The 109,990-nt window shown below is 66.0% G+C and carries 118 protein-coding genes, 2 tRNA genes and 1 other annotated feature (1 of these 121 cut by a window edge); of the genes, 51 read left to right on the top strand and 69 right to left on the bottom strand.

All coding sequences use genetic code 11. The features are described from left to right. The 3 genes from A7Q26_RS17570 to A7Q26_RS17565 form a co-directional block, all read left to right on the top strand. Positions 1-837, top strand: partial view of a phospholipase A gene (locus tag A7Q26_RS17570; RefSeq protein ID WP_066862141.1) — the 3' portion only. The gene continues 378 nt to the left of window position 1, outside the view; the window shows 837 of its 1,215 coding nt (coding positions 379-1,215); its start codon lies beyond the left edge, outside the window; the stop codon is at positions 835-837. 132 nt (positions 838-969) lie between these two features. Next, positions 970-1,116: a hypothetical protein gene (locus A7Q26_RS25300; RefSeq protein ID WP_198162970.1), complete on the top strand. Its 147-nt coding sequence runs from the start codon at positions 970-972 to the stop codon at positions 1,114-1,116. Between the two features lie 61 nt (positions 1,117-1,177). Beyond that, entirely contained in the window at positions 1,178-1,405 is a 228-nt protein-coding gene (locus A7Q26_RS17565) for a hypothetical protein (RefSeq protein WP_025291806.1), read from the top strand. Positions 1,406-1,724: 319 nt separating this feature from the next. Here the strand turns inward: A7Q26_RS17565 and A7Q26_RS17560 are convergent. Further along, positions 1,725-2,953 (bottom strand): IS3 family transposase gene (locus A7Q26_RS17560; protein WP_443018169.1). Its coding sequence is split into 2 segments (ribosomal slippage): positions 1,725-2,665 and positions 2,665-2,953, totalling 1,230 coding nucleotides; the frame shifts between segments, so codons are not numbered across the junction. Next, positions 2,558-2,672, bottom strand: a sequence feature (AL1L pseudoknot). It overlaps the preceding gene by 115 nt. A gap of 52 nt (positions 2,954-3,005) precedes the next feature. Between A7Q26_RS17560 and A7Q26_RS17550 the strand changes: the two genes are divergently transcribed. The 5 genes from A7Q26_RS17550 (at position 3,006) to A7Q26_RS17530 (ending at position 5,649) form a co-directional block, all read left to right on the top strand. Then, positions 3,006-3,584 (top strand): response regulator transcription factor, encoded by a 579-nt coding sequence (locus tag A7Q26_RS17550; RefSeq protein ID WP_066862132.1) that lies wholly within the window; start codon positions 3,006-3,008, stop codon positions 3,582-3,584. Between the two features lie 139 nt (positions 3,585-3,723). Continuing rightward, positions 3,724-3,975, top strand: coding sequence for a hypothetical protein (locus tag A7Q26_RS17545; RefSeq protein ID WP_066862129.1), 252 nt, complete (start codon positions 3,724-3,726; stop codon positions 3,973-3,975). A gap of 15 nt (positions 3,976-3,990) precedes the next feature. Continuing rightward, positions 3,991-4,239, top strand: a complete 249-nt coding sequence (locus tag A7Q26_RS17540; RefSeq protein ID WP_025291803.1) for a YdcH family protein — start codon at positions 3,991-3,993, stop codon at positions 4,237-4,239. Next, on the top strand, positions 4,239-4,577 hold the full coding sequence (locus A7Q26_RS17535; RefSeq protein ID WP_025291802.1) for a TraR/DksA family transcriptional regulator: 339 nt from the start codon (positions 4,239-4,241) through the stop codon (positions 4,575-4,577). The genes A7Q26_RS17540 and A7Q26_RS17535 overlap by 1 nt, the downstream gene beginning before the upstream one ends. 10 nt (positions 4,578-4,587) lie before the next feature. Beyond that, positions 4,588-5,649 carry an AI-2E family transporter gene (locus A7Q26_RS17530; RefSeq protein ID WP_025291801.1) on the top strand — a complete coding sequence of 354 codons (1,062 nt, stop codon included), beginning with the start codon at positions 4,588-4,590 and terminating at the stop codon, positions 5,647-5,649. 7 nt (positions 5,650-5,656) lie between these two features. Here A7Q26_RS17530 and A7Q26_RS17525 read toward each other — a convergent pair whose 3' ends face one another. Then, the gene (locus tag A7Q26_RS17525; protein WP_066862126.1) at positions 5,657-8,245 is read right to left on the bottom strand and encodes a cation-translocating P-type ATPase; all 2,589 of its coding nucleotides are present in this window, start codon (positions 8,243-8,245) and stop codon (positions 5,657-5,659) included. 276 nt (positions 8,246-8,521) lie between these two features. Here A7Q26_RS17525 and A7Q26_RS17520 point away from each other — a divergent pair, with 276 nt between their 5' ends. The 3 genes from A7Q26_RS17520 (at position 8,522) to A7Q26_RS17510 (ending at position 11,706) form a co-directional block, all read left to right on the top strand. Continuing rightward, the gene (locus A7Q26_RS17520) at positions 8,522-9,799 is read left to right on the top strand and encodes an MgtC/SapB family protein (RefSeq protein WP_025291799.1); all 1,278 of its coding nucleotides are present in this window, start codon (positions 8,522-8,524) and stop codon (positions 9,797-9,799) included. A 21-nt stretch (positions 9,800-9,820) separates the two neighbouring features. Next, entirely contained in the window at positions 9,821-10,420 is a 600-nt protein-coding gene (locus tag A7Q26_RS17515; RefSeq protein WP_066862124.1) for a hypothetical protein, read from the top strand. A gap of 1,211 nt (positions 10,421-11,631) precedes the next feature. Continuing rightward, a tRNA-Asn gene (locus A7Q26_RS17510) sits at positions 11,632-11,706 on the top strand. A gap of 133 nt (positions 11,707-11,839) precedes the next feature. On the opposite strand, the gene A7Q26_RS17505 is transcribed toward A7Q26_RS17510, so the two are convergent. From A7Q26_RS17505 to A7Q26_RS17495, 3 genes are read right to left on the bottom strand one after another with little or no spacing between them, the layout of a single operon-like run. Next, positions 11,840-13,153: an SPOR domain-containing protein gene (locus tag A7Q26_RS17505; protein WP_066862120.1), complete on the bottom strand. Its 1,314-nt coding sequence runs from the start codon at positions 13,151-13,153 to the stop codon at positions 11,840-11,842. Positions 13,154-13,172: 19 nt separating this feature from the next. Further along, entirely contained in the window at positions 13,173-13,700 is a 528-nt protein-coding gene (locus A7Q26_RS17500) for a hypothetical protein (RefSeq protein WP_066862117.1), read from the bottom strand. A gap of 13 nt (positions 13,701-13,713) precedes the next feature. Beyond that, positions 13,714-14,433: a ParA family protein gene (locus tag A7Q26_RS17495; protein WP_066862896.1), complete on the bottom strand. Its 720-nt coding sequence runs from the start codon at positions 14,431-14,433 to the stop codon at positions 13,714-13,716. Positions 14,434-14,625: 192 nt separating this feature from the next. Between A7Q26_RS17495 and A7Q26_RS17490 the strand changes: the two genes are divergently transcribed. After that, positions 14,626-15,612 carry an SPOR domain-containing protein gene (locus A7Q26_RS17490; RefSeq protein ID WP_066862115.1) on the top strand — a complete coding sequence of 329 codons (987 nt, stop codon included), beginning with the start codon at positions 14,626-14,628 and terminating at the stop codon, positions 15,610-15,612. 17 nt (positions 15,613-15,629) lie between these two features. Here A7Q26_RS17490 and gcvA read toward each other — a convergent pair whose 3' ends face one another. Further along, a complete protein-coding gene (gene gcvA, locus A7Q26_RS17485) occupies positions 15,630-16,532 on the bottom strand; it encodes a transcriptional regulator GcvA (protein WP_066862112.1) in 903 nt (300 codons plus the stop codon). An 88-nt stretch (positions 16,533-16,620) separates the two neighbouring features. Here gcvA and A7Q26_RS17480 point away from each other — a divergent pair, with 88 nt between their 5' ends. Genes A7Q26_RS17480 through purU form a run of 3 tightly spaced genes read left to right on the top strand, consistent with a single transcriptional unit; the run spans position 16,621 to position 19,964 of the window. Beyond that, complete coding sequence (locus tag A7Q26_RS17480) at positions 16,621-17,649, top strand: 2-oxoadipate dioxygenase/decarboxylase family protein (RefSeq protein ID WP_066862109.1); 1,029 nt, start codon at positions 16,621-16,623, stop codon at positions 17,647-17,649. Between the two features lie 2 nt (positions 17,650-17,651). Beyond that, on the top strand, positions 17,652-19,064 hold the full coding sequence (gene astD / locus A7Q26_RS17475; RefSeq protein ID WP_066862106.1) for a succinylglutamate-semialdehyde dehydrogenase: 1,413 nt from the start codon (positions 17,652-17,654) through the stop codon (positions 19,062-19,064). A 33-nt stretch (positions 19,065-19,097) separates the two neighbouring features. Next, positions 19,098-19,964 (top strand): formyltetrahydrofolate deformylase, encoded by an 867-nt coding sequence (gene purU, locus A7Q26_RS17470; RefSeq protein ID WP_066862103.1) that lies wholly within the window; start codon positions 19,098-19,100, stop codon positions 19,962-19,964. A gap of 11 nt (positions 19,965-19,975) precedes the next feature. Here purU and A7Q26_RS25295 read toward each other — a convergent pair whose 3' ends face one another. The 6 genes from A7Q26_RS25295 to A7Q26_RS17445 form a co-directional block, all read right to left on the bottom strand. Beyond that, positions 19,976-20,140 carry a hypothetical protein gene (locus A7Q26_RS25295; RefSeq protein ID WP_157102592.1) on the bottom strand — a complete coding sequence of 55 codons (165 nt, stop codon included), beginning with the start codon at positions 20,138-20,140 and terminating at the stop codon, positions 19,976-19,978. Between the two features lie 193 nt (positions 20,141-20,333). Continuing rightward, entirely contained in the window at positions 20,334-20,714 is a 381-nt protein-coding gene (locus A7Q26_RS17465) for a VOC family protein (protein WP_066862101.1), read from the bottom strand. A gap of 382 nt (positions 20,715-21,096) precedes the next feature. Further along, a complete protein-coding gene (locus A7Q26_RS17460) occupies positions 21,097-21,312 on the bottom strand; it encodes a DUF2093 domain-containing protein (RefSeq protein ID WP_066862893.1) in 216 nt (71 codons plus the stop codon). 11 nt (positions 21,313-21,323) lie between these two features. Further along, positions 21,324-22,727 (bottom strand): NAD(P)H-dependent flavin oxidoreductase, encoded by a 1,404-nt coding sequence (locus A7Q26_RS17455; RefSeq protein WP_066862890.1) that lies wholly within the window; start codon positions 22,725-22,727, stop codon positions 21,324-21,326. Between the two features lie 91 nt (positions 22,728-22,818). Next, entirely contained in the window at positions 22,819-23,964 is a 1,146-nt protein-coding gene (locus A7Q26_RS17450) for a glycosyltransferase family 4 protein (protein ID WP_066862098.1), read from the bottom strand. Then, complete coding sequence (locus A7Q26_RS17445; RefSeq protein WP_066862095.1) at positions 23,957-24,835, bottom strand: alpha/beta fold hydrolase; 879 nt, start codon at positions 24,833-24,835, stop codon at positions 23,957-23,959. The genes A7Q26_RS17450 and A7Q26_RS17445 overlap by 8 nt, the downstream gene beginning before the upstream one ends. Before the next feature lie 37 nt (positions 24,836-24,872). On the opposite strand from A7Q26_RS17445, the gene A7Q26_RS17440 reads away from it, so the two are divergent. The 8 genes from A7Q26_RS17440 to A7Q26_RS17410 all read left to right on the top strand — a co-directional run bounded on the left by A7Q26_RS17440 (position 24,873) and on the right by A7Q26_RS17410 (position 32,042). Continuing rightward, a complete protein-coding gene (locus tag A7Q26_RS17440) occupies positions 24,873-26,270 on the top strand; it encodes a protein adenylyltransferase SelO family protein (protein WP_066862092.1) in 1,398 nt (465 codons plus the stop codon). Between the two features lie 142 nt (positions 26,271-26,412). Next, on the top strand, positions 26,413-27,846 hold the full coding sequence (gene astD, locus A7Q26_RS17435; RefSeq protein WP_066862887.1) for a succinylglutamate-semialdehyde dehydrogenase: 1,434 nt from the start codon (positions 26,413-26,415) through the stop codon (positions 27,844-27,846). Positions 27,847-27,931: 85 nt separating this feature from the next. Then, complete coding sequence (gene cobA, locus A7Q26_RS17430) at positions 27,932-28,747, top strand: uroporphyrinogen-III C-methyltransferase (protein ID WP_066862089.1); 816 nt, start codon at positions 27,932-27,934, stop codon at positions 28,745-28,747. Beyond that, complete coding sequence (locus A7Q26_RS17425; protein WP_066862086.1) at positions 28,744-29,040, top strand: DUF2849 domain-containing protein; 297 nt, start codon at positions 28,744-28,746, stop codon at positions 29,038-29,040. Before cobA ends, A7Q26_RS17425 begins: the two co-directional genes overlap by 4 nt. 2 nt (positions 29,041-29,042) lie before the next feature. Further along, entirely contained in the window at positions 29,043-30,674 is a 1,632-nt protein-coding gene (locus A7Q26_RS17420; RefSeq protein ID WP_066862083.1) for a nitrite/sulfite reductase, read from the top strand. Further along, the gene (locus A7Q26_RS25700) at positions 30,667-30,816 is read left to right on the top strand and encodes a hypothetical protein (protein ID WP_198162969.1); all 150 of its coding nucleotides are present in this window, start codon (positions 30,667-30,669) and stop codon (positions 30,814-30,816) included. Before A7Q26_RS17420 ends, A7Q26_RS25700 begins: the two co-directional genes overlap by 8 nt. A 1-nt stretch (position 30,817) precedes the next feature. Beyond that, a complete protein-coding gene (locus A7Q26_RS17415) occupies positions 30,818-31,258 on the top strand; it encodes a DUF934 domain-containing protein (RefSeq protein WP_066862082.1) in 441 nt (146 codons plus the stop codon). Next, entirely contained in the window at positions 31,251-32,042 is a 792-nt protein-coding gene (locus A7Q26_RS17410) for a phosphoadenylyl-sulfate reductase (protein ID WP_066862079.1), read from the top strand. The genes A7Q26_RS17415 and A7Q26_RS17410 overlap by 8 nt, the downstream gene beginning before the upstream one ends. A gap of 106 nt (positions 32,043-32,148) precedes the next feature. Here A7Q26_RS17410 and ligA read toward each other — a convergent pair whose 3' ends face one another. The 18 genes from ligA to rimP all read right to left on the bottom strand — a co-directional run bounded on the left by ligA (position 32,149) and on the right by rimP (position 50,867). Continuing rightward, positions 32,149-34,266, bottom strand: coding sequence for an NAD-dependent DNA ligase LigA (gene ligA, locus A7Q26_RS17405; RefSeq protein ID WP_066862076.1), 2,118 nt, complete (start codon positions 34,264-34,266; stop codon positions 32,149-32,151). Between the two features lie 22 nt (positions 34,267-34,288). Further along, positions 34,289-34,663 (bottom strand): putative quinol monooxygenase, encoded by a 375-nt coding sequence (locus A7Q26_RS17400; protein WP_066862073.1) that lies wholly within the window; start codon positions 34,661-34,663, stop codon positions 34,289-34,291. A gap of 65 nt (positions 34,664-34,728) precedes the next feature. Then, positions 34,729-36,393 carry a DNA repair protein RecN gene (recN, locus tag A7Q26_RS17395; protein WP_066862070.1) on the bottom strand — a complete coding sequence of 555 codons (1,665 nt, stop codon included), beginning with the start codon at positions 36,391-36,393 and terminating at the stop codon, positions 34,729-34,731. 146 nt (positions 36,394-36,539) lie between these two features. After that, the gene (locus A7Q26_RS17390; RefSeq protein WP_066862880.1) at positions 36,540-37,328 is read right to left on the bottom strand and encodes an outer membrane protein assembly factor BamD; all 789 of its coding nucleotides are present in this window, start codon (positions 37,326-37,328) and stop codon (positions 36,540-36,542) included. A 56-nt stretch (positions 37,329-37,384) separates the two neighbouring features. Continuing rightward, the gene (locus A7Q26_RS17385) at positions 37,385-38,404 is read right to left on the bottom strand and encodes a sensor histidine kinase (protein ID WP_066862883.1); all 1,020 of its coding nucleotides are present in this window, start codon (positions 38,402-38,404) and stop codon (positions 37,385-37,387) included. Between the two features lie 162 nt (positions 38,405-38,566). Beyond that, positions 38,567-40,909 carry a polyribonucleotide nucleotidyltransferase gene (gene pnp / locus A7Q26_RS17380; RefSeq protein WP_066862067.1) on the bottom strand — a complete coding sequence of 781 codons (2,343 nt, stop codon included), beginning with the start codon at positions 40,907-40,909 and terminating at the stop codon, positions 38,567-38,569. 175 nt (positions 40,910-41,084) lie between these two features. Beyond that, positions 41,085-41,354, bottom strand: a complete 270-nt coding sequence (gene rpsO, locus A7Q26_RS17375) for a 30S ribosomal protein S15 (protein ID WP_066862064.1) — start codon at positions 41,352-41,354, stop codon at positions 41,085-41,087. A 16-nt stretch (positions 41,355-41,370) separates the two neighbouring features. Next, complete coding sequence (gene truB / locus A7Q26_RS17370) at positions 41,371-42,285, bottom strand: tRNA pseudouridine(55) synthase TruB (RefSeq protein ID WP_066862061.1); 915 nt, start codon at positions 42,283-42,285, stop codon at positions 41,371-41,373. 31 nt (positions 42,286-42,316) lie between these two features. Next, entirely contained in the window at positions 42,317-42,895 is a 579-nt protein-coding gene (locus tag A7Q26_RS17365; RefSeq protein ID WP_066862058.1) for a thymidine kinase, read from the bottom strand. Positions 42,896-42,905: 10 nt separating this feature from the next. Further along, entirely contained in the window at positions 42,906-43,799 is an 894-nt protein-coding gene (locus tag A7Q26_RS17360) for an alpha/beta hydrolase family protein (protein WP_066862877.1), read from the bottom strand. Beyond that, positions 43,799-44,176 carry a type II toxin-antitoxin system VapC family toxin gene (locus A7Q26_RS17355; protein WP_232313872.1) on the bottom strand — a complete coding sequence of 126 codons (378 nt, stop codon included), beginning with the start codon at positions 44,174-44,176 and terminating at the stop codon, positions 43,799-43,801. The genes A7Q26_RS17360 and A7Q26_RS17355 overlap by 1 nt, the downstream gene beginning before the upstream one ends. A gap of 5 nt (positions 44,177-44,181) precedes the next feature. Beyond that, the gene (locus tag A7Q26_RS17350; RefSeq protein WP_066862052.1) at positions 44,182-44,463 is read right to left on the bottom strand and encodes an AbrB/MazE/SpoVT family DNA-binding domain-containing protein; all 282 of its coding nucleotides are present in this window, start codon (positions 44,461-44,463) and stop codon (positions 44,182-44,184) included. A 31-nt stretch (positions 44,464-44,494) separates the two neighbouring features. Beyond that, a complete protein-coding gene (gene rbfA / locus A7Q26_RS17345; protein WP_066862049.1) occupies positions 44,495-44,896 on the bottom strand; it encodes a 30S ribosome-binding factor RbfA in 402 nt (133 codons plus the stop codon). 176 nt (positions 44,897-45,072) lie between these two features. Continuing rightward, entirely contained in the window at positions 45,073-47,688 is a 2,616-nt protein-coding gene (gene infB / locus A7Q26_RS17340; protein WP_066862047.1) for a translation initiation factor IF-2, read from the bottom strand. Between the two features lie 84 nt (positions 47,689-47,772). Continuing rightward, complete coding sequence (locus A7Q26_RS17335; RefSeq protein WP_066862045.1) at positions 47,773-48,450, bottom strand: DUF448 domain-containing protein; 678 nt, start codon at positions 48,448-48,450, stop codon at positions 47,773-47,775. 63 nt (positions 48,451-48,513) lie between these two features. Continuing rightward, the gene (locus A7Q26_RS17330) at positions 48,514-48,750 is read right to left on the bottom strand and encodes a tautomerase family protein (RefSeq protein ID WP_066862043.1); all 237 of its coding nucleotides are present in this window, start codon (positions 48,748-48,750) and stop codon (positions 48,514-48,516) included. Positions 48,751-48,756: 6 nt separating this feature from the next. Beyond that, positions 48,757-50,328, bottom strand: a complete 1,572-nt coding sequence (gene nusA / locus A7Q26_RS17325; protein WP_066862041.1) for a transcription termination factor NusA — start codon at positions 50,326-50,328, stop codon at positions 48,757-48,759. A 14-nt stretch (positions 50,329-50,342) separates the two neighbouring features. Then, on the bottom strand, positions 50,343-50,867 hold the full coding sequence (gene rimP, locus A7Q26_RS17320) for a ribosome maturation protein RimP (protein ID WP_066862038.1): 525 nt from the start codon (positions 50,865-50,867) through the stop codon (positions 50,343-50,345). A gap of 186 nt (positions 50,868-51,053) precedes the next feature. On the opposite strand from rimP, the gene A7Q26_RS17315 reads away from it, so the two are divergent. From A7Q26_RS17315 to A7Q26_RS17305, 3 genes are all read left to right on the top strand, one after another. Then, positions 51,054-52,187, top strand: coding sequence for a PQQ-dependent sugar dehydrogenase (locus A7Q26_RS17315; RefSeq protein WP_066862035.1), 1,134 nt, complete (start codon positions 51,054-51,056; stop codon positions 52,185-52,187). Positions 52,188-52,249: 62 nt separating this feature from the next. Next, the gene (locus A7Q26_RS17310) at positions 52,250-52,384 is read left to right on the top strand and encodes a type II toxin-antitoxin system Phd/YefM family antitoxin (RefSeq protein WP_084439185.1); all 135 of its coding nucleotides are present in this window, start codon (positions 52,250-52,252) and stop codon (positions 52,382-52,384) included. Beyond that, positions 52,381-52,698 carry a type II toxin-antitoxin system VapC family toxin gene (locus A7Q26_RS17305; RefSeq protein WP_066862032.1) on the top strand — a complete coding sequence of 106 codons (318 nt, stop codon included), beginning with the start codon at positions 52,381-52,383 and terminating at the stop codon, positions 52,696-52,698. Before A7Q26_RS17310 ends, A7Q26_RS17305 begins: the two co-directional genes overlap by 4 nt. Before the next feature lie 63 nt (positions 52,699-52,761). Here the strand turns inward: A7Q26_RS17305 and A7Q26_RS17300 are convergent, their stop codons facing one another. The 3 genes from A7Q26_RS17300 to tpiA form a co-directional block, all read right to left on the bottom strand. Beyond that, complete coding sequence (locus A7Q26_RS17300; RefSeq protein WP_066862030.1) at positions 52,762-54,393, bottom strand: CTP synthase; 1,632 nt, start codon at positions 54,391-54,393, stop codon at positions 52,762-52,764. Positions 54,394-54,483: 90 nt separating this feature from the next. Beyond that, on the bottom strand, positions 54,484-54,864 hold the full coding sequence (gene secG / locus A7Q26_RS17295) for a preprotein translocase subunit SecG (RefSeq protein WP_066862027.1): 381 nt from the start codon (positions 54,862-54,864) through the stop codon (positions 54,484-54,486). A 145-nt stretch (positions 54,865-55,009) separates the two neighbouring features. Next, positions 55,010-55,771 (bottom strand): triose-phosphate isomerase, encoded by a 762-nt coding sequence (gene tpiA, locus A7Q26_RS17290; protein ID WP_066862025.1) that lies wholly within the window; start codon positions 55,769-55,771, stop codon positions 55,010-55,012. A 202-nt stretch (positions 55,772-55,973) separates the two neighbouring features. Between tpiA and A7Q26_RS17285 the strand changes: the two genes are divergently transcribed. Together A7Q26_RS17285 and trpE are read left to right on the top strand one after the other, a co-directional pair. Next, on the top strand, positions 55,974-57,923 hold the full coding sequence (locus A7Q26_RS17285; RefSeq protein WP_066862022.1) for a SurA N-terminal domain-containing protein: 1,950 nt from the start codon (positions 55,974-55,976) through the stop codon (positions 57,921-57,923). A gap of 19 nt (positions 57,924-57,942) precedes the next feature. Then, positions 57,943-59,460 carry an anthranilate synthase component I gene (gene trpE / locus A7Q26_RS17280; protein WP_198162968.1) on the top strand — a complete coding sequence of 506 codons (1,518 nt, stop codon included), beginning with the start codon at positions 57,943-57,945 and terminating at the stop codon, positions 59,458-59,460. A 15-nt stretch (positions 59,461-59,475) separates the two neighbouring features. On the opposite strand, the gene A7Q26_RS17275 is transcribed toward trpE, so the two are convergent. From A7Q26_RS17275 to A7Q26_RS17265, 3 genes are all read right to left on the bottom strand, one after another. Beyond that, on the bottom strand, positions 59,476-60,201 hold the full coding sequence (locus A7Q26_RS17275; protein WP_066862019.1) for an extensin-like domain-containing protein: 726 nt from the start codon (positions 60,199-60,201) through the stop codon (positions 59,476-59,478). Between the two features lie 3 nt (positions 60,202-60,204). Further along, positions 60,205-61,005, bottom strand: a complete 801-nt coding sequence (locus A7Q26_RS17270) for an NUDIX domain-containing protein (protein ID WP_066862016.1) — start codon at positions 61,003-61,005, stop codon at positions 60,205-60,207. A 66-nt stretch (positions 61,006-61,071) separates the two neighbouring features. Next, positions 61,072-61,147, bottom strand: a tRNA-Ala gene (locus tag A7Q26_RS17265). A 239-nt stretch (positions 61,148-61,386) separates the two neighbouring features. Between A7Q26_RS17265 and A7Q26_RS17260 the strand changes: the two genes are divergently transcribed. After that, positions 61,387-62,310 carry a DUF2171 domain-containing protein gene (locus tag A7Q26_RS17260; protein WP_066862013.1) on the top strand — a complete coding sequence of 308 codons (924 nt, stop codon included), beginning with the start codon at positions 61,387-61,389 and terminating at the stop codon, positions 62,308-62,310. A 113-nt stretch (positions 62,311-62,423) separates the two neighbouring features. Continuing rightward, on the top strand, positions 62,424-62,762 hold the full coding sequence (locus tag A7Q26_RS17255) for a DMT family protein (RefSeq protein ID WP_066862006.1): 339 nt from the start codon (positions 62,424-62,426) through the stop codon (positions 62,760-62,762). A gap of 4 nt (positions 62,763-62,766) precedes the next feature. On the opposite strand, the gene A7Q26_RS17250 is transcribed toward A7Q26_RS17255, so the two are convergent. The 6 genes from A7Q26_RS17250 to A7Q26_RS17225 form a co-directional block, all read right to left on the bottom strand. Next, positions 62,767-63,018 carry a hypothetical protein gene (locus A7Q26_RS17250; RefSeq protein WP_066862004.1) on the bottom strand — a complete coding sequence of 84 codons (252 nt, stop codon included), beginning with the start codon at positions 63,016-63,018 and terminating at the stop codon, positions 62,767-62,769. 256 nt (positions 63,019-63,274) lie between these two features. Then, positions 63,275-64,306 (bottom strand): tRNA preQ1(34) S-adenosylmethionine ribosyltransferase-isomerase QueA, encoded by a 1,032-nt coding sequence (gene queA, locus A7Q26_RS17245; protein ID WP_066862002.1) that lies wholly within the window; start codon positions 64,304-64,306, stop codon positions 63,275-63,277. A 24-nt stretch (positions 64,307-64,330) separates the two neighbouring features. Next, positions 64,331-65,080: a peptidylprolyl isomerase gene (locus A7Q26_RS17240; protein ID WP_066862000.1), complete on the bottom strand. Its 750-nt coding sequence runs from the start codon at positions 65,078-65,080 to the stop codon at positions 64,331-64,333. Positions 65,081-65,190: 110 nt separating this feature from the next. Continuing rightward, entirely contained in the window at positions 65,191-65,703 is a 513-nt protein-coding gene (gene coaD, locus A7Q26_RS17235) for a pantetheine-phosphate adenylyltransferase (RefSeq protein WP_066861999.1), read from the bottom strand. A gap of 3 nt (positions 65,704-65,706) precedes the next feature. Next, complete coding sequence (locus tag A7Q26_RS17230; RefSeq protein ID WP_066861997.1) at positions 65,707-66,621, bottom strand: polyprenyl synthetase family protein; 915 nt, start codon at positions 66,619-66,621, stop codon at positions 65,707-65,709. 4 nt (positions 66,622-66,625) lie between these two features. Further along, positions 66,626-66,880, bottom strand: coding sequence for an exodeoxyribonuclease VII small subunit (locus tag A7Q26_RS17225; RefSeq protein WP_066861995.1), 255 nt, complete (start codon positions 66,878-66,880; stop codon positions 66,626-66,628). A 214-nt stretch (positions 66,881-67,094) separates the two neighbouring features. Here A7Q26_RS17225 and A7Q26_RS17220 point away from each other — a divergent pair, with 214 nt between their 5' ends. Continuing rightward, the gene (locus A7Q26_RS17220; protein WP_066861994.1) at positions 67,095-67,478 is read left to right on the top strand and encodes a hypothetical protein; all 384 of its coding nucleotides are present in this window, start codon (positions 67,095-67,097) and stop codon (positions 67,476-67,478) included. 280 nt (positions 67,479-67,758) lie between these two features. Beyond that, positions 67,759-68,235, top strand: a complete 477-nt coding sequence (locus A7Q26_RS17215; protein ID WP_066861992.1) for a hypothetical protein — start codon at positions 67,759-67,761, stop codon at positions 68,233-68,235. 22 nt (positions 68,236-68,257) lie between these two features. Here A7Q26_RS17215 and A7Q26_RS17210 read toward each other — a convergent pair whose 3' ends face one another. Further along, on the bottom strand, positions 68,258-68,581 hold the full coding sequence (locus A7Q26_RS17210; RefSeq protein WP_066861990.1) for a hypothetical protein: 324 nt from the start codon (positions 68,579-68,581) through the stop codon (positions 68,258-68,260). 185 nt (positions 68,582-68,766) lie between these two features. Here A7Q26_RS17210 and purL point away from each other — a divergent pair, with 185 nt between their 5' ends. The 4 genes from purL (at position 68,767) to A7Q26_RS17195 (ending at position 73,535) form a co-directional block, all read left to right on the top strand. After that, positions 68,767-70,956, top strand: a complete 2,190-nt coding sequence (gene purL, locus A7Q26_RS17205) for a phosphoribosylformylglycinamidine synthase subunit PurL (protein WP_066861988.1) — start codon at positions 68,767-68,769, stop codon at positions 70,954-70,956. A gap of 115 nt (positions 70,957-71,071) precedes the next feature. Continuing rightward, complete coding sequence (locus tag A7Q26_RS25290) at positions 71,072-71,227, top strand: hypothetical protein (protein ID WP_232313847.1); 156 nt, start codon at positions 71,072-71,074, stop codon at positions 71,225-71,227. Between the two features lie 147 nt (positions 71,228-71,374). Next, the gene (locus A7Q26_RS17200) at positions 71,375-71,779 is read left to right on the top strand and encodes a hypothetical protein (RefSeq protein ID WP_066861985.1); all 405 of its coding nucleotides are present in this window, start codon (positions 71,375-71,377) and stop codon (positions 71,777-71,779) included. 118 nt (positions 71,780-71,897) lie between these two features. Next, on the top strand, positions 71,898-73,535 hold the full coding sequence (locus A7Q26_RS17195; protein ID WP_157102614.1) for a glycoside hydrolase family 43 protein: 1,638 nt from the start codon (positions 71,898-71,900) through the stop codon (positions 73,533-73,535). Here A7Q26_RS17195 and A7Q26_RS17190 read toward each other — a convergent pair. Then, positions 73,493-74,266, bottom strand: coding sequence for a methyltransferase domain-containing protein (locus A7Q26_RS17190; protein ID WP_066861979.1), 774 nt, complete (start codon positions 74,264-74,266; stop codon positions 73,493-73,495). The two genes, A7Q26_RS17195 and A7Q26_RS17190, sit on opposite strands and share 43 nt — an antisense overlap. Positions 74,267-74,417: 151 nt before the next feature. Between A7Q26_RS17190 and A7Q26_RS17185 the strand changes: the two genes are divergently transcribed. The 3 genes from A7Q26_RS17185 to bfr all read left to right on the top strand — a co-directional run bounded on the left by A7Q26_RS17185 (position 74,418) and on the right by bfr (position 76,518). Then, entirely contained in the window at positions 74,418-75,659 is a 1,242-nt protein-coding gene (locus A7Q26_RS17185) for a DUF418 domain-containing protein (RefSeq protein ID WP_066861975.1), read from the top strand. Positions 75,660-75,718: 59 nt separating this feature from the next. Continuing rightward, positions 75,719-75,889, top strand: a complete 171-nt coding sequence (locus A7Q26_RS17180; protein ID WP_066861972.1) for a (2Fe-2S)-binding protein — start codon at positions 75,719-75,721, stop codon at positions 75,887-75,889. Positions 75,890-76,038: 149 nt separating this feature from the next. After that, entirely contained in the window at positions 76,039-76,518 is a 480-nt protein-coding gene (bfr, locus tag A7Q26_RS17175) for a bacterioferritin (protein WP_066861968.1), read from the top strand. 97 nt (positions 76,519-76,615) lie between these two features. Here the strand turns inward: bfr and A7Q26_RS17170 are convergent, their stop codons facing one another. After that, positions 76,616-77,023 (bottom strand): (deoxy)nucleoside triphosphate pyrophosphohydrolase, encoded by a 408-nt coding sequence (locus tag A7Q26_RS17170; RefSeq protein WP_066861965.1) that lies wholly within the window; start codon positions 77,021-77,023, stop codon positions 76,616-76,618. Positions 77,024-77,105: 82 nt separating this feature from the next. On the opposite strand from A7Q26_RS17170, the gene A7Q26_RS17165 reads away from it, so the two are divergent. Together A7Q26_RS17165 and A7Q26_RS17160 are read left to right on the top strand one after the other, a co-directional pair. Then, positions 77,106-77,291, top strand: coding sequence for a Flp family type IVb pilin (locus tag A7Q26_RS17165; RefSeq protein ID WP_066862871.1), 186 nt, complete (start codon positions 77,106-77,108; stop codon positions 77,289-77,291). 139 nt (positions 77,292-77,430) lie between these two features. Then, a complete protein-coding gene (locus A7Q26_RS17160; RefSeq protein ID WP_066861962.1) occupies positions 77,431-77,589 on the top strand; it encodes a Flp family type IVb pilin in 159 nt (52 codons plus the stop codon). A gap of 58 nt (positions 77,590-77,647) precedes the next feature. Here A7Q26_RS17160 and A7Q26_RS17155 read toward each other — a convergent pair whose 3' ends face one another. The 5 genes from A7Q26_RS17155 to A7Q26_RS17135 form a co-directional block, all read right to left on the bottom strand. Further along, positions 77,648-79,126 carry a M48 family metalloprotease gene (locus tag A7Q26_RS17155; RefSeq protein ID WP_066861959.1) on the bottom strand — a complete coding sequence of 493 codons (1,479 nt, stop codon included), beginning with the start codon at positions 79,124-79,126 and terminating at the stop codon, positions 77,648-77,650. Positions 79,127-79,200: 74 nt separating this feature from the next. After that, a complete protein-coding gene (locus tag A7Q26_RS17150; protein ID WP_066861956.1) occupies positions 79,201-80,145 on the bottom strand; it encodes an acetyl-CoA carboxylase carboxyltransferase subunit alpha in 945 nt (314 codons plus the stop codon). Positions 80,146-80,156: 11 nt separating this feature from the next. Continuing rightward, positions 80,157-81,089, bottom strand: coding sequence for a tyrosine recombinase (locus A7Q26_RS17145; protein ID WP_066861955.1), 933 nt, complete (start codon positions 81,087-81,089; stop codon positions 80,157-80,159). Between the two features lie 2 nt (positions 81,090-81,091). After that, positions 81,092-82,912, bottom strand: a complete 1,821-nt coding sequence (locus tag A7Q26_RS17140) for a hypothetical protein (RefSeq protein ID WP_066861952.1) — start codon at positions 82,910-82,912, stop codon at positions 81,092-81,094. Between the two features lie 5 nt (positions 82,913-82,917). Continuing rightward, positions 82,918-83,106 (bottom strand): hypothetical protein, encoded by a 189-nt coding sequence (locus A7Q26_RS17135; RefSeq protein ID WP_066861949.1) that lies wholly within the window; start codon positions 83,104-83,106, stop codon positions 82,918-82,920. 97 nt (positions 83,107-83,203) lie between these two features. Here A7Q26_RS17135 and A7Q26_RS17130 point away from each other — a divergent pair, with 97 nt between their 5' ends. Beyond that, positions 83,204-83,752 carry a shikimate kinase gene (locus A7Q26_RS17130; RefSeq protein WP_066862868.1) on the top strand — a complete coding sequence of 183 codons (549 nt, stop codon included), beginning with the start codon at positions 83,204-83,206 and terminating at the stop codon, positions 83,750-83,752. Beyond that, the gene (gene aroB / locus A7Q26_RS17125) at positions 83,743-84,849 is read left to right on the top strand and encodes a 3-dehydroquinate synthase (protein WP_066861947.1); all 1,107 of its coding nucleotides are present in this window, start codon (positions 83,743-83,745) and stop codon (positions 84,847-84,849) included. Before A7Q26_RS17130 ends, aroB begins: the two co-directional genes overlap by 10 nt. Before the next feature lie 261 nt (positions 84,850-85,110). On the opposite strand, the gene rpmE is transcribed toward aroB, so the two are convergent. The 12 genes from rpmE to rpsB form a co-directional block, all read right to left on the bottom strand. Further along, on the bottom strand, positions 85,111-85,335 hold the full coding sequence (gene rpmE / locus A7Q26_RS17120) for a 50S ribosomal protein L31 (RefSeq protein WP_066861944.1): 225 nt from the start codon (positions 85,333-85,335) through the stop codon (positions 85,111-85,113). A gap of 187 nt (positions 85,336-85,522) precedes the next feature. Then, on the bottom strand, positions 85,523-85,999 hold the full coding sequence (gene fabZ, locus A7Q26_RS17115) for a 3-hydroxyacyl-ACP dehydratase FabZ (RefSeq protein ID WP_066861942.1): 477 nt from the start codon (positions 85,997-85,999) through the stop codon (positions 85,523-85,525). A 6-nt stretch (positions 86,000-86,005) separates the two neighbouring features. Next, positions 86,006-86,662: an OmpH family outer membrane protein gene (locus A7Q26_RS17110; protein WP_066861939.1), complete on the bottom strand. Its 657-nt coding sequence runs from the start codon at positions 86,660-86,662 to the stop codon at positions 86,006-86,008. Further along, the gene (bamA, locus tag A7Q26_RS17105; RefSeq protein WP_066861937.1) at positions 86,662-89,310 is read right to left on the bottom strand and encodes an outer membrane protein assembly factor BamA; all 2,649 of its coding nucleotides are present in this window, start codon (positions 89,308-89,310) and stop codon (positions 86,662-86,664) included. The genes A7Q26_RS17110 and bamA overlap by 1 nt, the downstream gene beginning before the upstream one ends. Before the next feature lie 87 nt (positions 89,311-89,397). Beyond that, positions 89,398-90,531: an RIP metalloprotease RseP gene (gene rseP / locus A7Q26_RS17100; RefSeq protein ID WP_066861934.1), complete on the bottom strand. Its 1,134-nt coding sequence runs from the start codon at positions 90,529-90,531 to the stop codon at positions 89,398-89,400. After that, the gene (locus A7Q26_RS17095) at positions 90,528-91,685 is read right to left on the bottom strand and encodes a 1-deoxy-D-xylulose-5-phosphate reductoisomerase (protein WP_066861931.1); all 1,158 of its coding nucleotides are present in this window, start codon (positions 91,683-91,685) and stop codon (positions 90,528-90,530) included. The genes rseP and A7Q26_RS17095 overlap by 4 nt, the downstream gene beginning before the upstream one ends. Further along, the gene (locus tag A7Q26_RS17090; RefSeq protein ID WP_066861913.1) at positions 91,682-92,461 is read right to left on the bottom strand and encodes a phosphatidate cytidylyltransferase; all 780 of its coding nucleotides are present in this window, start codon (positions 92,459-92,461) and stop codon (positions 91,682-91,684) included. Before A7Q26_RS17090 ends, A7Q26_RS17095 begins: the two co-directional genes overlap by 4 nt. 4 nt (positions 92,462-92,465) lie before the next feature. Continuing rightward, complete coding sequence (locus tag A7Q26_RS17085; RefSeq protein ID WP_066861911.1) at positions 92,466-93,206, bottom strand: isoprenyl transferase; 741 nt, start codon at positions 93,204-93,206, stop codon at positions 92,466-92,468. A gap of 44 nt (positions 93,207-93,250) precedes the next feature. Next, positions 93,251-93,808, bottom strand: coding sequence for a ribosome recycling factor (gene frr, locus A7Q26_RS17080; protein ID WP_066861909.1), 558 nt, complete (start codon positions 93,806-93,808; stop codon positions 93,251-93,253). Between the two features lie 7 nt (positions 93,809-93,815). Further along, the gene (gene pyrH / locus A7Q26_RS17075) at positions 93,816-94,541 is read right to left on the bottom strand and encodes a UMP kinase (RefSeq protein WP_066861907.1); all 726 of its coding nucleotides are present in this window, start codon (positions 94,539-94,541) and stop codon (positions 93,816-93,818) included. Between the two features lie 230 nt (positions 94,542-94,771). Beyond that, the gene (gene tsf, locus A7Q26_RS17070; protein ID WP_066861905.1) at positions 94,772-95,698 is read right to left on the bottom strand and encodes a translation elongation factor Ts; all 927 of its coding nucleotides are present in this window, start codon (positions 95,696-95,698) and stop codon (positions 94,772-94,774) included. A gap of 111 nt (positions 95,699-95,809) precedes the next feature. Beyond that, complete coding sequence (gene rpsB / locus A7Q26_RS17065; RefSeq protein ID WP_066861903.1) at positions 95,810-96,568, bottom strand: 30S ribosomal protein S2; 759 nt, start codon at positions 96,566-96,568, stop codon at positions 95,810-95,812. 231 nt (positions 96,569-96,799) lie between these two features. Here rpsB and A7Q26_RS17060 point away from each other — a divergent pair, with 231 nt between their 5' ends. Further along, the gene (locus A7Q26_RS17060) at positions 96,800-97,051 is read left to right on the top strand and encodes a hypothetical protein (protein ID WP_443018168.1); all 252 of its coding nucleotides are present in this window, start codon (positions 96,800-96,802) and stop codon (positions 97,049-97,051) included. 3 nt (positions 97,052-97,054) lie between these two features. On the opposite strand, the gene A7Q26_RS17055 is transcribed toward A7Q26_RS17060, so the two are convergent. Both A7Q26_RS17055 and A7Q26_RS17050 read right to left on the bottom strand, forming a co-directional pair. Next, positions 97,055-97,783 carry a CDP-alcohol phosphatidyltransferase family protein gene (locus A7Q26_RS17055; RefSeq protein WP_066862866.1) on the bottom strand — a complete coding sequence of 243 codons (729 nt, stop codon included), beginning with the start codon at positions 97,781-97,783 and terminating at the stop codon, positions 97,055-97,057. A 208-nt stretch (positions 97,784-97,991) separates the two neighbouring features. Beyond that, positions 97,992-98,726 (bottom strand): phosphatidylserine decarboxylase, encoded by a 735-nt coding sequence (locus A7Q26_RS17050; RefSeq protein WP_066861897.1) that lies wholly within the window; start codon positions 98,724-98,726, stop codon positions 97,992-97,994. Positions 98,727-98,886: 160 nt separating this feature from the next. Here A7Q26_RS17050 and A7Q26_RS17045 point away from each other — a divergent pair, with 160 nt between their 5' ends. The 3 genes from A7Q26_RS17045 (at position 98,887) to A7Q26_RS25285 (ending at position 102,288) form a co-directional block, all read left to right on the top strand. Next, positions 98,887-100,110, top strand: coding sequence for an NADP-dependent isocitrate dehydrogenase (locus A7Q26_RS17045; RefSeq protein ID WP_066861894.1), 1,224 nt, complete (start codon positions 98,887-98,889; stop codon positions 100,108-100,110). 109 nt (positions 100,111-100,219) lie between these two features. Continuing rightward, positions 100,220-101,833 (top strand): bifunctional GNAT family N-acetyltransferase/carbon-nitrogen hydrolase family protein, encoded by a 1,614-nt coding sequence (locus A7Q26_RS17040; RefSeq protein WP_066862863.1) that lies wholly within the window; start codon positions 100,220-100,222, stop codon positions 101,831-101,833. Between the two features lie 140 nt (positions 101,834-101,973). Continuing rightward, a complete protein-coding gene (locus A7Q26_RS25285) occupies positions 101,974-102,288 on the top strand; it encodes a hypothetical protein (RefSeq protein WP_157102591.1) in 315 nt (104 codons plus the stop codon). Positions 102,289-102,365: 77 nt separating this feature from the next. On the opposite strand, the gene nagZ is transcribed toward A7Q26_RS25285, so the two are convergent. The 4 genes from nagZ to A7Q26_RS17020 all read right to left on the bottom strand — a co-directional run bounded on the left by nagZ (position 102,366) and on the right by A7Q26_RS17020 (position 106,650). Continuing rightward, positions 102,366-103,379 carry a beta-N-acetylhexosaminidase gene (nagZ, locus tag A7Q26_RS17035; protein ID WP_066861893.1) on the bottom strand — a complete coding sequence of 338 codons (1,014 nt, stop codon included), beginning with the start codon at positions 103,377-103,379 and terminating at the stop codon, positions 102,366-102,368. Between the two features lie 85 nt (positions 103,380-103,464). Continuing rightward, on the bottom strand, positions 103,465-104,181 hold the full coding sequence (locus tag A7Q26_RS17030) for an SPOR domain-containing protein (RefSeq protein WP_066861890.1): 717 nt from the start codon (positions 104,179-104,181) through the stop codon (positions 103,465-103,467). 19 nt (positions 104,182-104,200) lie between these two features. Further along, complete coding sequence (gene argS, locus A7Q26_RS17025) at positions 104,201-105,928, bottom strand: arginine--tRNA ligase (RefSeq protein ID WP_066861888.1); 1,728 nt, start codon at positions 105,926-105,928, stop codon at positions 104,201-104,203. 113 nt (positions 105,929-106,041) lie between these two features. Next, positions 106,042-106,650 (bottom strand): hypothetical protein, encoded by a 609-nt coding sequence (locus tag A7Q26_RS17020; protein ID WP_066862861.1) that lies wholly within the window; start codon positions 106,648-106,650, stop codon positions 106,042-106,044. 188 nt (positions 106,651-106,838) lie between these two features. On the opposite strand from A7Q26_RS17020, the gene ispH reads away from it, so the two are divergent. The 4 genes from ispH to A7Q26_RS17000 all read left to right on the top strand — a co-directional run bounded on the left by ispH (position 106,839) and on the right by A7Q26_RS17000 (position 109,849). Continuing rightward, positions 106,839-107,798, top strand: a complete 960-nt coding sequence (gene ispH, locus A7Q26_RS17015; RefSeq protein WP_066861886.1) for a 4-hydroxy-3-methylbut-2-enyl diphosphate reductase — start codon at positions 106,839-106,841, stop codon at positions 107,796-107,798. Positions 107,799-107,801: 3 nt separating this feature from the next. Beyond that, on the top strand, positions 107,802-108,779 hold the full coding sequence (gene thrB, locus A7Q26_RS17010; protein WP_066861884.1) for a homoserine kinase: 978 nt from the start codon (positions 107,802-107,804) through the stop codon (positions 108,777-108,779). An 84-nt stretch (positions 108,780-108,863) separates the two neighbouring features. After that, the gene (gene rnhA / locus A7Q26_RS17005) at positions 108,864-109,310 is read left to right on the top strand and encodes a ribonuclease HI (RefSeq protein ID WP_066861883.1); all 447 of its coding nucleotides are present in this window, start codon (positions 108,864-108,866) and stop codon (positions 109,308-109,310) included. 95 nt (positions 109,311-109,405) lie between these two features. After that, entirely contained in the window at positions 109,406-109,849 is a 444-nt protein-coding gene (locus tag A7Q26_RS17000) for a hypothetical protein (RefSeq protein ID WP_066861880.1), read from the top strand. 49 nt (positions 109,850-109,898) lie between these two features. On the opposite strand, the gene A7Q26_RS26185 is transcribed toward A7Q26_RS17000, so the two are convergent. Further along, positions 109,899-109,990, bottom strand: a 92-nt coding sequence (locus A7Q26_RS26185; protein WP_157102590.1) for a DUF1508 domain-containing protein, incomplete at its 5' end; no start/stop codon positions are given.

Raw genomic sequence — 109,990 nt, 5'->3', positions numbered from 1 at the left:
ATCACCGTTGCATTGCGGAACGCGACGCAAGTGGCGCAGGCGGTGCCCGCTCCACAGGCACCGTTCATTCCAGAGCGAAAAGCCGCGCCTCCGCCGGCCGACCGTTCGGCTGGCAATGCCTTTCTCGTCAATCTTTCGGCCTATGAGCCGATCTACGCCGTCTACGGGCCCGGCACCGACAGCGAGGCAAGAATCCAGATCAGCTTCAAATACCAGCTGTTCGGATCGAGACGGGTCGACGGGCTGCCGCGGTCCTGGCGCGATGGGTTGCACTTCGCCTATAGCCAGCGGATGTTCTGGGATCTGGGCGGCAACTCTTCGCCGTTCCGCAATGTCGATTATCAGCCCGAACTCTTCTATCTTACCCCTTCCGCCACTTTGTCGAACGGCATCTCTTTGAGCGCGCAGGGCGGTATCCGGCATGAATCGAATGGGCGCGACGGCTCGGCGTCGCGCAGCATCAACAGCATCTATGTCGCGCCGACGGCCGCGATCCCGCTCGGCGGAGACTATCGCCTCTCCATTGCGCCGCGCCTGTCCCTTTTCGTCGGCGACAAGTCAGACAATCCAGATATCCGCCGCTATCGCGGCATCACAGGGCTTTTCGTCGAGATCGGCAAGGATGAAGGACTGCGCCTCTCGACCTCCACCCGGTTCAACTTTTCGAGCGGCAAGGGTGCGCTTAGCGCCGATCTCTCCTATCCACTGCCGCGCCTGCTGGGGGGCGGCCCGGATTTATATCTCTTCGGGCAGAGTTTCACGGGCTATGGCGAGAACCTGCTCGATTATGATCGGCGGATGACCCGGTTCAGAATAGGTGTAGCGCTCGTACGTTAACGGTGATCGATGCCGGAACCGAGATAGCGGTTCGAGGCCGCTGGGGATTTCATCCATCGGATCCTCGATGAGCAGAACGCCGGGCCGAGCCCGCTCCAAGCGCAGAATGGTGGCGATTATAATGACGTGCAGGTGCTGAAGCCTGAGTCTGGCGGCGCTGCCGATCATGCGCTCCATCAGCGCAATCCGGCCTTCATCTCCAACACCTGGATGGGCATCGTGGGAGATTATGCACCGCAGCACCTAGCGCCGACCTCCCGTGATGAGGAGAGCACATGACGGCTGCGTCGCCTTTTCCAGTCCCGATCGACCGCTTATTCTTTTACAAGGATGTTTTCTCATGACCGCCATCGTCGTCTTCCTCTCTACGCCGATCGACGCTGACAAGCTTGCCGAATATGGCCAGAAGGCCCTCGCGACGGTGGCCACGCACGGTGGTGCGGCGCCTGGGCTCGGTCCGCTTTTCGGGCTCAGCAACGGTGCCGCGTACACGCATGGCGCCATTTTCTCTTTGCCGACCATGCGGCCGCGACCGGTTGGTACGAAAGTTCCACTTATCAGGTGCTGATCGCCCTCTGCGGCGAGGCGATGCACTGCTCGATCGACATCGTCGGATGATCCGACAAGCCGCCGTTTCTCGCCAACGGCGGATGCATCGGCGGCAAGGAGCGGGCCTTGCTCACTCGAACTCATGCGTATTTTCCCGGCGAGTGTCCGTAGCATTGCGTATGACATGCCCACAGTCCTTTTCGTAGGGTTGGAGTGGAAAGGCGGGACGGTGAACAAACTATCGGCGCCTGTGGGAACTCCCACAATCTACTGTATTGGCAGCGACCCGTACCCTGAAGTGAACCGCCCCGGCTTTCCCGGAGGCATTTTCATTTGAGTCATGCAACCATATCGAGGGTCTTGTTGGCTGCATAGTAGTTGGCTTCGGCTTCGGCTGGCGGGATGTGTCCGATGGGGCCGAACAGACGATGATTGTTGAACCAGTCCACCCAGTGCAGCGTTGCCATTTCCACAGCCGATACGCCCGCCCATGAGCGCTGTCGCCAGATGACTTCGGCCTTGTAGAGGCCGTTGATGGTCTCGGCCAAGGCGTTGTCATAGCTGTCGCCGACGCTGCCGACCGAGGGCACCAGATTGGCCTCTGCCAGGCGTTGGGTGTAGTTCATGGCAAGGTATTGGGTGCCCCTGTCGCTATGGTGGATCAGGCCATCGTCAGCACTTGGCCTGCGGGCATGGATCGCCTGCTCCAGGGCATCCAGCACGAAGCTCGCCGTGGCGCTGGTGCTGACCTTCCAGCCCACGATCCGGCGTGCGAAGGCATCGATCACGAAGGCGACGTAGACGAACCCGGCCCAGGTATGGACGTAAGTGAAGTCGACCACCCACAGGGCATTGGGCCGGCTGACCTTGAACTCGCGGTTGACCTTGTCCAGCGGACACGGGGCCTTCGGGTTGCTGATGGTCGTCACCGTCGTCTTGCCTCTGCGCACGCCTGCTAGGCCCATGGCGCGCATCAGCCGCTCCACGGTGCACTTGGCCACCTTGATCCCTTCACGGCGCATCTGGTGCCAGACCTTGCGGGCACCATAGAGACCGAAGCTGCTCTCGTGGACGCGCTTGATCGCCGCGCGCATCTCGTCGTCGCGCCGGGCACGGGCGGGGCGCCTGCCGGGATCGGCAAGGCGGGCAACATGCTCGTGGTAGGAAGACGGGGCGATCGCCAGTTCCCGGCAGATCGGCTCGATACCCAGTTCTTCCCGGTGAGCGTCGATGAACGACATCACCATTTGCCGTGGCGGTCGAGCTCCGCCTGCGCAAAATATGCCGAGGCTTTTCGCAGGATCTCGTTCGCCCGGCGCAGTTCCTTGACCTCGCGCTCCAGTGCCTTGACCCGATCACGTTCACTGACAGCCTGCGCCGCTGGCCCCGCTCGTCGGCTCGCCTCCTCACGGCACCAGCGGCGCAGCGTCTCGGTCGTGCAGCCGACCTTCCCGGCTATCGAGGTCATCGCCGCCCACTCCGATGGGTAGTCCCCTCGATGCTCCTCGACCATCCGCACCGCACGGTCACGAAACTCAGGCGAAAACTTGTTCCTTGTAGCGCTCATCGTGGCTCCTTCTCACAGATAGGAGCCTCCGGAAAAGCCGGGACGGTTCAAAGTGAAGTCGGCGCTGAACGATGGTGCCTCTCGTTGCTTTGCCACCCTTGACGCCTTTCTTTTGGCTTCGGCGCGGTTGGCACCGGGTATCGTCCTACTCGACGCCGACAACCTTCAGGATGATGTACCCGGTGCCATCGCTGCCCTTCGCACGCGCGGGTCGGTGCAAGCTGTTCTGCTCTCGAAAGCGGCGCCCGACTTCGCGTTTGGTGTCGCCGCCATTCGGGCCGGCGCGGTCGATATTCTTGAAAAGCCGCTGTCCGAACAGCGCCTTCTGGCGGCAATCCGATTGGCGACGAGCAGGCCCAGACCGCGCACGCCGACAACCATTGCCAGAAACATCGATCGGCTGACCGCCCGGGAACGTGAAGTTGTGGCCTGGCTGCTGTACGGGCTTACCAACAAGGAAATCGGGCGAGAGCTGGAAATCAGCCACAGAACGGTCGAAATCCATCGCGCGCGGCTGATGCGGAAGCTTGCGGTGCCGAGCCTTCCCGCATTGATCGACGTCGTCCTCGCACAGCGCGACAAGCTGCCCGATGTCGGGATCGCACGACCCTCGCACGCGCCAGGGGCATAGCCCTACCGGGCCACGGCAGGATGCTGGCTCGGCATGGAAGCCTCTCTCTACAAATGCGACCTTCGATCAGCTCCTGCGGGAATTCACGTAGCGACACCCCCCTCGCGTGACGCCATCCTCTGGTCGAAGGAGGCCCGTCATGGATGATCCCGAGATTTCCTACCTGCTGCGTCGCTGCTGCTCACATCGGGCACTGGCCCGCGTCACGGCCTGTCCCGAAGCCCATTACGTTCATCAGGACTTCGTCAGGCGCTACCAACATCGGTTGCTGGCCGTGCGGCGCGCGCGCGATGACACCGCCGGCATGTCAGGAGCGGCTGGCGGCATGATGTCGCCGCTCGACGCGTTGGCGCAGCAGCCCCCGAGCGGCAACTTTATGCACGTCCAATGATCGATCGGAGAGAAGATGAGTGAACTTGGCCACGACCTACATGCCCTGTTTCCCGCGCAGCGGGAAATCCTTCACGCCCTGAAACTGGAGAGCGCACATTACCGCTTCCTGGCCGATCGCCACCATGAGTTGGCCCAGCAGATCTCTCGGATCGAAGGCGGACTGGACGCCGCTTCCGATGATCGGCTCGAAGACCTGAAAAAGCAGCGCCTGACCCTGCTCGATGAGGTCGCGGAGATGATCGCGGACAGACAGGACGTGTGATGCCGGATGTCGATCTCATACGCCGGCGTCTCACCGATCAGCTCTCCGAGCTGAGCGCCCAGGTCGGCCGCATCGAGGATGAGCAGGGCCAGCCTCTCGATGATGATTTCGAAGAGCAGGCGATCGCCCGCGAAGACGATGAAGCACTTGATGCCGTCGAGCGGTCGGCGCTGACGGAAATAGCCCTGACGCGACGGGCGCTCGCAAGGCTGGACTCGGGCGCCTATGGCCTGTGCACCATGTGCGGGGAGCTGATCGCGCCGACACGGCTCGAGGCGCTGCCCGCCGCCGCACAGTGCATCCGATGTGCAAGCGCGGCGGCGCACGACAGGGCCTGACGGACCGCGTATGCGCCGCCTCGAGGACACGAGCTTTGCTGTGCTCATCCTGGCCGTGTCGCTGGCCTTTGCGTGGATCGTGCAGCCGCTGTTCGGCGCCATTCTCTGGGGCGTCATCGCGTCGATCCTCTTCGCGCCTCTCAACGATCGCCTGCTGCGTGCGATGCCGACGCGGAACAACCTTGCCGCTCTGCTGACGCTGCTCGTGATCATGGCGATGGTGATCCTCCCCGCCATCCTGCTTTCTGCGTTCCTGCTTCAGGAGGTGGCGGGCGTCTACGCGCGAATGCAAAGCGGCGAGGCTGATCCCGGCGCCTACTTCCTCCGGTTCCAGGCACATCTGCCGCAATGGCTGAAGTCGCTGTTGTCAGGGTTGGGCCTGAGCGATTTCGAGACCGTCCGGACCAAATTGACCGCCGGGATCGCCGCCAGCTTCCAGACCCTGACGGCGCGAGCATTCAGCATCGGCCAGAGCGCCTTCGGCTTCGTCGTCGCCCTGGGCGTCATGCTCTACCTGACTTTCTTTCTGTTGCGCGACGGCAAGCAGGTAGCTGCCCGGGTTGAAACGGCCATTCCGCTCGATCCGGACCAACGCGCCGCACTGCTCGCGAAATTCGCCGCCGTCATTCGGGCGACGATCAGGGGCAGCCTCGTGGTTGCGGTCATCCAGGGTGCCATCGGCGGGATCGTCTTCTGGGCGCTGGGCATCCATAGCGCCTTGCTTTGGGGCGTACTGATGGCGTTTCTGTCGCTGCTGCCGGCGATCGGGACAGGCATCGTCTGGGCGCCGGTCGCCGTCTATCTGCTCGTGACCGGCGCGGTCTGGGAAGGCGTCATTCTGATCCTGTGCGGCCTGTTCGTGATCGGCCTCGTGGACAATCTCCTGCGTCCGATCCTGGTGGGACGGGACGCGCGCATGCCCGATTATGTCGTGCTGATCTCCACCCTCGGCGGTCTGCAAGTACTCGGCTTCAACGGGCTCGTGATCGGTCCGGTGGCGGCGGCCTTGTTCATCGCTGCATGGGATATCTTCGCACATTCGCGGCTCCAGCCTGAACCGGGTGCATCATAGACACGTGTCACGTCCGCGCCTGCCGTGCAAAGCGTGAGGCCCGCCGCAACTGGACCATCTTGCTCGCCTCGAGCAGAATCAGGAGCAGCGCTGCTGACCCCATGGTGATCGCGACGTCGGGGCCGTGGAGCGGACCGAATTTGAGCAGGCTCCGCAGCGCGGGAACAGTCATGACGACGGCCGCGACGGCAACCACCGCGCCCAGGACGTAGCGCAGGGCCGCATTGCCCCGGACCAGCGCGTGAAGGAGCGATGTGTCGAACGATCGATTGACCAGGATCAGCACGAGGATCACGCCGATCAGCGAGAAGAAGGTCAGCGCGCGCGCATCAGCTTCCGCCATACCGGCGTAGCTCGACGCCAGAAATATTGTGGCGAGCAGCGCAAAGCCCAACCCACCCTGGAACACGCTCCAGCCGATCATGCGCAGCGAGAAGAGCCGTTCCTCGGGGTGACGCGGCTTACGGTTCATCAGATCCTGCTCCTCGCGCTCGGCCTCGAAGACGAGCGCGCAGACAGGATCGATGATCATCTCGAGCAATGCGATATGGATTGGGCCGAACAGGATGGGTAGGCCTGAGGCGAGCGGCAGCAGCGCCAGGCCTGCGATTGGCACATGGACGGCGAAGATGAACGCCATCGCCTTGCGGATATTGTCGTAGATGCGCCGCCCGAGCCGCACCGCCTTGACGATCGACCCGAAATCATCGTCGAGCAGGACGATCGCCGAGGCTTCCCGTGCAACATCGGTGCCGCGCTTGCCCATCGCGATGCCGATATGCGCGGCCTTGAGCGACGGGGCGTCATTGACCCCGTCGCCTGTCATCGCGACGATTTCGCCCTCCGCCTTATACGCCGTCACGATCCGCAGTTTCTGTTCGGGCATGATCCGCGCGAAAACGGTCACCGTCTTCAGCCGTTCGGCAAGGGCCGCGTCGTCCAGGGCAGCGAGGTCGGTCCCGGTCAGCACGTCGCCGTCCATGATTCCGGCCTGCGTCGCGATAGTCCGCGCGGTCGCCGCATAATCGCCGGTGATCATCACGACCTTGATCCCGGCGCTGCGGCATTCGGCGACGGCGGCCGGCACGCTGGCGCGCAAGGGATCGGCGAGGCCGATCAGACCGATCAGGGCAAAATCATAGTTCTGCTGAGACTCCGGCAAGGCGCTCCCAGGGCTGGTCGATGCCGTTGCGACACCGAGCACCCGCATGCCCCGCTGCGCCATGGTGTCGACCGCGGTCTCCAGACGAGATCGCTCGGCCGACGACAGATGACAGAGCGCAGCGATCGCCTCCGGCGCGCCCTTGGCCGCCACCGTGCAGGCTGCCTCGGGGTCGGAGGTTTCCCAGACATTCGTCATCGCCAGCAGTTCGGGACGCAGCCCGTAGCTATGGGCCAGACTTAACCCGGCACGGCGCTTGGCCAGTTCGGGAATGGCCGCGCCCGTCTGGTGAAAGGCGACCTCCATCGGATCGACCGGCACCGGCGCGCTTGCGAGGATGCTTGCATCCAGCAACTCGTGAAAGCGAGGTGACAGCACGGTCATGCCATCGACGGCGCCGATCTCGCCCGACGCGAGCCACAGCTCCGTCACCGCCATCCGGTTCTCGGTCAAGGTCCCCGTCTTGTCGGTGCACAATATGGTCGCGGAACCCAACGTTTCGATGGCGGCCGCCCGGCGCGTGAGAACCCCGGCTTGGGCGATGCGCCATGCCCCCATCGCGAGGAAGATCGTGAGGACCACCGGGAACTCCTCCGGCAGCATGGACATGCCGATCGCGATTCCCGCGAGCAGAGCGTCGATCCATCCTCCGCGCAGGAGCCCGAAGAGCAGGACGACAAGGAGGGCGACGAAGCCGCCGCCGATCGCGCAGAGCCGGACGATCCGGGCGGTTTCCCGGCGTAGGCGCGGCGGCTCGGCATCGAGCGTCGAGAGCGACTGGCCGATCTTGCCGATCTCGCTGCGCGGACCGGTCGCGATCGCCAGCGCCAGCCCCGAGCCGCGGGTGATGAGCGAGCCCGAATAGACGAGCGGCTGATCCTCCCCGCCCGGCCGTCGCTGCAGCAACTCCTCGCCCTGAAGCGCCGGCTGCTTGCGGACCGGTACAGACTCGCCGGTAAGCAGCGATTCGTCGGCCTGAAGATCGTCCGCCGAGACCAGCATCGCGTCGGCGGCGACCCTGTCGCCCTGCTCAAGGACGAGCAGATCGCCTTCGACTACCTCGCGCCCGGCAATGCGGATGCGGGTTCCGTCGCGTATTACCAGGGCACGCGGCGCCGACAGGTCGCGCAACGCTTCGAGAACATGCTCGGTGCGGCTTTCCTGGATCACCGTGATGCCGATCGAAAAGGTCGCGAAGCCGAGGAGGATGAGCGCTTCGCCGAGGTCGCCCAGCAGCATATAGGCGACGCCGCCGGCGAGCAGCAGCGCCAGCATCGGCTCCCGGACAACTTCAGCGAGAATATGCGGCACCGTGCGTCGCCCTGTTCTTGGCAGTTCGTTCGGTCCCTGGGCATCAAAGCGTCGCCGGGCCTCCGTCGCGGTCAGCCCGGACCGGGATGGCGCGGTAGGTCGCTGGTCGGTGGCCGTCGGCATCCATCGTCTTCCTGTTCGAAGTGCGCGACGTCCTGCGTCGCCTCCCTGTTCCGGGCCATTCTGGCGTAGGCCGACTACCGACACATTACGGGTACTTACGGATTTCGGTGATCGTCATTCCTGTTGTCCTATTGTGCCAGCCAAGATTGGCACCGTGGCCTTGGTGCTACCCGCAGCCAATGGATATTTGCATTTTCGTCGGGTCATACGGTGGCATCGAGTTGCCCTTGGACGACGTTGCATTCAGAACCGAGGATATAAGTGACGGCGTTTGAGATGGATTTTGCGGCGGCCGGGGGTGTTACTACCATAGCCGGCATCGCGCTGGCGCTGGCCCTTGGCCTGCTCATCGGCGTCCAGCGTGGCTGGACCTTGCGCCATGAACCGGCCGGCTCCCGCTTCGCGGGCATCCGGACCTTCGGGCTGCTGGGGCTGGCCGGCGGCGTCGCGGGCGCCCTTCGGTCGATCGAGCCCGGCGTGGCGATCATCCTGATCGCGTCGGCGGCCATGCTGGTCCTGATGGGATATGCGCAGGCGGCATGGCGTGGCGGACCGGTCAGCGGAACAGCGAGCCTTGCCGGGCTGCTGACGCTCGGCTGCGGGTTCCTCGCGACCGCCCCGCAGGAACGCCTCGCCACGATCGTCGCTGTCGTGATGACGCTGGTGCTTGCGCTCCGTTCGCAGCTTCACGGTTGGATCGGGCGGCTAAGCGAGGTCGAGGTAAGCGCGATCGCCCGTTTCGCACTGATCTCGCTCGCCATCCTGCCACTCCTGCCTGACCGCGCTTATGGTCCCTACGATGCCTGGAATCCGCGGCAATTGTGGATGGTGGTCGTCCTCGTGTCGGGATTTTCCTTCGCCGGCTATGTGGCCAGCAAGCGCCTCGGCGCCTCGCGCGGGACACTTGCGACGGCAGCTGCCGGCGCCATGGTCTCGTCCACGGCGGTTACCGCCGCCTTGGCGACGCGCCTGCGCGACGGTGCGGAAAATGGTCCTATTCTCATCGCGGGAATCACCACCGCCTCCGTCGTCATGCTGGTCCGCGTGCTGGTGCTGGTGGGCGTGCTGGCGCCTTACGCGCTACCGGCGCTTGCGCTGCTGGTCGCGCCCGCGGCGCTGATCAGCGCCCTCGCCACGGGCTGGCATCTCCGGGCGGCGGCGCAACTGCCCTCATCGTCCAGCCAGGAAGTTCCGGTTCGCAACCCGTTCAACCTTGCGCCGGCGCTCAGCCTCATGGCGCTGGTGATGGTTCTGTCGTTGGCGTCGCGCTGGGTACTCGATCGGTTTGGCGACGCCGGCTTGGCCACGGTTCTCGCCTTGTCGGGGATGGTGGATGTCGATTCCGCCATCATCACGATGGGTGGGTTGCCAAAGGGCGTGCTCGACGGACGAACGGCGGGCCTCATTCTGGCCGCCCCGGTCATTCTCAACACCCTCGTCAAGGCCGGAGCCACGGTCAGCCTGGCCGGAAAACATCGGGGCTGGTCCGCCGCCATGGCCCTGATTGCGAGCGTCGCAGCCAGCTTGCTGATGCTGCCCATCATCTTGCACTGATCGATCGGGGACGAACAGCTTATGCTGGAAAATGCGATATCGGATCGTCGCGGGCGCCATGGCGGCAGTGATCTGATCGGTAAGCGTGCGGAACGTCTCGGCGAGCGGATTGGGGTTGCTCGGATCGGTCGCCGCGATGTGCGCCGCCGCCGCTCGGTAATGCCCCTTGCGCAGGTCCATATAGCTGAGCCAACCATGCGCTTCAGCTGCCTGTTTGCCCGCCAGCAGCGGTTGCAGATGCGCCCGCGCCTTCGCCTCATCGCCGAACGCCACAGCGGTGGCGCCAATCGCGAGCGAATCCTTTGCGGTTCCAGCGGTGATGCGGTCCCGCAGGGTGAACCAGTCGTGCTTTTCGTAGAGCGCGGCGTCATCCTGATGAACCGGCGCTTGGGCGATTGCGACCGCCGAAGCGACAGCCAGAAGCAGCAGTGCGGATTTCATGCGGCAAGCTTATGGAAGATGGTCGGATTCGCAACACGGTTGATCACGTACCGGCCATTTGCCCGCAAGCGGCTTACGAGCCGTTTTTGTCTTCTGATCGATCAGGACTGCCTGTTGCCATCAGCTTGGCGGCTTGTCGGTGCAGTGATTCGAAACGCCGCCTTCACGCATCCGGCATAGAATGTTCATGATTGAGCGTGAACTGCCATGTTGCTGCGGGTGTCGAAACCGGAACGGTTTTTACACAGCGTGAGTGACGGCTTTCGGCATCGCTCGACACGAAAGCCGACCGAGAACTAACCACCCGATCCTAGCCGTTCCACATCAGATCGACCGTGATGGTCCGCCTCAGGCGGAATTCAAACTGACCCACTGCCCGCAATCTCAATCCGTCGCGTGGCAACCTGGCGATTCGGGCCGAGTCGGTGCCTCAGAACGCGACCATTCTTTCGGGAGAGTGAGAAAAGCAGGCTCTGACTGTGCGCCTAACGTCCGGATTCTGCTTCCCTACGCCAACTTCTGCCGAAACGGCACTTCAGTGCCCTCCCTGTTGCGGGCTGAATCGCGATCGGGCATTCAGGTATCGGATCAATCGGCGGCTGGATGTGCCACACGCTCTTCGGAGTGCTGAACTGCCACGCCTCGTATCTCTATCAGATTGTTAGAGGGAATTGCTCCGCCTGGCAGAGTTTCAGGTGACAGCAATCACGCTGATTGAATGATCACATTCCCCCTTCAGCAGTGGCATTGTATGCAAAAATGCGTGACCGATCATCCGCTCACGCAGAAAAGTCAGTCTTTCACAACCTTCTTCCTAGATCGCGCAGCCCGGTATCGGCCGAAGCCGACCTTCACCAGCAATCCCTCGACACACATACGGGAAAGATAGCAGCGGTGAACGCCGATATCGGTGAGGTCCTTTGTACGAACCTCACCCTTTTCTCGAGCGAGAGCGACAGCCCGCTCTCTCAAAGAAGGCTTCGGACCGCCAGCAAGTCTAATGCGCTCCGCACGGTCACGCTCTCTCTTTCGGATTCCATGTGTCGGCTCCCGTGGAGACGAGAGAGGCGCATCGGAAGCAAATGCGTCAGATTTAACCGGTTGCCAGATCGAAGAGGTTCTTGCCGAAGCGCGATACCGTGATATGGTTTTTCTTGCTTCATCCGATACGAATAGCAAAATTGTTTTAGACGTATCCTGAAATGGGAGCCACATTTGCCTCAGCCCCGGCGCTGACGCCCTTCCCCCACAGCATCGACCCTTCGCATCCCAGGCCGCGAATCCACCGCGATTCCCCGGTTCGATTTTTTGCGCCCCCGCGCATTCCAGGCCCTTGCCATTTTGCCCGGGCCGATGCATAGGCGCGGCCTGCCCGGCGCGAGCCGGGCCGCTCCCCGATAGCTCAGCGGTAGAGCATTCGACTGTTAATCGAATGGCCGTAGGTTCGAATCCTACTCGGGGAGCCAGTTTTTCCACCATCGTAACAGCCATTTGATCGCGCGCCGTCGCGTGCGCCCACTCCCGTGCATGGACAAGAAAAAGCGCGCGAAGCCCTTCGGCCCCGCGCGCATCAAGTCTGCTTGGGAGGGGGAGGTAAAGTCAGCGCGACGCGTATTGCCGCCCGCGCGCCGCGACGGCCCAGCGCTGCGGCGTCGCGCCCGGCGCCGTTTCACGCACGAAGCACTGGCCCCGCTGCGACCGGATCATGCGGCACGCCGTCATCGCGTCGGTGCGGCTGGCAAAGCCGCTGACCGCCAGCCGGTGATAGAGCTTGCCGTTGACCGTCGCCTGGCTGGTCAGGACCGGGAAGGCGGCGAGCGACGCGCTGCGCCCCGCCATCCCCATCCATTTTTCCTTGGCGATGGCCGCGCTGTCATAGGCGCCCAGCTGGACGACCCAGTTGCTGGCATGGCCCGCGGGCTTGAGGAAGGCTGCCTTCTGCATCCGCGCCACCGGCGCCGACGCGACCGCGCGCTGGGCCAGGCGCGGCTTGCGGCCATGCTCCTCGACGATGAAGGCGCGACGGGCGAGCTGGACCGGCGGCGCGACGGACGCAGCGTCCGCGACCTGCACCGGCGCATCCTGGACCGGCGCGGCTTCGACCATGGCAACCGGCTCCGCCGCGACCTCTGCGACCGGCGCCGCCGCCGTCTCGATCGGCGCGGCTGCGGGCGCGGCAAGCGCCAGCATGGCCGGCTGCCCCTGGTCGGCGCCGTCGATCGTCACGCCCATCAGCGCGGCGACGCGCTGCGGCGCCAGTGACGGCTCGGCAATCTGCGCCCAGTCCGAAATCCGCTTGTTGGCATCCAGCGGGTCGAGGTCCATGCCGACCAGCAGTCGCGCATCCTTCCACCGCCCGGCCAGCGCATAGGCATAGGCCAGATTCTGTCGGGTCCGGGCGCTCGCCGACGGATCATGAATCGCTTCGGACAGGATGCGGACGCCCAGCGGCGCGTCACCCGCCATCGCCATCGCCAGGCCATAATCGGACGCGGGCACCGTGTCCGCATTGGCGGCCAGCAGGCTGCGCGCGGCGTCGGGCCGGCCCTGCGCCACCTGCACCAGCGCCAGGCTGACGATGGTGCGCGCGTCTGTGCTACCCAGCGCCAGCGCGTCGGACAGCGCCGTCTCGGCCGATCCGAACCGACCGGCCAGCACATAGGCGCGGCCGAGCAGCTGCCGATATTCGGCATTTTGCGGGGCGATCCGGACCGCGGCCTCTGCCGCCTCCACCGCCCTGCGCGCATCGCGGTCGGCCAGCGCCTTGCCGGCGGTCGCGGCCAGCCTGGCCGGATCGCCCTTGGCAGGCGCGATGGAGGTCGAGGGACGGAACGCCGCCCCGGTGCATCCCACCATCGTCGTGGCGACCATCAGCGAAGCCAGCGCCGCCTTTCCGAAAGCCTTGCGGTTCATATGCCTGTCCACCCTTTCTTCACGCGCCGCCGCGCATATGCGGCAGCTGCTGGGTCAGCCGGTCGACGTCCGGCAGGTTGCTGAGAAAATTGTCGAGCGCTTCGGTCACCATCTGCTGCGCCGACCGGCCCGTGACCGCGCTCGCCAGCCGCAGCCGGAGATGGCGATCCGCGTCCAGCCGCAGCGTGAAGGCGGCCTTGCGGCTGCGTGCCGGCGCGGCGGTTGTGACGGGCTGCGCCCGCTCCTGCGTCGCACCGATCCGTTCGGCCAGTTCCTCGCGCGCCGCCACCACGGCGGGGACGGGCGCACTGACGGCTACGCTGTTGCCCATCGGCGTCAAGCCGATCGCCACGGGCGGCTGTTCGACCGGCTCCGGCGTCGGCTCGACGTCGAAGCCCATGTCGTTCCAGCCCAGATCATCCTGTTGAATCGCGACCGCCGCGCCCCGGCCGAAGCCGAGCATGGGGCGGCGCATGGCCGGCTGGGCCGCGCCCTTGCGGGCGAGCAGGCCGGAGGTGAGCGATGCGAGCGGCTTGGGTTCGGCCATGACGATGCTCTCCTTACTGGCCGATCACGCGGCGGCCGAAGCCACCACCGGCGGGACGGGCGGCGACGGTGCCGACGCTGCCATGCGGCACGGAAAAGACCGTGCGACGGAAATTCTTTTCCAGCCGGTCGGACACATAGGTCCACAGCGCCTCCACCTCGGCGGCGGAGCGGCCCTTGGGATCGACCTCCATCACGGTGCGGCCGTCGATCATCGACGCGGCGAAATCGGTGCGATGGTGCAGCGTCACCGGCGCGACCGTGCCATGCTGCGACAGGGCGACGGCGGCCTCGGAAGTGATGCGCGCCTTGGGCGTGGCGGCGTTGACGACGAAGATCAGCGGCTTGCCGGCACGTTCGCACAGGTCGACCGTGGCGCCGACGGCGCGCAGGTCATGCGGGCTGGGCCTGGTCGGCACGACGATCAGTTCGGCGACCGAAATGACGCTCTGGATCGCCATGGTGATGGCGGGCGGCGTATCGATAACCGCCAGCTTGAAGCCTTGCTGGCGCAATATCTCCAGGTCGGCGGCCAGCCGCGCGACGGTGGTCTGGGCGAAGGCGGGATATTCCGCCTCGCGCTCGTTCCACCAGTCGGCCAGCGATCCCTGCGGATCGATGTCGATCAGCACCACCGGACCGGCGCCGGCGCGCTGCGCCTGCACGGCCAGATGCCCCGACAGGGTGGTCTTGCCCGACCCGCCCTTCTGCGATGCCAATGCCAATATCCGCACGCTCAACCCCCGTGGAAAATCCAGTTCCGCCGGGGATTGCCATGGCTGCGCCTAAAATTCGGTTAACCGGCCTGCATGCCATCGCATCGCAGGGACCGGGAAAGGACTGCCACCGGCCCGCGCTTGTGCTAATCGGACCTTAACCTTGTTCCGTCATGACGACCGCAACGGATTGCCGCAGGAGCGTGGAAGATGAAGCATATCTGGGGGATGATGGCCGCCGGCGCATGGCTGGCCCTGTCCGCACCGGTGCTGGCCGATGTGAAGACGGGCGTCGATGCCTGGCAGCAGGGCGACTATGCCAAGGCGATCCGCGAATGGCGGCCGCTGGCACAAGCCGGCGACCCCGATGCGCAATTCAACATGGGCCAGGCCTACAAGCTGGGCCGGGGCGTCCAGGCCGATCTTTCTACCGCAATCGACTGGTACCGAAAGGCGACCGCTCAGGGCCATTTGCGGGCCGAGGATAATCTGGGCCTGCTGATGTTCCAGCAAGGCGATCGCGCCGGCGCCATGTCCTACCTTCAGCGCGCGTCGATGCGGGGCGAGCCGCGCGCCCAATATATCGTCGGGACCGCCCTGTTCAACGGCGACCTGGTCGGCAAGGACTGGGTGCGCGCCTATGCGCTGATGAGCCGGGCGGCCGCTTCGGGCCTTGCCCAGGCGTCGACCAGCCTCACCCAGATGGACAAATATATTCCCGAGGATCAGCGCCGGCAGGGCCTGGCCATGGCGGCCAATATGGACCAGGGCAAGGGCGCGACCTTTGCCGCGGCCGACCAGGCGCCTGTTCGCGCCGCCCCCGCATCGGTGCCGACGGCGCAGCTGCCGGCCTCCACGCCGCCGGCGGCCAGGACCGCAGCACCAGCGCCGAAGCCCGCCACCCCCAGGCCGCAGGTCGCCGCCGCGACCCCGCCCAGGCCCGCCCTGCCCCGGCCGTCCGCATCGGGCGGCTGGCGGGTCCAGCTCGGCGCGTTCGGCGCGGAAGCCAATGCCCGCGCCCTGTGGAGCCGCCTGACCGGCAAGGTGAGCGGCCTGTCCGCCTATCAGCCCTTCCTGGTGAAGGCCGGCGCCGTCACCCGCCTCCAGGCCGGGCCGATCGCCAGCAGTGCCGACGCCAGCCGCCTCTGCATCCGCATCAAGGCCGCCGGCGCAGACTGTATGCCCAAGAAGAGCTGAAGGTCGAACGGTCGTGGTCACCTGACCACGCCCGCCTGCTCCACCATCCAGTCGCGAAACTGCGCCACTGCCGGACTGGTCAGCGCATCGGGCGGATAGACGAGATAATAGGCCTGCTCGGTCGACATGGGACGGGCGAAGGGGATGACCAATGTCCCGGCGTCCAGCTCCGGCCGAATGAGGAAGCTGGGGATCAGCGCCACCCCCGCGCCCGCCGCCGACGCCTGCGCCAGCATCAGGAAATGTTCGAAGGCCGGCCCCGGCGCCAGCCCCGACGTGTCGACGCCCGCCGCCGCCAGCCAGCGCGCCCAGGCGTCGCGTCGCGATGTCTGGCTAAGCAAGGGCACATGCAACAGGTCGGCCGGCGTGCGCAGCGGATGGGCCGCCAGCCAATCAGGCGCGCAGACCGGCACCGCTTCCTCACGAAACAGGAAGTCCATCGAGACACCCGGCCAGTCCGCGGCGACACCGAAATGGACAGCCGCATCAAATTCTTCATGGCCAAAGTCGAAGGGTTGCGAGCGGGCGGCGAAGTCGATCACCAGGTCGGGATGGCGCGCGGTCAGCAGAGGCAGGCGCGGCGCGAGCCAGCGCATCCCGAAACTGGGCAATGTCGCGACCCGGAGCGCGGTCTGCGACGGCCTGGCCGACGCCCTGGCCGTGGCGCGGCGGATGCTGTCGAGCGCGGGCAGCAATTCGTCCGCATAGGTCCGCCCTGCCTCGTTCAGGCGCACCCGCCGCCCGATCCGGTCGAACAGGGGTGTCTGGAGCATGTCCTCCAGCTGCGCGATCTGGCGGCTGACTGCGCTCTGGGTCAGGCCGATCTCCTCGCCTGCGCGGGAAAAGCCGCCATGGCGCACCGCCGCCTCGAAAGCGGTCAGCGTGTTCATCGGCGGCAGCCATTTGCGGGAAACGCTCATTCCAATCTCGCATCAATAGATGACAGGTCGCCATTTTGAATATGCTGACTATCCTGCGATAAGAGCGGTGTCATCCCGGAGCATGTAAATGTCGAATGAGAATATGGGCAGCATGGAGACACTGGTCGTCGCGACGCTGGGCGCCACCGCGGGCCGGCGGACCATGGCCATGCTGGCGATCGACCCCCTGCTGCTGGCCGAGCGCGGTGAGACGGTATCCCGCGCCGCCTTCGCCATGGCCCTGAACGTCGCGCTGTTCCACGACCTGCTGGGCCGGGTGCCGAGCGGCGCGGCCTATGTCGCCGACACGGTGGCACGCGGCGGCACGATCCTGTTCGACCATGGTGCGCTGCGCTCTATCCGCTTTGCCGAAGGCGCGACCGGCGCATTGCCCGGCGGCGAGGACGCCTTCACCCGCATCTTCCTGCCGCTGGGTTATGAGATGGCGGCCATCTATCCGCTCGACCGGCTGAAGATGACCGGCCGGGCCTATCGCCATATCGACTTGCCCGAGGCGATCCCCCAATTCTTCCTGTCCGAACTGCATGTCGACCGCTTCGACGCGGAGTTCGGCGCAGCGGCCCATCGCATATTCGACAGCAGCCGCGACCCGCTGGACGATTGCGCCAGGGCCGTCCTCGCCCGCTATGCCGCCCGCGAAGCTGTCCAGATCGGTGAAGCGATCGCCGCCCTGCCGGTGATCCTGTCCGCCTTCGACCGGCAGCATAAGCCGCCCGCCTTCGACGATTACCAGCTACTCCTCTCCCGATCCAACGAAGCGGCCTGGATCGCGACCGAAGGCAATGGCTTCAACCATGCGACCGACCGGGTGCCGGACGTCGCCACCCTTGCCGACCGGTTGAAGGCCGAAGACCGGCCGATGAAGGAGCGGCTGGAAATTTCCGCCAGCGGCCGGGTGCGCCAGACCGCCTTCCGCGCCGACAGCGTCGAACGCCTCTTCGCCGATGGCGAACTGCGCCGGGTGCCAGGCTCCTTCTACGAATTCATCAGCCGCGACGTCGATCCCGAAACGGGCCGGCTCGACCTCGCCTTCGACACCGGCAACGCAACCGGCATCTTCGCCATGACCAGTGCGCTGGCGGGCGCTTCACGGTGACGATGATGCTCCAGTCCTTCGATCCGGCGTCACGCGAACTGGTCTGGGAAGGGCCGGTCGCGAACGCGGAGGATTGCCGCCGCGCCATCGCCGCCGCCCGCGCCGCCCTGCCCGGCTGGCGCGCGCTGCCCGTGGACGACCGCATCACCGTCGCCCGGCGCTATGCCGCGATCCTGGGCGAGCGGCGCGCGGCGCTGTCCGAACTCATTTCCCGCGAGACGGGCAAGCTGCTCTGGGAAAGCGACGCCGAAGTCGGGTCGATGATCGCCAAGGTCGACGTGTCGACCAAGGCCCATGCCGAACGCACCGGCGAGCGGAGCGCCGACATGCCGTTCGGCCGCGCGGTTCTGCGCCATCGCGGCCATGGCGTGATGGCGGTGCTCGGTCCCTATAATTTTCCCGGCCACCTGCCCAATGGCCATATCGTCCCCGCCCTGATCGCGGGCAATGCGGTGGTGTTCAAGCCATCGGAGATCACCCCCGCCACCGGCGCGGCGATGGCCGACGCCTGGGCGGCGGCGGGCCTGCCCGACGGTCTGCTGACCGTCTTGCAGGGCGGCCGGGCGACGGGAGAAGCGCTGGTCGCGGGCGACATAGACGGGCTGCTCTTCACCGGATCGGCGGGCGCCGGGGCGGCGCTGCGCCGGGCGCTGGTGGACCGGCCGCACGTCATCATGGCGCTGGAACTGGGCGGCAATAATCCGCTGATCGCCTGGGACTCACCCGAAGCCGCCGCGTCGATCATCGTCAACTCCGCCTTCGTCACCACCGGCCAGCGCTGTTCCTGCGCCCGCCGCCTGATCGTGCCCGAAGGATCGGTCGGCGACGCGATCGTCGAGGCGACCGCCGCGCTCGCGGCGCAACTGCCGATCACCGCCTGGAACGAGCCGGGCGAGGCCTTCATGGGGCCGCTCGTGTCCGACCAGGCCGCCGCAGCGGCGCATCGGGCGGTCAGCGACCTGATCGCGCGCGGCGCGCGGGTGATCCGCCCGTTCGACGGGATCAAGGGCCATAGCGCCGCCTTCGTCACTCCCGCCCTGCTCGACATGACCGGCATCGAGGCGCCGGACGCGGAGATTTTCGCCCCGGTCCTGTCGGTCATCCGGGTGCCCGATTTCGACGCCGCGATCGCCACCGCCAATGCGACCAGCTTCGGCCTGTCCGCCGGCCTGATCTCGCAGGATGAGGCACTCTGGCGGCGGGTGGTCGAGGAAAGCCGCGCGGGCGTGGTCAATCGCAACCGGCCGACGACCGGGGCGGCGGGCAACATGCCCTTCGGCGGCCTCGGCGCATCGGGCAATCACCGCCCCAGCGCCTATTATGCCGCCGACTATTGCGCCTATCCGATCGCCAGCTTCGAGGCGGACGAAGTCGCAGCCGTGCCGGTTAACGGCTTGAACATCACACAGGCTTAGGGCAACGGCAGCGCATCATCCGCGGAGGGGCCGTTGCCAAATCCTGTCGTTCCATCCTGGGTTCTGACCCTGGTCTGCGCCGATCGCGTCGGCATCGTCGCCGCCGTCAGCCGCTTCCTGGCGGAGAGCGGCGGGTTCATCACCGACAGCCAGCAATATGCCGACCGGGAGGCCGACCTCTTCTTCATGCGCGTCGCGTTCGAGGCGACCGACGAGCGGATGCGCGATACCGACGGGCTGCGCGCGGACTTTGCCGGGATCGGCGAACAATTCGCGATGGACTGGGTGCTGACCGCCGCCAGCCACCGGCCCCGGATGCTGATCGCCGTATCGAAGGGATCGCATTGCCTGGCCGACCTGCTGCATCGCTGGCAGACGGGAATGCTGGCGGTCGACATCATGGGGGTGGTGTCGAACCATGCCGACATGCGCCGCATCACCGAATGGCATGGCATCCCCTATCATGAGCTGCCCGCCAATGGCGACAAGGCGGCACAGGAGGCCGCGCTGCTCGACATTTTCGACCGCAGCCGGTCCGACTATCTGATCCTCGCGCGCTACATGCAAGTGCTGTCGGAGGAACTGGTCGAGCGACTGGCGGGACGCTGCGTCAATATCCACCACAGCTTCCTGCCCGGCTTCAAGGGCGCCCGTCCCTATCACCGCGCGCATGAGCGCGGGGTCAAGCTGATCGGCGCGACCGCGCATTTCGTCACCGCCGACCTGGACGAGGGGCCGATCATCGAGCAGGCGGTCGAGCGGATCGACCATCGCGCCACCGCCGACGACATGGTCCGCATCGGCCGCGACATCGAGGCGCAGGTGCTGGCGCGCGCCGTCGGCTGGATCGCCGACCGGCGCGTGCTGCTGAACGGCGGCAAGACGGTGGTGTTCCGGTAGGTTCCCGTCCGTTAAAGCCCCAGCCGCTCCCAGAAATCGTCCGCCTTGATCGTAGCGCTGGGCACCGGCTTGCGCTCGGCGCTCGCCCAGGACGAATGGGGCAGAAAGACATGGGCGGCCGCCGAGCGGGCGGGGCTGCGCTGTTGCCGGCGCGAACTTATGGTCTTGCGTGTCATCGTCTTCTCCTGATCAAGGGAACACGACACCTGGCGAAGTCGCCTGGGGACCGTGCGCTTTAGCCGTTGGTGACGCGGAGCAAGCTGACATCCTTCAAAAGCCGCGAAGCGCCGGGCGCTCACCGCTCTATCTAGTAGTTCGGTAGAGAAAGTCCAAATAGCTTTGCTTGGCCAGGTGCCAGCCTGGCTTGGGTCAGGACAGCCGGTGCAGCGCGCACAGCTTGTTGCCTGCCGGATCGCGCAGATAGGCAAGGTAGAGCTTGCCGAAGCCGCCTTCCCGCACGCCGGGCGGATCTTCGCAGGCGGTTCCACCGGCGGCAAGGCCCGCGGCGTGCCAGGCATCGGCCTGTGCGGGCGAGTCCATGGCAAAGCCGATCGTCCCGCCATTGGCATGGCAGGCCGGCTGGCCGTCGATCGGCCTGCTGACCATGAACAGCGCGCCCTTGTGCAAGTAGATCAGGCGCCCCTTGTCATCGACCATAGCGGCTTTGCCGCCCAGCGTCGCAAACAGCGAATCGTAGAAGGCCCGCGACGCGTCGATGTCATCGGTCCCGACCATGACATGGCTGAACATGCCTCTCTCCCCAAGTTTCTCAAAGTAAGCGCGGCCGCAGGACAGGCGGCAGCGAGGCGCGACGCTGAAGGCAGGAGACGATCGACGGTTCATCATGAACCGTCAGGAGAAGGATCAGGATATGACGCTATAGAGGAACCAGCCGACGATCAGCAGGCTCGACACGATGCAGATACGATCACCAAAAATGTCGATACGAGACATTAGTAAACATCCTTCCACCCTTGGGCGATCTTTCGTCGCCTCTGTGGAAAGACTACATCAGTTTTACGGCAAGCGGAACAGCAAAATTGCGGCGGATCGCCCCGTTGGGACGGCGAACCGCTCATCCGTGCCTCTTGAAATGGTCAGGGCCTAACGCACCGCCCCAACGCTCGCCCTTTCAGCCCCAGGCCGCCCCGCGATGGCGCAGAAAGGCGCGAGTCGCCTCCTGCGCGCCGACATAGGCTTCCTGGAACTCGGCGCTCCAATATTTGAGGTCGTCGAGGTCGATTCGCGCGCCCGAGACGGCGCAGACCACGAACTGCCCCGGCCGCACGATATCGAAATGCGGTGTCTCATAATGAAGCACCGCCAGCCCCTGAATATCCGCATTCATCCCGGACGCCATCAGTCGCCGGTCAGGATGCGGTCGACCAGCTGCTTCACGGTCGGCACAAACCCGTTCGAGTAGAAGGGGTCCTGCTTGAAGCGATAGGCGGCATGGCCGGCGAACAACAGATTCTTGTCGAGGTCGCCGCCATGGACCGATTCCTGGAGCGACTTCTGGATGCAGAAGCTGCGCGGATCGGCGAGGCGGCCGGTCGAGTTGGTCTCACTGTCCATCCAGCTGGAGAAGGCGCATTGGCTGAGGCAGCCCATGCAGTCGGTCTGGTCCTTGCGGATTTCCGCCTTCTCTTCCTCTGTGACGAAGACGAGCGTATTGTCCGGCGTCTTGAGCGCGGAGGTGAAGCCCGCGCCGAACCATTCGCGGGCACGCTGAAGGTCACCGAGCGTCACCCAGAAATTCTTGCCCTTCACGCCGACGTCGAGCTGGTGGGTATGATCGCCCGCCTGTTCGGTGCTGAAGGGAATCTGCCGGTCCGAACGCGCTTCGAGCGAGCGCAGGAAAGGATTGCGGATCGCCGAGCTGTAGAAGCCGGTCGGCGAGAAACGGTGCAGCAGCACGTCGCCCGGTTCCAGCTGCATCAGCCGGTCTTTCCAGAGCTGCGGGATCGGGCTTTCCTGCGTCAGCAGCGGGCGGGTACCGAACTGGAACATGATCGCGCCCAGTTCGGGATTGTCGATCCAGTCGTTCCAGTCCTTGAGCGCCCAGACGCCACCGGCCATCACGATCGGCACATCGTCCGAAATGCCGCCTTCGCGCATGGTTGCGCGCAGGTCACGGACGCGGGGATAGGGGTCCTGCGGCGCGCGCGGGTCTTCCGCGTTGGAGAGGCCGTTATGGCCGCCCGCGAGCCAGGGGTCTTCATAGACGACCGCCGCCAGCCATTCCGATGCCTTGGAATAGGCGCGTTTCCACAGCGCGCGGAAGGCGCGGCCGGAGGAGACGATGGGGAGATAGCTGACATTGTAGGAGGCGGCGATCTCGCTGAGCTTGTAGGGCATACCCGCGCCGCAGGTGACGCCCGCGACCATGCCCTTCGTCTTTTCGAGCACGCCGTGCAGCACGCGCTGGGCGCCGCCCATTTCCCACAGCACGTTGATGTTGATCGCGCCCTTGCCGCCGGCGATCTCGAAGGCGCGCTTCACCTGCTCGACGGCACCGTCGATGGCATAGGCGATCAGTTCCTCATGCCGGTCACGACGGGTGCGACCATGATAGATCTGGGGGATGACGTTGCCGAAGCTGTCATAGCTGTCGGCGTTGACCGCAGACACCGTGCCGATGCCGCCGGCAGCCGCCCAGGCGCCCGAACTGGCATGGTTGGACACGGCAACGCCCTTGCCGCCTTCGACCAGCGGCCAGACTTCGCGGCCACCATAGACGATGGGCTTCAACCCCTTGAACAACGACATCTCCTGCGCAACGGCCCGGCCCCCTCGACCGGGTAAAAAGCGACCCTATAGCAGCTTTGGCTGTCTATGACGAATTTCGCGCGCCCTAGCGCAAAATCATGGGGCTGGCCAGTGCCTCCCCGTACAGGCGTGCATAGGCGTTTACCATCTGCTCCTCGACATAGTCGCGCTCCGCGCGCTGCCGGTTGGCGGCGCCCAGGCGCGCGCGCAGGTCCGGGTCGGCCGCCAGCGCGCCCAGCGCATCGGCCAGCCCCGCCTCGTCCGGCACGACCAGGGGGCGGTTTTCGGGCGCGACCATATTGGCGACGTCGCCCACATCCATGGACGCGACCGGCACGCCGGCCGCCATCGCTTCCACCAGAGAGATCGGAAACTGCTCGCTGTCGGAGGACAGGGCGAAGATGTCGAACAGGCCGACGAAGCGCCAGGGGCGGTCCATGAAGCCGGCGAGGTGGAGGTCGTCCAGACCATGGGCGGCGGCTTCGGCCAGGATGGCGTCGCGCTCCGGCCCCTCGCCCACCACCACAAGTTGCAGCCGGTCCCGATGCGCGGCGACCGCGCGGACGAGGCGCGGGATATTCTTGACCGGGCGCAGTCCGGCAAGCGTCCCGACCAGCAGCTTGCCGGGGGAGCGGACAAGGCCGGGAATGGCGTCCGGCGCGGGCGGCGCGGCGTAGCGGGCGACGTCGATGCCGTTGCGGATCAGATGGACCCTGCCCTCCGGTTGCTTCCACACCTGCCGGGCGATCCCCTCCAGCCGGGCCGAGGGCACGACCAGCGCATGGGCGTGGCGCAGCGCCAGACGGCGATAGAGATTGCGCCGGGGGTTGAGGCCCGCCGCCTCGTCGGCGTTGAAGCCATCTTCATGATGGACCAGCGGCGGCATCATGGACAGCGAACTGGACAATTGATGGGCCATGACCGCATCCATCGCACCCCAATTGTAAGTCAGTATTAAATCAAATCTTTTCAGATATTTAGCTATATTCCGGAAGCGCACATAGCCGGGACGGCCGGCCATGGCCGGCGCATCGGGAAAGTCGACCGGAACATGCGCGCCGATCGCCGCGCGCGCGCCCATCGCATCCGGCGCGGCGCTGACGATGCTGTGCCGCGCCCGATCGCCCCAGATGTTCATCAGCCGGATGGCGCGGGCTTCCTTCCCCCCCAGGGTGAAGCTGCCATGGACGTGGAGGATATGGGGCCGGGGCTGGCCGGAACCATCAGCCATGGAGGACGCGGCTCAGCAGCCGGTCGATGGCGGCGACGCTTTCCGGCTCGTCGAGCGCGGGGGCGTGGCCGACATGGGGGATGGTCGCCAGTTCGGCGCTGTCGCCCATGTCCCGCACCATGCGTTCCGCGGTGGCGGCGCCGAGCAGGTCGGACCGTTCGCCGCGCAGCAGCAGCGTCGGGATGCCGGCGAAGGCCTGCATCACCGGCCACATGTCGACGCCCGCCTCGCTGCCCATGGCGCGGATGGGTTCGGCGATCTTCATGTCATAATCGAGCACCACGCGGCCGCCGCTGTTGAGGCGATAGAGGCGCTTGGCCATGGCGATCCATTGTTCCAGATCATAGCCGGGATAGACATCCGCATTGGCCTCCGCCAGCGCGCGGGCGGCATGGACCCAGGTCGGGTGCGATTGGCCGACGCCGACATAGGAGCGGATGCGCGCCAGCCCCGCATCGTCCAGCGTCGGGCCGACATCGTTGAGCAGCGCGCCCGCCAGCCATTCGCGCTGGGTAGCGGCGATCAGCATGGTGATGATGCCGCCCAGCGAGGTGCCGATCGCAACGAAACGGGTGATGGCAAGGTCGGCGAGCAGACGGCTGATGTCCTGCAAATAGGTGAGCGGGACATAGGTCATCGCGTCCTTGGCATAGGCGCTTTCGGCGCGACCGCGCATGTCCGGGCAGATCAGGCGCCATTCGCCCGCCAGCCGGCCGGCCAGCGGCTCGAAATCGCGGGCGTTGCGGGTCAGGCCGGGCAGGCAGAGCAAGGGCGGGCGCCCGTCATCGCCGCCCCCCTCGGCTGGATAGTCCCGATAATGAAGCCGCAGCCCGTCGGGTGACCACCAATATCCGTCCTTGTAGCCGGTCAAGCTTGATCCTTCCGCCCTCACTCCCCCATATCGCCATATGAACCAGACGCCGCAAGCCGCCAAATATCGTCCCGCCACCGAAATCGACGCGCTGATGCCGGACATTGCCGATCCGGTCGCCGCGGCGGACTTCCCGCAGACGATCCTGCGCTACCGCAACGACCGGGCGGCGGCGGCGGTGGGGCTGGACGGGCTGAGCGACGCGCAATGGATCTCGCATTTCGGGCGCTTCGCGCCGCTGGAGGGCAGCCTGCCCCGGCCGCTGGCGTTGCGATACCATGGCCACCAGTTCCGCCATTATAATCCCGACATCGGCGACGGGCGCGGATTTCTGTTCGCGCAAGTGCGGGACGACAGGGACCGGCTGCTGGACCTGGGCACCAAGGGATCGGGCCAGACGCCCTATAGCCGCTTCGGCGACGGACGGCTGACGCTGAAAGGCGGCGTGCGCGAGATATTGGCGACAGAAATGCTGGAGGCGCTGGGCGTCCACACGTCCAAGACCTTTTCGATCATCGAGACGGGCGAGGCGCTGGAGCGCAATGACGAGCCTTCGCCGACGCGCGGCGCCGCGATGGTGCGCCTGTCCCATTCGCATATCCGCATCGGCAGCTTCCAGCGGGCAGCTTTCCACGAAGACAAGGCGCTGTTGGAGAAGCTGACCGACTATGCGCTGACGCGGCTCTATGGCGAGACGCCGGGGAACAATCCGGCCGCGCAACTGCTGGGCCGGGTGGTCGAGCGGACCGCCGACCTGGCGGCGAGCTACATGATCGCGGGCTTCGTGCATGGCGTGCTGAACAGCGACAATATCAATGTGACGGGCGAGAGTTTCGACTATGGGCCTTGGCGCTTCACGCCGCTGTGGGACGCTGGCTTCACCGCCGCCTATTTCGACCATCAAGGGCTTTATGCCTTCGGGCGGCAGGCCGAGGCGATCCATTGGGACGTCGCGCAACTGGCGGTGTCGCTGCGCCCGCTGGTGGACGCGGAGCCGCTGATCGCGCAACTGGAGCGTTTCCCGACGCTCTATGGGGAGGCGATGCAACGCCGTTTCTGCTGGCGGCTGGGCGTCGAGCCGGGGGCCGAGCCGGGTCCGATGATCGAGGCGGCGGTGCGCGGCATGGTGACGACCGGCACCGGGATCGACGTTTTCTTCCATGACTGGCGCGGCGGCACGGCGCGCGACGGCGCGTCCTATGGCGACGCGGCATGGGCACCCTTCCGCGTGGCGATCGCGGATTTCAGCGCGTTGCCCGGAGCGAAGGACCATGACTATTGGGCCGACGAGGTTCCCTGCTCCATGCATATCGACGAGGTCGAGGCGATCTGGAGCGCGATCGACAAGGAGGACGACTGGGGTCCGCTGCACGCCAAGGTCGCCGCGATCCGGCGCATGGGCGAAGCGCATGGGGATGCGCCGGCGGTGGTGTGACGCGGGCGCAGGCTTCACCCCGTTGAAGATAGTCCGTCATAGCCAGCGCAGCGGCGTATCAGGATAGAGCCATCGGCCTCCAGGACGCGCCCATCATCCCCCTCTTCTTTCGTTAACCAATTTCCGGCATATCATGGCGCAAATGTCCGCGTCGCTTACATCCCATGAACCCGCAACCGGCGCCCTGCTGTGGCAGGGCGAGCCAGGCGATGTCGATGCCGAGGTGGCGCGCGCCCGCGCCGCCTGGCCGCGCTGGGCGGCGCAGCCCATCGCCTATCGGATCGAGACGCTGCGACGCTTCGTCAATGTCGTTCGCCGCAACGAGGAGGCGCTGGCCGACCTGATCGCGCGCGAGACGGGCAAGCCGCTGTGGGACGCGCGCTCCGAGGTCGCCGCCGTCATGGGCAAGGTGGACATCAGCGTCGCCGCCTATTCGGAACGCACCGGGCAAAGGCGGCTGGAGGCGGCGCTGGGCGCGCGCCAGTCCGTGCGGCACAAGCCCCATGGCGTGATGGCGGTGCTTGGCCCCTATAATTTCCCGGCGCACCTGCCCAACGGCCATATCATCCCAGCGCTGCTGGCGGGCAATGCGGTGGTTTTCAAGCCGTCGGAAAAGACGCCGGCCGTGGGCGAGATGCTGGTGAAGCTCTATCATGAGGCGGGGGTGCCGATCGATGCGGTGCGGCTGCTGGTCGGCGGGTCGGACGCGGGCAAGGCGTTGGCCGCCCATGCCGATGTCGGCGGGATATTGTTCACCGGATCGGCCCAGACGGGCATCGCGATCAACCGGCAGTTCGCGGCGCAACCGTCCAAGATCCTGGCGCTGGAGATGGGCGGCAACAATCCGATTGTCGTGTGGGACACGCCGGAAATCCATGCCGCCGCGACCATCGTCATCCAGTCCGCCTTCCTGAGCAGCGGCCAGCGCTGCACCGCCGCCAGCCGGCTGATCGTCCGGGACAGCCTGGCCGACGCGCTGATCGCGGAGGTCAAGAAGCTGGCGGACCGGCTGATCGTCGACCATCCCCATGCCGACCCCACGCCCTATATGGGTCCGGTGATCGACAATCAGGCCGCCGACGGGCTGACCGAAAGCTTCCTCTGGCTGATGAGCAACGGCGGCCGCCCGATCAAGCATATGGTCCGGCCGCAAAAGGGCCTGCCCTTCCTGACGCCGGCGATCATCGACGTGACCGGCATGAAGGAGCGGCCCGACGTCGAACTGTTCGGACCCTTGTTGCAGGTGATCCGCGTGGCCGAGTTCGGCGATGCGATCGCGGAGGCGAACAACAGCCGCTATGGCCTGGCCGCGTCGCTGATCGGCGGGTCGCCCGAACAATATAGCCAGTTCTGGTCGAACATCCGCGCGGGCGTGGTCAACTGGAACCGGCCGACCAACGGCGCTGCGTCCAACGCGCCGTTCGGCGGGGTCGGCGTGTCGGGCAATCACCGGCCAAGCGCCTATTATGCCGCCGATTATTGCGCCTATCCGGTGGTGTCGGCCGAGATCGAGACGCCGCGCGCTTCCATCGGCGTGGGGCTGAAGGACATCGATGTCAGCGCCATGGGCGACTGACCGCCCGGCCCGCAAAAACTTTTCCTAATCCCCGCCATACCCATTCTGAATTGAACTCGCGCGGCGCTTTCGCCATGTGGCGACCATGGCTGACAATGCACCTGCTACCGTTCACCTGGTGGGCGCGGGACCGGGCGATCCGGAACTGCTGACCATCAAGGCCGTGCGCCTGATCCGCGACGCGCGGGTCATCGTGCATGACGGGCTGGTTTCCGACGAGATATTGGCGCTGGCCGGGCCGCAGGCGGAACTGATTTCCGTCGCCAAGCAGCGCAGCCGCCATTCGATGCCGCAGGACGCGATCAACGCGCTGCTGGTCCGCTGCGCGCTGGCGGGCGAGCCGGTGGTGCGGCTGAAGGGCGGCGATCCCTTCATCTTCGGCCGCGGCGGCGAGGAAGTGGACGCCTGCCGCGCGGCGGGCGTGCCGGTGGAGGTGGTGCCGGGCATCAGCGCGGCGATCGGCAGCGCGGCGGCCGCGCAGCTCCCCCTCACCCATCGCGAGGCGTCGAGCGCGGTCACTTTCGTCGCGGGCCAGTGCAAGGGATTGTCCGACCAGGACTGGTCGGGACTGGCGGGGAAGGGCCGCACGCTCGTCATCTATATGGGCGTCGCGACGGCGGCCGACATTGCCGACAAGCTGATCGCAGACGGCGTGTCACCGGCGATCCCGGTGGCGGTGCTGGAAAATGGCACGCGCGCCGACATGCGCAGCTTGCGCACCCTGCTCGCCGACCTGGGCGACATGGTGGCGCGGGAAAAGGTCGTCAGCCCGGCGCTGATCGTGGTCGGCGACGTGGCGGCCCATGCGCTGGCGCGCGACGTGCTGGTCGCGTGTCGCGATGCAGCCGGGACTATGGAAGGCGCGGCAACGACCGCGCCGGATGGGAAAAGGGTAGAATGAAGATATTGACGGGCAATGACCTGGTGAGCGGCGACGTCATCTGGTGGGCGGGCGACGGCTGGTCGCGCCAGGTGGGCGACAGCGTCGATGTGGGCGAACATGGCGACGACCTGGCCCGCACCGAGGAAGCCGCGCTGCGCGTGGTGGGCGCCTATGTGATCGACGCGACCGTCACGCAGGACGGCGTGCGCCCGGCCCATATCAAGGATCGCATCCGCGCGCTGGGGCCGACCGTGCGTCCCGACCTGACCCTGAAACCGAATGACGCCGATGCCGGCAACTGGGTGATCTGACCATGTATCGCTACGACAGCTACGACCAGTCCATCGTCGACGCCCGCGTCGAGGAGTTTCGCGACCAGGTGCAGCGCCGCCTGACCGGCGCGCTGACCGAGGACCAGTTCAAGCCGCTGCGGCTGATGAACGGCCTCTATCTGCAACTCCACGCCTATATGCTGCGCGTCGCCATCCCCTATGGCACGCTGAGCGGCAAGCAGATGCGCAAGCTGGGCGAGATCGCGGCGAAATATGACCGGGGCTATGGCCACTTCACCACGCGCCAGAACCTGCAATATAACTGGATCAAGCTGGCCGACGCGCCCGACATCCTCGCCGAGCTGGCGACGGTGGAGATGCACGCCATCCAGACCAGCGGCAATTGCATCCGCAACATCAGTTCCGACCAATATGCGGGCGTGAGCGCCGACGAGGTGGCGGACCCCCGCCCCTGGGCCGAACTGCTGCGCCAATGGTCGAGCTTCCACCCTGAATTCACCTATCTGCCGCGCAAGTTCAAGATCGCGGTGGTCGCCAGCGACGAGGACCGCGCGGCGATGCGGCTGCACGATATCGGCCTGAAGCTGGTCGAGCGTGACGGCGTCATCGGTGCCGAAGTCTATGCCGGCGGCGGCATGGGCCGCACCCCGATGGTCGCCCCGCTGATCCGCGACTTCGTGCCGGAAGAGGAGATCATCTCCTATCTGGAAGCCTGCCTGCGCGTCTACAACCGCTATGGCCGCCGCGACAACAAGTATAAGGCGCGGATCAAGATCCTGGTCCATGAGATCGGCGTCGAGGAATATAAGCGGCAGGTCGAGGAAGAGTTCGCCCATATGCGGACGCTGGGCCTCAACCCGCCGAGCGAGGAACTGGACCGCATCCGCGCCTTCTTCGCCGCACCCGCCTATGAAACGGGCCTGAGCGGAGAGATCGACCGCAGCGATCCGGCCTTCGCCTTGTGGGTCGACCGGCAGGTCGCGGCGCACAAGGCGCCCGGCTATGCGATCGTCAATATCAGCCTGAAGCCGCTGACCGGAATCCCCGGCGATGCGTCGGCCGAGCAGATCGCGCTCGTGGCGGACCTGGCAGAACGCTATAGTTTCGACGAACTGCGTGTGACTCATGCGCAGAATCTCGTCCTGCCGCATGTTCGGAAGGCAGACCTCCACGCCATCTGGCAGAAGCTGGACGAAGCGGGGCTGGCCGAGGCGAACCTGGACCTCATCACCGACATCATCGCCTGCCCCGGCCTCGATTATTGCGCGCTCGCCAACGCCCGCTCGATCCCGCTGGCACAGAAGATCGCGCAGCGCTTCGCCGATGCCGAGCGTCAGGCGGAACTGGGCGAGTTGAAGCTCAAGATTTCAGGCTGCATCAACGCCTGCGGCCACCATCATGCCGGCCATATCGGCATATTGGGCGTCGACCGGAAGGGCGTAGAGAATTTCCAGCTGCTGCTCGGCGGGTCGGGCGCGGAGGATGCTTCGCTCGGCCAGATCACCGGCCCCGGCTTCTCCGAGGACGGCGTGGTCGACGCGATCGAGAAAGTCACGGACATCTACCTGGCCCAGCGCGAAAGCGGCGAACGCTTCCTCGACACCTATCGCCGCATCGGCATGAAGCCGTTCAAGGAGGCGATCTATGGTTGAGTTGTCGTCTCGAAAAAAAATCTTTGTCGTTTCCGCGAAGGCGGAAACCCATCTCCTGAGCGATCCCCAGCCGCAAGGTGAGGAGGTGGTTTCCCGCCGCCGCGGGGATGACGGGATGGGTCAAATGGACGGAGGCTTTTAGGATGGTTGAATTTCTGTCGTTCCGCGAGGGCGAAGCGGGCCAGGAACCGGCGGTCACGGTCGAATCCTTCACCGGCCAGTCCAACGCCACCGCCGTCCGCATCGAACCGGGCGAGGATGCCCGCGAACTGCTGCCCTATCTCGACCGGCTGTCGCTGGTCGAGGTGAACTTCCCGGCCTATGGCGACGGGCGCGGCTATTCGGCCGCGCGCATCCTGCGGGAAGCGGGCTATCAGGGCGAATTGCGCGCCGTGGGCGACGTGTTGGTGGACCAGATCAACGCGATGCGCCGCTGCGGCTTCGACAGTTTCCACCCCGTCAAGGCGCTGGATGACGCCGCCGTGGAGCGCGCGCTCAACCGCTATGCCGACGTCTACCAGAAGGCGATCGACGGCCGCAGCCCGGTGTGGGCGAAGCGGCACCCGGAGAAAATAGATGGCTGAACCTGCCCGCCAGATTGATGTGATCGATGCGCGCCCCGCCTTTACCCAGGGGCAAGCCGACGCGCTGAACGCGCGGTTCGAGGGCGTCGATACGCTGACCATGCTCAAGACCGTGTTCGCAGAAGGCCTCGCCGGCAATGTCGCCGTCGTCTCCTCCTTCGGCACGGAGAGCGCGGTGCTGCTCGATCTGGTGGCGAAGGCGGACCCGACCGTGCCGGTGATCTTCGTCGACACGCTCAAGATGTTCGCCGAGACGCTGAACTATCGCGATACGCTGATCGCGCGGATGGGCTTCACCGACAGTCGCACGGTGACGCCGCTGGCGGACGTGATCGCGAAGAAGGACGAGACCGGGCTGCGCTGGTCCTACGATCCGGACGGGTGCTGCGAAATCCGCAAGGTCGAGCCGATGAAGCGCGCCAAGGATGGCCTCGACGCCTGGATTTCGGGCCGCAAGGCGTTCCAGTCGGTGACGCGCCAGAACCTGCCCCGGTTCGAGGTGGAGGATGGCCTGCTGAAGCTCAACCCGCTGGGCGACTGGACCAAGACCGACCTGGAAGCCTATTTCGCCGAGCATGACCTGCCGCGTCACCCGCTGGAAAGCCAGGGCTATCTGTCGATCGGCTGCGAACCCTGCACGTCCAAGGTGCTGCCGGGCGAAGACCCGCGCGCGGGCCGCTGGCGCGGCTGGGACAAGGTGGAATGCGGCATCCACTCGCCGGTTTCGCCGATCCCGGTGCCCGTCGCCGACCCGGACGATCCGGCGAACATGCCGGTCTTCTGAGGGGACGGGATTTACGCTACCCGGCTTGGGGAAAGGTCGCCTTTGGCGGCCTTTTTCCTGGCCGCCCTTACCTGCTTCACATGCCCCAAAGCCCCGGCAGTCCGGCTTATCCCGCCGCCTTCACGATTTCCGCCCATGCCTCTTCTGTGATGACTTCGATGCCGAGCGCCGTCGCCTGCTTGAGCTTGCTGCCCGCCCCCGGCCCGGCCACGACCAGATCGGTCTTCGCACTCACTGATCCCGCCGCCTTCGCGCCCAGCCGTTCGGCCTGTGCCTTGGCCTCGTCGCGGCTCATGGTTTCGAGCTTGCCGGTGAAGACGACAGTCTTGCCCGTCACCGCGCTGGCGGTGGTTTCCACGACATAATCGGGTGGCGACACTTCAGAGAGAAGATCGTCCCAGACCGCCTGATTATGCGGTTCATGGAAGAAGTCGGCCAGCGCATGACCCACCGCCGCGCCGACATTTTCAACGCCGATATGCTCGGCGATCGCCTTGTCGCGCTTCGCCTGTGTTTCGGCCGGGTCGGCCATGTCGCGCAGGGCGATGATCTCCTGCGCCAAGGCGCGGATGCCGGCGAGCGTCGTGTAGCGCTTGAGCAGGTCACGCGCCGTGACCGCGCCGACATGGCGGATGCCCAGGCCAAAGAGCAGGCGCGCGGCGTCCGGCGCGCGCTTGGCCTCGATCGCGGCGAGGAGATTATCGACCGACTTTTCCTTCCAGCCTTCGCGCGCCAGAAGATCGGCGCGATGCCGTTTCAGGCGGAAGATGTCGGCCGGCTCGGTGATCCACCCAAGGTCGAGAAATTCCTGGATGCTTTTTTCGCCCAGCCCTTCGATGTCGAGCGCGGCGCGGCTGACGAAGTGGCGCAGCCGCTCGAACCGCTGGGCCGGGCAGATGAGGCCGCCGGTGCAGCGATAATCGACTTCCTCCTCCTCGCGCACCGCTTCGGAGCCGCAGACCGGGCAATGGGTCGGGAAGGGAAAGGCCGCTCGCACTTCGTCGCGAGTCAGATTGTCGACCACCTGCGGGATGACGTCGCCCGCGCGCTGGACGATGATGCGGTCGCCGGGGCGGACGCCCAGGCGCGCAATCTCGTCAGCATTGTGCAGCGTGACGTTGGAGACGACCACGCCGCCCACGGTGACGGGGGTCAGCCGGCCGACGGGGGTCAGCTTGCCGGTGCGGCCGACCTGGATGTCGATGGATTCGAGCGTGGTCTGCGCGCGTTCGGCGGGGAATTTATGGGCGATGGCCCAGCGCGGGGCTTTGGCGACGAAGCCGAGGCGCTGCTGCCAGTCGAGCCGGTCGACCTTGTATACGACGCCGTCGATATCGAAGGGCAGGTCGGCGCGCGCGGCCTCTATGCCCCGATAATGGGCGATGAGAGCTTCGAGGCTGTCGACGCAGGCGAGCATGTCGGAGACGGGCAGGCCCCAGGAAGCGATCGCCTGCATGACGCCCAGTTGGGTGTCGGCGGGCAGTGCGCCATGGGCGCCCCAGCCATGGGCAAGGAAGCGCAGCGGGCGGCTGGCGGTGACGGCCGCGTCCTTCTGGCGCAGCGACCCGGCGGCAGCGTTGCGGGGGTTGGCGAACTGGCGCGCCTTGTCCGGGTCGTCGGCTTCGGCGAGGAGGCGCTGGTTGAGCGCCACGAAATCGGCCTTCGCCATATAGACCTCTCCGCGCACTTCGAACAGGTCGGGGATATTGGAGCCGGTCAGGCTCTGGGGAATATCGGCGATGGTGCGGACATTGGCGGTGACATCCTCGCCGGTCGCGCCGTCGCCGCGCGTCGCGGCGAGGACCAGTTCGCCCTTTTCATAACGGAGCGAACAGGAGAGGCCGTCGATCTTCGGCTCGGCGGTGAGCGCGAGCGGCGCATCGTCGGGCAGCGCAAGGAAGCGGCGGACGCGGGCCAGGAACTCGGCGATGTCCTCGTCAGAAAAGCCGTTGTCGAGGCTCATCATGCGGACGGCGTGCGGCACCTTCTTCAGCGCGGAAGTGGCGGTGGCGCCGACTTGGGCATTGGGCGAATCGGCGCGGATCAGGTGCGGGTAGGCAGCCTCCAGCGCGTTGTTTTCGCGGATCAGCGCGTCATAGGCGGCGTCCGTGATCTCCGGCGCGTCCTGGTCATGATAGAGGCGGTTATGCTTCGCCACCTCCCTGGCAAGACGCATCAGGCGGTTGGCGGCTTCGGCTTCGGTGAGGGTCGCGGGGTCGGTCATGGGGGATGCTTTAGCGCCGGCTTCAGATTCCCGCCACCGGCACGGTCTCGAACCGTTGCCCGAAGCCCGCGATGATGGGCCGCGCCTGGGCGATGGCGGCGCGGACGGCAGGGAGTTTGAGGGAGGCGGCATGGCTTTCGCGGCTGTCCCAGACTTCGGTGATCCAGATCGCGTCGGGATTGGCGCTGTCGAACGCCACGACATAGGAGAGGCAACCGGGCATCGCGCCGGTCGCTTCCGCGAGGATGGCGGCCAGTTCGTCGCGCTTGCCGGGAAGGCTCAGCATCTGGCCGATCAGGCCGTAGCGGGGCTTTGCCTCCTGCGCTGCGGCGGGGATGGCGGTGGCGGCGATCGCGGCGGCGGCGAGGCCGAGCATGTCTCTGCGATCATGGGTCATGCGCCTTCCCTTTTCCTCATGGTCCGTTCGTTTCTCGACTTCGCTCGAAACGGACGGCCGTCTCTCTAAACCCGCTCCAGCAAGCGTTCCGCCTGCGCCCTTGCTTCCGCCGTGATCTCCGCGCCGGAGAGCATCCGGGCGATTTCCTCGCGCCGTTCGGCTTCGTCCAGCGCGTGGACGCCGGTGCGGGTGACGGTGCCGTCGCTGGACTTCGCGATCAGCATATGGCCCGCGCCGCGCGCGGCGACCTGCGGACTGTGGGTGACGACGAGGATCTGGTTGCTGCGGGCGAGGCGCGCGAGCCGCTCCCCGATGGCGTCGGCGACTGCGCCGCCCACGCCCCGGTCGATCTCGTCGAAGATCAGCGTGTCCGCCCCGCCCCGTTCGGCCAGCGCGACCTTCAAGGCGAGGATGAAGCGCGACAATTCGCCGCCGCTCGCGATCTTCGCCAGCGGGGCGAAGGGCGCGCCGGGGTTGGTCGAGATTTCGAACTCGACCCGGTCCATGCCCTGCGCGCTCCACTGCCCCTCGTCCAGTTGCGCGACGACGGTGCGGAAGCGGGCCGCGTCCAGTTTGAGCGGCGCCAGTTCGCCCGCCACGGCGGCGTCGAGGCGGCCGGCGGCCAGTTGGCGTTCGGCCGACAGCGCCTGCGCGGCGGCGCGATAGGCGGCGGCCTTCTTCGCGACATCCTTTTCCAGCGTGGCGATATGCTCCTCCCCGCCCTCGATGGCGGCGAGTTTCGCGGCCATCTCGTCGCGCAGGGCGGCAAGATCGTCGGGCGCGACCTGATGCTTGCGTGCAAGGCCGCGCAAGTCGAACAGCCGCGTCTCGATCGCGTCGAGGCGGGCGGGATCGAAGCTGAGCGCTTCGGCGGCCTCGGCCAGGCGATCCTCCGCCTCCCCCGCTTCCACCACGGCGCGGTCGAGCGCTTCGAGCACGGCGGTCAACAGCGGCTCTTCCCCGGCGATGCGGTCGAGCCGGCGCGCGGCCTGGCGCAACTGGGCCAGGCCACCGTCGGAGCCGGCCAGGCAATCGGCTACGGCGGAGAGGTCGTCGGCGAGGCGCGCGCCCTTCTGCATATTGGCCCGCTCCTCGGCCAGCGTCGCTTCCTCGCCGGCTTCGGGCGCGAAGGCGCGCAGTTCCTCGACCGCGTGCGTCAGATAGTCGCGGTCGCGCGCGGCGTTGGCGACGATCGTGCGCGCTTCGGCGAGCGCGGTCGCCGCCATGCGCCAGGCGGCATGGCCGGACGCGACCGCTTCGGCCTCGCACCGGCCATAGCTGTCCAGCAGCGCGCGGTGGCCGCGCGGGTTCAGGAGGCCGCGATCGTCATGCTGGCCATGGATTTCGACCAGGGCGCTGCCAAGGTCGCGCAGCAGCGCCGCCGAACAGGGCTGGTCATTGACGAAGGCGCGGCTGCCGCCATCGGCCTTCACCAGCCGGCGGATCAGCAAAGGCTCGCCTGGCTCTATGTCGATGCCATTATCCGCCAGCAGCGCGGTGGCGCGATGGTCGGCGGCCGGCGGCTCGAAGCTGGCGACGACGCTGGCCTGCGCTTCGCCATTGCGGACGAGGCCGCTGTCGGCGCGCGCGCCCAGCGCCAGGCCCAGCGAATCGAGCAGGATCGACTTGCCCGCCCCCGTCTCTCCGGTCAGCACGGAAAGGCCCGCGCCGAACTCCAGGTCCAGCGCCTCGATCAACACGACATTGCGGATGGCGAGCGCGGTCAGCAAGACACCAGACTCCCCCCTCCTTGACAAGGAGGGGCCGGGGGTGGGTGCGCCGCGTCAGCGGCGCTCGATAACATGAAGGCCGGACGCGCGCTCCGCTCGCGACCCACCCCTAACCCCTCCCTGGAAGGGACGGGACCATGTTGGATTCAAGCCTTGCCGCCATGTTCCTGCATCAGCTTGTAGCTGCGTTCATACCATTTGGTGCCGGGATAGTTGCGGCCCAGCACGGCGGCGGCCTTCTGCGCTTCGGCGGGGATGCCGAGCGAGAGATAGGATTCGACCAGTCGCTCCAGCGCTTCGGGCGTGTGGGTGGTGGTCTGATATTTGTCGATCACGGTGCGGAAGCGCAGCGTGGCGGCGAGCCACTGGCCGCGACGCTGATAGAAGCGGCCGACCTCCATCTCCTTGCCGGCGAGGTGATCGTTCACCAGATCGACCTTCAGCCGCGCGTCGGCGGCATAGCGTGTGTCGGGATAGCGGCGGATCAGTTCGCCCAGCGCGTCCATTGCCTGGCTCGTGATCTTCTGGTCGCGGGTGACGTCGGCAATCTGCTCATAATAGCAGAGCGCGATCAGATAATAAGCGTAGGGCGCGTCCTTGTTGCCGGTGTGGATCGACAGGAAGCGCTGCGAGGCGGAGATCGATTCCGCATAGTCGCGGTTCATATAATAGCTGAAGGCCGACATGAGCTGCGCCCGGCGCGCCCAGGGCGAATAGGGATGCTGGCGCTCCACTTCGTCGAACAGGGCGGCGGCGAGCTTGTACTGGCCGCGATCGAGCCGCGCCTTGCCGCTGTTGTAGAGGGTCGACACGTCACGGGCGACATAGAGGGTGTCGGCCTTGTTCTTCGATGTCGAGCAGCCGGTCAGCACGGGCGAGGCGATCAGGACCAGGGTGGTGGCCGCGCCTATGCGCGTCAGGGTTTTCGTCAGCATGGGCCGGGTCATAGCCGAGCGGATCGCCGTCGCCAAGCGGCAGAATGGCCGGGCGTTCAACCGGCCATGCGAAGCGGCAGGTCGAGCCGCGCGACAGCCCCCTTCGGGCTTCCCGGTTCCAGCATGAAACGCCCGCCCAGCTGCGCCGCGAGCGCATGGGCGATGCGCAGGCCGAGGGATTCGCCCTGCCCCGGCTCGAAACCGGATGCGATCCCCTGCCCATCGTCGGCAATGCGCAGCGCGAGTCCGTCCTCCCGCCTCGTCAGCGTCACTTCTATGCGCCCCGGCCGGTCGGGCAAGCCGTGCTCGATCGCGTTGGCGACCCCTTCGGCGACGATCAGCGCGAGCGGCACGCAGACCTCCGGGTCGAGCGCGAGATCGGCGGGCGCGTCGAGGTGGAGGCGAATATCGTCGCGGCCGCTGGCGTCGAGCAGGTCGGCGGTCAGCGTCGCGAGGAAGGCGCGCATGTCCTGCCCCTTGCGCTCAGGATCGTAGAGCGCGCGGCTGATCCGGCCGACCAGCGCGAGCCGGGCGGAGGCATCGTCGAGCGCGCGCCGGGCGACATCATGATCGACATGGCGCCGCTGGAGCGAGAGCATGGCAGCGACGACCTGAAGATTGTTGGACACGCGATGCTGAAGCTCGTGAAACAGCAGTTCGCGATTCTCCGCCAGCGCCCGGCTGCGTTCGCGCTCCACCGCCAGATTATAATTGGCCCGCTGCATGAAGTGGATGAGGATGATGTCGACCACGACCACGGTGGTGTAGAAGAACAACGCCACCGCCACCGCCGGATCGAGCGCCAGTCGGTGGAAGGGCGGGATGAAGAAATACCAGGATAGGAGGCCGCACAGCAGAGCCGCGAAAATGCCGGGTCGCACGCCGAACAGGAAGGACGAGAGGATGACCGCGGGAAAGAAGGTGACGAAGGGATAGCCCTGCGGCAGCAGCGGTTCGGCAGCCATGCGCAGCAGCATCGCCGCGCCGCAGAAGATCAGCGTCAGCCCATAGGCATAGACCGGCCGATCGAGGACGAGCGGCAGGCGTTCGACAAAGCGCTCATTCCTCCGCTGCATCATGATCCCCGGACAAGTGTCGTTACAGTATCAAAACTTTAGGCGGGCGCATTGATCGAAATCAGTCGATCCTCGCACCACCCCAAAAAAAGGGCGTCCGGATCAACCGGACGCCCTGATTTTTATCGCTTCGTCGCGGGCCAGCCGGCCCACGGCAGCGGATCAGTCCTGGGTCAGGAAGTCGGGCAGACCGGCGCTGGAGCCGTCGTCGTCGCCCTTGCCGCCTTCGTTGCGCGGGCCACGGTCACGGCGCGGGCCGCGATCGCCGCCCCGGTCACCACCGCGACCACCACGGTCGCCGCCGTCACGGCGCGGGCCGCGACCACGGTCGCCCCGATCCCCACGACCTTCACCACGGTCGCCGCGCGGTTCGCGCGGTTCGCGGGCCGGACGGGTGTCTTCCAGTTCCTCTCCGGTTTCCTGATCGACAACGCGCATCGACAGGCGAACCTTGCCGCGCGGATCGATCTCGAGAACCTTGACCTTCACTTCCTGGCCTTCCGACACGACGTCGGTCGGCTTTTCGACGCGCTCATTCTTCATTTCGGAGACGTGGACGAGACCGTCCTTGCCGCCCATGAAGTTCACGAACGCACCGAAATCGACGATGTTGACGACCTTGCCGGTGTAGACCTTGCCGACTTCCGCTTCCTCGACGATGCCGAGAATCCACTTCTTGGCGGCTTCGATCTGGGCGATGTCGGACGAGCTGATCTTGATGATGCCCTCGTCGTCGATGTCGACCTTGGCGCCGGTTTCCGCGACGATCTCGCGGATGACCTTGCCGCCGGTGCCGATGACGTCACGGATCTTCGACTTGTCGATCTGGATCGTCTCGATGCGCGGGGCATGGGCCGACAGCTCGGTGCGGGTCGAGGACAGCGCCTTGCTCATCTCACCCAGGATATGGGCGCGGCCTTCCTTGGCCTGGCGCAGCGCGACTTCGAAGATTTCCTGCGTGATGCCGGCAACCTTGATGTCCATCTGCATGGTGGTGATGCCCGCTTCGGTACCGGCCACCTTGAAGTCCATGTCGCCCAGATGATCCTCGTCGCCCAGAATGTCGCTGAGGACAGCGAAATTCTTGCCTTCCAGGATCAGGCCCATGGCGATGCCCGACACCGGACGCTTCAGCGGAACGCCCGCGTCCATCATCGACAGCGAACCGCCGCAGACCGTCGCCATCGACGACGAGCCGTTGGACTCGGTGATGTCGGAGAGGACACGGATGGTGTAGGGGAACTCGTCCTTGGTCGGCAGGACCGGGTGCAGGGCGCGCCATGCGAGCTTGCCATGACCGACTTCGCGACGGCCCGGCGCGCCGAAGCGGCCGACTTCACCAACCGAATAGGGCGGGAAGTTATAGTGCAGCATGAAGCTTTCATAATGAACGCCGACCAGGCCGTCGATCATCTGCTCGGCGTCCTTGGTGCCCAGCGTGGTGGTGCAGATCGACTGCGTTTCACCACGGGTGAACAGCGCCGAACCATGGGTGCGCGGCAGGAAGCCGACCATCGCCTCGATCGGGCGGATCTGGGTGGTGGTGCGGCCGTCGATGCGCTTGCCGTCCTTGAGGATGGCGCCGCGCACGATTTCCGCTTCCAGCTTCTTGGTCAGCTTGATGCCGGCCATCACGGTCTGGGCGTCGAGACCTTCCTCGGTGAACCAGGCCTTCGCCTTGGCGCGGGCTTCGTTCAGGGCGTTGGAGCGGGCCGACTTGTCGGTCAGCTTGTAGGCGGCCGTGATGTCCTTGCCGATCAGCTTCTTCAGCTTCTTCTTCAGGTCATCCAGGTCATCGCCCTTGGCGACGGCCCACGGATCCTTCGCTGCCTTCTCGGCCAGCTCGATGATGGCTTCGACGATCTTCTTCGACGCTTCGTGCGCGAAGAGGACGGCGCCGAGCATGACGTCTTCCGACAGCTCCTTGGCTTCGGATTCGACCATCATCACGGCATTGTGGGTGGCAGCGACGACCAGGTCGAGTTCGCCGGTCTTCACTTCGTCGAGCGACGGGTTCAGCTGATATTCGCCATCCTTGTAACCGACGCGGGCGGCGCCGATCGGACCCAGGAAGGGCACGCCCGACAGGGTCAGCGCGGCCGACGCGGCGATCATCGCCACAATGTCCGGCTCGCTTTCGCCGTCGAAGCTCAGAACCTGAGCGATGACGTTGATTTCGTTATAGAAACCTTCAGGGAACAGCGGGCGGACCGGACGGTCGATCAGACGGGAAACCAGCGTTTCCTTTTCCGTGGCGCCACGCTCACGCTTGAAGAAGCCGCCCGGAATGCGACCGGCGGCCGAATATTTTTCCTGATAGTGGACGGTCAGCGGGAAGAAGTCCTGCCCTTCCTTCACCGACTTGGCGGCGGTCACGGCGCACAGCACCACGGTTTCGCCATAGGTCGCCAGCACGGCGGCGTCGGCCTGACGCGCGATACGGCCGGTTTCGAGGGTCAGCGTCTTGCCGGCCAGCTCGATTGATACCTTCTTTACATCGAACATAGATTTTTCCTTCGCCCGCGCGGCCCTATTGCCGGGCGGGGCCTGTGTTGCGGACTAACCGGCCCGCTGCGGTGTCGGGGCATCGTCTGGCCCCTTGAATGAAACAGGGCGCCGAATTGCGCCCTATTCCAGAATCGGAAACGGCCCCGAATGGGGCCGTCCCTTTGTAGCAGGCTTACTTGCGCAGGCCCAGCTTGGCGATGAGGTCGTTATAGCGACCCGCATCCTTCTTCTTGAGATAGTCCAGCAGCGAACGGCGCTTGTTGACCAGCATCAGCAGGCCGCGACGGCTGTGGTTATCCTTGTGATGACCCTTGAAATGCTCGGTCAGGTTCGAGATGCGCTCCGACAGGATCGCAACCTGGACTTCCGGCGAACCGGTGTCGCCTTCGACGCGGGCATGTTCCTTGATCAGCGCTTCCTTGCGCTCAGCAGTAATCGACATCGGCTTCCTTTCTGATTTAGAGATTAAAGCCGCGCACCACCCGGATTTCCGGGCCACTGGCCTCCACCAGCGCGACGGGCGTTTCGCCCTCCATCGCCAGTAACAAACCGGTATGCGGTTTCCCCACGAGCACCTTCCCCTGTCGGAGAGCCAGCGCGTCATCGGGAGAGACTGCGAGAGCCGGGATGTCGTCCAGCCCCGCCGTCAACGGCAGCATTAGCCCACCGATGCCGTCGCCCCTAGCAGCTTCGTCCAATTTGTCCAGCGAAATCGCGGAATCCAGGGTGAACGGCCCGGCCTTCACCCGGCGCAACATGGTGACATGGCCGACCGTGCCGAGCGCCAGAGCGATGTCGCGGGCAAGCGAACGGATATAGGTGCCCTTGGACACATGGGCGGTAAGGGTGATCTGGCCCAGCCGTTCGTCGTTTCCGTCCTCGCGGGGATGGCAAAGCCGCAGACCGTGGATCGTCACCGATCGCAGCTTCATCTCGACCGCCTCCCCCTTGCGGGCGAGGTCGTAGGCGCGCTGGCCGTCGATCAGGATGGCGCTATAGGCGGGCGGCGCCTGCTCGATGGGGCCGGTGAAGCGCGGCAGGATCGCTTCCACCTGCGCCAGCGTGGGCCTGTGATCGCTCTCCACAATCACCTTCCCCTCCAGATCGAGCGTGTCGGTCTGGACACCGAAAGCGACAGTGAAATCATAGATCTTGTCGCTGTCGAGCATCCGGCCCGCCAGCTTCGTCGCCTCCCCGATCGCGATCGGCAGCACCCCGGTCGCCAGCGGATCGAGCGTGCCGCCATGGCCGACCTTCCACTTGCCCGCTCCGCCCAGAATCTCCCGCTGGATGCGCAGCGCGCGCTTGACCGCGCTGACCGCCTGGGTCGAACCGAGGCCATGGGGTTTGTCGAGGATGATCCAGCCGTGCATGGCGCGCCTGTAGAGCGGCGAGCCGCCGCTGTCAGCCCTGCATCTGCTCCACGAAATGGCGGCGGCACAAGGCGACGTAGCGGTCATTGCCGCCAATTTCGGTCTGGTCGCCCTGCCGGATCGCCCTCCCCTGCCCATCGACACGCAGGTTCATGATCGCCTTGCGCCCGCATTCGCAGATCGTCTTGATCTCGCTCAGCGTGTCGGCGAGGCCCAGCAGCGCGGCGCTGCCGGGGAAGAGCTGGCCCTGGAAATCGGTGCGGATGCCGTAGCAGAGGACCGGAATATTGAGCCGGTCGCAGACACCGCCCAATTGCCACACCTGCGCCTCGCTCAAAAACTGCGCCTCGTCCACCAGCACGCAGGACAGCGACGTCGCGTCATGCTGCGCGGAGATGGCGGCGAGCATGTCGGTTTGGCTGTCGAACAGATGCGCCGGCGCCTCCAGCCCGATGCGCGACACGATCCGCCCCTGGCCATAGCGATCGTCCACCGCCGCGGTCCAGAGCATCGTGTCCATGCCGCGTTCGCGATAGTTGAAGTCCGATTGCAGCAGGGTCGTCGATTTGCCAGCATTCATCGAGCTGTAGTAGAAATAAAGCTTCGCCATCGGCGTTGGATTAGCGGATTGTGGGCGCGACGCCAGCGAGGAAACGAACCAGCGCATCGGCGAGCGCGATCCGCTTGTCGGAGAAGCCATGATCGGTCGGCCAGACCATCAGCCGGGCGTCGGGATTGGCGCCCTGCGCGTCGGCGGCGACCTTGCGCGCCATGGCGCCGATGCCCCGCTCCGCGCCGATGATGGAGAGCGGGCGGCGGCCATAGCCGGCGAGGCGACGGCCGAGGTCGAACTTGGCGCCGTCGGCCCTGATCTCGCCGGTCAGGCTGTCATAGGTCGCGCCGGCCAGCGGCGGCAGGTCGCCTGCCACCTCCGCCTTCCAGTCCGCCTCGCCTTCCGGCGTGGCGAGCGCGGCGACGGTCTGCGCCGGATCCCAGGGATCGATCAGGAACAGTCCCGCGACGCGCGGTTCGGCTGCGGCGGCATCGGCGGCCATGAAGCCGCCCATACTGTGCCCCGCCACCACGATCGCGCTGGTGTCGATGCGATAGCGGGCCACGGTCGAGGGCTGTTGCAGGAACTGGAGCGCGGCGAAGGCATCTTCCGAGGCATTGCCGAAGGAGAAGCGGCCGGGGCTGCCCCAGCTGCCGCGATAATGGAGGGTCAGGACGTTCCACCCGGCGCGACGCGCGGCCTGGGCAAGGTCCAGATTCTGCTCATTGCCCGGAAAGCCGTGAAGCAGCAGCAGGGTAGGATGGATGCCCGCACCGGCGGCGGTATAGAGGACGGCGTTCATCGCGCCATCCTGCGCCGGGATGACGAAGGCGCTCATGCCGGCGGGATAGGCGGCGTCGGGCCGCGGATCGGTGACGACGGCGGGATGGATGGCGGGGTCTTTTGCAAGGGCGGGGGCGGCAACCGCACAGGCCAGGATCATGACGGAGGGAAAACGCATCATTTCGGAACCTCGATTGCTACAGGCGGATCGGCCAGCTTGCGGAAAGCCTCTCCATCAAACGTCACGAATGCTTCGGCACCGTTCGCGCCAAGAACATGAATGGCATCGGCAATGTCCGCGCCGGCGCGAAACTGCGCCACGGCCCATCGAACTCCGTTGCCCTGCTCCACCTCGACATTCGGCAGGTCCATGATGTCGGACAAAATGTCGGCCAACGCCAGACGCCCCACCTTATACCGGCCACCCAGCAGCCAGGCCGTTTCAAGCATGACGGTAAGGGGAATGAAGATGCCTTCGGCGATCAGGGCGTCCGCGATCTCGGCCTGCCGAACATCATCCCGGACCAAGGCCCGAGCCAGGATATTCGAGTCCACCGCCTTCAACGATCGCTATCCTCGGCCGCCTTGCGCCAGCACTCCGCGATCGTCTCGTTCATTTCCTCGATCGTCACCGTCGGGCCATCATAATGGATGCGCGCCCGGATGCCGGCCATGATCTCTTCAAAGCTGCGGCCGGATTTGCGGTGCTGCGGCTTCAGGAATACGCCGCCGCCCATGGGCACGACGTCCAGCACCTGCCCTGGCGCAAGCCCGAGCTGGTCGCGTACATCCTTGGGGATGACGACCTGACCCTTTGCCGACAATGTGGTCTTGCCGCTCATCACGGTAAGATGCGTCTTACCGTTGCCCGAGTCAATCTTCGCCCTCGTCCTGCGCCAGGTCGCGGGCGACCTTTGGGTCGCGGAGCAGCTTGTCGATATGGCTGCCCTCGTCGAAACTCTCGTCCGCCAGGAATTTGAGCCTGGCCGCATATTTGAGGCGGATGCGGTGCGCGACTTCGCGCTGGAGATAGGCGGTGTTCGTGCGCAGCGCCTTGAGCACCGCCTCCTCATCCTGGCCCAGCAGCGACTTTATGAAGACGGTGGCGTGGCGCAGGTCGGGCGACATGCGGACTTCGGTGACGCTGACGACATGCCGGGCCAGCACATCGTCATGCACGTCGCCGCGCTGAAGAATGTCGGACAGGACATGGCGCACCTGCTCGCCCACGCGCAGCAGGCGGACGGAGGGGCCTTCGGGTTGTTGTTGAGCCATAAATCATCCCTCCCGCTTGCGAGTTCCGGGTGAACCGTGCCCGCATGGTCAGGTCGGTCCGGGATACTGACCGACCCGGACCGGGCCGGGGATGGGCTCCTCCCACCGGCCTCTGCAATTCAGGAGAGGGCGAGCCCACCCCCTGCCCCCTCCCGCGCGCGGGAGGGGGCCATGGATTACAGCGTGCGCTGGCGTTCCTCGACCTCGAACAGTTCGAGCGTATCGCCGACCTTGATGTCGTTCGTGTCCTGAAGCACGGCACCGCACTCCATGCCGGCGCGGACTTCGGACACATCGTCCTTGAACCGGCGCAACGACGCGATGTGGGTGCGCGACACGATGACATCGTCGCGGGTAAGGCGCGCCGACAGACCCTTGCGGATGATGCCGTCCATGACGAGCAGACCCGCCGCCTTGTCCTTCTTGCCCGCCGGGAACACCTGGAGCACCTCGGCACGACCCACGATCGTTTCGATGCGTTCCGGCGCCAGCTGGCCGGCCATTTCGCCGCGGACTTCCTCAAGCAGGTCGTAGATCACGTCATAATAGCGCAGCGAGATCTTCTCGCGCTCCGCCAGCTGACGCGCCTTGGCGTTGGGACGGACGTTGAAGCCGATCAGCGGCGCGCGGCTGGCGGCGGCCAGCGTCACGTCGCTTTCGGTGATCGCGCCGACACCCGAATGCAGGATGCGGACCTTGATCTCGTCGGTCGAGATGCGGTTGAGCGACGTCACGATCGCTTCGACCGAACCCTGCACGTCGCCCTTCACCACCACCGGATATTCGATGACGGTCGTGTTCAGCGCCGAGAACATATGTTCGAAGCTGGTCGGGGCAGCCGTGGTGCGCTTCTTGGTCGCCTGTTCCTGACGATAGGCGGCAACTTCGCGGGCGCGGGCTTCATTCTCCACGACGGTGAGCTGGTCGCCCGCCATCGGGACGCCGGAGAGACCCAGAACCTCGACCGGGGTCGAGGGACCGGCGGTCTTCACCTGCTGTCCTTTGTCGTTGATCATCGCGCGGACCTTGCCGCTTTCGGACCCGATGACGAAGGTGTCGCCGATCTTGAGCGTGCCCTTGCGGACCAGAACGGTCGCGACCGCGCCGCGACCCTTGTCGAGCTGCGCCTCGATCACATTGCCTTCGGCGGCGCGATCGGGGTTGGCGGTCAGTTCCATGACCTCGGCCTGCAGCAGGATCTTTTCGATCAGTTCGTCGAGGCCGGTCTTCTTGAGCGCCGAAACCTCCACGTCCTGGACGTCGCCGCCCATGTCCTCGACCACGATCTCCTCGCTCAGCAGGCGCTCGCGCACCTTCTGCGGATTGGCTTCGGGCTTGTCGCACTTGTTGATCGCGACGATCATCGGGACGCCAGCTGCCTTGGTATGGTTGATGGCCTCGATCGTCTGCGGCATCAGGCCGTCATCGGCCGCCACCACCAGGATGACGATGTCGGTGACGTTGGCGCCGCGGGCGCGCATTTCCGAGAAGGCCTCGTGGCCCGGCGTATCGAGGAAGGTGATGACATCACCCCCCTTGGTCTTCACCTGATAGGCGCCGATATGCTGGGTGATGCCGCCGCTTTCGCCCGCGACCACGTCGGTCCCGCGCAGCGCGTCGAGCAGCGAGGTCTTGCCATGGTCGACGTGACCCATGATGGTCACGACCGGCGCACGGGGCTTCAGCGTTTCAACAGCGTCGACTTCGCCTTCCATGCCGATTTCGACGTCGGCATCGGACACGCGCTGGATGCGGTGGCCGAATTCCTCGACCAGCAATTCCGCCGTATCCTGATCGATCGGCTGGTTGAGCGTGACAGCGGTCCCCATCTTGAACAGGGCCTTCACCAGGTCCGCACCCTTTTCGGCCATGCGGTTGGCGAGTTCCTGCACCGTGATGCTTTCCGGCACGATCACGTCGCGCGACTGCTTCTCACGCTGCTGGGCGCCGCCGGCATAATGAGCGCGACGCTCCTTTTCGCGGGCGCGCTTCAATGCGGCGAGCGAGCGGGCACGGGCGCTGTCGTCGTCCGCGAGCGCGCGGGTGACGGTGAGCTTGCCGGCCTGACGGCGATTGTCCTCGCCCTTCTTGGCGCGATCGGGCTTGGCCGGTTCGGGACGCTTGATCGGGGTGACGGGCGTGAAACGGCGCGGCGGCGGCACGGCCGACCCGGTGGTCGCCGGCTTCTGTTCGGCAGCGGCAGGCGCGGCTTCCGCCGGAGCGGCGGCGGCCGGAGCCGGCGCGGCTTCCTCGACCGGAGCGGCCGGCGGGTTAGCGGCGGTATCGGCGGCCCTGGTGGCTTCCTCCGCCTGACGGGCGGCTTCGGCCTCGGCGGCTTCGGCAGCGAGGCGGTTTTCCTCGGCGCGGCGCTTCTCTTCCTCGGTTGCGGCCAGACGCTGGGCATCCTCGCGACGACGCGCTTCCTCAAGCGCGTTCATGCGGGCTTCCTCAGCCTCGCGCAGCAGCTTGGCCTGCAATTCCTGACGCGACATCAGGCTCTGCGGCGGTGCCTGGCGCACCGGAGCGGGCTGCGGCGCACGGGCCTGCGGCGCGGGTGCGGCGGGACGCGGCGCGGCGGGCGCGGGGGTCGGGTCCGTCTGGGGCGCAGCCGCAGGCGCGGCACCGGTCGTCTCACCGGGCTTGCCCAGGATGCGGCGCCGCTTCACCTCAACCACGACCGTATTCTTGCGGCCATGGCTGAACTGCTGCTGCACCTGGCCGGATTCCACGGTCCGCTTGATGCCCAGCGGCTTGCGACCCAGAACCGGCTTGTCTTCCTTGCTGTCACTCATACGATCGAACTTAACCCTTCACTTCCGCTCCGGCCGGAAAGGCCCGCCGGCGCCCTTATTTCTCGATGCTGATCCGGCCAATGCTCATTCGAGCCGATGCTCGTCAGGGACGGCCGGCGCATCAGCGGAGACATGCTCCCCATGCACAGGCGCCCCGTTAGCGCAACCCAGATAGCTTTCCAAGCGGCCTATGGCCGCGCGCAGGCGCGAAGCAGCCCGCGAGTCGGTCACCGCAATATGGACGACATTATCCCGCCCCATTGCCATAGATAGGGCATCGCGGTCCACAGGCAAGGTGATGCCGGCCAAATCACTGCCCTCCGCTTCCCGGCCGACCCGCAGGGCCTGGTCCAGTTTGCGGTTGCCGTCGGCCGCCGCATCGGCGGCGTGGAGCAGCAATTGGACCTGCCCCTTGCGGCAGGCGACGTCGATCTTTTCCGATCCGGTGAGCAGCATGGACGCGCGCGCCTCCAGCCCCAACCGATCGAGCAGCGCCTTGCGCAGGCCCGACTCGATCATCTCCGGCAGGGTATCGGGAATCTGGAGCGTGCCGTCCTTGAAGGAACGGGCGAGCGCGGCCTTGAGCTTGCCCTTGGCGAGAGCGGTTTCCAGTTCGGCGCGGCGGACGCCGATCCACGCGCCCCGCCCCGGCGCCTTGGCGCGGAGATCGGGAAGCACCTGCCCCTCCGGCCCCACGGCCAGGCGGATCAGCATGTCGGGATCGGCGCGGTCGCCGGTCAATATGCATTTGCGTTCGGTCATGCGCGCTCCTCCGCCAGAACGGAAGAAAGGGCAAGTCCAACGCTGTGGTGAGCGCCTATTCTCTCATCGGGGAGTGACCGCAGCATTGGCGTCCTCCCTTGGTGAAGAGGGCGCGTCGCGGTCGGCGAGCAATTGCCCGCCGGCTGCGTAATTTTCGGTCGAGATTTCCGAGATCACGATCTGCACGGCAGCCGCCGGCTTCCCCAGCCGCTCCACGAGCGACCGGGTGACGTCAGCGACGATCGCGGCTTTCTGCTCGCGGGTCGCGCTGCCGGCCAGGCGGATGTCGACAAAAGGCATGGTGGCTCAGGCTTCCTCTTCGAACCAGTGGGCGCGGGCGGCCATGATGATCTCATTGCCCTGCTCGTCGCTCAGGCCATAGGCCGCCAGGATGCCGCCCTTGTCATCGCTGCTGCTGTCCGACTTGCGGCGGCGCTGGTCGATACGCTTCTTCTGCACCAGCTCGTCGGTGGCGAGGTCGGCGAGATCGTCGAGCGTCTTGATGCCCGCCTTGCCCAGCGTGACCAGCATCGCTTCGGTCAGATGCGGCATGTCGGCCAGCGCATCCTCGACGCCCAGCGCCTGACGCTCTTCGCGCGCGGCGGCTTCGCGACGGTCGAGCGCTTCCTGCGCGCGGCTCTGCAACTCGGCGGCGAGATCTTCGTCGAAGCCCTCGATCCCGGCCAGTTCCTCGACGCTGACATAGGCGACTTCTTCCAGCTCGCCGAAGCCTTCGGCCACCAGCAGCTGCGACAGTGTCTCGTCCACGTCCAGTTCGTTCTGGAACAGTTCGGAGCGGGCGACGAATTCCTTCTGGCGCTTCTCGCTGGCGTCGGCCTCGGTCATGATGTCGATCGCCTTGCCGGTCAGCTGGCTGGCGAGGCGGACATTCTGGCCGCGGCGGCCGATGGCGAGGCTGAGCTGATCGTCGGGAACGACGACTTCGATGCGCTCTTCTTCCTCATCGATGACGACGCGGGCGACCTGGGCGGGCTGAAGCGCGTTGACGACGAAGGTGGCGGTATCTTCCGACCAGGGGATGATGTCGATCTTTTCGCCCTGCATCTCCTGCACGACGGCCTGGACGCGGCTGCCCTTCATGCCGACGCAGGCGCCGACCGGGTCGATGCTCGAATCGCGGCTGATGACGCCGATCTTGGCGCGGCTGCCCGGATCGCGGGCGGCGGCCATGATGGTGATCACACCGTCATAGATTTCGGGGACTTCCTGCGCGAACAGCTTCTTCATGAATTCGGGATGCGCGCGGGACAGGAAAATCTGCGGCCCGCGATTTTCGCGGCGCACGTTCAGCACGACCGAACGAATGCGGTCGCCGACGCGGACGACTTCGCGCGGAATCTGCTGGTCCCGGCGGATCACGCCTTCGGCGCGGCCCAGATTGACGACGACATGGCCGAATTCGACCGACTTGACGACGCCGGTGATGATCTCGCCCACGCGGTCCTTATATTCTTCATACTGGCGCTCGCGCTCTGCGTCGCGGACCTTCTGGAAGATGACCTGCTTGGCCGACTGGGCGTCGATGCGGCCCAGGTCGATGGCGGGCAGCGGATCGACGATGAAGTCGCCGATCACGGCGTCCTTCTTCAGCTTCTGCGCCTGCTTGAGGTCGACCTGCTTGAAATAATCCTCGACCACCTCGACCACTTCGACGACGCGCCACAGGCGCAGGTCGCCGCTGTCCGGGTCCAGCTTCGCGCGGATGTCGTTCTCCGCGCCGTAGCGGGCGCGCGCGGCGCGCTGGATCGCATCTTCCATCGCCTCGATGACGATGGCCTTGTCGATCATCTTTTCCGATGCCACCGAATTGGCGATGGCGATCAGTTCGGCCTTGTTGGCGGAAATGGCGTTGGCCATGACGTTATGAACCCTTATTCTTCGGTTTCAAACTCGTCCGCCCCATCGGAGGAGAGCGGCATACTAGCAGCAATCAGCCTGTCGGTCAGCACCAGCTTGGCGTCGCCCACAAGCGCGAAAGGAATGGAGACGTCACCCGCCTTGGCGTCGGCGAAGAGGATATCCTCGCCCTCCACGCCCTTGAGGATGCCGCGAAAGCTCTTGCGACCCGACACGATCTCCGTCGCGCTGATCTTCGCCTCATGCCCGGCCCATTCGAGGAAATCGTGCAGGCGGGTGAGCGGCCGGTCGATGCCGGGCGAGCTGACTTCGAGGCGATAGGCGTCCTCGATCGGGTCGGCTTCGTCCAGCACGTCCGACAGGCGGCGCGAGATGGTCGCGCAATCCTCGATCACGAGCTGCCTGGTCGACGGATTTTCGGCCATGATCTGGAGCGTATATTCGTCGCCCGACCCGAACAGCCTGACGCGCACGAGGGCAAAGCCCAGGGCCTTCACCTCGGGTTCGATCAGCGCGGTCAGTTCGGCGATGTCCGCCATGCAGTCTCCAGACAAAATATGCAGCTTCTTTCGCGCCGCAGGCTCTCCGCCTGCGACCCTGACATGTTTGACGATGTAAGGAAGCAAGGGCGATATAGGCATGGTACGGGAAATCTGCAACATTATTCGTCTCGGATCATTTCACCCGCATAATCCCGCGCCGCAGCCCCGACATGGAGACGAAAGATGCGCCATTTGACGCTCGCCGCCCTGCCCCTCCTCCTGATCGCCTGTTCGGGCGAGGGCGCCAACAGTCAGACGCCGGCGTCGGCCGAAAAGCCGTTCAAGACGTCCGTCATCGCCGATTTCGATTCGCCCTGGGCCATGACCTTCCTGCCCGACGGCCGCGCGCTGGTGACGGAAAAGAAGGGCGAGATGATCCTGTTCGATCCGAAGAACGGGACCAAGATTCCGGTCGCGGGCATCCCCGCTGTGGACAGCGCGGGACAGGGCGCGCTGATGGACGTGGTGCTGTCGCCGACTTTCGGCACGGACAAGGCGGTCTATTTCAGCTTTTCCGAAGAACGCGACGGGCTGAAGGGCGTGGCGCTGGCCAAGGGCGCGTTCAATCAGGCGAGTGACGGCACGACCAGGCTGGACGGCGTACAGGTGATCTTCCGCGCCAGCCCCTATGTGACGGGCAACGGCCATTATTCCGGCCGCATCGCCTTCTCGCCGGACGGCAAATATCTTTTCTTCACCAATGGCGAGCGCCAGAAATTCGATCCGGCGCAAGACCCCAAGGCGACGCTGGGCAAGGTGCTGCGCCTGAACCCGGACGGCACGCCCGCGGCGGGCAATCCTCTGGCCGCCAAGGGCTTCAACCCCACCATATGGTCCTATGGCCATCGCAACCTGTTGGGCATCGCCTTCGACAAGGATGGACGGCTGTGGGAGCAGGAAATGGGGCCGAAGGGCGGCGACGAGGTGAACCTCATCAAGCCGGGTCTCAACTATGGCTATCCCAAGGTGTCGAACGGCGACCATTATGACGGCCGCGACATTCCCGATCACAAGGCGGGCGATGGCTATGAAGCGCCCAAGCTGAGCTGGAACCCGGTGATTTCGCCGGGCGGGCTGATCCATTATTCGGGCGACCTGTTCCCGCAATGGAAGGACAGCCTGTTCATCGGCGGGCTGTCCAGCCAGAGCCTCGTCCGGGTGAAGCTGGACGGCGAGACGGCGGAAAAGGCAGACCAGTGGGACATGGGCGCGCGCATCCGCGAGGTCGAGCAGGGACCGGACGGCGCGCTGTGGCTGCTGGAGGATGGCGACGACGGATCGCAGGGGCGGATGCTGAAGCTGACGCCGGCGGGGTGACGGCTTGAATGGGACCATCGAACGGTCCATCTCCAGCGGCAATCGCAACGGGAGCGGTGCCGATGAAGGTTTCCGTGACCGACGCCAAGGCGCAAATGACCGATCTCGTCCGCCGCGCCGAAGCGGGGGACGAGGTCATCCTTGCCCGTCACGGCCATCCTGCCGTGCGCCTGGTTCCGGTCAAGATGCGTGCATGACCGTCCTTCGACAGCAAGACGACATCGCCATCTCGGCGGCAACCCTTACGAAGATGCTCATCGTTGCGGGCCAGCGGGGCATAGCAGCCGAGGCTGAAACGCCTATTGCCGGTCTGGACGTCGAAATCGTTCCCGTGACCCCCGCTTCCGCGCGGCGCGCCGCTGCCGCCTATGCCCGATGGGGCAAGGGCGCGCATCCCGCCAGCCTCAATTTCGGCGACTGTTTCGCCTATGAGCTGGCCAGGAGGCGCGACTGTCCATTATTGTTCGTGGGCGGCGATTTCGCGCAGACAGACGTGATGCCGGCCCTCTGATCCTCCCGCATTCCGACGGCGCAGCCCGAGACGAAAAACGGGGCCATCCGGCCCCGTTTCCATTTACACCAGCCGGCTCTGCTTGACCGCCGCCTGAATGAAGCTGGCGAAGAGCGGATGCGGGTCGAAGGGCTTGGATTTCAGTTCCGGGTGGAACTGCACGCCGACGAACCAGGGATGGTCGGGCCGCTCGACGATTTCCGGCAGCGTGCCGTCCGGCGACATGCCGGAGAAGATCAGGCCGCCCTTTTCCAGCGGCTCGCGATAGCCCGCATTCACCTCATAGCGGTGGCGATGCCGTTCGCTGATCTCGGTCGCGCCATAGACGCCCGCAACGACGCTGTTACCGTCGAGCCTGGCGGGATAGGCGCCCAGGCGCATCGTGCCGCCCAGGTCGGTTTCGGCGGTGCGCTTCTGCAGGCCTTCCTTGCTCATCCATTCGGTGATGAGGCCGACGACCGGCTCGGACGTCTCGCCAAACTCGGTGGTGGACGCGTCGGCGATACCCGCCGTGTTGCGCGCGCCCTCGATGCAGGCCATCTGCATACCGAGGCAGATGCCGAAGAAGGGCACGTTGCGTTCGCGCGCGAACTTGACCGAGGCGATCTTGCCCTCCGACCCGCGCACGCCGAAGCCGCCGGGGACGAGGATGCCGTGCATCGGTTCGAGGCTGGCGACGAGATCCTCGCCCTTCTCGAACAGCTCAGCGTCGATCCACTTGATATTGACCTTCACCCGGTTGGCGAGGCCGCCATGGTGCAGCGCCTCGTGCAGCGACTTGTAGGCGTCGAGCAGGCCGACATATTTGCCGACCACGCCGATCGTCACTTCACCCTCGGGATTGAGCTGGCGATCCATGATGTCGTCCCAGCGCGCCATGCTGGGCGCGGGCGCATCCTTGATGCCGAAGGCGCGCAGCACTTCCTCGTCCAGTCCTTCGGCATGATATTGCTGGGGCACGGCGTAGATGCTGCTGGCGTCCAGTGCGGGGATGACCGCTTCGGGACGCACGTTGCAGAAAAGCGCGATCTTGCGGCGCTCGCTTTCGGGCAGCGGATGTTCGCAGCGGCACAGCAATATGTCGGGCTGGATGCCGAGCGAGGTCAGTTCGCGCACGCTGTGCTGGGTCGGCTTGGTCTTCAGCTCGCCGGCCGCCGCGATATAGGGCACCAGCGTCACATGGACGAAGATCGACTGGCCGCGATCGAGGTCGTTATGGAGTTGGCGAATCGCCTCCATGAAGGGGAGCGATTCGATGTCGCCCACCGTGCCGCCGATTTCGCACAGGACGAAGTCGAGATCTTCGGTGTCGGCCAGCGCGAAGGCCTTGATCTCGTCGGTGACGTGCGGGATGACCTGCACCGTCGCGCCCAGATAGTCGCCGCGCCGTTCGCGCTGGATGATCGTCTGGTAGACGCGGCCCTGCGTCACATTATCCGACTGACGCGCCGAAACCCCTGTAAAACGCTCATAATGGCCAAGGTCGAGGTCGGTTTCCGCCCCATCGTCGGTCACATAGACCTCACCATGCTGATACGGGCTCATCGTGCCCGGATCGACATTGAGATAGGGATCGAACTTCCGGATGCGAACACGGAAACCTCGCGCCTGCAACAGAGCTGCAAGCGAAGCGGCCATCAGGCCCTTGCCAAGCGAGGAGACCACGCCGCCGGTGATGAAAATATACCGCGCCATGGGAGTGGAGGCTTAGCCTTTCGGAACAACAAAGGGCAAGCGCGCGAATCCACGCGCGCTTAAAAAAAGATCGAAAGATCGGTGAGGTGGTTAGTTGGCGAGCGGAACCGCGCCGTTGGCCGCCGGAGTCGGCGCCGCGGCCGCATTGCTGGCCGCACCGGCCAGCGGATCAGCATTCGCCGGCGCCGGGGCGCCCTGCGTCGCCGGAGCCTGACGCACCAGCGAGGTATCGATGTCGCTCGGCGCATGGCGCACCGAGGCGATGACCGCCATGACGATCGACAGCAGCACGAAGATGCTGGCGAGCACGGTGGTCGACCGGGTCAGGAAATCCGCCGCGCCGCGCGCCGACATCAGCCCCGCCGGGCTGCCGCCCACGCCCAGGCCGCCGCCTTCCGACTTCTGCATCAGGATGACGGTGACCAGCAGGGCGGCGATGATCGCCTGCACGACGAGGAGGAAGGTGAACATTGGGCTGTTTCTGTCCGGTGAAGGAGTGCGTTGGCGCGCACATAGCGATGATGGGGCGCGGGGGCAACCTTGTCCGCCCTTCCCTCCTCACACCGACATCCGTTCGCTTCCCGACTTCGCTCGAAGCGAACGGATGTGTCGATCATCAGGCCGCGGCCGCCATGCGCTGGTCGGCCGCCTCGATGATCGGGGCGAATTTCGCCGCGGTCAGGCTGGCGCCGCCGACCAGGCCGCCATCGACGTCGGGCACGGACATGAGTTCGACCGCATTGTCGCCGTTCATCGAGCCGCCATAGAGAATCCGCACCTTGTCCGCCTCTTCGCCGATCCGGCTCCTGAGCGCGGCGCGCAGGGCGGCGTGCATGGAGGCGACCGCCTCGATCGTGGGGATGCGTCCGGTGCCGATCGCCCAGATGGGTTCATAGGCGACCGCCAGCCAGTCGGCCGACGCGCCTTCGGGCAGCGATGCGAGCAGCTGCGCCGACACCACTTCCTCCGCCCGACCGGCGTCGCGTATGTCGATCGTCTCGCCAACGCAGAGGATGACGTTGATGCCCGCCTTGTGCGCGGCGACCGACTTGGCGGCGATGTCGGCATTGGTCTCGCCGCGCGCCTCGCGCCGTTCGCTGTGGCCGGTGATGACCCAGGTGGCGCCCGCCTCCGCCAGCATTTCGGCCGAGAGCGATCCGGTATAGGCGCCGCTCATGTCCATATGGCAGTTCTGCGCGCCGATGAACGCCGCGCCGCGCCGCTCCGATCCCGCCATGATGAGCGTGGCGGGCAGGCAGAGGCCCACCTCCACCGCCGGATGCGCCGCGGCCACCCGGCCGATCGCCTCCACTTCGCCCAGATGCGCGCGCATCCCGTTCATCTTCCAGTTGCCGACAACCAGCTTCCGCCTGTTCATCCGCGTGATTTCCCTTGTGGTTATTGCTGCACGTCGCTCCCGCGCCTCCGTCACCGGGCTTGCCGCCCCGCGTCTCCCCGGAAGAACGGGAACTGGAGAAAGCCGATGAACGGCGCTCACGCATTTGTCCAGTGCAAGCCTTGCCGCCGCGCCGTTCCGCCCTTAAAGCGGGCCGCCACACAGCCGCAGTACCGGGTCCCCCATGCTTTCTGTCTTTCGCAGCTTCATCCGCTCCAAGTTCGGCGCGCTCTTCGCGATCCTCTTCCTGGGGGTCATCGCCGCCGCCTTCATCCTGGGCGACCTGACCAGCGGCCAGTTCGGCAACAGCCTGGGCGGGGGCGGCACGGCCGCCTCGGCAAAGGGCCACAAGCTGAGCCAGGGGGAGTTTCAGGACCGGGTGCAGCGCGTGTTCGAAAATGCGCGCCGCTCCAATCCAGGCCTCCAGATCGCCGATTTCTTCGCGCAGGGCGGCGCGGCACAGGTCTATGACCAGCTTGTCGCATCGCTGACGCTGCGTGCCTTTGCCGACGATCAGGGCGTGCATATCTCCAAGCGGCTGGTCGACGCGCAGATCGCGCAGATCCCCGCCTTCCAGGACGCGGCCGGCAATTTCAGCCAGGAGAATTTCCGCCAGCTGCTGATCCGCGAGCGGCTGACCGAACAGGCGCTGCGCGACGATATCAGCCGCGAGATCCTCCAGCGCCAGCTGCTGGCGCCGATCGGCCTGGGCGCGCGTCCTTCCGAAACGCTGGTGCTGCCCTATGCGTCGCTGCTGCTGGAAGCGCGCCAGGGCACGGTCGCCGCGATCCCGGCGGTCGCCTTCCTCGACGAGAAGAGCCCGACCGACGCGCAGCTGGCCGATTATTACAGGAAGAACAGCGCCCGCTTCACCATCCCCGAACAGCGCCGCATCCGCTATGCGGTGGTCGACGCCGCCCGCTTCGCCCAGGCGTCGCAACCGTCCGAGGCGGAGATCGCCGGCTATTACAACCAGAACAAGGCCGCCTATGCGGCGAAGCAGAACCGCAGCATCGAGCAGCTGGTCCTGCCGACGCAGGCGGGTGCGAAGGCGATCGCCGATCAGGTGAAGGCCGGCAAGACCCTGGCCGTCGCCGCGCAGGGCGCGGGCCTTGCGGTGTCGACCGCCGCCGACCAGAGCCGCGAGGCGCTGACCGCATCGGCCAGCAAGGCCGTGGCCGACGCCGCCTTCGCCGCCAGGCAGGGCGAACTGGTGGGACCGGTGCGCGGATCGCTCGGCTGGCTGCTGCTGCGCGTCACCGCGATCAACGAGACGCCGGCGCGTCCACTGGCCGCCGTGCGCGGCGAAATCGTCGAGACGCTGCGCGCGCAGAAGGAAAAGCAGCTGCTCGCCGACTTCACCGGCAAGCTGGAGGACCAGATCGCCGATGGCGGCACCTTCGAGGAAGTGGTGAAGGATAATGGCCTGACGCTGGCGACCAGCCCGGCGCTGCTGTCGACCGGCAAGCAGGTCAGGGACCAGGCCTATGTGGTGCCCGCCGACATCCAGCCGCTGATCGCCCCCGTCTTCGCGATGAGCGCCGACGATGACGCGCAGCTGGTGCCGATCACCCCGGACAAGCGCTATGCGCTGGTCGCGCCGGGCGAGATCATCGCCGCCGCACCCCCGCCGCTGGCCGAGGTGAAGCAGCTGGTGCTGGCGCAGTACAAGCTCAACGCCGGCAACCAGAAGGCAAAGGCGCTGGCCGAGCAGATCCAGGCGAAGGTCGCCAAGGGCGCGAAGCTGGCCGACGCCATCGCCCAGGCCGGCGTCAAGTTGCCCGCGCCGCAGGTGCTGGGCGGCCGCCGCGCCGACATCATGCGCGGCGAACAGCGCCCGCCGGCCGAGGTCGCGATCCTCTTCTCGATGGCGGCCAACACGGTCAAGACCCTGCCGATCGGTCAGGATCGCGGCTATTTCGTGGTCCAGCTGAACAAGATCGAGCGTGGCGACGCCAAGGGCCAGCCCCAGCTGCTGGCGCAGGTGCGCGACCAGCTGGGCGAAGTGATCGGCCAGGAATATGGCCAGCAGTTCGAGCGCGCGGTCGAAAAGCAGCTGGACGTTACGCGCAACGCCAATGCCGTGGCGCAGGTGCGCCAGGCGCTGGCCGCGACCAACAGCGGCGACCAGTAAGATGGCGGCCAAAGGGGCAATGGGCATCGGGGGCTTGGACGGCGTGACGAGTGCGCGCGCGGCTCTGGCGCGGGGCGAATCGGCCCTGGTGTGGCGGCGGCAGATCGCCGACACCGACACGCCGATCTCCGCCGCGCTCAAGCTGTTCGAGTCCGATCGCGGCGATTATCTGCTGGAATCGGTCGAGGGCGGCGCGGTGCGCGGCCGCTACAGCCTGATCGGCCTCGCCCCCGACCTGGTCTTTCGGGCGCACGGCCAGAGCGCCGAGATCAACCGGCAATGGGCGACCGACCGCGACGCCTTCGTGCCCGAACAGGCCGGCGCGCTCGATGCGCTGCGCGCGCTGGTGGCGGAATGCCGGGCGGAGATGGACGCCGCGCTGCCCGCTGCGCTCGCCTGCCTGGTCGGCTATTTCGGCTACGAAACGGTTGGGCTGGTCGAAAAGCTGCCCCGCCCGGCACCCAATCCGATCGGCGTACCCGACATGCTGTTCGTGCGGCCGACCGTGATCCTGATCTTCGACCGGCTGGCCGATCAGCTCTATATCGTCTCGCCGGTGTGGAAGGGCAGCTTCGCCGATGCCGAAAAGGCGATCGAGGCGGCACTTGAGCGGATCGACGCCACCGCCGCGCGCCTCGCCGCGCCGCTCCCCCCCCTGCCCGCACCGGCCGACATCGCTGACGTGGAAGTGACGCCCGTGCTGGAACCGGGCCGCTATGCGCAGATGGTGGACGCGGCCAAGGACTATATCGTCGCGGGCGACATCTTCCAGGTGGTGCTGGCCCAGCGCTTCACAAGTCCCTTCACCCTGCCGCCGATCGCCCTCTATCGCGCGCTGCGGCGGATCAATCCGTCGCCCTTCCTCTATTATCTCGACCTGCCAGGCTTCGCGCTGATCGGATCGTCACCGGAAATTCTCGTCCGCGCCCGCGATGGAGAGGTGACGATCCGCCCGATCGCCGGCACCCGCCCGCGTGGCAAAAGCGCGGTCGAGGACGCCGCCAATCGCGAAAGCCTGCTCGCCGATCCCAAGGAACGGGCCGAGCATCTGATGCTGCTGGACCTGGGCCGCAACGATGTCGGCCGCGTCGCCGCCGCCGGAACGGTGACGGTCACGGAAAGCTACAGCGTCGAATTTTACAGCCATGTCATGCACATCGTGTCCAACGTGGTCGGCCGCCTCGCGCCCGACAAGGATGCGATCGACGCACTGTTCGCGGGTTTTCCGGCGGGCACCGTTTCGGGCGCGCCCAAGGTCCGAGCCTGCGAGATCATCGCGGAACTGGAGCCGGAAACGCGCGGCGCCTATGCCGGCGGGGTCGGCTATTTCGGGCCGGACGGCAATATGGACAGTTGCATCGTGCTGCGCACGGCGGTGCTCAAGGACGGCATCATGCACGTCCAGGCGGGCGCGGGCATCGTCGCCGATTCGAACGCCGACTATGAGCAGCGCGAATGCGAGGCCAAGAGCGGCGCGCTGCTGGCCGCGGCGCGCGAGGCGGTGAGCGTGGCGCGGGATGCCGGGTTCGGGCAGTAAGTCACACGGCATTCGTTAGCGACACGCCCGCCATCCCATGGCGCCGCGTTCCGCCTGGTCGAGGTGGAAATGATCGCGATGGGCGGCATTGTAATCAGGTGACAGCACCGTCGAGAACAGGTCGCACGCCCCGTCGCGCACTGCGCGCAGGAAAGCCGCGTCCTTCCCCTCCCCCTTCCAGTCGTTGACGAGGCTGACCTGCCGCCCGTCCGCCAGCACGAAGGCCGCCACGTCGATCGCGTCGGCGGTGGCATGTTCGCTGAAATCGCCCTGGCTGCGGCCGTACATGCGGCGACAGCTATAGCTGCCGAAATGGCGAATGCTGCGGACCGGCTGGCCATAGATGCGCTGGGCGGCGGGCTGCACCACCTGCCATTCCCACAACCTGAACGCGGCCGCCACCGGACAGGACGGCGCGACTGACGCGGGCGACAGGGCGATGGCGTCCGCTTCCCCTTTCAGCCGCACCGCGTCGGCATAGGCGCACTGACCGTCGCCGCCCGGCTTCATCGCCACATAATCGACGCCGGCCCCGTCGAGCAGTGCCCGGCACCGGGCCGTATCGCCGGTCAGCGCGGCCAGCTTGCGCCCGGTGAAAAGCCCGACCGGCTGCGCGAGGTCGAGGTCGGTCCAGGGCAGATCCTGCGGCCGCTGGCGCAGCCAGGCATGGCCGAGGAACAGCAGCAGCAGCGCGCCACCCAGCAGGACGACACGACGAAGGGTCAGATGAAGTTTCCGCATCCCCTAAGCACGCCGGACCTGCCGCATGGGTTCCGACGTAACCGGATAGCCGAGATGATCGGGGATGCAGAGATGCGCCTCCCCGTCCCGCTCCTCCTTCCATGGCCGCACCTTCTCGACCGGAAAGGCCGCCGCATGGGCCACCAGATCGGCGTGGGAGGCGAAGGGCGCCAGCCGCTCCAGATTGCGCCGGGTGGGAAAGATGATCCTTCCCTCGCCCGCGTCGCAGCGCGCCAGCACCTCGGCCGCGCTGCTCCAGAGGAGCCGCACATTCTCGGTCGAATCGACGCTCGCCATCTGCCCCTCCGGCGCGCGGGCCAGGTAGAAACGCGTGTCGAACACCCGCGCGGCCCGCTCGAAGGGCGCGGGGTGCCAGCGCGCGAAGGGGGTCAGCGCTTCGAACGCGATGCCCAGGCCATGCCGGTCCAGCAGATCGCCGAGCGGCCTGCCGTCATGCAAGCCATCGCGCAGCCGCAGCACCGATGCGGCGTCCACCAGCCCGGCCAGACCGATCCCCAGCCCCGCTTCCTCGATCGTCTCGCGAATCGCGGCGATGCGGGCGGCCGCCTCGTCCGGCGCCAGGTCATGGTCGAGCCGCGCGGCCAGCGCATGGTCGGCCTCGTCCACCGCGCCGCCGGGAAAGACCAGCGCGCCGGCGGCGAAAGCCATGGTCGACGCCCGCTCCACCATCAATATTTCGGGCGGCAATATTTCGGGGGACAATATCGCGGAGGTCGCGGCCGGCCGGTCGCGCAGGATCACCACCGTCGCGGCGGGACGGCCCGCATCATCTTCATCTGTCATGGAAACCGCTCTAGGCGCTTGCCGCACGGGCGGTAAAGTCCTTCGGATCAACCCCGGTGAGGAGGTTGGTGGAGCCTAGGGGGATCGAACCCCTGACCTCGTCATTGCGAACGACGCGCTCTCCCAGCTGAGCTAAGGCCCCTGAAGGAGCGCTGCCTATAGGCGAGGCTTTTGGGCCTTGCAACGGTCTTTTGCCGAAAAAATCGCGGCCATTGCTGATCTCGATCAAGGGGCAGGAAGCGCCCGCGATTTCCGCGCGGCGAGGCGGTGTCCCAGCCAGACATTACTCCTGCGTAACGCCCGGAACGATGGCCCCGCCCGGCCATTGATGCCCCGACGACGCCGATAATGCGTCGCCAGGACAGACCAAGGAGAAGGACGATGGGTTATCAAGGCGGACGCCGCTATGGCGAGGATCGCTATTCGGCCGGCTGGGACCGCGGAGACCGGTATCGGGCACAGGGCGACCGCGATGATCGGAGCTCCCGCTACGGCACGCGCGGCCAGTTCGGCGGCCCGGACTATCGCCGACCCCCGGCCGACTATGATTATGAGGAACGCGGCTTCCTCGACCGCGCGGGCGACGAGGTTCGCAGCTGGTTCGGCGACGAAGAGGCCGAACGCCGGCGCGAATATGACGAATATTACAACCGCCCCTATGGCGACCCGCGCGACCAGTCGAGCCGGCTGGGCTATGCGTCGGCGGCGCGCAGCGACTATCTGCCCAATCGCGGCCATGCGCCCTACACCGGCGAACGCAGCGGCTTTGGCAGCGAGGATCATGGCCAGCGCATCCGCGCCTATGGGCCGACCCAGGACTATGGCGCGCATCATGACAGCAACTATCACAGCTGGCGCCAGCAGCGGATCGACGAGCTGGACCGCGACTATGCCGAATATCAGCGCGAACATCGCGACCGCTTCAACAGCGAGTTCGGCAGCTGGCGCACCCGCCGCAGCGAACAGCGCCAGGCGATCAGCCAGGTGCGGGAACATATGGAAGTGGTCGGCAGCGACGGCGAGCATGTCGGCACCGTCGACAAGCTGCGCGGCGACCGCATCATCCTGACCAAGAATGACGAGGATGCGGGCGGCGTGCATCACTCCATCCCGTCCAGCTGGATCAAGTCGGTCGATGCGACCAAGGTGACGCTGGAAAAGACCGCGAGCCAGGCGCAGGACGCGTGGCGCACCGAGCGGGAGCAGAATGCCCTGTTCGGTGATCGTGACGAGGATCGCGGTGGCTGGAGCAGCGAGGGCACGGCGAGCAGCACGACCGGCTATGGCGGCAACCGCTATCGCTGAGCGCGGATGATGAATGGAAGGCCCGGTCGGCATGACCGGGCCTTTTCCATGCCCGCTTGCGCGCACGGGCCGGACAGTGCCAAAGCGTCGACCCCGTCCCGTGCGAGAGATTGATGCCGACCCTGATCCTGCTGGCCCTGTCCAACCTGTTCATGACCGTCGCCTGGTACTGGCATCTGAAGGGCGGCATGAACAAGCCGATCCTGCTGGTCATCCTGATCAGCTGGGGCATCGCCTTCATCGAATATTGCCTGGCGGTGCCCGCGAACCGCATGGGTTACGCGCAGGGCTGGAGCGCGGGCCAGCTCAAGGTCGCGCAGGAGGCGATCGCGCTCATCATCTTCGGCGGCTTCATGGTGACGGTGCTGGGCGAGCCGCTGCACTGGCGCCATCTTGCCGCCTTCGCCTGCATAATGGGCGCGGTGGGATTCCTGTTCGTGGGCCGGGGCTGACCGTTCAGGGGGCTGCGCGCAATGGCTTTGGCGCAGAACCGGCGGCCGGCTCCGGTCGATCGCCATGCACGCCGCCATAGGTGCTGAACTGCTCCAGCGGCAGCGCCGTCCCGCAAAAGGCGCATTCCGCGACCATCCGACCGACGATCCAATGCTGCCGCGTGCAGGCCGGGCAGCGGTTGGTTTCCCCGCTATGATACAGAGGGATGAATCCCCTGGCGAATGACGGCCGCGCCGTCCCGAATGCAATCTGCATATACCCTCCTCCTCTGAACGCCTGAGAGCTTCAACGCGCGAGACGGAAAAGGTTTCACTTGCGAACCAGATATTCCGCGCGTGCCGCCATGGCGGCACTATACGCGCGAATCGCGCGTGTCCGCGTGAGAAAAGCGCTCTGCCTCTTCGTGAGTATGGCCGAACCGGTCGAACGGGCGAGCGGAGCCGCTGTCAGCGAACCCGCCGGCGGGCGACAGCCGTCTCCGGGCAGGAATGCGACGGCTTGCGCTCGCCCGTCACCTCGGCAGGAGCAGGCTGGAATCCCCGTAGGAATAGAAGCGATAGCCCGTCGCGATCGCGTGGGCGTAGACCTCTTGCATCCGTTCGCGGCCCATCAGCGCGGACACCAGCATGAAGAGCGTCGACTTGGGCAGGTGGAAATTGGTCATGAGCCCGTCCACCGCGCGGAAGCGATAGCCCGGCGTGATGAATATCCGCGTCTCGTCGGCGAAGGGGCGCAGCAGGCCGTCCTCGCCGCACGCGCTTTCAAGCAGGCGCAGCGACGTGGTGCCCACCGCGATCAGCCGCCCCCCGGCTGCGCGCGCGGCGTTCAGGCGCTCGGCCGTCGCGGCGTCGATCCGGCCCCATTCGGCGTGCATCCGGTGATCGTCGGTATCGTCGGCCTTGACCGGCAGGAAGGTGCCCGCGCCCACATGCAGCGTCAGCGTTTCGGTCCTCACGCCCGCCGAGCCGATCGCGGCCATCAGGTCGGGGGTGAAATGCAGCGCGGCGGTGGGCGCGGCGACGGCGCCATCCTCGCGCGCGAACATGGTCTGGTAATCGCGGCGGTCGCGGTCGTCGGTCGGGCGCTTGCTGGCGATATAGGGTGGCAGCGGCATCCGGCCCGCCCGCTCCAGCAGGACTTCCACCGGCTCCTCGCCCTCGAAATCCAGCGTCACCCCGCCATCCTCGTCGCGCGCGCCCGCGATGGCCGTGACGCCCGCACCGAAATCGATGCGGTCGCCCGCGCGCACCCGCTTGGCGTTGCGCAGGAAGGCCTGCCATTGCCGCAGCCCCTGCCGCTTGTGCAGGGTCGCGCCGATCCTCGCCTGGCCGCGCATCCCCTCCAGCTGGGCGGGAATGACCCTGGTGTCGTTGAACACCAGCACGTCGCCGGCGCGCAGCAGCGACGGCAGGTCGCGCACGACATGGTCCTGCATGGCGCCGTCGCCGGGCACCAGCAGCAGCCGCGCGCTGTCGCGCGGGGAAGCGGGCCGGAGCGCGATATTCTCCGCCGGCAGGTCGAAATCGAACAGGTCTACGCGCATGGCTGGACGGCCGGACGAACCGGCTTATTTCCGCTTCGGCGCAGGCGCGGCGGGCGTGTCGATGATCGATGGCGCCGACGACGGCGGCGGCGCGGGCAGCGCAGTGACCGGCGGCTTGCCGTCGCTTTCGATCGACGCCTGGAGGATCAGGGTCGGGTTGGCCGGCGGTTCGCCCTGGGCGATCGCGTCGACATATTGCATCCCTTCGATCACGCGGCCGAAGACGGTATATTTCTTGTCGAGCTGCATCCGGGGCAGCAGCACGATGAAGAACTGGCTGTTGGCGCTGTCCTCGCTCTGGGCGCGGGCCATCGACACCGTGCCACGCAGGTGGGGCATCGGGTTGAATTCGGCCTTGAGGTCGGGCAACTGCGAACCGCCGGTACCGTCGCCCTTGGGATCGCCGCCCTGCGCCATGAAGCCGGGGATGACGCGGTGGAATTTCAGGCCGTTATAAAAGCCCTGGCGCGTCAGCTCCTTGATCCGATCAACATGGCCCGGCGCGATGTCGGGACGCAGCTGGATACGCACGCGGCCGCCGCTCGACAGGTCGAGATCCCAGATATTCTGCGGGTCGGCCGGCACGGTGGCGGGCGGCAGCTTGACCGTCGGGTCGGAACCCAGCGACTTGGCGTTTTCCTGCGCGCGCGCGGCGGCTTCCGACTTCTTCAGATCCTCTGCATTGCCGCCACCGCCGCCCTGGGCATAGGCGAGGCCGGACGCGGTGAGGGCGAAGCCGATCGCCACGGTCTTGAGCGCGCGAGTTAAACGCATGGGGTAAGACATTCCTTGATCTCTTGTCGCCTGGGGGCAAGGCGCCCTGATAGCGCGCTGATCGCGATTGGCAACTGAACGCAGGCTGAAACGGGTTCAGGCGGCGTTTTTCAGCCCTGCCCCTTGCGGCCGAGCTGCGCGACCCGCGCCACCACCTCGTCGCGCACGACGGGGCCGACGAACTTGTGGATCGGGCCGCCATACAGGGCGATTTCCTTGACCAGCCGCGACGCGATCGGCTGGAGCGAGACGTCCGCCATCAGGAAGACGGTTTCGACCCGGCCGTTGATCTGCTGGTTCATCCCCGCCATCTGATATTCATATTCGAAGTCCGCGACAGCGCGCAGGCCGCGGATGATGACGCTGGCCCCCTGCGATTCGGCAAAGTCCATCAGCAGCGAATTAAAGCCTGTGACGACGATCTCCGCATCGATGCCCGCACATTCGCGGCGCACCATCTCCAGCCGCTCCTCGTCAGAGAACATGGGCGACTTGGCGATGTTGGTGGTCACGCCGATCACCAGCTTGTCGACCAGCTTCGCGCCGCGCCGGATGATGTCCATATGCCCCAGGGTGATGGGATCGAACGTGCCGGGATAGACGCCGATGCGCTGTTTCGTCATGGCCTAGCGGTCCCTTTCCACGATATAGTCGGCAATGGCGCGCAGCAGGTCGGCCTCCGCGCCGAAATTGTGAAGATGCGCCTTCGCCTGGGCGACCAGCATGTGCGCCCGTTCCCGCGCCGGCTCGACGCCGAGCAGCGAGACGAAGGTTTCCTTGCCCGCCGCCGCATCCTTGCCAAGCGCCTTGCCGGCCAGCGCCTCGTCCCCCTCCACGTCGAGCAGGTCGTCGGCGATCTGGAAGGCGAGGCCGATGTCGCGGGCATAGCCATGCAGCCGGGTGCGCGCATCGTGCGGCAGGCGGGCCATGATCGCGGCGGCATCGACACAGACGGCGATCAGCGCACCGGTCTTGAGATTCTGGAGCCGCGTCACGGTAGCGAGGTCGAAGCGGGTCGTTTCCGCTTCCAGGTCCATCATCTGCCCGCCGGCCATGCCCGCCGGGCCGCTGGCGAGCGCCAGTGCCTTCACCAGTTCCACCCGCACGAAGGGGTCGGGATGGGTCTCCTCGTCGGCGAGGATCTGGAACGCCAGATCGTGCAGGCAGTCGCCCGCCAGGATCGCCGTCGCCTCGTCAAAGGCCTTGTGAACGGTCGGCTTGCCCCGGCGCATGTCGTCATCGTCCATCGCCGGCAGATCGTCATGGATCAGCGAATAGACATGGATGCACTCGATCGCGAGGCCGACCCGGAGCGCCGAGTCGCGGGAAATGTTGAACAGGTCGCTCGCCGCCTGCACCAGCAGCGGGCGCAGCCGCTTGCCGCCGCCGATCGCGGCATGGCGCATCGCTTCATAAAGGCGACGGCGCGGATCGTCGGGTACCGCCAGCAGCCGGTCGAAAGCGGCGTCGATCTGCTGCGCGACGATGGTCGCGCGCGTCGTCACCAGTGCGGCCGCGGAGACGCCCCCTCCCCCCTTCATGCGATCAGTCCGCGCCGAAAGGCTGCGCGCCGGTCACTGCGCCGCTGGCATCGACCGTCAGTCGGCTGATCCGCGCCTCGGCCGCCTGGAGGCGATCGGCGCAGCGCTTGCGCAGTTCCTCGCCCCGCGCATAGAGCGAGATCGACTCGTCCAGCGGCACGTCGCCGCTTTCCAGCCGGCGGACGATCTGTTCGAGCGCGCGCAGCGCATCCTCGAACGACAGGGTTGCGGGATCGGGGTTGGAAATGTCCTCAGCCATGCCCCTGCATTGGCCGCGCCCCGTCCGCCGGTCAAGCCCGGCGCAGCCAATTATGACCGATCGCTCCGGGCCGACCGGCAATAAGGCGTTCGCCCCTTGCCCGGTCCGCCTGCCTCGTCATCAAACAGTCATGACGCCATATCAGGGGACATGGCGGGAAAACCGCTATTTTGCGTTGACGCACCATGTCGCCCATGCACATAGAAGGACCGCTATGAAATCTCATCTCCCCCTGATCGCCGTTGCCGCCGTCGCGCTGCTGTCCGCCTGCAACAAGAATGACGAACCCGAAGTCGTGGGCGGCCCGGCCGACCCCATGGCGGCCCAGCTCGCCAACGCAGCGCCGGTCGAACTGCCGCCGTCGGTCAAGGCCAACAAGCAGTTCCGCTGCAAGGACAACAGCCTGTTCTTCGTCGACTTTATGAGCGACGAAAAGACCGCGATCCTGCGCACCGAAAAGAACGGCGCCCCCACCGCGCTGAAGGCTGCCGAAGCCGGTCAGCCCTTCACCGCCGAGGGCGGCTATGAAATCAAGGGTTCGGGCGACGACGTCACGATCACCGTGCCGGGCAAGGGCGCACAGGCCTGCCACGTCTGAGACGGGGCTTCCCTTTTGGTTCAAGCGGGCCGGACCTTCCCCAAGGTCCGGCCTTTTTCTTGGGCGGGATCGGGACGCGATTTGGCGACGAGAGTCGATCGCCCGCAACGCCGGACCTAATCCGGGATCGGCCCTCTTCGTCGGCTGCGCCAGAAAGCGGGCTCCGGATCAGGGCGGGCCTGAGGAGCATGTATGGCAGCAAGCGACCACTTTTTGCCTTACAGCGAGGACGCGACGTGCGCCAATAGCGGACGCGTGTGATGCCTGCTAGGATGGTCGAATGAACGAAGATGTCGCGAACTGGCAGATGCGCGGACAGGTTTTTGTCTGGCGCTACTCGGCCTCCCAAAGTTCGCATAAGGGGTGGCACTTTTCAGCCGAACCAGCCGCGTGCGGCGCATTGGTTGAATTGCTCACCTACATGCGATCCGTCGCTGAAGCCGTCCATAGGACCATCAGGCTTAGTCGGCCGACACCATCGATTTCGTCCGTGCCGGGCTACGGCGATCCGAAGAACGATGATTTCGAAAAGCTTAGGATCATTTTTGACCCGTCCTTTTCTGACCTTCAGTTGCAGCTGACGACCGACCGCTTAGAGCTGTTTGTGGGAGAGGAACGGTGCAACGACCTCCTGACCGCGTTGACTGATGTTCAGAACGGAAAAGGGGATTTTGCGTTTGGTCCTAATCAAAAGGGAGCTTCACCACCGATCTGGTTTTGGTGGATGCCTTGGAGGGGCCAGTCCTATGCCCGATAGCGACCAATGCCGGTCCTTCCGACTAGCCGAAAATGCGCTTGATAGCGGACCAAAATCCGGTCTTTTTTTGTGGTGAAACGATAGGGAATTTGAAGTCCCAACTGCGATCCTTCGCAGGTTTGCCGTTAATGAGATACTCTATCGCGTCGATGTTGCCCTCGGGCCAGACGATAATCTCCTTGTCGTTGATCCACTCAACTTGCGAGGCGTCGCCGACGTCTGGACCATCCCACGTTAGTGTCAGGCAATCATTGGGCATTAGCTCAAAGCATTGGGGCCAAGGCTCAACCGAGACGTAAATTGGCCAAGTCTTCTCGTTGAGAAATGTTTGCTGTGTCAGAGCCATTTGTTCGTTCTACCGCAATGCTTAGAACATGCCAAATGTCAGCTTCCTACTGATTATCGCTTAGCAGCAGACCGTCCGCGTCCCACCCCTTCTCGCCATGCGCGGCACGCTTCGACAATCATCCGAAGCCCCATCCTGCACGCCCACCATTGTGATTCGCGCACGCCCTCGCTAAAGGCGCGCTCATGTCCAGCACCGCCACCCAGATCACCCCGGAAGTCGTCGCCGAACATGGCCTCAGCCCGGAAGAATATGACCGCGTCCTGCACGCCCTCGGCCGGGAACCGAACCTGACCGAACTCGGCATCTTCTCGGTCATGTGGTCGGAACATTGCAGCTATAAATCCAGCCGGATTCACCTGAAGAAGCTGCCGACCACCGGCCCGCAGGTCATCTGCGGCCCCGGCGAAAATGCCGGCGTGGTCGACATCGGCGACGGCCAGGCCGCCATCTTCAAGATGGAGAGCCACAACCACCCCAGCTACATCGAACCCTATCAGGGCGCGGCGACGGGTGTCGGCGGCATCCTGCGCGACGTGTTCACCATGGGCGCGCGCCCGGTGGCGAACATGAACGCGCTGCGCTTCGGCCGCCCCGACCACCCGAAGATGAAGCATCTGATCGCGGGCGTGGTCCATGGCATCGGCGGCTACGGCAATTGCGTGGGCGTGCCGACCGTGGGCGGCGAGGTGAATTTCCACCCCGCCTATGACGGCAACATCCTGGTCAACGCGATGACCGTGGGCGTCGCCGACACCGACAAGATCTTCTATTCGGCAGCCAGCGGCGTCGGCAATCCGATCGTCTATGTGGGGTCGAAGACCGGCCGCGACGGCATCCATGGCGCGACCATGGCCTCGGCCGATTTCGGCGACGACGCCGATGCCAAGCGCCCGACCGTGCAGGTCGGCGACCCGTTCACCGAAAAGCTGCTGATCGAGGCGTGCCTGGAACTGATGGCGTCCGACGCGATCGTCGCGATCCAGGACATGGGCGCGGCGGGCCTCACCTCCTCCAGCGTCGAGATGGCGTCGAAGGGCGGCGTCGGCATCCAGCTCAACATGGACGACGTGCCGCAGCGCGAAACCGGCATGACCGCCTATGAGATGATGCTGTCGGAAAGCCAGGAGCGGATGCTCATGGTGCTCAAGCCCGGCCGCGAAGCGTTCGCCGAAGCGATCTTCCGCAAGTGGGAGCTGGACTTCGCGGTCATCGGCCATGTCACCGACACCGGCCGCATGGTGCTGGTCCACAAGGGCGAGACGGTGTGCGACATTCCGCTCGCCCCGCTGGCCGACGACGCGCCGCTCTACGACCGTCCTTCGATGCCGAAGGACGACTACAAGCGCTGGGCCAATGTCGCGCCGCTGGGCGAGATCGCCGAGAGCGCGGATATCGGCGCCGATCTGGTGACGCTGATGGCGTCGCCCGACATCGCCAGCCGTCGCTGGATCTGGGAGCAATATGACCATATGGTCGGCGCCGACACGGTGCAGCGTCCCGGCGGCGACGCCGCGGTCGTGCGCGTCCATGGCACGCGCAAGGGCATCGCGATCAGCACCGACTGCACCCCGCGCTACTGCTATGCCGATCCCTATGAGGGCGGCAAGCAGGCGATCGCCGAATGCTATCGCAATCTGAGCGCGGTCGGATCGACCCCGCTCGCCGTCACCAACTGCCTCAACTTCGCCAACCCGCAGCGCCCGGAGATCATGGCGCAGCTGACCGGCTGCCTCGACGGCATGGGCGACGCCTGCCGCGCGCTCGACTTCCCGATCGTGTCCGGCAATGTCAGCCTCTACAATGAATCCAAGGCGACTGGCGGCGGCTCGGCGATCCTGCCGACACCGGCGATCGGCGGCATCGGCCTGCTCAAGGATGTCGACGTGATGGCGACCGTGGCGTTCAAGAATGAGGGCGACGCGATCTGGCTGATCGGCGGGCCGGACGGCGCGTTGGGCACTCACCTCGGTCAGTCGATCTGGCTGCGCGAGATTGCCGGTCGTGAAGCGGGCGACGCCCCGAAGGTCGATCTCGCAGCCGAGCGGACCCATGCCAACACCGTCCGCGCGCTGGTCGCGGCGGGCCAGGTCAACGCCGTGCATGACGTCGCCGATGGCGGCCTGCTGGTGACGATCGCGGAAATGGCGCTCGCCGGCGGGATCGGCGCGACGCTGGAGGTGGCGCTGACCACGGCTTCGGCCTTCGGCGAGGATCAGGGCCGCTATGTCGTCGCGGCCCCGGCCGGCGTCGAGATTGCCGGTGCGGTGAAGATCGGCACGACCGGCGGCGACAGTGTCGCGGGCGTCCCGCTCGACATGCTGCGCACCGCGCATGAAGGCTTCTTCCCTGCGCTGATGAACAACGAACTCTAACGACACTCGTCGTCCCCGCGCAGGCGGGAACCCACTTCTCGTCGCGCAACCGGAGTGCAGAAGGCGCGCTGGGTTCCCGCTTTCGCGGAAACGACGGAGAGGGTAGCCTTGTGCGATGCGCATCCGCCAGCATCGCACAGGTGTGGTTCCCGGCTTCCCGCAGGACTATGGCGTCAGGCAGCTGATGTGGTTCGAGCAGCATGGCTCGATGGATGAAGCGATCCTGCGTGAAAAGCGGCTCAATGGAACCGCGCCTGGAAGATGGCGCTGATCGTAGAGTTGAATCCGTATTGGGACGACTTGACGATTGGCCTGGGTTTCGAGCGGTTGCCTGACTGACGCGCGATCGTTCCCGCTTGCGAGGAGGGCGCTGCGATGATGCTGTGCCGCGCGCCATCTTAACAACGGAGGGCGAGACATGACCACCGGCTATTCCGGCACCCCGCTGGCCAGGAAGCTCAGCCTCAAACCCGGCCTGCGCGCCTGGTGGGAGGATATGCCCGCCAGCGTCGCGGCGGAGATTGGCAACAGCGGCGTCATTCCCCTGCCCGCACCGGAAGCGCCGATCGACGCCGCCCATATCTTCGTCAGCGACCGCGCGACCATGGCGGCCCGGATCGCGGCGCTGCGGCCCCTGCTCGCGCCCACCGGCTTCCTGTGGGTCAGCTGGCCCAAGAAAGCGTCCAGGGTGCCGACCGATATCACGGAGGGCGTCATCCGCGCGGCCGTGCTGCCCACGACCGACCTGGCCGATGTGAAGGTGTGCGCCGTCGATGCCGTCTGGTCCGGCCTCAAGCTGATGATCCGCAAATCGGCGCGCTGACGCTCCTGTTTTTGATAGCGCTATCAGTTCCACTCTCCTATGCTCGCGCGAAAGGAAAGGGAGAGGGATTTTGCGCACAGCGTCACGCGCGGTCTTTTGGTTGCTCGCCACCATCGCCATGCCGGTCGTCACGGAACCGGCGGTTGCCGGACCGGCCCGGTTCGACGATTTCCGCTATGACGGCCGCGCCCAGGAGCAGGTGACGCCCGGCCCCGGCGACTATCGCAATCCCATCCTGTCGGGCTATTATCCCGACCCGTCCATCACCCGCGTCGGCGACCGCTATTATCTCGTCAATTCCTCCTTCGCCCATTATCCTGGCCTGCCGATCTTCACGTCCACCGATCTCGTGAACTGGCGCCAGATCGGCAATGCGATCGACCGCCCCGACCAGTTCGACTTCTCCGGCAAGCGCATCACGCTGGGCATGTTCGCGCCCGACATCTCCTTTCACGACGGCCTGTTCTACCTGGTTGGAACCTGCGTGACATGCGGCGGAAATTTCGTCATGACCGCGCCCGATCCGTCCGGACCATGGTCGAAGCCCTGCTGGCTGCCCTTCGAGGGGATCGACCCGTCCATCTATTGGGAGGGCGACCGCGCCTTCATCGTCAACAACCGGGCGCCGGCGGAGCCGGCCCGCTATGACGGGCATCGCGCCATCTGGGTGCAGGAATTCGACTGGCGCAACCTCCGCATGACCGGCGAATCGACCCAGATCGTCAATGGCGGCGTCGACATCGCCCGCAAGCCCGCGTGGATCGAAGGCCCTCACCTGCTGAAGCGAGAAGGCTATTATTACCTGATCGCGGCGGAAGGCGGCACCGGCGACCAGCATAGCGAGGTGGTGTTCCGGTCCCGCGGCCTGCGCGGTCCCTACACCCCCCATGCCGGCAACCCCATCCTCAGCCAGCGCAGCCTGGACCCCGCACGCCCGCATCCGGTGACGTCCGCCGGCCATGCCAAGCTGGTGCAGACTGAGGATGGAGACTGGTGGGCGACCTTCCTCGCCACCCGCCCCTATGGTCCCGACCTCTACAATATCGGGCGCGAGACCTTCCTTTTGCCCGTGACGTGGCGCGACGGCTGGCCCCATATCCTGCCCGAAGGCCAGCCCATCCCCTATGCGGCACCGCGCCCGCGCCTGCCCGCAGGCTCCACCGGCACGCCGCCAACGAGCGGCGATTTTTCCTATCGCGATGACTTCAGCAGCCCGCGGCTCGGCCCCGCCTGGATCGGCGTCCGCACGCCGATGCGCCCCTTCTACCGGCTGGAGCAGGGCGCTCTGGTGCTGGATGGCGCGACCGCCCTGGGCGACCTGTCGGCCGCACCTGCCTTCATCGGGCGACGCCAGCAGCACCATGTCGCGACCGTCTCGACCCGTCTCGACTATCGCCCCGATGCCGAAGGCGACCGGGCCGGGCTGATGGCGGTCCAGTCGGACCGCAACTTCCTCTTCTTCGGCATCATGCAGAGCGACGGAGCGCCCCATATCGTCCTGATGGCGCGGGAAGGATCGGACAGCGACCGGCTGATCGCCTCCGCCCCGGTCGATCCGTCCATGCCCCTCACCCTGTCTCTCGCCATGGATGGCGGCCGGATGCGCGCCAGCTATGCAAGCGGCGGGGCGGAGAGCGTCCTCGCTTCCGATGTCGATATCCGATTCCTCAGCACCAAGCTGGCCGGCGGCTTCGTGGGCACGATCATCGGCCCCTATGCCTGGAACGCGCGCGTCACCCGGCCGAGCAGCAACTGATAGACGTCGCGGCCGCCCGCCGCGTCATAGGCGGCCATGACCCGGCGCAGCGCGGTCGGCCCCAACGGGCGATGCCCTTCGCCGGGCACCACCGCGCCGATCCCCTTGAGATGGGCCAGCAGCGCGCGCGCGCCCTTGCCCTCCAGCGCCACCGTCTCCGCGAAGGCGAAGGCATCGTCCTGCCCCGCCAGCATCGCGCGCAGGGCATCCAGCGAGGGATAGTCCGGCACCCCGCTTGCCAGCCCGGCGGCGTCATGGGCGGCCCGCCAGGCGGCGAAGCTGCCCCGCCCCATGGTCGAGAAGATCAGGCTGCCCCCCGGCCGCAGCAGCCCCGCGAGCCGCGCGATCGCGGCCGGCAGGTCGTCGAACCACTGGAAGGCGAGGCTGGACAGGATCAGGTCGAACCATGGCCCGTCGAAGGACGGCGCTTCGCCATCCATCGTCAGGAATGTGCCCGCGATCCGGCCGTGCGACGCGGCCTGTTCCAGCATGGCGGGCGAAATATCGGTCGCGATCAGGTCCGCGCCTGGCCAGCGCGCCTGTATCTCGCGCGTCAGCAGACCCGTGCCGCACCCGATTTCCAGGATACGCGCCACGCCGCCGGGCCGCTGCCGCCGGGCGAGGTCGGCCACCAGCGACGCGGCCAGCCGCTGCGGCCCGGCATGAGCCTCATAATGCTCGGCCGCCGCACCGAAGGCGTCGCTTATCCGTCGCTTGCGGCCATCGTTCATGGCTGGCGCATTTTCCGTTCACCGTTCACGGTCCACGCCTTGGAAAATGCGGCCACAAAGAACAAGAGCCTTTCCACCTTTTGTGGAAAGGCTCTAGGCGGATGGCAGAGCCTCGGCGCTCTGACCAGCCCGTTCAAGGAAACGCCGCCGCATGACCGCATCCCCCCGCATTCCCGCCATGGACGTGCTGCGCGGCTGCGCCGTGATGGCCATCATGTGGATGAACATCACCGCCTTCGCCCTGCCGCAGAACGCCTATTTCAACCCCGCGGTGGCGGGGCCGCTCTCGGCCGGCGACATCGGCTTCTGGGCGGTCAGCCTGATCTTCGTCGATGGCAAGATGCGCGGCCTGTTCGCCCTGCTGTTCGGTGCATCCATGCTGCTGCTGATCGACCGGGAGGAGATGGCGGGTCGCGATGGCCGGCGGACGCAGATGATTCGCGCCTTCTGGCTGTTCGTCATCGGCTGCGCCCATTTCTTCCTGCTCTGGTGGGGCGACATATTGCGCGTCTATGCGATCGTCGCCCTCTTCGCCCTGCCCTTCGCGGGGCTGGAGCCGCTGGCGCTGGTCAAGCGCGCCTTCCTCTTCTTCCTGTTCCAGTTCCTGCTGCTGGCCGCGTTCATCGGCAGCCTCTATCTGTGGGGCCATGCCGCCGCCGGGGCGGACGCCAGCGCGGCGATGCGCGAGGGCTTCACCGGCTTCATGGCCGCCCTGTCCGATCCCGCCGACCCGGCAACCCAGGCCGAAATCGCCACCTATCGCAGCGGTTTCACCGCCATCCTGCACATGAAGCTGGCCGCCTTCCCCGGCGACTGGCTGTGGGGACTGCTGTTCAACGCGTTCGAGACGCTGGGCTTCATGCTGCTCGGCATGGCGATGCTGAAGGGCGGCTTCCTGACCGGAAACTGGGATATGGAGCAATATCGCCGGACTGCCCGCCATTGCTTCCTGATCGGGGTGCCGCCGATGGCCGCGCTGGCGCTCTGGGTGTGGTGGAGCGGATTCGCGCCGCTCCCCACTTATGGCGCGGCGCTTGCCTGGTCGCTGCCCTTCCGCATCCCGCTGACGGTCGGATGGGCGGCGCTTATCCTCTGGCTGCTGGCGCGGCACCGGGACAGCACGCTGGTCGGCCGGATCGCGGCGGCGGGGCGGATGACGCTCAGCAATTATCTGGGCGCCAGCCTCGTCATGACGGCGATCTTCTATGGCTGGGGGCTTGGCCTATTCGGCCATGTCCGGCCGGCGCTGCTGCCGTTGTTCGTGGTCGGCGCCTGGGCGGCGATGCTGCTCTGGTCGCAGCCTTATGCGACTCGCTTCGCCATGGGGCCAGCCGAATGGCTGTGGCGCAGTCTCAGCCATGGTGCAGTGCAAAAGATTCGCAGGAGCAGCTGATTACTATTGCGACCTATTATCATCTGCGCTATCTCTCCTTCATCAGGAGAAGAGCCGCGATGGTCGTCTGCGTTTGTAATGCCATTCGAGAAAAGGATCTGCGGGAAGCCGCGCGCGATGGCGCCGATACGCCCTGCAACGCCTATGCCCGTTTCGGCCGCCGGCCCAAATGCGGCCAGTGCGTATCCTTCGCCCGCACCATCATCGCGGCGGAACGCGCATCCGCCTGATAAAATTGCAAATCAAGCGCACCAGCCAATCGCGAAGCCGACGCAATAGCGCAGTAAAAAAGCCCTGATTTTCAAGGGTTTTCGACTTAACAGATGCCTGCATTAGGCTTATAATCCCGGCGTTCCCGAAACAGCCGGAGTATAGCGCCATGAAAGGCGACCCGAAGGTCATCGACTTTCTGAACGAGGTCCTCAAGAATGAGTTGACCGCGATCAATCAATATTTCCTCCACTATCGGATGCTCAACCATTGGGGCATCGAGAAACTGGCCAAGTTCGAATATTCCGAATCGATCGACGAGATGAAGCACGCCGACAAGGTGGCGGAGCGCATCCTGTTCCTCGACGGCCTGCCCAATTTCCAGCTGCTCGGCCGCCTGAAGATCGGCGAGACGGTGGAGGAAATCCTCAAGGCCGACCTCGAACTGGAATATGAGGCGCTGCCGGTGCTGAAGGACGCGATCGCCTATTGCGAATCGATTCGCGATTATGTCAGCCGTGACCTGTTCCAATATATCCTCGAAAGCGAGGAAGAGCATGTCGACACGCTGGAAACCCAGTTCGAGATGATCGAGCGCATGGGCATCCAGAATTATATCCAGTTGCAGAGCAAGGCTGCGGAGGACTGACCAGCCCTTCCGGCCTGGTCCGACCGCGTCGGATCACGCCCCTGCGACTCATGCCCGGGCGAGGCCACCTTCCGGCGGTGGGCCTCGCCCTTTTTCGTTACAGCAGCGCTTCCAGCAGTCCGATCAGCGGCAGGTCCGCCGGCGGCATGTCCAGCCCGTACATCTGCGCGGGGCGCGCCCATTTGAGCGCCGTCGCATGGCGCGGCTCGGGCTGTCCCCGCCATTTGCGGCAGACATAGAGCAGCAGCAGCAGATGGCGATCGCCCAGCGGCTCGCTGGCGAACGTCGCGGGTGCCAGGCAGCTGGCATGGGTCTCGATGCCCAGTTCCTCCTCCAGCTCGCGCACCAGCGCCGCCTCCGGCGTTTCGCCCGACTCGACCTTGCCGCCGGGAAATTCCCACAGGCCCGCCATGGTCCCGCCCGGCGGACGCTGCTGCAACAGCACGCGGCCATCGGCATCGATCAACGCCACGGCAACGACGAACAGGGGAGAAATGGGCGTCATATCGGTCCGGATGAGAGGGCTTTGTTAACCCTGGCTGCTTTACACGTCTGTCGGGGACTGTCTGTAGCGAACTGGGGATATGATGCGCGGGCTTTTCGAAATCATCACCCGTCGAGGGCTGTTGCGGTGCGAACGCGGCGCGACCGCGGTCGAATATGCCCTCATCATAGCTATGGTCGTGCTCGCCATGACTGCGGCGCTCTCCAATGTCGCCGACAGGACAATCGGCATGTGGAACAATGTCGCGACAGAAGTAACGAAGAATTAACCATCAATATCTGACAGCTTCGTTCATCCCATTAAGCCTTTTTCAACCGAGCTGTTCTAATCCCGTCCTTGCTGACCACGAATTACCAAGCGGGGCGGCCGGGTAGTTTAACGGATTAATCCATTCAAGGAGACGTCACATGCAGTTCATCCGCAAGATGCTGAAGAATGAAAAGGGTGCCACCGCGATCGAATACGGCCTGATCGCCGCTCTGATCGCCGTCGCCGCCATTGGCGCCATGACCAGCCTGGGCAGCAAGCTCGGCAGCACCTTCAACAATGTCTCGGAAAAGCTCTAAGCCTCTCCCAGCATGACAAAAGGGGCGGCGGACGCGAGTCCGCCGCCCCTTTTCGTTGTCACCAGCCGATGATCTTCACTTTTTGCCCCGGTCGCAGCGCGGCATTGGCGGCCAGCCCGTTGATCGTCCGGAAACGCTCCACGGGATAGTCGCTATAGGCCATGCGGCGGCTGAGCGACTGGACGGTGTCGCCGGATTTGACAGTCACCAACTGGACGCGACGCGGCCGGATCGCCGCCGCCTCCTGGCTCGACAGGCGCTGAAGCGATTGCACCATCGGCGTAAAGGGGCCGATGCCCTGCCCTGCCGGCGTCAGCAGCAGGAAATGATAGGCACGCCCACCACCGAAATCATAGGCGAAGACGGTCGCGTCGACCTGGCTCGACTGGGTCGAGGCGCGCACCGTGCGCCAGGCGGCGGGGATGCCCCCAACCGTCGTGCGGCTCACCTCGCCTGCGGGCACGCCGCCATCGCTGCCGCCCAGCCGGGCGAAGACGCTGTCGACATAAGCCGCCAGATTGCCCGAATAGGGCGCGGCGCCGAACTGCGCCTGCCCGCCCGATCCGGTGATCGACACGGCATCCGTACCATTTTCCATGCCGAAGCCGCTGGGCGCGGTGAAACTCAAACGCAGGTCCGGATGGCGAAAGCGGTTGCCCTCGATCACGCCCTGCCGGGGATCATCGCCATAGAGGACGCCGTTCACGGCATTGAGGAAGGCGTCGCGATTGCGCACCGTGCTGCCGGCGCGAGTCGCGGCCGCCGCCTGTGCCGCCCGGTCCACGCGTGAGGCCGGGTCGGGGTGCGTGCTGGCCCATTCGGGCATGGACCGGGCGCTGCCGGCCAGTTGCGCGTCCAGATTGCTCTGCGCCGCCAGCGAGGCAAGCATTTCGGAGAGGGCGCGGGGATCATAGCCCGCCGACGCGAGATAGCGGATGCCGAGGTCGTCGGCCTCATATTCCTGGCTGCGGGAAAATTTGAGGGTCAGAAGCTGGCTGCCCGTGCCGATCCCCTTCTGTACCAGCCCGGCCAGGCCCGAATCGCCCAGCAACGCGCCGGCCAGAACGCCCAGCAGCGCCCCGCCGATGGCATTGCGCTGTGCGGCCTGCTGGCGCCGCTGGCCATGCTGGGCGGCGACATGACCGACCTCATGACCCAGCACGCCCGCCAGTTCCGCCTCGTCATTCATCAGCGCCATCAGCTGGCGCGTGACATAGACATAGCCGCCGGGGATGGCGAAGGCGTTGTTCACCGGGCTGTTGAGCAGGGTAACGGTGAAATCGCTCTGCGCGTTGGAAAGGCCGGACTGAACCGCGATCCGGCGCCCGACCGTCTCCACATAGCGCGCCTGCGGCCCGGCATAGGCGCCACCAAATTCCTTGAGCAGTTCGGGGTGCTGCTTCGCGCCGCTCGCCTTGTCCTGCTGGCTGATGGACGACACGGTGCGAATCGCGCGCTGCTGCCCGATCACCATCGGCGCGCTCAACCCCATCGCCAGCACCGCCCCCGAGCAGCCCAACGCAATCTTCCAGTTCATAAACCCTCACCCTTCGACGTTACCGGCACGTAACGAGCGAAAATGGCGGGCTGTTCCCGAAAAAGCGAGGGAAGTCAGACGCCGATGGCGAGGAATTTGTCGGCGCGGTCGGTACGCAGCGCCTGCGCGCCCATGCCATCGAGCGAATCCAGTTCCGCCTCGATCGCCGTGCCCAGGCTGGCGATCGCCTGCACCGGATCGCGATGCGCGCCGCCCACCGGCTCGGCCACGATGCGATCGATCACGCCCAGCGATTTCAGATGCTGCGCCGTCACCTGCATCGCGGTCGCCGCGTCGCTCGCCTTGTCGGCGGTCCGCCACAGGATCGATGCGCAGCCTTCGGGCGAGATCACCGAATAGACCGCATGTTCAAACATCAACACGCGATTGGCCGCCGCCAGCGCGATCGCGCCGCCCGATCCGCCTTCGCCCACCACCGCCGCGACCATCGGCACGCCCAGCGCCAGACAGGCTTCCGTCGACCGGGCGATGGCTTCGGCCTGGCCGCGCTCCTCCGCCTGCACGCCCGGAAAGGCGCCCGACGTGTCGACCAGGGTCACCACCGGCAGGCCGAAGCGATCCGCCAGCTCCATCAGGCGGATGGCCTTGCGATAGCCTTCGGGTTTGGCCATGCCGAAATTGTGGCGCACGCGGCTGGCCGTGTCGTCGCCCTTCTCGTGACCGATCACCATGACCTTGCGCTCGCCAAGCGTCGCGAAGCCGCCGATGATCGCCTGATCGTCGGCAAAGGCGCGGTCGCCGGCAAGCGGCATGAAATTGTCGAACATGCCCGCGACATAGTCCTTGAAATGCGGACGGTCGGGATGCCGCGCCACCTGGGTCTTCTGCCAGGGCGTCAGCTTCGCATAAGTGTCCTTGAGCAGCTTCGCCGCGCGCTGTTCCAGCGTCGCGATCTCGCCGTCGATGTTGATGTCCCCCACGCTGGCGGTGGCGCGCAGTTCGACAATGCGCGCTTCCAGCTCAGCGATCGGCTTCTCGAATTCCAGAAAGCTTACCATGGCGCCACGCGTTACGGTGCTGGCGCTTCGCCGTCAACGCGGCGATGCGCGTTCCTTGTCGGCATGGTCGCGAGCGGATGGCGTCGGTTGACCAGCTCGACCAGCCGCCGGCTGTCGACATGGGTGTAGATCTGGGTCGTGCCGATGTCGGCATGACCCAGCATCGCCTGCAAGGCGCGCAGGTCCGCCCCGCCTTCCAGCAGATGGGTCGCGAAGGCGTGGCGCAGCACATGGGGGCTGACCCGTTCGGGCGCGATGCCGGCGGCGGCAGCCAGCGCCTTGACCAGCTGATAGAGGCGGATGCGGCTCAGATGGCTCTTGCCCGACGGGAACAGCCAGGGGCTGTCCGCCGCCACATGGGGCAGCCAGGCAGCGACGGCGGCGCGCGCGCGGTCGGAAATGGGCACCAGCCGCTCGCGCGCGCCCTTGCCCTTGAGGATGAGGAAGGGCCGGTCGGCGGCCAGCGCCCGGCGCGGCAGCGATACCAGTTCGGTCGCGCGCAGGCCCGATCCGTAGAGGAGTTCGATCAGCGCGGACAGGCGCAGGTCGAGCGGCGCGGGATGCTCCACGTCGATCCGCTCGGCGATCAGCGCGAAGAAACGGTCGACTTCCGCTGTGGACAATATCCTGGGCAGGGATCGCCGCGTCACCGGGCGGGGCAAGGCGGCGGAGGGATTGTCGGCGCGCAATCCTTCCTCTTCAAGAAAACCGTAGAAGGCCCGCAAAGCGGACGTCTTGCGCGCGACGGAAGACGCCGCCAGCTCCGCCCAGGCCGCCGCCAGCGTGCCCAGCCCGTCGCGGGTGGCGCACGCAAGGTCGCCCAGTACATCGCCCGCGCCCGCCAGGTCGGCGCGATAGGCCAGCAGCGTGTTGCGCGACGCGCCGCGCTCCGCCGCCATCATTTCGAGGAAACGGTCGACCAGGGCGGCATCCTCCTGCCCCATGGTCAGATGCGGCTGATCGCCTCGGCGGCGATCATCCGCGCCTCCGGGTCCAGCCCGACCCGGTGGAGCGCGGCGACGACATGATAGAGATGTGCGGGCGGCAGGTGAGTCCAGTCCTGCCCCTGCATCCCCACCGCGACGAGCAATGCCACCGTCGCCTTTTCGCCCCGCTGCGCCGCCGCGCCGATGGCGCGCGCCCAGCGGCTGTTGGGGGCGAGCGCCACGCCATTGTCCTGCGCCAGCGCGGCGCCATCCTGCGGCGACAGGCGCGCCAGGCCGGCGAGGGCGGCGATCAGCATCCGCCCCTTTTCCGGCCCGACCTCGCCGACATAGGATGATACGCGGCCGGAACTGATATCCACCACCGGGCTGGGTGCGCCGACGGCCAGCAGCGCCCAGAATTGCGACGCGCCCTCGCCGTCCAGTCGGCCGATCGCCTGCGCCCAGCGCGCGGCATTGCGGTCATAGCCGGCGGTCAGCATGGCGGCGACCAGATTGGCGGCATCCTGCGCCGAAGCCTGCGCGACCGGCAGCGCGGCCGCGGCACGCGCGGTGGCGATCAGGCCGACATAGTCGGGCTTCGCGCCATCCTGCCACCAGCTCTGCATCCCCCCGATCCGGTCCGCCACTGTCGCGCCCGCATAGGCGGCGCGCAGCGCCTCGATCTTGTCCGCGATATCGGCGGGCGCATCCCCGTCACTGCCCAGCTGGCCATAGAAGCCGACCAGCGCCGCATTGGAAAACACCCCCAGCCGCGCGGCAATATCCACCCCCGGCTGCCGCCGCAGCGCCGTCAGCGCCGGCGCGCGCGCTTCCCAGGCGCGGACATGCTGCCCCGCCGTGGCGTAGAGATCCTCGGGTATCTCGACGTTGAGCGCGGTCGCCAGGCCATAGCGCCAGGCCGTGAGCCGATCGACGCCGTCCCATTCGATCTTGACCGAGCGGCGGGCATTGAAGCCGGTGCCGACGACCTTTTCCGCCAGCCGATAGTCGATGCCGCGCACCACCCCGCGGCGCTGCGCCTGGTTGAGCGCGCCGCTCGCCATGCCCTGATCGCCCGACAGCGCCGGGCAGATCGCGCGGGTCATGTCCCAGCCCGGCTCCTTGGAGAAACGTAGCGCCCCTTCCGACAGCGGGCACAGGCCCGCAGGGTCCGCGCTCGCCAGATAGGTCTGCATCGCGATGGCATAGAGGCGCGGGCTGTAGCGGTCGGAATCGACGCTCTGCACCATCAGCCGGGCGCTGTCCGCCTCTCCCATGCGCAGCAGCAGCCAGGCGCGCTCCGCCGCCCAGTCCGCGCCGTCGATGCCGCGCGGCGTGTCGGTCGCGCTCAGCAAGGCGCGGCGCAGCAGGATGGAGGCCCAGCGCGACACGATCGGCGCATGGGTCTGCCGCATCAGCGCCGCCAGATATTGCCCCGATTCCCGGCCGAAGGCGTCCGGTTCGAAACCGCGTGTCTGCGGCGTCAGCGGGCCGATGCGGTCGAGCGAGCGCCGCGCCGTGTCGGGCAGGTCATATTTGGCCTTCTGCGCCGCCAGTTCCTCGGGGGTCAGTTCCGCCTCGGCCGCGTTCGTCGCGTCGGCCGCCAGCGACAAGTCCGGCAACCCCTGGTCGGGCAGCGGCTGGACCATCGGCGCGGCGGGCGATCCGGGCGCGGGCTGCGCCGGTCGCGCAGGCTGCGGCGCGGCCGCCGGGGCTTCGGGCGCATCGCCGAAGCCGGGGGGCAACAGCGATTCGGGCGCCTGCTGCGCCACCACGGGCAAGGTCAGCGCAAGCGCGAAGCTGCCCAGCGCCCATTTGGCATTCGCCCGCGGCCAGCGCATCCGCCTTACTGACCCAGTTTCTCGGAGGGGATGATCTTTTCGACGCGCTGCTGCGGCTTTTCCCCGCCGCGCGACCAGAAAAAGGCGAGCAGGGCGGCGACCAGCAGGACAAGGACGATGGGAATGATCGGCAGGCGGCCGCCGCGGCGACGCGAACTGCCTTCGAAACTGCTATAGTTGCGATTATTCTTCATAGGTCCTTGGCTTAGCTGGCCGGGCCTGCAAGGCCGGGTGAACAAAGAAAAGATGCGATTTGCCTCTGCGACGGCTGGCTGTATAGCCCCCCTCGCCATGCAGCGAAACAGCAAAATCCCGGAGAGCCAGGCCCGGCGCGGTCCCATCGTATTGGTGGGCATGATGGGCGTGGGCAAATCGACGGTCGGCCGCCGGCTGGCCGCGCGCCTCGGCCTCAGCTTCGTCGATGCCGACGAGGAGATCGAGAAGGCCGCCGGCATGAGCGTGACCGAGATTTTCGAACGCTATGGCGAAGCCTATTTCCGCGACGGCGAGCGGCGAGTGATCGCCCGGCTGATGGACGGCGCGCCCAAGGTGATCGCGACCGGTGGCGGCGCCTTCATGCAGGACGAGACGCGCAAGCTGATCCTGGAGCAGGCGACGGCCGTGTGGCTGGACGCCGACATCGATATATTGGTCGATCGGGTGGGCCGCCGCGAAAGCCGGCCGCTGCTCAAGAATCGCGATCCGCGCGTGGTGCTGACCGAACTGGCGGCGGTGCGCAATCCGGTCTACGCGCTTGCCCCCATTCATGTGAAGAGCATCGCCGCCCCGCACGAAGTCGCGGTCGAGCGGATCATGGAGCAATTGACGGCATGGCATTAGTCCGCGTCGCGCTGGACGCGCGCAGTTACGATATCGTCATCGAACAGGGTGCGCTGGATCGCGCCGGCGACACGCTCAAACCCTATGCGCGCAATGGCCGGCTGGTGGTCGTGACCGACGCCAATGTTGCCGCGACCCAGTTGCCCCGGCTCGACGCCAGCCTTCGCGCGGCGGGCATCACCGTCGAACCGATCATCCTGCCGCCGGGCGAACAGACCAAGAGCTGGCGCTATCTGGAACAATTGCTCGACGCACTGCTGGCCCTGGAGATCGAGCGCGGCGACCATGTGATCGCGCTGGGCGGCGGCGTGATCGGCGACCTGGTGGGTTTCGCCGCCTCGATCCTGAAGCGCGGCTGCCATTTCATCCAGCTGCCGACCACACTTCTGGCGCAGGTCGATTCGTCGGTCGGCGGCAAGACCGCGATCAACGCAAAGGCGGGCAAGAACCTGATCGGCAGCTTCTACCAGCCCGCCCTCGTCCTGATCGATCCGTCGACGCTCGACAGCCTGCCGCCGCGAGAAACCCGCGCCGGCTATGCCGAGGTGGTCAAATATGGCCTGATCGACGACCCGGACTTCTTCGCCTGGTGCGAGAGCGATGGCCATCGCCTGCTGGCGGGCGACCCGCAGGCGCGCACTTATGCGATCGAACGCAGCGTCAGCGCCAAGGCCGCGATCGTCGCCGATGACGAGCGCGAGACGTCGGGCCGCCGCGCGCTGCTCAACCTGGGCCACACCTTCGGCCACGCGCTGGAGGCGGACACCGGCTTTTCCGACATGCTGCTCCATGGCGAAGGCGTCGCGGCGGGCATGGCGCTCGCCTTCCGCTATTCGGCGCGCCTTGGCCTCTGCCCGCAGGCCGACGCCGATCGCGTCACCGCCCACCTCCAGGCCGTGGGCCTTCCACACGACCTCGCCACCGCCCATGTCACCGCCGACGGCGCGGCACTGGTCGGCCATATGCTGCACGACAAGAAGATGGCGGCCGGCACCCTGCCCTTCCTCCTGGCGCGCGGTATCGGAGCGACCTTCCTGTCGAAGGATGTCGTGCTGGATGATGTGACAGCGTTCCTGGACGAGGAACGGGCCGCCTGATCGCCTCAAAGCGCGCCCCTCGAAGGCGCAAAGCCGCGGTGCAGGAAGCGGACAGAGGCCGACAGTCAGGCGCGGTGCGACGCCGCACGGAAGCGGCCATCCCTTTAATTACCGTCATCCGAGCGACAAGGAGGAAGGATTTTATATCCGCCTGCACGGGGATGACGAGACGAGTGATGCGCGTCCGCTCACCACCATCATCGCGACAAACAAAAAGGGCGCCTCGCGGGCGCCCTTTCCGTTTCAACCATCGAAGGCCGATTACTTCTTCAGCGTCAGCCCGCCGAAACGCTTGTTGAAGCGCGCCACCTGGCCGCCGGTGTCCAGCTGGCGGTTACCGCCCGTCCAGGCCGGGTGCGACTTGGGATCGATGTCGAGCGCCAGCGTGTCGCCTTCCTTGCCCCAGGTCGAGCGGGTCTGGAAGGTGGTGCCGTCGGTCATCTGGACCGTGATCAGGTGGTAGTCGGGGTGGGTATTGGCCTTCATGGCGATATGCTCCTTCGATGGCCGGTTTCCGACCGGCCGGATGCGTGAAAATGCGAAGGCGCGCCGTTAGCGGTTTGCGCGCGGATTGGCAAGAATAAAGGCGTCATCCCGGCGAAGGCCGGGATCTACGACCAGGACGCGGCAGCCGCCCTGCGACCCCGGCATTCGCAGGGGGGACACGCAGCCCTCAATCCTTGGGCGGATCGGTGATCATGGCGACGAAATTGGCTTCCGACGCCAGTTTGCCGTCGATCATTGCCTTGCCGCTGAACTTGCAGATGGCGCCGCGATTCTGCGTCACTTCGACATGCAGGTCGAGCAGGCAACCCGGCTCCACCGGCGAGCGGAATTTCGCGCCGTCGATGCTCATGAAATAGACGAGCTTGCCCGAATCGGCCAAGTTCATCGATTCCACCGCCAGCACGCCCGCAGCCTGCGCCATCGCTTCCACGATCAGCACGCCGGGCATGATCGGCCGGGTCGGGAAATGTCCCTGAAAGAACGGCTCGTTCACCGACACCGCCTTGATCGCGTGGATCGACTGGCTGGGCACCAGCGAGACCACGCGGTCGATCAGCAGCATCGGATAACGGTGCGGCAACGCGGCCATGACCCGACGGATATCCATCGGGCCACGCGCGGTCGATTCAACCTCTCCCGTCATCGTCTATCAGCGCGACTTGGGCGCCTGCGCCGGGGCTACCGGAGCGGCAGCGGCCGCACCGGCCTGACCCTGACGGCCCGGCTGCCAGCCGGCCGGCGGGGTGATGCCGACGCTGGGCACCAGCGCATTGAGTTCGGTCACGACCGACTGGGTGATGTCGACGGTCGGCTGGTAGGAGACGGTCGCCTCGGGCGAAAGGACCAGGTCGACCTTCGCCTTGGTCATCGCGGCCTTGAGCGCGTCGGAGAGCTTCGCGGTGATCTGCTCCTCGACATAGGCGTTGGCGATCGCGATCGGCTGGCCCATGCGCTGCAGTTCGGCCTGGGCGGTCTGCTGCGACTGCTGGAACTGCTGATACTGGGTCTCGATCGCCGGGGTCGGCTTGCCGCCGGCGGCCTTGAGCGCGGCCTGGAGCGCGTCGCCCTTGGTCTTGAGGTCGGTGTCGATCGCCGTCTTGCGCGCGTTGAACGCATCGATCTGCGGCTTGTAGGTGGTCTGCATCTGGGTGCGCGCGGTGGTGTAGGCAGCGCTGGTGCCCACGGCGCGCTGCAGGTCGGCGACGGCGATGCCGGTCTTCGACTGGGCGGCGGCCGGAACGGCGGTCAGGGCCAGAGCGGTCATCGGCGCGAAAACGAGCGCCGCGGCTTTAACGATGGTCTTCATCAGAATTGAGTCCCTACATTGAAGGTGATGAGCTTGTTGTCGTCCCCTGGTTCCTTGAGCAGGGCCTTGGCGATGTCGATGCGGAACGGGCCGAAAGGCGAGTTCCAGTTGACGCCGAAGCCCACCGACAGACGCGGCTTGAGCGTGTCGCCGAGATATTCTTCCACGAAATTGCCGCCCGCAAAGCTGTAGTTGACCGGACAGACCGGCGCATAGGGCGTGCCGTCCGCCTTGACGGTCGTCCCCGATCCCGACGTCGGCGAGCAATAGCCGGCAAACTGGATCGTTTCGGGATTACGCAGACCCGCTACAGCGCCGGCATCCATGAAGATCGAAGGGCGCAGGCCCATTTCGCGTGCACCCGAACCCAGCGGAATCTCCACCTCGGCGCGGGCGAGATAGTAGATCTTGCCGCCCAGCGCGTCGTCCGAGACATTGTTGTTGCTGTTGTTCTTGATGTAGTTGCCGGTGGCCGTGCCGTCGGAATCGGTTTCCGCCTGGAGGTAGAAGCGCTTCACGCGCGGACCGACACCGCGAATGTCGAAGCCCCGGAACTGCGGTTCGCCCAGGAAGAAGCGATCGACCAGACGGATCTTGTCCACCAGGTCGCCGGCCGCGTCGCGACGCTCGCCTTCCAGGCTGTGGATATAGCCGCCCTCGCCCGACAGCGAGAAGATGAAGCCGCTGCCCAGCGGGAAATATTTGGCGGCGCTGATGCGGGTCTTCACATATTTGACGTCGCCCCCCAGCCCGGCAAAATCCTGGCTCAGCACGATATTATGGCCGCGCGTCGCCCGGATACGATTGTCGCGCGTATCGTAGATCAACGAATAGCCGAGCGAAGAGGTCGTGCGCTTGCCGATGGCGTCGCAGAGATAGCGGCCGGCCAGCAGCGGGTCGCATTCGGTATCGCCGTCGCCGTCCGTGTCGGAATAATAGGTGTCCTGATCCAGCGTCGTATTGTCGAAGTTCAGCTGATAGCGCAGCGCCAGCGACATATATTCGGTGATCGGCACGCCCGCGCGCAGCTGGAAGCCGGTCGACGTATTTTCATAGGTCGTGTCGCGGTCATTATTGGTCAGATAGCGGAAGCTGTTGAGGTCGCGGCGATAGATGTCGCCGCCCAGCGCGATATTCTTGTCCATGAAATAGGGTTCGGTGAAGCCCAGTTCGATGGATTTGGAATAGGCCGAATAATTGACCGAGGTGCGCAGTTCCTGACCCTTGCCGCGGAAGTTGCGCTGGGTGATCGATGCCGCGACGATGAAGCGCTCCAGTGACGAGAAACCCGCCGAGAGCGACAATTCGCCGGTCGATTTCTCCTGGACGTTGGTTTCCAGCACGATGCGGTCGGGCGCGGAGCCGGGCTTCTGCTCGATGTCGAGCTTTTCCTGGAAGAAGCCCAGCGAGTTGATGCGGTCCTTCGAGCGCTTGACCAGGAAACTGTTGAACGCGTCGCCTTCCGCCAGGCGGAATTCGCGGCGGACCACCTTGTCCTGCGTCAGCGTGTTGCCGTTGATGTCGACCCGCTCGACATAGACGCGCGGCGCGTTGGCGATGCGGAAATTAATCCCCATCGTCAGCGATTCCTTGTCGCGGTTGAAGTCCGGCGACACGTCGGCGAAGGCATAGCCGAACAGGCCCGCCGTCTCGCTCAGCGTGTCGACCGTGTCCTCGACCTGCTTGGCATTGTACCAGTCGCCCTTCTTCATCGGCAGGCGCTTGGTCAGGCTGTCCCCCGACAGGTCGCGAATGTCCGATTCGACCTTCACGTCGCCGAACTTGTAGCGGTCGCCTTCCTCGACGACATAGGTGATGATGAAGTCCTGCTTGTCGGGCGTCAGTTCCGCAACCGCGGAGATGACGCGGAAGTCGGCATAGCCTTCGGTCAGGTAGAATTGGCGCAGCTTCTGCTGGTCATAGGCCAGCCGGTCGGGATCATAGCTGGTGCCCGAGGAAAAGAGGCGGAACCAGCGCGACTGCTTCGTCACCATCTGGCTGCGCAGTTCGCCGTCCTTGAACTTGTCGTTGCCGATGATGTTGATCTGGCGGACCTTGGACTTGGGCCCTTCCGAGATTTCGAATACGATATCGACGCGGTTCTGGTCGAGCTGGACCATCTTCGGCTCGATCGTCGCGGCGAAGCGACCCTGCCGGCGATACAGCTCGACGATGCGGGCGACGTCGGCGCGCACCTTGGATCTGGTATAGATCTGGCGCGGGGCCAGTTTTATTTCGGGACGGATCTTGTCGTCCTTCAGGCGCTTATTACCTTCCAGGACGATGCGGTTGATGACGGGGTTTTCCTTCACCTCCACCGTCAGCGCGCCATTGTCGTTGCGGATCTGGACGTCGGCGAACAGCTCCGTCTCGTACAGGTCGCGCAGCGCCTGATCCAGGCTCTCCTGCGTGTAGGGCTGGCCGGTGCGCAGCTTGGTGTAGGAAAGGACGGTGTCCGGCTCCAGGCGCTGGGTGCCCGTTACCGCGACGCTGCGCACGGTGCCCTGCGGCGCGACGGCGGGCGCGGTTACGGCGGGCGCCGGGGCGGCGGCGTCCTGCGCCATGGCCGGGGCCATCGGCAGGCCCGCGATCATCGTCGTCGCCAACAGGGCCGCGACGACCGGGCGCTGCCTGTTGCTGCTGTTCATCGCTGTCACCCGCTTCACCTCAAACTCGAATAAAATGTTTCCGCCGCAACAGACGACGCCAAACGGCGCTTCCCTGCCCGATGCGCGTCAGCCGATCAAGCCGGAGAGGCTCTTCCAAAGGCCGAAAGACGATAAATCGTTGAAAGTCACCAGCAGCATCATCGCCATCAGAAGCGCCAGACCCGACCGATAGGCCCATTCCTGGGCCGCTGCGCTCACCGGCCGCCGCTGCACCGCCTCGATCCCGTAAAAGAGCAGATGCCCGCCATCCAGCATGGGAATTGGCAAGAGATTGATGAACCCCAAGTTAATCGAGATGAGCGCGGCGAAGAAGATGAAGCTTTCCAGCCCCAGCGTCGCCGCCTGTCCCGACACCTGCGCGATCTTCAGCGGCCCGCCCAGTTCCTTCACCGACCGGCCGCCACCCAATATCTGGCCCAGCGTCTCGACCATGGTGCGGACGATCTGCCCGGTCCGCTCGATCGCGACCACCGGCGCGCGCAACAGGCTGACCGGCTCGATCACCGGGGCGCCGGGCGCCAGGCCGAGCCGCCCGATATTGAACCTGTTGCCGAACCCGTCATCCTCGCTGACGCTGCCGATCATGCCCTGCTTGACGATACGCTGGCCGGCACGGTCGATCACGATCTCGACCGGCTCGCCCGGCCGGATCTGGGCATAGAGGCGGATGTCGTCGAAGGTGGCCATCTCGCGGCCGCCCAGCGAGACGATGCGGTCGCCCGCGACGATGCCCGCCGCCGCCGCCGCGCTGCCCGCCTGCACCTGCCCCGCCACCGCAGGCGTGCGGCTTTCGCCATGGACGAAGGCGAAGGTCGCCAGGATCAGGATCGCGAACAGGAAATTGATCGCCGGCCCCGCCGCGACGATCGCCGCGCGCTGCCACAGCGGCTTGGCGGGGAAGCTTTCCGCCCGTTCCTTCGCCGGCATTTCCAGCCAGGCCGGATCGGTCATGCTCGCCGCGTTCATGTCGCCCTTGAAGCGGACATAGCCGCCCAGCGGCAGCGCCGCGACGCGCCAGCGGGTGCCACGCCGGTCCACCCAGGCGAACAGTTCCGGGCCGAAGCCGATGGAAAAGGCCTCCGCCTTCACCCCGCACCAGCGCCCGACCAGATAATGGCCCAGCTCATGCACGAAGACGAGCGGCCCTATGACCGCCACGAAGGCGAGCACGGTCATCAGGAAACCGGGATTCTGGATCAAGCCGTCAATCTTTCCATCACTTCGCGCGCCTGTCGGCGCGCCTGCGCGTCGGCGGCCAGCACATCATCGATCGCCAATGGCCGTGCCGCGCTATAACGCTCCAACACATCCTCCACAATCATGGCAATATCAAGGAAGCCGATGCGGCCGTCCAGGAAGGCCGCGACCGCGACCTCGTTGGCGGCATTGAGGATGGCAGGTGCCGCGCCGCCCTCGGTCGCCGCCGCGCGGGCCAGGCGAAGGGCAGGAAAGCGTATCGGATCAGGCGCTTCGAAGTCGAGCCTGCCGATCCGCGCAAGGTCGAGCGGCTGGCAGGGCGTCGCGATCCGGTCGGGCCAGGCGAGCGCATGGGCGATGGGGATACGCATATCGGGCGAACCGAGCTGTGCCAGCGTCGAACAGTCGCGATATTCGACCATCGAATGGATTACCGACTGGGGGTGGACCAATATCTCGATCCGGTCCAGCCCGACCGGGAAGAGATAGGCCGCCTCGATCAGCTCCAGCCCCTTGTTCATCATCGTCGCGCTGTCGACGCTGATCTTCGCGCCCATCGACCAGTTGGGATGGGCCACCGCCTGGGCCGGGGTGATGTCAGCCATCTCGGCCCGGCTACGGGTGCGGAACGGGCCGCCGCTGGCAGTCAGGATGATCCTGGAGACGGTATCCAGGCTGCTGCCTGCAAGGCACTGGAAGATAGCATTATGTTCGCTGTCCACCGGCAGCAATGTCGCGCCCGCGTCGCGCGCCGCCTTCATCATCAGCCCGCCGGCCGATACGAGCGATTCCTTGTTGGCCAGCGCCACCGTGCCCCCCGCCTTGAGCGCCGCCATGGTCGGCTTGAGCCCCGCGCAGCCAACGATCGACGCCATCGTCCAGTCCGCGCCGCGCGCCGCCGCCTCGACCAGCGCATCCTCGCCCGCCGCCGCCTCGATCCCCGAACCGGCCAGCGCGTCCTTTAGCGCGCCGTAGAGCCGCTCCTGCCCGATCACCGCGACCTGTGCGCCCGTCGCGCGCGCCTGCGCCGCCAAACCGTCCACATCGCTGTTGGCGGTCAGCGCGACGACGCGATAGGCATCGGGATCGCGCCGGACGAGGTCCAGCGTCGACAGGCCGACCGATCCGGTGGCGCCAAAGATCGAAACGTTCTTCATCCGCCCTGCCCCAGCACAAGATAGATCAGGGCCGCGAGCGGCGCGGCGGCGACCACGCCGTCCAGCCGGTCCATCACCCCGCCATGGCCCGGCAGCAGCGTGCCGCTGTCCTTCACGCCCGCCCGCCGCTTCATATGGCTTTCCAGCAGGTCGCCCAGCTGCGCCGCCACCGCCAGCAGCCCGCTCGCCGCCGCCAGCTGGATCGGCAGGCCCGCGAAGCGGTGCAGCAGGAAACCCAGCACCAGCGCCGCCAGCACGCCGCCAGCCAGCCCCGACCAGGTCTTGGACGGGCTGATGCGCGGCGCCAGCTTCGGTCCGCCGATCGAACGGCCGGCGAAATAGGCGCCGATGTCGGTCGCCCACACCAAGGACAGCGCCCAGAAGGCGAGCAGCAAGCCATAGGCATAGGGTTGTTCCGCCCGCAGGAACTGGAGCGCGGTGATCGGCACGCAGATATAGGGGATGCCGAGCGCCAGCTTCATGCTGCGGCTGGTGAAGGCCACGAAGAAGAAGCCCGCCGCCCCGGCCATCAGCACCGGCCAGTCGATCCCGGCCGCCAGCGGACAGAGCAGCGCCAGCGGGATCGACACGGCGAACATCGCCGCCTTGCGCTGGTCTGCGCTCGCGCCGGTCAGGTCGCCCCATTCGCCCTGCATCAGCACGCCCGCCACCACCAGCAGCAGCCAGAACAGCAGTCCGCCCGCCAGCAGCGCGCCGAGCGCCACCGCGATCAGCGCGACGCCGACAATGGTGCGGGTGCGCAATTCGCTCGTCATAGGATCACAATCCGCCGAACCGGCGGTCCCTCAGGCGGAAGGCGTCCAGCGCCTGCCCCAACGCGCGCCCGTCAAAGTCGGGCCACAGCATGTCGGTGAAATACAGCTCGGCATAGGCCGCCTGCCACAGCATGAAATTGCTGAGCCGCTGCTCTCCGGAGGTCCGGATCAGCAGGTCGAGCGGCGGCAGGTCGGCGGTGTCCAGTTCGGCGTCGATCGCGGCGATGCCAATATCCTGCGCCGCCAGTTCCCCCTTTGCCACCCGATCGGCCAGCCGCTGCGCCGCGCGCACCATCTCGTCCTGGGCGCCGTAGTTGAGCGCGATCGCGATCACCGGGCCGCTGTTGGCCGCGGTGCGCGCCATCGCATTCTCGATCAGTTCGACCAGCGCGGGTTCGAGCGCGCGATAATTGCCGATCACCCGCAACCGCACCCCATTGGCGTGGAACTCGTCCAGGTCCGACTGGATGAAATGGCGCAGCAGCCCCATCAGGTCCGACACCTCGGTCGCCGGCCGCTTCCAGTTCTCCGACGAGAAGGCGTAGAGCGTGAGGCATTCGAGGCCCATCTCCTGCGCCGCGCGCGCTACACGGCGCACCGCCTCCACGCCGGCGCGATGGCCGGCGATGCGGGGCAGCAGCCTTTTCTTCGCCCAGCGGCCATTGCCGTCCATGATAATGGCGACATGACGCGCGCCATGGGCCGGCGCGGCGCTGGGCAGATCGGACTTGGCTTGTGTGGCCATCAGAAGGACATGCGTGCTTTGGCCGCGAAAGGAAAGCCCCCGGCTTACTGGCCGAGGATTTCCTTTTCCTTCGCGCTCGCCGCCGCATCGATATCCGCGATGGTGGCGTCGGTCAGCTTCTGGACTTCGGTTTCCAGCCGCTTGCGCTCGTCTTCGCTGATCTCGCCCTTCTTTTCGTCGGTCTTCAGGCTGTCCATGCCATCGCGGCGGACGTTGCGCACGGCGACGCGGGCGCCTTCGGCATATTTGCTGGCGAGCTTGGCCAGTTCCTTGCGGCGCTCCTCGGTCAGGTCGGGGATCGGCAGGCGCAGCGTCTGGCCGTCGACGATGGGGTTGAGGCCCAGGCCCGCCGAGCGGATCGCCTTGTCGCACGGGCCGACATTGCTCTTGTCCCACACCTGGACCGACAACATGCGCGGTTCGGGCGCGGAGACGGTCGCGACCTGGTTCAGCGGCATGTGCGCGCCATAGACCTCGACCGTCACCGGATCGAGCAGCTGGATGTTGGCGCGGCCGGTGCGCAGGCCAGACAGGTCGCCCTTCAGCGATTCGAGCGCCCCCGCCATGCGGCGTTCGAGGTCGGCTTTGTTATATTGCGGCATGATCTTCTCAACGCTCCTGATTTTTCACGATCGTCGCGACACCCTGCCCGGCCAGCACGGTCGCCAGATTGCCGGTTTCGCGGATGTTGAACACGACGATGGGGATATTATTCTCGCGGCACAACGCGATGGCGCTGGCGTCCATGACCTTGAGGTTATCGTTCAGCACCTGGTCGAAGCTGATCTCGTCATAGCGGACGGCATCGGCCACCTGCTTGGGATCAGCATTGTAGACGCCATCGACGCTGGTGCCCTTGAACAGCGCGTCGCAGTTCATTTCGGCCGCGCGCAGCGCCGCAGTGGTGTCGGTGGTGAAGAAGGGGCTGCCCGTGCCCGCCGCGAAGATGACGATCCGGCCCTTCTCCATATGGCGCTCGGCCTTGCGGCGAATGTAAGGCTCGCACACCGACGCCATCGGGATCGCCGACTGGACGCGGGTGTCATAACCCAGCTTTTCCAGCGCATTCTGCACCGCCAGCGCATTCATGACGGTGGCCAGCATTCCCATATAATCGGCGCTCGCCCGGTCGAACCCTTTGGCCGCGCCGGCAAGGCCGCGAAAGATATTGCCGCCGCCCACGACCACGCACAGCTCGAAGCCGGCATCCTTGGCCGCGGCGATCTCACCCGCGACACGGGCCACGGTTTCCGGCTCGATGCCGAACTGCCCCTGCCCCATCAGCACTTCGCCGGACAATTTCAACAGGATGCGCTTGTAGGCGGGCCGGGTCATGCGGGGCAAGAATCCTTATAAGTGGCAGGGAAAGCGGCCGGACATTAGAGGGGCGAAACCGGGATGCCAAGGGGCGTTTGTCGCCGACAGCGCCCTCTTCATAGGGAAAGGTCCGGCAACGCCGCAAGGCCGGGGTGGGCAACCGACGCCGCCGACGAATAGCGCCAACGAAAAAGGGGCGCCCCTTGAGGACGCCCCTTCCCTTTTCCGTACCGCTTGCGCGGGGGCGATCAGACGCCGGCGGCCGCCGCGACTTCCGCCGCGAAGTCGCTGACTTCCTTCTCGATGCCTTCGCCCAGCTGGAAGCGGACATAGCTCTTCAGCGTGATCGACGCGCCGGCATCCTTGGCGGCCTTGGCGACGACGTCTGCGACCGGGGTCTTGTTGTCCATCACGAACAGCTGCGACAGCAGAGCCTGCTCCTTGGCGAACTTGGCGACCGCGCCATCGACCATCTTGGCGACGATTTCGGCGGGCTTACCCGATTCGGCGGCCTTTTCGGCAGCGATGGCACGTTCACGCTCCAGCAGCGCCGGGTCGATGTCGGCAGCCGACAGCGCCAGCGGGAAAGCGGCGGCGATGTGCATGGCCAGCTGCTTGCCCAGCGGCTCCAGAACGTCGGCGGGCGCATTGCCCTCCAGCGCGACGAGCACGCCGATCTTGCCCAGGCCCGGCGCGGCCGCGTTGTGGACGTAGGGAACGACGACGCCTTCGGTCACTTCGACATGGGCGACGCGACGGACATTCTGGTTCTCGCCGATGGTCGCGATGTTGGCGACCAGCTTTTCGGCGACGGTGCCGCCCGACGGATAGGCGGCAGCCGACAGCGCCTCGGCATCGGCCGCGCCGGTTTCCAGCGCGACGGCCGAAACGGTGCGAACGAAGTCCTGGAACTGTTCGTTCTTGGCAACGAAGTCGGTTTCGCTGTTCACTTCGACCGCGACGCCCTTGGTGCCGGCGACGACGACGCCGACCAGGCCTTCAGCGGCGGTGCGGCTCGACTTCTTCTGCGCGGCGGCGAGGCCCTTGGCACGCAGCCAGTCGGTCGCAGCCTCGATGTCGCCATTGGCTTCGGTGAGCGCCTTCTTGCAGTCCATCATGCCCGCGCCCGAACGGTCGCGCAGTTCCTTGACGGCGGCAGCGGTAATCTCGGCCATGTTTCGGCTCCTAATAGTGGATGTTTCAAATAAGCGAGGCTTAGACAGGCGTTAGGGCGCGTCCCCGAAGAGCGCGCCCTAGCCTGTCATTCTTGCAGTCTTGCGACGCTGTTAGGCTTCGGCGACGACCTCTTCGGCCATCGGCTCGTCCAGCGCGCCCAGATCGACGCCCGAAGCCTGCTGCGCACCACGGTTGCCCTTGGTGGCGGCGGCAGCAATGGCGTCGCAGTAGAGGCGGATGGCGCGGCTGGCGTCGTCATTCGCCGGAACCGGGAAGGCGATGCCGTCGGGCGAGACGTTCGAATCGAGGATCGCGACGACCGGGATGCCCAGCGTGTTGGCTTCCTTGATCGCCAGTTCTTCCTTGTTGGCGTCGATCACGAACATGACATCGGGGATGCCGTTCATGTCGCGGATGCCACCCAGCGACAGTTCCAGCTTCTCGCGCTCGCGGGTCATCTGGAGGACTTCCTTCTTGGTGAAGCCGTGGGTGTCGCCCGACAGCTTTTCCTCGAGGGTCTTCAGGCGCTTGATCGAACCCGAAATGGTCTTCCAGTTGGTGAGCATACCGCCCAGCCAGCGATGGTTGACGAAGTGCTGGCCCGACTTGCGGGCAGCGTCCGCGATCGGATCCTGCGCCTGGCGCTTGGTGCCCACGAACAGCACCTTGCCGCCGGCGGCGACGGTGGCCGACACGAAGTCGAGCGCGCGGCCGAACAGCGGCACGGTCTGCGACAGGTCAAGGATGTGGATGCCGTTGCGTTCGCCGAAGATGTACGGCTTCATGCGCGGGTTCCAGCGGTGGGTCTGGTGGCCGAAATGGGCGCCAGCCTCGATCAATTGGTGCATGGTGACGACAGGTGCCGCCATAATATTTCTCCTTCCGGTTGCTACCTCTGGGAATCAGGAACCCGCCAAGACCTTCAAGGCCGGACAAGGCACCGGATATGTCGATTCCCATGTGGAATGGGCGCGCACTTAGACGCGAAAAAAAGCAAATGCAAGGGTTGACGCCGTTCTTCCATGAGAACATAAAGGGAACAGACGGAACAAATACGGTCAGCCGCCGTTCATGCCGTCATAGTGAGCCATGCCGTGCAAATGGCAAGACAGAAAGTGATCGCCATGTTCACTCTTGTTGCTGCGACCCTGTTTTCCGCCGCCTTCCTGCTGGCGGTCGCCACCATCGCCTGGATGTTCGCGGCCTATCATGACAAGATGGTGGCCGCCCTGCTGTTCCAGCCGATCCCGCAGACGCCTCAGGTCTACCATATCCGCGTCAGCCGCCCGCGCGTGACCCACGGCCTGCGCAAGGCCAGCCTTCCCCTTCCTGCCGGCGGCCTGACCGCCTGACCGTCAGGCGGCGCCCGCCGCCGCCTGACGCTGGCGCCTGACCTTGGCGTAGGACAGGATGCCGAAGGGGATGAGCGCGATATAGCCGGCGCACAGGATCAACAGGGTCAGCCAGGGGTCTGTCACCAGCAATGCCGCCATCAGCCCCGCCACCGCGATCGCCTCCAGCCGGATGCGCTTGCGCAGCCGCAGCGCCGACCAGCTGTAGGTCGCGATGTTGGAGATCATCAGGAACGCGGTGAAGGCCGTCCAGGGCGCGACCACATACCAGGCGCGGAAAAACGCCTCGCCCGTCACCAGCCAGAGATAGAGCGGCACGAAGGCCAGCCCCGCGCCTGCGGGTGCGGGAACGCCGGTCAGGAAGCCCGCCGATTTGTGCGGCTGCTCGTCGGCGTCGATATTGGCGTTGAAGCGCGCCAGCCGCAGCGCGCAGGACAGCGCATGGGCCAGCGCGAAGATCCAGCCGAATTTCGGCATGGCGTGCAGCGACCACAAATAAAGGATCAGCGCCGGGGCGACGCCGAACGCGATCGAATCGGACAGGGAATCGAGTTCCGCGCCGAACCGGCTCTCGCCGCGCAGCAGCCGCGCGATCCGCCCGTCCAGCCCGTCCAGCACACCCGCGAACAGGATGGATAGCACCGCCCGCTCCCAATCGCCCGAAATGCCGTAGCGCACGCCGGTCAGGCCGAAGCACAGCGCCATCGCCGTCACCGCATTGGGCGCCAGCATCCGCAGGGTGATACCCCGCCGCAGCCCCGGCGGCACCGCGCGACGCTGGCGGCTCATGGCGCCACCGTCACGGCGCTGGCCCCGACCGAAGTTTCCGTCTGCCCCGAGCATGTCGAAGGGCTCTTCCTCGCGGACGCATGGCGCGAGGAAAGAGCCGGGGCTTCGACTGGCGCGGCCCGAACGGCGACAGAGGCAAGGTCCATCAGGATCACTGCTGGATGCCCGCCACGACGCGGCGGTCACCGATCTGGCCCAATATGGTTTCGCCCGCGACGGTACGCTGGCCCAGGATCACGCGCGGCGCGGTCCCGGCGGGCAGATAGACATCGACGCGGCTGCCGAAACGGATGAGGCCGATGCGCTGTCCCGCCGCGACCATGTCGCCGGGCTTGACGAAGGGCACGATACGCCGCGCCACCAGGCCGGCGATCTGGGTAAAGCCGACGCGCAATCCGTCATGCCGCTCGACCAGGATATGCTGGCGCTCATTATCCTCGCTCGCCTTGTCCAGGTCCGCGTTCAGGAACTTGCCCGAAATATAGACCACCGACTTCACCGTCCCGCCGATGGGGGTGCGGTTGATATGGACGTCGAACACGCTCATGAAAATGGACACGCGGATCAGCGGCTGGTCGCCCAGTCCGTTGGCGCCCGCCATCTCGCGCGGCGGCGGCACGCGCTGGATCAGCGTCACCAGGCCATCGGCGGGCGCGATGATAGCGCCTTCGTCCTGCGGCACCGCCCGTACCGGATCGCGGAAGAAGGCGAAGACCCAGATCGTCACCATGACCATCAGCCAGCCCAATATCTCCCATCCCACCAGGAACAGGAGGCCGGTGATCGCAGCGGCGATCAGGCCGAACTTCATCCCCTCCGGATGGACCGAAGGGAAGCGCCATTTGACATTGCCGCCAGCGGCAATCGTGATCTCGTCATTCTCCATGGGCACCGTCTTTAGGGAGAGACTGTTGCGCTGACAACGACCGATCCCGGTCGGGGGTCCATCGGCGGCAGATTCATGGCCCTGGGCAGTTGAACATTGCCGCCGCTTTCCTTAGGGGCGTCCCATAATTCCACCCAAGAGAAGAAGGCGAATAGGCGCTATGGCGAAGATCAAGGTGAAAAACCCCGTCGTGGAGATCGACGGCGACGAAATGACCCGGATCATCTGGGAATGGATCCGTGAGCGCCTGATCCTGCCCTATCTCGACATCGACCTCAAATATTACGACCTGTCCGTCCAGAAGCGCGACGAGACCAACGACCAGATCACGATCGATTCCGCCAACGCGATCAAGCAATATGGCGTCGGCGTGAAGTGCGCCACCATCACCCCCGACGAACAGCGCGTCGAGGAATTCAACCTCAAGTCGATGTGGAAGTCGCCCAACGGCACGATCCGCAACATCCTGGGCGGCGTCGTGTTCCGCGAACCGATCGTCATCTCCAACGTGCCGCGCCTCATCCCCGGCTGGACCAAGCCGATCGTCGTGGGCCGTCACGCCTTTGGCGACCAGTATCGCGCCACCGACTTCCGCGTGCCCGGCGCCGGCAAGCTGCGCCTGGTGTTCGAGGGCAATGACGGCGAAGTGATCGACCGCGAAGTGTTCGACTTCCCCGGATCGGGCGTCGCGATGGCGATGTACAATCTCGATGATTCGATCCGCGACTTCGCCCGCGCCTCCTTCAACTATGGCCTCAACCTGAAGTGGCCGGTCTATCTCTCGACCAAGAACACCATCCTCAAAGCCTATGACGGCCGCTTCAAGGATCTGTTCCAGGAAGTGTTCGAGACCGAGGGCTTCGCGCAGAAGTTCAAGGACGCCGGCATCGTCTATGAGCATCGCCTGATCGACGACATGGTCGCCTCGGCGCTCAAGTGGAGCGGCGAATTCGTGTGGGCGTGCAAGAATTATGACGGCGACGTCCAGTCGGACCAGGTGGCGCAGGGCTTTGGCTCGCTCGGCCTCATGACCTCGGTCCTGCTCTCGCCCGACGGCAAGACCGTGGAAGCCGAAGCCGCGCACGGCACCGTCACCCGTCACTATCGCCAGCACCAGCAGGGCAAGGCGACCTCGACCAATCCGATCGCCTCGATCTTCGCCTGGACCGGCGGCCTCAAGTTCCGCGGCAAGTTCGACGACACGCCCGATGTGGTGCGCTTCGCCGAAACGCTGGAGAAGGTCTGCATCCAGACCGTCGAAAGCGGCGCGATGACCAAGGATCTGGCGCTGCTGATCGGCCCGGAACAGGCCTGGATGACCACCGAGCAGTTCTTCGAGGCGATCCGCTCCAACCTCGAAACCGAAATGGGCAAGTGGAACTGAGGGCACGGAACTGATCCGGCCCCTTACGGTTTCAATACGGTAACGGAACGAGGCGGCGCCGCATCCCGGCGCCGCCTTTTTCATGGGCAGGAACGAACGGGAGACGATTGTGACGACCACCGCGAAGAAGCGCCTCGAAGTCCGCGCGGCCGTGCCGACCGACGTGCGCGGCATCCAGCGGCTGATCGCCCGCGCCTATCCCGGTATGCCCAATTATTCGCTCGCCACCATCCGCGGCCAGATCAACAATTTTCCCAATGGCTGCTTCGTCGCCCTCTATGACAACAAGGTGGTGGGCTATTGCGCGACCATGCGCGTCAGCAAGAGCATGGCCTTTTCCCCGCATGACTGGGAAGAGATCACCGCCAACGGCTTCGGCACCCGCCACAGCGCGGCGGGCGAATGGCTCTATGGCTATGAAATGGCGGTCGATCCCAAGCTGCGCGGCCTGCGCATCGGACAGCGCCTCTACGACGAGCGCAAGGAACTGGCCGAGGAACTCGACCTGCACGGCATCGTCATCGCCGGCCGGATGCCCGGCTATGCCCGCGCCAAGCGCCGCGTCGGCAGCCCGGCCGACTATCTCGACAAGGTGATCCAGGGCAAGCTGCGCGACCAGGTCATCAGCTTCCAGCTCAAGAACCAGTTCGAACCGCTGGGCGTGCTCGAAAACTACCTCCCCGAGGACAAGCAGTCGGACGGCCACGCCGCCCATCTGGTTTGGCGCAATCCCTATGTCGATCCCGACGAAGCGCCAGAAATGCGCGTGCCGCGCGGCGTCGAGAGCGTCCGCCTCGCCACCTGCCAGTTGCAGGCCCGCGCGGTGCAGGATTTCGACGAATTCATCCGCAACATCGAATATTTCGTCGATGTCGCCGCCGATTATCGCTCGGACTTCATCGTCTTTCCCGAGCTCTTCACCCTCCCCCTCCTCTCCTTCGAGACGAAGAAGCTCAATCCGGTCGAGGCGATCGACAGGCTCACCGGCTACACCCCGCGCCTGACGAAGGAACTGACACGGATGGCGCTGGAATATAATATCAACATCATCGGCGGATCGCATCCCACCCGCGCCGATGATGGCGACATTCAGAATATCGCCTATGTCGCCCTGCGCGACGGATCGGTCCACACCCAGGAAAAAATCCACCCGACGCCGAACGAAGCCTTCTGGTGGAACATCAAGGGCGGCGACGCGCTGGACGTGATCCAGACCGACTGCGGCCCGATCGGCGTGCTCATCTGCTATGACAGCGAATTTCCCGAACTGGCCCGTCGCCTGGTCGACCAGGGCGCGCGCATCATCTTCGTGCCCTTCTGCACCGACTCGCGCCTGGGCTATATGCGCGTGCGCTATTGCGCGCAGGCCCGCGCGATCGAAAATCAATGCTATGTCGTGATGTCCGGCAATGTCGGCAATCTCCCGAACGTCGACAATATGGACATTCAATATGCCCAGAGCGCGATCCTGACGCCCTGCGACCTGCCCTTCGCCCGCGACGGCATCGCGGCCGAATCCACCGAGAATGTCGAAACGCTCACCATGGCGGACGTGAACCTCGCCGACCTCAGCTGGGCGCGGGCGGAAGGCACGGTCCGCAACCTGCGCGACCGGCGCTTCGACCTCTACCATATCGACTGGGACAGCAATCCCGACCACGGCCATGCGCCCAGCGGCGGCCCGGTCCCGGCGGGCGGGCATAATTCACCGGGCGGCGGGTAAGGGGCACATCCGTTCGTCCGGTGCGGTACGGATCGATCCTGACGGTGTTGAAACGACCATTTCTCGACGTTCATCGTAGATGCCGCTGTCGCCTAAAGCGGACCTTGAGCCGCGTCCCACCTTCTGGCATCAATTCTCTGATGAAGCAGTTGAGCAAAACGCCTTCACGCCCATTCGGCCCGATCAGGTCTGGCGCGCCGGTTGTGCCTGATCGCTCTCTTGAACTGATTTATCTTGGGGCTGGCGGCATACTTGCGGCCCTATCACTTGTTCTTATAGGCTATATCTGGCTTCAACTTCAGATGCCGGAAGCGGCGCTTTGGTTACTGCCTGTTCCACTGATCTCGGCCTTATTTATCATACCTGCCATGACAGCCCGTAGAGAACGGCTAAACATAGAAATTGCGCACGCACGCTATCAAGAAGGTCTTAGAAAGGCGTTTTCTGAGCTTTAAGCAGACAGTCCTCTCCCCACCCCTTCTCGTCGTTGCATTACAGCCCCATCCGCAACAGCCGGCCCTGCCCGCCGGGATCAGGCCACCACCGGAGCCAGCAGTTGGTCCCGCGTCGCGAGCAGTTGCTCCAGCGGCGGCTGGTCGCTGCCGCGCGTCACGCTGGCCATGGCGCGATCGAGCCGGGCCCTCGACGCCGGGTCGATCTCCGGCAGGGCCGCCGCAATCCCGATCATGTCGTCCATCCGTCCCCAGCAGTTGAGCGCCAGGTCGCATCCGGCGGCGACGACACCCGCCGCCAGTTCGGCGATGCTGCCCCGGAGCGCCTTCATGTCGAGGTCGTCCGACATCAGCAGGCCGGTAAAGCCGATCCGTTCGCGGATGATCTCCCCGATCACGGTCGGGGAAAGACTGGCGGGCCGCTCCGCGTCCCAGGCGGTGTAGACGACATGCGCCGTCATCCCCATCGGCGCGTCGCGCAGCGTGCGGAACGGCGCGATGTCGGTTTCCAGCGCGTTCAGGTTCGCATCCACCACCGGCAATTCCAGATGGCTGTCGACCAGCGCGCGGCCATGGCCCGGCATATGTTTGACGATGCCGACCACCCCGCCCTCGGCCAGCCCCTCCAGCACGGCGCGGCCCAGAGCCGCCACTCGCATCGGCTCCGCACCCAGCGTCCGGTCGCCCATGATGTCGCTCGCGCCCTCCTGCCGCACGTCGAGCAGGGGCAGCGCATCGACGGTGATGCCCGCTTCCGCCAGCGTCAGCGCGATCGCCCGCGCATTGGCGTGCGCGGCCGCGATCGCGCTGGACGGCGCGACATCGTAGAGCCGGTCGAACAGCGCGCCGGGCGGGAAGCTGGGCCAGACCGGGCCTTGCATCCGGGTGACGCGGCCGCCCTCCTGATCGATCATGATCAGCAGGTCGTCGCGTCCATGGAGGGACCGAAGATCGTCTGTCAGGGCGCGCAGCTGCGCCCGGTCGACGATATTGCGCTTGAAGAGGATATAGCCCGCCGGCTCCGCCTCGGCGAAGAAGGCGCGCTCGTCGGGGGTCAGGGTTTCGCCGGCCAGGCCGAAGATTACGGGCTTCATGCGCCCGATCCTAGCGCCGCCCGCGCCCCCTGTCGAAGCGCAAATGGCGGGGCGACCATAACCAGCGGTCGCCGCCGGCCCTCGTTCAGTTCACCACCATGCAGCTTTCGCCCGCGACCTTGAGCTTGCCGCAGATCATGCTCGCCTGGGCGCCCGCGCTGGCGCGCAGGCGATAGACGGTGCCGCCGCCGACCTGCGCCTCTTCGATCGTGGTGGCGAGCGGGGCGAGATAGGCGAAGCGCTTGGACAGGCGGCTCCAGCCATCCTTGGCCACCGCCGCGCTGCCATAGGCGCCGAGCTGGATCGTGCCGCTGCTGGCGGTCGCGCGGGGCGCCGTGGCCGGCCGGGCGGCGGTTTCGTCGGCGACGCGGGCCGACACACTCTGCCCGGCGCGCGGGGCGACGGCGGGCCTGGCATTGGCGGGCGCGGGCGCGGTGCCGGTGATCGGCGCCTCGGGCACGCGGCTCGGATCGATCCGGCCGTCACGCGCCACGCCTTCGCTCGCGGCATAGCTGGCGTCGCCCTCACCGTCGAACTTCTTGGCGTCGGCCTCCTGCGCCGGGATCTTGTAGTCCCCCTGGGGCGCCGCGATCAGCTTCCCTTCGCCGGCCGCGCCGCCGCTGCGGTTCTGCACCCACCAGACGCCGGCCACGACAGCGCCGATCAGCGCCAGCCCGACCAGGATCAGCCCCAGCAGGCGCAACGGCGACAGCCGCTCCTCCTCCTCGTCCATGGCCGGCTCCAGCCAGGGCAGCCGATCCTCGTCATCCAGATCGAGTCGACCGCGCGCATAGTCGCCCATCGTCAGAAAACCTCGCTTGTCACTGCATCTCGGTCAGGGCGGCCACGCCCATCAGGGCCAGGCCGTTGCGGATAATCTGCCCTATTCCCTGGGCCAGGAAAAGGCGGCTAGCCGTAATCGCCGGTTCATCGGCCAAAATGACACGCGCGCGCGGATCGTCATTGCCCATGTTCCACCAGCCATGGAAGGCTGACGCCAAGTCATTGAGATAGAAAGCGATCCTGTGCGGCTCACGAGCCTGCGCCGACCCTTCTACCACGCGGGGGAACTGCGCGGCGAGCTTGACCATCGCCAGCTCCGCCGTCCCAAGAAGGGACAGGTCGGGCGCGGGCAGGTCGATCCCGGCCTCCTGCGCGCGGCGGCCGAGCGAGGAAATGCGCGCATGGGCGTACTGGACATAGAAGACCGGGTTGTCCTTCGATGCCTCCACCACCTTGGCGAAATCAAAGTCCATCTGCGCGTCCGCCTTGCGCGTCAGCATGGTGAAGCGGACGACATCCTTGCCTACTTCCTTGACCACGTCCGCCAGAGTCACGAAATTGCCGGCGCGCTTGGACATCTTCACCGGTTCGCCGTCGCGCAGCAGGCGGACCATCTGGATCAGCTTGACGTCGAAGCGTGCCCGCCCTTCCGTCAGCGCCGCGACGGCGGCCTGGATGCGCTTCACCGTCCCTGCGTGGTCCGCGCCCCAGATGTCGATCAACTGGTCGGCGCTCTCGGCCTTCTGGTAATGATAGGCCATGTCCGCGCCGAAATAGGTCCACGACCCGTTCGACTTCTTGATCGGCCGGTCCTGATCGTCGCCGAATTTGGTCGAGCGGAACAGCGGCAATTCCACCGGCTCCCAGTCGTCGGGCAGCTCGCCCTTGGGCGCTTCCAGCACGCCGTCATAGACCAGGTCATGCGCGCGCAGCCAGGCTTCGGCTTCGTCCGGCTTGCCCGCCGCCTGCAATGCGGCCTCCGACGAAAAAATGTCGTGATGGATGCCCAGCAGCGCCAGGTCGCTGCGGATCATGTCCATCATCCTCGCCACGGCGAAGGTGCGGAACGTCACCAGCCAGTCGCCCTCCGGCGCGCCCACGAAGCGGTCGCCATATTCGGCCGCCAGCGCCTGCCCTACCGGGACCAGATAGTCGCCCGGATACAGCCCCTGGGGAATCTCGCCGACATCCTCGCCCAGCGCCTCGCGGTAGCGAAGATGCGCCGACCGGGCGAGCACGTCCACCTGGCCGCCCGCGTCATTGATATAATATTCGCGGATCACCTTGTGCCCGGCATATTCGAGCAGCGTGGCGAGCGCGTCGCCCACCACCGCGCCGCGGCAATGGCCCATGTGCATCGGCCCGGTCGGGTTGGCCGAGACATATTCGACGTTGACGGTGACGCCCTGGCCGAAGTCGGAACGGCCATAATCCGCCGCGTCGGCGTGGATCGCAGCCAGTTCCGCGCGCCAGGTGGCGTCTGTCAGGGTCAGGTTGATGAAGCCGGGACCGGCGATGGCGGCGCTTTCGACCTCATCCAGCGCCTGGAGCCTGGTGACGATCGCATCGGCCAGCGCGCGCGGATTGGTGCCGGCGGGCTTGGCCAGCACCATTGCCGCATTGGTGGCCAGGTCGCCATGCGACGGATCGCGCGGCGGCTCGACCGTCACCGGCTTGCGGTTGAGCCCGGCGGGCAGTACGCCATCGGCCTCCAGCGCGTCGAGCACGGCATCGAGATGGGCGGTGAAACGGGTATAAAGGGACACGGGCAGTTCCTCGAAAAGCTGTAGACCCGTTCGGGCCGAGCCTGTCGAAGCCCCGTTCTTTTAAGAAGTACGGCCCTTCGACAAGCTCAGGGCGAACGGCATTGGGTTCGCTCTCAGCGGGTCGCGTTATATCGGAGCTGGTCCTGGGTCAGGTTGAAACCCACGAGCAGCTCGAAACTGGTTCGCTGCAACGCCGCCTTGACGTCGGGCTGGGCGAAGGGATCGATTGCGGCGTCGGCATCGCCGGCCTTGCGCTTCTGCGTGATCTTCTGCTGGATGTCGGCCGGCAGCGTGGCGGCGGCCTTGTCGACATAGGAACCGGCCTTGGCCTGCGCGCTGGCACGATATTCGCCCGCCGCGAAGTTCAGCGTCACCTGCCCCACCCGCTTGGCGACCACGGCATTGCCGCCGCGCACCACGGCCGAGAAATAGGGCAGCACCACCTGCCGCGCCGCGCTCGCGTCGCTGCGGCGCCCGTTCACGGTGAAGCTCGCCTCGGTGTAGAATTGCGCGCCGTCCGCGCAGGTCGAACGCAGGTTGGTGATATTCGCCACCACGTCGATCGCCGCGGCATCCGTGCTGCCCGCCGGATTGAACAGGGTGATGTCACCGGTCTGGGCCGGTATCGCCGCCGTCGGACAGGCCGACCGCACAGCGACGATGCCGCCCGTCGCGTCGATCTCGCCCCGGCGCGAACAGCCTGCAAGGGCCAGGGCCAGCATCGATGTCAGGGCGATATGGGACAATTTCACAGGCAGATATTCCTTCGCACGCCTTTTCAGCCCGATGGCCATCGGGCCAGAAGCTTTGCGCTTCCTTATCCATCCCCCGCGCGCCACGCAACCGCCCATCCCCTCCAACCGCAAGGAAGCGGCTTTCCTCCGGAAGAACATTCGCCTAAGCGGCAGACATGACCGATGCGCCCGCAGCCCTGCCGCCCATTACCCTGCTGATCGCCGCCCCGCGCGGCTTCTGCGCCGGGGTCGACCGCGCGATCATCATCGTCGAAAAGGCGATCGAGAAATATGGCGCGCCTGTCTATGTCCGTCACGAAATCGTCCACAACAAATTCGTGGTCGACGGCCTGAAGGCGAAGGGCGCGATCTTCGTCGAGAGCCTGGATCAGGTGCCCGACGGCGTGCCCGTGGTCTTTTCCGCCCATGGCGTGCCCAAGGCGGTACCGGCCAAGGCAGAACGGCGCGGCCTCGACTATCTCGACGCCACCTGCCCGCTGGTCAGCAAGGTCCATCGCCAGGCCGAACGCCAGGTGGACGCAGGCCGCCACATCCTCTTCATCGGCCATCATGGCCATCCGGAGGTGATCGGCACCTTCGGTCAGGTGCCAGAAGGCACTATGACCCTGATCGAGACGGTCGAGGATGCCGAGGCCTTCGCGCCCGCCGACCCCGACAACCTGGCCTTCCTGACCCAGACGACCTTGTCGGTGGACGACACCGCCGCGATCGTGGCGGCGCTCCAGCGCCGCTTCCCGTCCATCAGCGCACCCAAGGGAGAGGACATCTGCTATGCCACCTCCAACCGCCAGACGGCGGTCAAGGCCATCGCCGCGCGGTGCGACGCCCTTTACGTAATCGGTGCGCCCAACAGTTCCAACTCACTTCGGCTGGTGGAAGTGGCGCAGCGCGAAGGCACGCCCGCCCGCCTGATCCAGCGCGCCGACGAGATCGATTTCGACTGGCTGGCGCGTGTGGGCACGCTGGGCCTGACGGCGGGCGCTTCCGCGCCCGAAGTGCTGGTGCGCGAAGTGGTGAACCGCATCGCCACGCGCTTCACCGTCGTCGAGGAGCAGGTGGAAACGGCGCGCGAAAGCATCGCCTTCAAGCTGCCCCGCGGACTGGAGACGGCCTGAGCCATGGCAGTCTACACCCACGTCCCCGCCGAGGATATCGACGCCTTCCTCGCGCGCTATGACGCCGGCCGACTGGTATCGGCCAAGGGCATTGCCGAAGGGGTGGAGAACAGCAATTATATGCTCGAAACCACCGGCGCCGACGGACATGGTCATCGCTATATCCTGACCCTCTATGAAAAGCGGGTGGACGAGGCCGACCTGCCCTTCTTCATGGACCTGCTCGACCATCTGGGCGCGCGCGGCTGTCAGGTTCCGCGCTTCATCGCCGATCGCGAAGGCCGGCGGCTCCAGCAATTATCGGGCCGCCCCGCCTGCCTGATCGAGTTCCTGACCGGCATTTCCGTCACCGAACCCACCCCCGACCAGGCGCGCGCCGCCGGCGTGGCGCTGGGCGAACTGCACAAGGCGGCGCAGGGCTTTGCGGGCGAACGCCGCAACGCGCTCGACAAGGATGGCTGGCACGCGCTGGCGGCCCGATGCGGCGACGATTTCGACGAGATCCAGCCCGGCCTCGCCGCGCGTGTGGCGCAGGAACTCGCCTTCCTCGACGCCCATTGGCCCGCCGACCTGCCCCGGTCGGTGATCCATGCCGATCTGTTCCCCGACAATGTGCTGATGCTGGGGGAGGAGGTGACGGGCCTCATCGACTTCTATTTCAGCTGCACCGACATCCGCGCCTATGACCTGGCGGTCACTCACAGCGCATGGGTGTTCAGCAATGACGGCGCGACCTGGTTCGGCGATCGCGCGGCGGCGCTGGGTGCGGGCTATGCCCGGTCCCATGGCCTGACCGAGGCCGAGCGCGCCGCCTTCCCGATCCTGTGCCGGGGCGCGGCCCTGCGCTTCCTGCTGACGCGCGCCTATGACTGGATCAACACGCCGGCCGATGCGCTGGTGACGCGGAAGGACCCGCTTGCCTATCTGCGCCGGCTGGACTTCTACGCGAAGGCCGACCCGGCGGAATTGCTGGGCGCCTGAGAAACAACATCCGTTCGCTTCGGGCGAAGTCGAGACGCGTCAAGCGCCGTTCTCGACACGCGCGACCCGACCGGAGGAGACATTATGACCGACCTTCCGACCGTAGACATTTTCACCGACGGCGCCTGCAAGGGCAATCCCGGCCCCGGCGGCTGGGGCGCGGTGCTGCGCTTTGGCGACACGGAGAAGGAAATCTCCGGCGGCGAGGCGCAGACCACCAACAACCGCATGGAGATGATGGCCGCGGTCGAGGCGCTCAACACGCTCAAGAAGCCGTGCCACGTCACGCTCCACACCGACAGCAAATATGTGATGGACGGCATCACCAAATGGGTCTTCGGCTGGCAGAAAAAGGGCTGGAGGACCGCCGACAACAAGCCGGTCAAGAATGTCGAGATCTGGCAGGCGTTGCTGAAGGCGGCGGCGCGCCATCAGGTGACGTGGAAATGGGTGAAGGGCCATGCCGGCCACCCCGAAAACGAACGCGCCGACCAACTCGCCTGCGCGGCAGCAGAGACGTTCCGGAAATAGGACGGACCACCGGCGGGCCGGAAGGACCAAAGGCAAAAGCCTGCGCGGCTCCGGACTCTGCTGGCGGGCGGCCTTCTGACTGACAGGCTTTGCGCATGGAACTCAAATTTGTGAAGCGCTCGGGCAAATATGACGAGTTGACCATCCTTCGAGACGAGGGTGCGTCAGAGACGATCCCATGCCCGAAACAAGGCATCATTCCCCATGACATGGTCCATTATGCGGTGGAAAGCGTGCTCGCCCATGGCGGCTTCCTGTCGCTGTTGAAAGATGGTCAGGCAGCGGATTTCACGGCGGGCGGCGGGGACAATGAAGCCGCCGTGGAGCGACTGGTCGAAGCATTCCAGGCTGAAATGTGGGGCGGGCGCGTGTCGGCGGCGGATTTGCTCGCCACCTATCGGCACGCCTGCGATGCACGGGGCCATGGCAGCGTGCCAATATCCGGTAATGATGTCGAGGCCATACGCGTCCGGCTTGACGAGTTGACGGCGCGATGGGCGGCGCTTGCGGTGAACGAAGGGCTCTCCTTGCGCTTCTGATGCCCGCCCCCATGCACGGGGAACGACCAGCGCGTGACCGACGCCCCGCTTATTCCGCCTCTTCGACCGGCGCGCCGGGGCCGTTCTTCAGGATGGAATCGATCGCGTTCTTCGCGCCAGCCTTGTTGGGGTGGACGGCTC

The organism is Sphingobium sp. TCM1 (assembly GCF_001650725.1).
Classification (GTDB): Bacteria; Pseudomonadota; Alphaproteobacteria; order Sphingomonadales; family Sphingomonadaceae; genus Sphingobium.
Note: the sequence above shows the minus strand (reverse complement) of the source record. Positions and strands in the feature narration are given on the sequence as shown.

Coding starts and splice junctions, on each gene's coding strand:
- A7Q26_RS17085 (WP_066861911.1), bottom strand. CDS start 93,206: ATGGCCACACAAGCCAAGTCCGATCTGCCCAGCGCCGCGCCGGCCCAT.
- A7Q26_RS17505 (WP_066862120.1), bottom strand. CDS start 13,153: ATGAACCGCAAGGCTTTCGGAAAGGCGGCGCTGGCTTCGCTGATGGTC.
- A7Q26_RS17190 (WP_066861979.1), bottom strand. CDS start 74,266: ATGAACGATGGCCGCAAGCGACGGATAAGCGACGCCTTCGGTGCGGCG.
- A7Q26_RS17255 (WP_066862006.1), top strand. CDS start 62,424: ATGCCGACCCTGATCCTGCTGGCCCTGTCCAACCTGTTCATGACCGTC.
- A7Q26_RS17145 (WP_066861955.1), bottom strand. CDS start 81,089: ATGGGGCAGGAGGATGCCGCCCTGGTCGACCGTTTCCTCGAAATGATG.
- A7Q26_RS17415 (WP_066862082.1), top strand. CDS start 30,818: ATGGTTGAATTTCTGTCGTTCCGCGAGGGCGAAGCGGGCCAGGAACCG.
- pnp (WP_066862067.1), bottom strand. CDS start 40,909: ATGTTCGATGTAAAGAAGGTATCAATCGAGCTGGCCGGCAAGACGCTG.
- gcvA (WP_066862112.1), bottom strand. CDS start 16,532: ATGAGCGTTTCCCGCAAATGGCTGCCGCCGATGAACACGCTGACCGCT.
- A7Q26_RS17350 (WP_066862052.1), bottom strand. CDS start 44,463: ATGAGCGGCAAGACCACATTGTCGGCAAAGGGTCAGGTCGTCATCCCC.
- rpmE (WP_066861944.1), bottom strand. CDS start 85,335: ATGAAGGCCAATACCCACCCCGACTACCACCTGATCACGGTCCAGATG.
- A7Q26_RS17500 (WP_066862117.1), bottom strand. CDS start 13,700: ATGGCCGAACCCAAGCCGCTCGCATCGCTCACCTCCGGCCTGCTCGCC.
- A7Q26_RS17425 (WP_066862086.1), top strand. CDS start 28,744: ATGAAGATATTGACGGGCAATGACCTGGTGAGCGGCGACGTCATCTGG.
- A7Q26_RS17020 (WP_066862861.1), bottom strand. CDS start 106,650: ATGCTGGCCCTGGCCCTTGCAGGCTGTTCGCGCCGGGGCGAGATCGAC.
- A7Q26_RS17270 (WP_066862016.1), bottom strand. CDS start 61,005: ATGACAGATGAAGATGATGCGGGCCGTCCCGCCGCGACGGTGGTGATC.
- A7Q26_RS17230 (WP_066861997.1), bottom strand. CDS start 66,621: ATGAAGGGGGGAGGGGGCGTCTCCGCGGCCGCACTGGTGACGACGCGC.
- A7Q26_RS17520 (WP_025291799.1), top strand. CDS start 8,522: ATGGATTTTGCGGCGGCCGGGGGTGTTACTACCATAGCCGGCATCGCG.
- thrB (WP_066861884.1), top strand. CDS start 107,802: ATGGCAGTCTACACCCACGTCCCCGCCGAGGATATCGACGCCTTCCTC.
- A7Q26_RS17195 (WP_157102614.1), top strand. CDS start 71,898: ATGCCGGTCGTCACGGAACCGGCGGTTGCCGGACCGGCCCGGTTCGAC.
- A7Q26_RS17055 (WP_066862866.1), bottom strand. CDS start 97,783: ATGCTGGCGCCCAATGCGGTGACGGCGATGGCGCTGTGCTTCGGCCTG.
- infB (WP_066862047.1), bottom strand. CDS start 47,688: ATGAGTGACAGCAAGGAAGACAAGCCGGTTCTGGGTCGCAAGCCGCTG.
- A7Q26_RS17330 (WP_066862043.1), bottom strand. CDS start 48,750: ATGCCTTTTGTCGACATCCGCCTGGCCGGCAGCGCGACCCGCGAGCAG.
- A7Q26_RS17400 (WP_066862073.1), bottom strand. CDS start 34,663: ATGACCCATGATCGCAGAGACATGCTCGGCCTCGCCGCCGCCGCGATC.
- A7Q26_RS17170 (WP_066861965.1), bottom strand. CDS start 77,023: ATGACGCCCATTTCTCCCCTGTTCGTCGTTGCCGTGGCGTTGATCGAT.
- A7Q26_RS17160 (WP_066861962.1), top strand. CDS start 77,431: ATGCAGTTCATCCGCAAGATGCTGAAGAATGAAAAGGGTGCCACCGCG.
- A7Q26_RS17090 (WP_066861913.1), bottom strand. CDS start 92,461: ATGACGAGCGAATTGCGCACCCGCACCATTGTCGGCGTCGCGCTGATC.
- purL (WP_066861988.1), top strand. CDS start 68,767: ATGTCCAGCACCGCCACCCAGATCACCCCGGAAGTCGTCGCCGAACAT.
- rbfA (WP_066862049.1), bottom strand. CDS start 44,896: ATGGCTCAACAACAACCCGAAGGCCCCTCCGTCCGCCTGCTGCGCGTG.
- A7Q26_RS17060 (WP_443018168.1), top strand. CDS start 96,800: ATGGCAAGACAGAAAGTGATCGCCATGTTCACTCTTGTTGCTGCGACC.
- cobA (WP_066862089.1), top strand. CDS start 27,932: ATGGCTGACAATGCACCTGCTACCGTTCACCTGGTGGGCGCGGGACCG.
- A7Q26_RS17390 (WP_066862880.1), bottom strand. CDS start 37,328: ATGCTGACGAAAACCCTGACGCGCATAGGCGCGGCCACCACCCTGGTC.
- A7Q26_RS25285 (WP_157102591.1), top strand. CDS start 101,974: ATGAAGCAGTTGAGCAAAACGCCTTCACGCCCATTCGGCCCGATCAGG.
- trpE (WP_198162968.1), top strand. CDS start 57,943: ATGGGCATCGGGGGCTTGGACGGCGTGACGAGTGCGCGCGCGGCTCTG.
- A7Q26_RS17310 (WP_084439185.1), top strand. CDS start 52,250: ATGAAGGTTTCCGTGACCGACGCCAAGGCGCAAATGACCGATCTCGTC.
- A7Q26_RS17460 (WP_066862893.1), bottom strand. CDS start 21,312: ATGAATGCGGATATTCAGGGGCTGGCGGTGCTTCATTATGAGACACCG.
- A7Q26_RS17260 (WP_066862013.1), top strand. CDS start 61,387: ATGGGTTATCAAGGCGGACGCCGCTATGGCGAGGATCGCTATTCGGCC.
- A7Q26_RS17050 (WP_066861897.1), bottom strand. CDS start 98,726: ATGGAGAATGACGAGATCACGATTGCCGCTGGCGGCAATGTCAAATGG.
- A7Q26_RS17525 (WP_066862126.1), bottom strand. CDS start 8,245: ATGCCGACGGCCACCGACCAGCGACCTACCGCGCCATCCCGGTCCGGG.
- secG (WP_066862027.1), bottom strand. CDS start 54,864: ATGTTCACCTTCCTCCTCGTCGTGCAGGCGATCATCGCCGCCCTGCTG.
- aroB (WP_066861947.1), top strand. CDS start 83,743: ATGGCATTAGTCCGCGTCGCGCTGGACGCGCGCAGTTACGATATCGTC.
- A7Q26_RS17110 (WP_066861939.1), bottom strand. CDS start 86,662: ATGAAGACCATCGTTAAAGCCGCGGCGCTCGTTTTCGCGCCGATGACC.
- A7Q26_RS17165 (WP_066862871.1), top strand. CDS start 77,106: ATGCGCGGGCTTTTCGAAATCATCACCCGTCGAGGGCTGTTGCGGTGC.
- A7Q26_RS17440 (WP_066862092.1), top strand. CDS start 24,873: ATGAACCAGACGCCGCAAGCCGCCAAATATCGTCCCGCCACCGAAATC.
- A7Q26_RS17490 (WP_066862115.1), top strand. CDS start 14,626: ATGAAGCATATCTGGGGGATGATGGCCGCCGGCGCATGGCTGGCCCTG.
- rimP (WP_066862038.1), bottom strand. CDS start 50,867: ATGGCGGACATCGCCGAACTGACCGCGCTGATCGAACCCGAGGTGAAG.
- A7Q26_RS17210 (WP_066861990.1), bottom strand. CDS start 68,581: ATGGCTCTGACACAGCAAACATTTCTCAACGAGAAGACTTGGCCAATT.
- A7Q26_RS17045 (WP_066861894.1), top strand. CDS start 98,887: ATGGCGAAGATCAAGGTGAAAAACCCCGTCGTGGAGATCGACGGCGAC.
- A7Q26_RS17180 (WP_066861972.1), top strand. CDS start 75,719: ATGGTCGTCTGCGTTTGTAATGCCATTCGAGAAAAGGATCTGCGGGAA.
- A7Q26_RS17225 (WP_066861995.1), bottom strand. CDS start 66,880: ATGGCTGAGGACATTTCCAACCCCGATCCCGCAACCCTGTCGTTCGAG.
- A7Q26_RS17450 (WP_066862098.1), bottom strand. CDS start 23,964: ATGGCTGATGGTTCCGGCCAGCCCCGGCCCCATATCCTCCACGTCCAT.
- A7Q26_RS17360 (WP_066862877.1), bottom strand. CDS start 43,799: ATGCGTTTTCCCTCCGTCATGATCCTGGCCTGTGCGGTTGCCGCCCCC.
- A7Q26_RS17275 (WP_066862019.1), bottom strand. CDS start 60,201: ATGCGGAAACTTCATCTGACCCTTCGTCGTGTCGTCCTGCTGGGTGGC.
- A7Q26_RS17220 (WP_066861994.1), top strand. CDS start 67,095: ATGAAATCTCATCTCCCCCTGATCGCCGTTGCCGCCGTCGCGCTGCTG.
- A7Q26_RS17305 (WP_066862032.1), top strand. CDS start 52,381: ATGACCGTCCTTCGACAGCAAGACGACATCGCCATCTCGGCGGCAACC.
- A7Q26_RS17030 (WP_066861890.1), bottom strand. CDS start 104,181: ATGGGCGACTATGCGCGCGGTCGACTCGATCTGGATGACGAGGATCGG.
- A7Q26_RS17285 (WP_066862022.1), top strand. CDS start 55,974: ATGCTTTCTGTCTTTCGCAGCTTCATCCGCTCCAAGTTCGGCGCGCTC.
- A7Q26_RS17410 (WP_066862079.1), top strand. CDS start 31,251: ATGGCTGAACCTGCCCGCCAGATTGATGTGATCGATGCGCGCCCCGCC.
- A7Q26_RS17300 (WP_066862030.1), bottom strand. CDS start 54,393: ATGGCGCGGTATATTTTCATCACCGGCGGCGTGGTCTCCTCGCTTGGC.
- A7Q26_RS17530 (WP_025291801.1), top strand. CDS start 4,588: ATGCGCCGCCTCGAGGACACGAGCTTTGCTGTGCTCATCCTGGCCGTG.
- A7Q26_RS17480 (WP_066862109.1), top strand. CDS start 16,621: ATGTCGAATGAGAATATGGGCAGCATGGAGACACTGGTCGTCGCGACG.
- bamA (WP_066861937.1), bottom strand. CDS start 89,310: ATGAACAGCAGCAACAGGCAGCGCCCGGTCGTCGCGGCCCTGTTGGCG.
- A7Q26_RS17140 (WP_066861952.1), bottom strand. CDS start 82,912: ATGCGCTGGCCGCGGGCGAATGCCAAATGGGCGCTGGGCAGCTTCGCG.
- astD (WP_066862887.1), top strand. CDS start 26,413: ATGTCCGCGTCGCTTACATCCCATGAACCCGCAACCGGCGCCCTGCTG.
- A7Q26_RS17135 (WP_066861949.1), bottom strand. CDS start 83,106: ATGAAGAATAATCGCAACTATAGCAGTTTCGAAGGCAGTTCGCGTCGC.
- ispH (WP_066861886.1), top strand. CDS start 106,839: ATGACCGATGCGCCCGCAGCCCTGCCGCCCATTACCCTGCTGATCGCC.
- A7Q26_RS17335 (WP_066862045.1), bottom strand. CDS start 48,450: ATGACCGAACGCAAATGCATATTGACCGGCGACCGCGCCGATCCCGAC.
- A7Q26_RS17155 (WP_066861959.1), bottom strand. CDS start 79,126: ATGAACTGGAAGATTGCGTTGGGCTGCTCGGGGGCGGTGCTGGCGATG.
- frr (WP_066861909.1), bottom strand. CDS start 93,808: ATGCCGCAATATAACAAAGCCGACCTCGAACGCCGCATGGCGGGGGCG.
- nagZ (WP_066861893.1), bottom strand. CDS start 103,379: ATGAAGCCCGTAATCTTCGGCCTGGCCGGCGAAACCCTGACCCCCGAC.
- A7Q26_RS17250 (WP_066862004.1), bottom strand. CDS start 63,018: ATGCAGATTGCATTCGGGACGGCGCGGCCGTCATTCGCCAGGGGATTC.
- A7Q26_RS17315 (WP_066862035.1), top strand. CDS start 51,054: ATGCGCCATTTGACGCTCGCCGCCCTGCCCCTCCTCCTGATCGCCTGT.
- A7Q26_RS17545 (WP_066862129.1), top strand. CDS start 3,724: ATGGATGATCCCGAGATTTCCTACCTGCTGCGTCGCTGCTGCTCACAT.
- astD (WP_066862106.1), top strand. CDS start 17,652: ATGATGCTCCAGTCCTTCGATCCGGCGTCACGCGAACTGGTCTGGGAA.
- A7Q26_RS17515 (WP_066862124.1), top strand. CDS start 9,821: ATGCTGGAAAATGCGATATCGGATCGTCGCGGGCGCCATGGCGGCAGT.
- A7Q26_RS25290 (WP_232313847.1), top strand. CDS start 71,072: ATGCGCATCCGCCAGCATCGCACAGGTGTGGTTCCCGGCTTCCCGCAG.
- truB (WP_066862061.1), bottom strand. CDS start 42,285: ATGCACGGCTGGATCATCCTCGACAAACCCCATGGCCTCGGTTCGACC.
- ligA (WP_066862076.1), bottom strand. CDS start 34,266: ATGACCGACCCCGCGACCCTCACCGAAGCCGAAGCCGCCAACCGCCTG.
- bfr (WP_066861968.1), top strand. CDS start 76,039: ATGAAAGGCGACCCGAAGGTCATCGACTTTCTGAACGAGGTCCTCAAG.
- A7Q26_RS17130 (WP_066862868.1), top strand. CDS start 83,204: ATGCAGCGAAACAGCAAAATCCCGGAGAGCCAGGCCCGGCGCGGTCCC.
- queA (WP_066862002.1), bottom strand. CDS start 64,306: ATGCGCGTAGACCTGTTCGATTTCGACCTGCCGGCGGAGAATATCGCG.
- A7Q26_RS17535 (WP_025291802.1), top strand. CDS start 4,239: ATGCCGGATGTCGATCTCATACGCCGGCGTCTCACCGATCAGCTCTCC.
- fabZ (WP_066861942.1), bottom strand. CDS start 85,999: ATGACGGGAGAGGTTGAATCGACCGCGCGTGGCCCGATGGATATCCGT.
- A7Q26_RS17000 (WP_066861880.1), top strand. CDS start 109,406: ATGGAACTCAAATTTGTGAAGCGCTCGGGCAAATATGACGAGTTGACC.
- rpsO (WP_066862064.1), bottom strand. CDS start 41,354: ATGTCGATTACTGCTGAGCGCAAGGAAGCGCTGATCAAGGAACATGCC.
- A7Q26_RS17215 (WP_066861992.1), top strand. CDS start 67,759: ATGAACGAAGATGTCGCGAACTGGCAGATGCGCGGACAGGTTTTTGTC.
- A7Q26_RS25295 (WP_157102592.1), bottom strand. CDS start 20,140: ATGACACGCAAGACCATAAGTTCGCGCCGGCAACAGCGCAGCCCCGCC.
- A7Q26_RS17095 (WP_066861931.1), bottom strand. CDS start 91,685: ATGAAGAACGTTTCGATCTTTGGCGCCACCGGATCGGTCGGCCTGTCG.
- A7Q26_RS17240 (WP_066862000.1), bottom strand. CDS start 65,080: ATGCGTTTAACTCGCGCGCTCAAGACCGTGGCGATCGGCTTCGCCCTC.
- pyrH (WP_066861907.1), bottom strand. CDS start 94,541: ATGACCCGGCCCGCCTACAAGCGCATCCTGTTGAAATTGTCCGGCGAA.
- tsf (WP_066861905.1), bottom strand. CDS start 95,698: ATGGCCGAGATTACCGCTGCCGCCGTCAAGGAACTGCGCGACCGTTCG.
- A7Q26_RS17200 (WP_066861985.1), top strand. CDS start 71,375: ATGACCACCGGCTATTCCGGCACCCCGCTGGCCAGGAAGCTCAGCCTC.
- rpsB (WP_066861903.1), bottom strand. CDS start 96,568: ATGGCGGCACCTGTCGTCACCATGCACCAATTGATCGAGGCTGGCGCC.
- A7Q26_RS25700 (WP_198162969.1), top strand. CDS start 30,667: ATGGTTGAGTTGTCGTCTCGAAAAAAAATCTTTGTCGTTTCCGCGAAG.
- rnhA (WP_066861883.1), top strand. CDS start 108,864: ATGACCGACCTTCCGACCGTAGACATTTTCACCGACGGCGCCTGCAAG.
- tpiA (WP_066862025.1), bottom strand. CDS start 55,771: ATGAACAGGCGGAAGCTGGTTGTCGGCAACTGGAAGATGAACGGGATG.
- A7Q26_RS17540 (WP_025291803.1), top strand. CDS start 3,991: ATGAGTGAACTTGGCCACGACCTACATGCCCTGTTTCCCGCGCAGCGG.
- A7Q26_RS17150 (WP_066861956.1), bottom strand. CDS start 80,145: ATGGTAAGCTTTCTGGAATTCGAGAAGCCGATCGCTGAGCTGGAAGCG.
- A7Q26_RS17420 (WP_066862083.1), top strand. CDS start 29,043: ATGTATCGCTACGACAGCTACGACCAGTCCATCGTCGACGCCCGCGTC.
- A7Q26_RS17365 (WP_066862058.1), bottom strand. CDS start 42,895: ATGGCGAAGCTTTATTTCTACTACAGCTCGATGAATGCTGGCAAATCG.
- A7Q26_RS17185 (WP_066861975.1), top strand. CDS start 74,418: ATGACCGCATCCCCCCGCATTCCCGCCATGGACGTGCTGCGCGGCTGC.
- A7Q26_RS17385 (WP_066862883.1), bottom strand. CDS start 38,404: ATGCAGCGGAGGAATGAGCGCTTTGTCGAACGCCTGCCGCTCGTCCTC.
- A7Q26_RS17565 (WP_025291806.1), top strand. CDS start 1,178: ATGACCGCCATCGTCGTCTTCCTCTCTACGCCGATCGACGCTGACAAG.
- A7Q26_RS17465 (WP_066862101.1), bottom strand. CDS start 20,714: ATGTTCAGCCATGTCATGGTCGGGACCGATGACATCGACGCGTCGCGG.
- nusA (WP_066862041.1), bottom strand. CDS start 50,328: ATGGCCAACGCCATTTCCGCCAACAAGGCCGAACTGATCGCCATCGCC.
- coaD (WP_066861999.1), bottom strand. CDS start 65,703: ATGACGAAACAGCGCATCGGCGTCTATCCCGGCACGTTCGATCCCATC.